This window comes from Luteibacter yeojuensis (assembly GCF_000964085.1).
GTDB classification, from domain to species: domain Bacteria; phylum Pseudomonadota; class Gammaproteobacteria; order Xanthomonadales; family Rhodanobacteraceae; genus Luteibacter; species Luteibacter yeojuensis_A.
The window spans coordinates 1-115343 of record NZ_JZRB01000001.1 but is presented as its reverse complement, the minus strand read 5'-3'; the positions used below and the strand labels follow the sequence as shown (position 1 = coordinate 115343).

The following is a 115343-nucleotide window of genomic DNA, read 5'->3' as shown; positions in this document are numbered from 1 at the left end:
GAGCAGGAGAAACAGCACTCCAATTCGGTCACCGATGTGACCACCTCGTACAACAACAAGTACGAGTACCACGACCCGAAGTGGTACGCGAAGGTCGACTGGAACATCAACGACAACAACATCCTCGAACTGACGGGCGCCGGCAGCAAGACCCAGTACAAGGGTAACTACTACGATTACGACTACGATACGGGCGAAACCGGCGCGCTGAACAGCCAGGATACCTCGACCAAGAACGACGCCCGCGTCTACATCGCCAAGTACACCAGTTACATCACCGACGACATCACGCTGACCGCCATGTACGGCAAGCAGAAGATGACGTATTACAGCGAGACGCCGGGGTACGACCCGTCGCTTACCTACATCCTGAACCCGGAAAACCAGAACCCGGCGATCACGGGTGGCAGCAGCATCAACAACGCGCAGTCGGCGCTGACCATCGCCAACCCCAACCACGAGGCCACCACGCGCAACCTGCGCATCGACCTGTCGTGGAAGCTTGGCGACCACACCATCACCGGCGGTATCGACAACCTCGATTCGCATGACGTGGACGATGGCGAGACCGCGACGGCGTGGCAGTACGGCTACGGGGATGCCGCCACGGCCATCAGCGATTTCCCCTTCGTGGCGGCGCCGAACACGGGCGCGGGCGGCGAGACGGGCTACTACGTCAACAAGTACCTCTACAGCACCTCGGCCTCGGTGCGCGTGAAGCAGCGTGCGCAGTACCTGGAAGACAGCTGGCAGGTCAGCGACCGCTGGCTGGTGAAGCTGGGTATCCGCAATGACCAGTTCACCAACTACAACCCCAGTGGCGATGCCTTCCTGCGCCTGACCAAGCCGCAGTGGGCACCGCGCCTGGGTGCCGCGTGGGATGTGAACGGTGATTCGTCGCTGAAGGTGTACGCCAACGCGGGCCGCTACTACCTCGCCATGCCGGCCTCGGTGGCGCTGCGCGCCGCCGCGGGCTCGCTGTACACGAACCAGTACTACACCTATACGGGCATCGATGCGAACGGCTACCCGACCGGCCTGACGGCACTGGCTTCGTCGACGGGCGGCGCGGTGTCGGCCAACAACGAATACGGTGTATCGCCGGACGCGAAGACGGTGGCGGCCAGCAACATCAAGTCGGAATACCAGGACGAGTACCAGCTCGGCTTCGACCACCAGGTGAACACCGATATCGTTTGGGGCATGAAGGCGCAGGTGCGCAAGCTGCGCAATATCCTGGACGATATCTGCGACACCGACACCATCGCCGCCAAGGCCGCGTCGCTCGGCTATGACGTGGATGCCACGAGCCTCAACGGTTGCTACCTGTCGAACCCCGGCCGTGCCAACACCTACCGCGTGGCGAACGGCGCCGGCGGCTACGACAGCGTGACCGTCACCGCCGCCGACTTCGGCATGCCGCATGCCAAGCGCAGCTACTACGCGCTGGAGAGCTACCTCGAGCACCCGTTCGACGGCACGTGGACCGGCAAGATCGATTACCTGTACTCGAAGAGCTACGGCAACACCGAGGGCCAGGTGCGTTCGGATATCGGCCAGACCGACGTCTCGGCCACCGTGGACTGGGATTTCGGCAAGCTCATGGAATATTCCAACGGCCTGCTCTCGAACGACCGCAAGCACCAGTTCAAGGCCTACGGATCGTGGCAGGTGGCGCCGGAGTGGATGCTCTCGGGCAACATCCTGGTGATGTCGGGCACGCCGAAGACCTGCCTGGGTTACTACGGCGCCGACCAGAGCAACCCGGTGGGTTACGGCAGCTACTACCACTACTGCGGTGGCCAGCCCTCGCCCCCGGGCTCCGCCGGCCGCCAGCCGTGGCAGCACATCGTGTCGCTGTCGGCGGAATACCGCCCGATGTGGGCCGGCCAGAAGCTCGCGTTCAACGTGATGGTCTACAACGTGCTGAACGAGTCGAAGGCCACGGCCAGCTACGTGCGTTATGGCACCACGGCGTCGCCGAACACGAACTACGGCCGCGTCACGTACTACAGCACGCCGCGTTACGCCCGCTTCGGCATCACGTACGACTTCTAAGCCGCACGCGCGGCACCGCATACCAACAATAAGGCGCCCGAGCCGTGAGGCTCATCTCCCTGGCGCCACCCTCCCCAGATCGGCCGCTGGCTCTTCCCGACCAGCGGCCTTTTTTTCGTTGTTCTGGTAGGAGCCAGCTTGCTGGCGATCGTAATGCGAGAAGAGCTTGTTTATCAGGGCGTGTTGTTCTTCTGCTTCAGCAGGTCGCGGATTTCCTGCAGCAGCACCACGTCGGCCGGCGTGGCGGCGGCCTTCTCTTCGTGGCGGGTGAGCTTGTTGATGGCCTTCACCACCAGGAAGATCGCGATGGCGACGATGATGAACTGGATCAGCACATTGATGAACACGCCGTACTGGATGGCCACTTCGGCCGTCTTGGTCGCCGCATCCGCGGGCTTCAATACCCACTTCCAGTCGGAAAAATCGATGCCGCCTATCAGCATGCCGATGGGCGGCATGATGATGTTGTCGACAAGCGACGTGACGATCTTGCCAAAAGCAGCGCCGATGACCACACCGACCGCGAGGTCGATCACGTTGCCGCGCAGGGCGAATTTCTTGAATTCTTCGATCATGCTCATCGAATGGACTCCTCGTTGCGTCGTGTCGAACGTACGAACCTAGCGACCCGTGTGTAAGGATTGCGCGAATTCACGCTATGCGCCCCTCGAACGCCGCGATGCCTTCCAGTGACGCACGGAACGCATCGCCCTTTTGCAAGGCGGATACACCCGCCGGCGTGCCCGTGAAGACGAGGTCGCCCGCCTTCAGCTCGAACAACGTGGATAGTGCCGCGAGGATCTCGCCCACGTCGAGCACCATCTCGCCCAGCGTGGCCTGCTGGCGCACCTGGCCGTTGACCTCGAGCGTGATGCGCGTGGCGGCCGTGGGCGTGGCCTGGGTGGCCGGCACCAGCGCCGAGACGGGGGCCGAGTGGTCGAAGGCCTTGGCCACGTCCCACGGCGCGCCCTTGGCCTTGGCCTGCGCCTGCAGGTCGCGGCGGGTGAGGTCCAGGCCCACGCCATAGCCCCAGACCAGCTCGCGCGCCGCGTCGGCCGTCAGGTCGCGGCCGCCCGCGCCCAGGGCCACCACCATCTCCACCTCGTGGTGCAGGTCGCTCGTGGCGGAGGGGTAGGGTACGTCGGCGCCGTCGGTCACGATCGCATCGGCCGGCTTGGTGAAGAACATCGGGTTCGACTTGTCCACGCTGGCGCCCATCTCCTTCGCATGGTCGGCGTAGTTGCGGCCGATGCAGAAGATGCGGCGGACGGGGAAGCGGCCGGCCTGGCCGGCGACGGGGATGCTCGGCGGGGCCGGCGCGGGGATTACGGTGGGGGTCTGGGTCGTCATGCCCGCAAGCCTATCAGGTGACACCTGTCACGGCAGATGACTGATGCCGCCGAATGGCGCACGGTCGCCGGGGTTCGCATGATCTTGCCTGTGCAACGCATCGGGGAACGCGAGGGGCCATGAATTCGAACGCCGAGCTGCTCCGGCAGCTGAAGATCGACAAACAGCACAAGGACGCCCCGGGCGGTGGCCCGCCTTGGGGGCGCATCGCCGCCATCGGTGGCGCCGTGGTGCTGGTGCTCGCCCTGGCCGGCGGGGCGTGGGTCGCCTTCGGCCACCGCCCCGTGGATGTCCAGACGGCTACCGCCGTCGCGCCCGCCTCGGCCAGCCAGGCGGGCGCCGTGCTGCAGGCCACCGGCTATGTCACGGCACGCCGCCAGGCCACGGTCTCGGCCCAGATCACCGGCACGCTCACCGAGGTGCTGATCGAGGAAGGCGACCGGGTGAAGAAAGGCCAGGTGCTGGCCCGGCTCGAGGACAACGCCCTGCGCGCCAGCCTGCAGTCCACCCAGGCCAACGCGGCCGCCGCGCACGCCAGCGTGGCGCAGGCGGAGGCACAGCTCGACCAGGCGCTGCGCGATGCCACGCGCCAGGAAGCGCTGGTGGGCCGCGGGCTGGTCTCGAAGCAACTGGCCGAGCAGGCCCGGACCCAGGCCAACACCTACCGCGCGCAGCTCAATACGGCCCGCCGCCAGGCGCAGGCGGCGGACTCGCAGGTGGGCGTTTCGCAGGTGAACCTCGACTACACCGTGGTGCGCGCGCCCTTCGATGGCGTGATCACCGACAAGGCCGCGCAGGTGGGCGAGATCGTGTCGCCGCTTTCCGCCGGTGGCGGCTTCACCCGCACCGGTGTCGGCACCATCGTCGACATGGATTCGCTCGAGATCGACGTGGACGTCAACGAGGCCTACATCGGCCGCGTGCAGCCCGCGATGGCGGCCGAGGCCGTGCTCGACGCCTACCCCGACTGGCGCATCCCCGCGCACGTCATCGCCATCGTGCCGGCCGCCGACCGCGGCAAGGCCACGGTGAAGGTACGCGTCGCGCTGGAGAGCAAGGACGCGCGTATCGTCCCCGACATGGGCGTGCGCGTGAGCTTCCTCGAGCGCCGCGAGGCCGCGGCCACCGCTGCGCCCAAGGGCGTGATGGTGCCCGCCAGCGCCATCGTGCCGCGCGATGGCAAGGAAGTGGCGTTCACCGTCGACGACGACAAGGCGCACCGCCACGAGGTCACCGCGGCGAAAGATGCCGTGAACGACCTGCGCCTGGTCACCGCGGGCCTAGCCGCCGGCGACACCGTCATCACCACGCCCCCCGACACCGTCACCGATGGCACCGCCGTCCACGTGACCCCGCCCACGCCCTGAGTTTTCCGGAGACACACGCATGGCCACCCTGATCGATATCCAGGATCTCTCGAAGGTTTACGAACGCGGCCGCCAGAAGGTCGAAGTGCTGCACGGCGTGGACCTGAAGATCGCCGAGGGCGACTTCCTCGCGCTGATGGGCCCCTCCGGCTCGGGCAAGACGACGCTGCTGAACCTCATCGGCGGCTTGGACACGCCGACCGGCGGCAGCCTCACGGTGGCAGGCGAGCGCATCGACCAGCTCGGCGCCGGCGCACTGGCCCGATGGCGCGCCGCGCACGTGGGCTTCGTGTTCCAGTTCTACAACCTCATGCCCATGCTGAGCGCGCAGCGCAACGTCGAGCTGCCCCTGCTGCTGACCAGGCTTTCGGCGAAGCAGCGCGCGCAGAACGCGGCCATCGCGCTCCAGCTCGTCGGCCTGGCTGACCGCGCGGCGCACAAGCCATCGGAGCTTTCCGGCGGCCAGCAGCAGCGCGTGGCGATCGCCCGCGCCATCGTCTCCGACCCCACGCTGCTGGTGTGCGACGAGCCCACCGGCGACCTCGACCGCCAATCGGCCGAGGACATCCTGGGCCTGCTGCGCGAGCTCAACCGCGAACATGGCAAGACCATCGTCATGGTCACGCATGACCCGAAGGCGGCGGAGTACGCCAACCACACGCTGCACCTCGACAAGGGCACCCTCGTCGAGCAGGCGTCGGCCTGACCGGGGGCACCGCCATGAAATACTTCCACCTCATCTGGGCCGCGCTGTTTCGGCGCAAGGCGCGCACGTTCTTCACGCTCATCTCCATCCTGGCCGCGTTCCTGTTGTTTGGCATGCTGGACGCCACGCGCTCCGCATTCGACTCGGGCAACAACGTCATCGGCGTGGACCGCCTCGTCACCACGTCGCGCTACTCCATCATCCAGTCGCTGCCCGCCAGCCTCACGCTGCAGATGAAAGCCATCCCGGGCGTGAAGGACGTGGGCTACTCGAACTGGTTTGGCGGCATCTACCAGGATCCGAAAAACTTCGTGCTGAGCTTCGCCGTCAGCGATAACTACTTCGATATCTTCCACGAGATACAGCTGGCCCCCGAACAGCGCAAGGCGTACGAGGCCACGCGCACGGGCGCCATTGTCGGCGCGGCGCTGGCGAAACGGTTTGGCTGGAAGGTGGGTGACAAGGTGCCGCTGCAGTCCACCATCTTCCCACAGCGCAACGGCGACAAGACGTGGCCCTTCGACATCGTCGGCATCTACACGGCCGCACCGGGCGCGGCCAATGGCACCGACCAGCAGTTCTTTTTCCACCACAAGTATTTCGAGGACGCCAACGCGTTCCAGAGCATCGGCACCACGGTGGGCTGGTACGTGCTGCGCCTTGCCTCGCCGCAGGATGCCGACCGCGTGGCGAAGGCCGTCGACGCGCTCTCGGCCAACTCCGACCACGAGACGAAGACGCAGACCGAGCAGGCCTTCAACGCGTCGTTCGCCAAACAGATCGGCGACATCGGCCTCATCGTCACCGCGATCATGGGCGCCGTGTTCTTCACGCTGATCCTGCTCACCGGCAACACCATGGCGCAGGCGGTGCGCGAGCGCACCAGCGAGCTGGCAGTGCTGAAGACCATCGGCTTCTCCAGCCACAGCGTGCTTTACATGGTGCTGGCGGAGAGCGTGCTGCTGCTGGTGCTCGGCGGCGTGCTGGGCCTGGGCCTCGCGGGCGTCATCGTGCCCATCGTGGCGAAGGGCAGCGGGGGCATGCTCAACCTGCCACCCGTGGGCACGCAGACCTGGGTGCTTGGTTTCGTGCTCATGCTGGTCATCGGCGCCGTCGTGGGCGCGTTGCCCGCCCTGCGCGCCATGCGCCTCAAAATCGTCGACGCGCTCGCCGGGCGCTGAGGAACCGCACATGAAAACTTTCAAGAAGTTCCTCTACGGCGTGATGATGCTCGCCATCATCGCGGTGTTCCTCACCCTGTGGACGATGCTGCCGTGGCAGGGCGTCGTGGCGCTCGCCGTGCTGGTCGCGCTGTGGATGGCGTTGACGCGGCGGGGCCGGCAGACGTGGCAGGTCACGCGCGTGGGGCTCTCTACCGTCACGCAGCGGCTGGGCTCGTCGTCGGTGGTCGTGGTCGGCATTGCCGGCGTCGTCGGCGTGCTGGTGGCGATGCTCGCCATGAGCGAAGGCTTCGCCGAAACCCTTCGCGCCTCAGGTAACGACCACACCGCCATCGTGCTGCGCGGTGGCTCGCAGGCCGAGCTCAATTCCATCCTGGACCGCGACAGCGCCAACGTGGTGATGCAGGCGCCGGGGGTGAAGAAGAACGCGCAGGGCCGGCCCATCGCCTCGGGCGAGCTCGTCGTGGTGGCCAACCTGCCGCGCAAGAGCGACCCCAACAGCGATTCGAACGTACCCATCCGCGGCGTGAGCAACGATGTATGGGCGCTGCGCGATAACGTGAAGATCATCGAGGGGCGCACTTTCAAGCCGGGCCTGCGCGAGCTCATCGTCGGCAAGGGTGCCAAGGGCCAGTTCGCGGGCCTGGACGTGGGCAAGGCCATCCGCCTCGCGGGCCAGACCTGGACGGTGGTGGGCACGTTCGCGTCGCACGATGCGCTGGAGTCCGAGCTGTGGGGCGATACACAGAGCGTCGCCTCGGCCTACCGGCGTGGCAGTAGCGTGCAGTCGGTGACGGTGCTGCTGGATTCACCCAAGGCGTTCGACGCGTTCAAGGCGAACCTGGCGGCCGACCCGCGCCTGAAGGTGGACGTGACCACGACGCAGGCCTATTTCAGCAAGCAATCCGAGGCGCTGACGAAGACGCTGCGCATCGTGGGCATCACCGTCGGCATCATCATGGCCATCGGCGCCGTGTTCGGCGCGCTGAACACCATGTTCGCCGCCATCCAGGCCCGTGCACGGGAGATCGCCACGCTGCGCGCCATCGGCTTCCGCGGCGTGCCCGTGGTGGTGTCGGTGATGCTCGAGACCATGCTCCTGGCCCTGCTCGGCGGCGTGATCGGCGCGGGCATCGTCTGGCTCATCTTCCACAACTACACCGCGTCGACGCTGGGCGCGAACTTCAGCCAGGTGGTATTCCAGTTCCAGGTCGGCCCCGGCCTGCTCTGGACGGGCCTGAAGTGGGCGCTGGCCATCGGCTTCATCGGCGGCCTGTTCCCGGCGCTGCGCGCGGCCCGCGTGCCGGTCACGACGGCCCTGCGCGAACTCTAGTTAGCGGGAAAAGGCTGGCAGGATGCCAGCGCGGCGATGCCGAGCCACAGCAGCATGGCCAGGCGCGCGCCGCAGTGACGGAGGCGGCGTATGCGAGCGAGGTGGGCGCCTTCCAAGGGGCTCTCCTGCGGGGACGGCAGGAGAGCCTAGGGGCGGCCCGTGGGCCTCGCACATTGGATAATTCTGAAAAAAGGTGAAGGCCGCGCAGAGTGCGACGGCCGTCACATCACCGGTCAGGCCACCTTGCGCTGGCGCATCATCGTGATAATGCCCACGCCCACGAGGATGATGGCCATGCCCGCCAGATCGAACGGGCCGACATGCTCGCCCGCCAGCGCCACGCCGAACAGCACGGCCACGGGTGGGTTCACGTAGGCGTAGCTGGTGGCCAGCGCGGGGCGCACCGTCTTCAGCACGTAGAGGTACGCGCTGAACGCGATGAGCGAGCCGAACACCACGAGGTAGAGCAGGGCCGCCGTGGCCGACGCCTGCGGGTGCGCGGGCAGCCGCTCACCGTGCAGCAGCGCCAGGATGCCGAGCGAGACACTGGCGCAGAGCATCTGCGCGGCGGTGTTCATCGGGCCCTTGGGCATGTCCTGGCGCTTCGACCACACCGAGCCAAACGCCCAGCACGAGGCCGCCACGATGAGTGCGATGGCGCCCAGCGGCGAGCCGGACAGGCCGGCGCCCAGGTTCAGCACGATCACCCCGACGAAGCCGAGCACCAGGCCCGCGGTTTCCGCGCGCGACGGCCACTCGCCATACATGCCGCCAAACACCGCGGCGAACAGCGGCATGCTGGCGACCGCCACGGCGGCGATGCCCGAGCTCACCGATTGCTCGGCGTAGCACACCAGCCCATTGCCGCCAGCGAGCAGCAAGGTGCCGACGATGGCCGCGTTGCGCCATTGCCGGGCGGTGGGCAGCGTGGCGCCGCGCACGCACAGCACGGCCATCAAGAGGATGCCCGCGATGGCGAAGCGCAGCGCGGCCAGCAGGAACGGCGGGTAGCTCACCAGCGCATAGCGGATGCCGAGGTAGGTGGAGCCCCAGATCACATACAGGGCGAACAGCGACAGCGGCACGAGCCAGCGCGACGCATCGGCGCCGGTGGACGTGGAAGGGGAGGGGCAGGCGGCGTCTGACATAGCTGGACCAGGGCAGTGAACCGTGAGGATATCGCCGCCGCGCGCAACGCAGCAGCGAAACCTTCGCGGGTCAGCCTTGAGCGGCGTTCATGGCACGCTCGGTGGCGAGCAGCTGCTGCTTGATCGCCATGCCCCAGCGCCAGCCGCCCAGGCTGCCGTCCTCGCGGATGATGCGGTGGCACGGCACCAGCAGCGCCAGCTTGTTGCTGCCGCAGGCGCGGCCGATGGCGCGGGCGGCCTTGGGCACGCCAAGCTTCGCGGCGAGTTCGCCGTAGCTGAGCGTCTCACCGCGCGGTATGCGGGTGAGGGCGTCCCACACCCGCCACTGGAACGCGGTGGCCGCGATGTCGAGCGGTGGCATGGCCGGCGCATCGCGGTCGCTCCAGCCGAGCTCGTGCGCCACGCGGGCGATCACGGCATCGAGCCATTCCTCACGGCCCGCGTCGACGCGCTCGCGCGCGGCCAGCGGGAATTCGTCCGCCAGCCGCGCTTCCAGTTCATCGTCGTCGCGGCCCAGGGTCACCGAGCAGATGCCGCGCGCCGTGGTGGCGACCAGCAACTGGCCCAGGGGCGTGTCGGTGGTGGTGTAGCGGATGGATGCGCCCGCGCCGCCCGCGCGGTAGCTGGCGGGCGTCATGCCCAGGCGGCGGTCGCTTTCCTCGTACACGCGGCTACCCGAACCGAAGCCGGCATCGTAAACGGCGTCGGTGACAGCCGAGCCGCTGCGCAGGGCCTGGCGCAGGTGGCCGAAGCGGCGTGCACGCGCGTACTCCGCGGGGCTGACGCCGTAGCGGCGGCGGAACACGCGTTGCAGGTGGGTGGGGCTGAGGCCCGCGATGGCGGCGAGGCTGGCCAGGTCGGCGGGCGTGTCGTCGCGCTCGAGCGCCAGGCGTACGCGTTCCAGGGCATCGTCGGTGGGGGTCGTCGGCATGGCGGGCGCGGGACGGTTCATGGTGGCCTCCTTCATGGGAGACCAGCGTAGGGCGGCCGCCGTGGCCGGGCTATCCGGGGCTTGCGCCGCTTAGTGGTGGTGGACCGGGCGGCCCTGCTGGATGACGACGAACTCGCCTTCGAGCACGTCCGGATCCTTCGGGCGGGCGGCCTGCGGCTGCGGGCCCACCGCACCGTTGGCCCGGGCGGCGGCGAGCTTCCACTGGCGCACGGCGAAGAACACCAGGCCACCGGCCACCAGCACGCCGAGCACGACCACGCCGAAAACGAGCAGCACGCCGAGCAGGGCCAGGCCAGCCACGAGGGACAGGGCGCGGACCAGCGGGTTACGCGAGCGGCGGACGGGCGGGAAGACGAAGCGCATTGGTTAAAAATCCGTATGGCACAATGACATGCGTTGGAGCCTCTTTACCTTGGGGCATCCCATCCTCATAGACAAGTGCCATGACGACTACCGCCGATACCCCCCCCCTGTGCCAGCTCAACGATATCCCCGATGGCAACGCCATCGAAGTGGAAGCCATGGTCGCGGGCGAACCCGAGTCGCTCCTCGTCTACCGCGCGGGTGAGATGGTCAGTGCCTTCTACAACGTCTGCCCCCATGCCGGCCGCCGGCTGGACTACGCCCCGGGCCGCTTCCTCGTCCGCAACGGGCTCATCATCTGCGCGGCCCACGGCGCCACCTTCACGGCGGCCGACGGCAACTGCCAGACCGGCCCCTGCCGCGGCGACCGCCTGCGCGGCGTGCCGGTGACGGTCGATGCCGGGTCGGTCTATCTGGCCTGAGAATTATCTTGGGGAGCCATGTGGGAGCGCGCTTGCGCGCGATGTACTCGTGGCAACCCCAAATCGCGCGCAAGCGCGCTCCCACAGGAGGAGCACAAGCGGGGGCTTAGCGGTACATCAGGTTGATGGTGACCAGCGTGATCGCCAGCACCACCACCGTGAGTGGCAGGCCCACCCGCAGGAAGTCCTTGCCCCGGTAGCCGCCGGGGCCGGCCACCATCATCAGGGCCGGGTGGCCCGAGGACAGCAGGAAGGTGTTCGACGACGACACGGCCACGATCAGCGCGTAGGCCGACGGGTTGCCGCCGGTGGTGACGGCCACGCTGATGGCGATGGGCACCATCATGACCGTGGCGCCCACGTTCGACATGACCTGCGAGAACAGCAGGGTGAGCACGGCGATGGACAACTGCAGCGCCCACTGCGGCGCATGGCCGAGTATGGCCAGCACCTCCTGCGCCAGCCAGCTGGCGGTGCCCGTGGAATCCATCGACCAGCCCAGGGGGATGAGGCAGGCGGTGACGAAAATGGTCTTCCAGTTGATGGCCTTGTAGGCCTCGTCCATGTTCAGCACGCCCGTGAGCAGCATGCCCACGGCGCCGGTCATCATGGCCACGGAAAGGTCGAGGTGGGTGAACAGGGCCAGGCACTTGGCCAGGACAAAGAAGCCCACGGCCTGCCAGATCTTGCCGGGGCGCTGTTCTTCCTTCGGGATATCGGTGACCACGACGATATCGCGGTCTTCCTCGGCCAGCATGAGGTCGCGCCACTTGCTGTGCAGCACGAGCGTATCGCCCGCGCGCAGGGCCACTGCGCGGACATCCTCGCGGAACACCTCGTCGCCGCGGTTCACCGCCAGCACCGAGATGCCGAACCGCTTGCGCAGGCGCAGCTCGCCCACGGTCTGCTTGATGAAGCGCGAGCTGGGCGGCACCACGGCTTCGGAAATACCGGCCCGGGTAGTGTTGAACTGCTCGCCCAGCTGGCGCATGCGCATGGAGACGCGGCATAGCTGGTTGTTGGCAAACGCGTTGATGGCGTCCTTGGGCGCCAGCACGCCCAGCACCGTGCCCACCCAGATCATCTGGTCGGAGGGCGGGGCCACGCGGCTTTCGTTGCCGTTCTTGATGGCGAGGATGAGCGGCGCGCCGTGCAGTTGCTCCACCTCGCCGATGCTCATGCCCACCAGGGGGCTCTCGGCGGTGACGGTGAGCTCGGCCGTCTCGCCGGCGATGCCGTACGTATCGGCGAAGTAGCTTTCCGTGCGGCCGGGGGTGACCTTCAGGCGCTCGTCCTCGCGCTCGGGCAGCAGTTTCTTCGAGAACAGCCAGAAGAACGCGATGCCGACAAGGGCGAGGACCAGGCCCACGGGCGTGACGCTGAAGAGGCCGAACTTGGGGATGGTGTGCGCGCCCGGCGGCAGGTTGCTGTTGGCGCTGGCGATGAGGTCGTTGAGGACGATCAGCGGCGAGTTGGCGATGAGCGTGGTGTTCGTGGCCGTGAGGATGCAGAACGCCATGGGCAGCAGCAGCCGCGACATGGGCACGCCCGTGCGCGCCGAGAGGCGCGAGGTGACCGGGATCATCAGGGCCGCCAGCGCCTGGCTGGGGATCACCGCGCTGAACAGGCTGGTGACGCTGTTCACCACCACGCCCAGGCGCGATTCCATGCCACGCGCCATGCGCATGACGAAGCTGGCGGTGAGGTTGAGCACGCCGGCGCGGTCGAGCCCCGCGCCCATGATCATGATGGCGATGATGGCGATGACGGCGTTGCCGGCGAAGCCGTTGAACACCTGCTCGCCCGGGATCAGCCCCGTGAGGCCGATGGTGACCACCACGAGCAGCGCCACCATGTCGGCGCGGATCCACTCCAGCACGAGCATGAGCATGGTGAAGCCCACCAGGCCCAGCACGAGGATCATTTCAGGCGTGAGTGTGAGTGCCACTAGCCGGCGATCCCGTTCCGGTCGATGGGGGCATGCGGTGGCATTGGCGCGCCAGGCTGCTGTCGATGGCGAACGAGTATACGCGCTGGGGGTGGCTCGCGGCTAAACAACACCTGTCATTGTGGGAGCGCGCTTGCGCGCGATCGCGCGCAAGCGCGCTCCCACATGATCCGTCCCCCACACGATCCCTTACCGGCTCAGGTTCGAAAGCGCCAGGTCCACGATCGAATCCCCCCGCCCGCTCATCACCGCCTTCAACGCATACAGGCTAAAGCCCTTCACCTGCTCGCCGCTGATCTTCGGCGGGATGGAGAGCTCAAGCCGGTTGCTGACCACGTCGAGCAGGGCCGGCCCCTCGTGCGAGAGCACCTCGGCGATGGCGGCCGGCAGGTCCGAGGCACGGGCCACCTGGCGGCCATGGATGCCCATGGCGTTGGCCATCGCGGCAAAGTCGGGGTTGCGCAGCTCCACGCCCGTCTCGATGAGCCCGGCGGCCTTCATCTCCAGCTCGACGAAGCCCAGCGTACCGTTGTTGAGGACGATGACCTTCACTGGCAAGCCCTCCTGGGCCAGGGTGATGAAATCGCCCATCAGCATGCTGAAGCCGCCATCGCCGGAAAGCGAGATGACCTGCCGGTGCGGGTAGGCCGCCTGCACGCCGATGGCCTGGGGCATGGCGTTGGCCATGGAACCATGGACGAACGAGCCCAGTAGCCGGCGCTTGCCATTCATCTGCAGGTACCGCGCCGCCCATATCGTGGGCGTGCCCACGTCACAGGTGAACACGGCGTCGTCCTCGGCCAGCTCGCTCACCAGCTTCGTCACCTGCTGCGGGTGGATCAGCTCATGGCCCGGGCGGATTTCCGCCAGCTCATCGAGCTCGGCGCGGGCGCGCTCGTAGTGCGTGAGGCAGCGATCGAGGTGCCCGCGCACGCGCTTGGGCTCGATGCGGGGCAGCAGGGCGCGCAGCGTCTCGCCCACGTCGCCCACCACGCCGAGGTCGACACGGCAGCGGCGGCCGATGTTCTCCGGGCGCAGGTCCACCTGGGCGATCTTCGCTTCCTCGGGGTAGAACTGCCGGTAGGGGAAGTCGGTGCCCAGCATGAGCAGCGTGTCGCAATCCTCCATCGCGTAGTAGCCCGAGCTGAAACCGATCAGGCCGGTCATGCCCACGTCGAAGGGGTTGTCGTACTCCACGAATTCCTTGCCGCCCAGGGCGTGGACGATGGGCGACTTCAACGCATCGGCTAGCGCGATGAGCTCGGCGTGCGCACCCGCGGTGCCGCGGCCGCAAAGCAGCGTGACCCGCTTGCCCGCGTTGAGCAACGCGGCCAGCGCATCCAGCTCGCGCTCGGCGGGCACCACCTTGGGTGTCGGCGGCAGCAGGCCCGCCGAGGGCGTCACCTGCTTCACCACGGCCTTGCGCATGGCCACGTCGCCCGGGATGACCACTACGGCCACGCCGCGCTGGCCCACCGCGGCACGGATGGCCGAGTCGAGCACATGGGGCATCTGTGCCGGGTCGGAGACCATCTCGCAATAGACGCTGCACTCGCGGAACAGCTCCACCGGGTGCGTTTCCTGGAAGTACCCGCTGCCGATCTCGGCGCTGGGGATGTGCGCGGCGATGGCCAGCACCGGTGCCCGCGTGCGGTGGCAGTCGAAGAGGCCATTGATGAGGTGGAGGTTGCCGGGGCCGCAGCTGCCCGCGCAGACCGCCAGCTCGCCCGTCACCTGGGCCTCGCCACCGGCCGCGAAGGCAGCGGCTTCCTCATGCCTGACATGCACCCAGTCGATGTGCTGGCGCTGGCGGAGCGATTCGGTGATGGCATTCAGGCTATCGCCGACCACGCCGTAGATGCGGCGGACGCCGGCCTGTTCCAGGGTTTCCGCGAACAGGTCGGCCAGGGTGGAAATGGGCATGCGCAGGCTCCGTGGGTGGGCACGAAGGCCCACTATGCCCAGCCCACGGTCTACGGCTTGTCTAACCGTGCCATTCGTAGAGGAAATCCCACACACCGTGGCCCAGGCGCATGCCGCGGCGCTCGAAGTGGGTCTCGATGCGCCACGCCGGCCGCTCGGCCACGGCACCCGGCCCCACGCGGTTGCGCCAGCCCGGGGCGGCTTCCATCACCTCGCGCATGTGCTCGGCGTAGGCCTCCCAGTCGGTGGCCAGGTGCAGCAGGCCGCCCGGCGCCATGCGCGAGGCCAGCAGGGCCACGAAGGCCGGCTGCACCAGGCGGCGCTTGTTGTGGCGCTTCTTGTGCCAGGGGTCCGGGAACCAGATGCGCACCTCATTGAGGCTACCCGGCGGGATCTCGTTTTCCAGCACCTCGACGGCATCGTGCTTGTAAAGGCGCACGTTGCTGGCATCGCGCGCGGCCAGCGCGTTCATGAGCCGGCCCACGCCGGGGCCGTGCACTTCCACGCCGATGTAGTCGCGCGCCAGGTCGTGCTCCGACGCCCAGGCCAGTGCCTCGCCGTTGCCGAAGCCGATCTCCAGCACCCGCGGCGCCTCGCGCCCGAAGGTGCCGGGCAGGTCGCGCGCGGCACCCGTGTAATCCAGGCCGAACCGTGCCCAGTGCTCGTCGAAGGCGCGCTGCTGCGCCGGGGTCATGCGGCCCTCGCGCAGCACGAAGCTGCGGATGCGGCGCTGGAACGGGGTGCCGCCCGGGGTCTCGTCGTCGTGTGCCATGTCAGCCCACCAGCCCGTCGACGGGGCTCGATGCGGAAGCGAAGCGCTTGCGCGGGATGCGGCCCGCGCGGAACGCGGCACGGCCCGCTTCCACCGCCAGCTTCATCGCGTGTGCCATCAGCACTGGATCCTTGGCGCCGGCGATGGCGGTGTTCATCAGCACGCCGTGGCAGCCCAGCTCCATGGCGATGGCGGCGTCGGAGGCCGTGCCCACGCCGGCATCGACGATGACCGGCACCTTGGCGTTCTCGACGATCTCGAGCAGGTTGTAGCGGTTCTGGATGCCCAGGCCCGAGCCGATCGGCGCGGCCAGCGGCATGATGGCGGCGCAGCCGATATCCTCGAGGCGGCGCGCCAGGATCGGGTCGTCGGAGGTATACACCATGACGTCGAAGCCCTCGGCCACGAGCATCTCCGCGGCGATGAGGGTCTGCACCACGTCGGGGTACAGCGTGCGCTCGTCGCCAAGCACCTCCAGCTTCACCAGGTTGTGGCCGTCGAGCAGCTCGCGCGCGAGGCGGCAGGTGCGTACGGCGTCGTCGGCCGTGTAGCAGCCGGCCGTGTTCGGCAGCAGCGTGTAGCGATCGGGCGGCAGTGCATCGAGCAGGTTGGGCTGGCTGGCATCCTGGCCGATGTTCACCCGGCGGATGGCCAGGGTGACGATCTGCGCGCCCGCGGCCTCGGTGGCGCGGCGCGTTTCGTCCAGGTCCTTGTACTTGCCGGTGCCCGTGAGCAGGCGCGACTGGAACGTGCGGCCAGCCACGACCAGGGCATCGTCACCAGCGGGGGAGAAATGAGTCATGCGGGGTCTTCCGTCGAGGGGCGCGGCTCAGCCGCCGCCGATGGCGTGGACGATCTCCACCGCGTCGCCCTCGGCGAGCAGGTGGGTGGCGTGCGCGCTGCGCGGCACGATCTCAAGGTTCACCTCCACCGCCACCCGCTTGCCCGCGTAGCCAGCCGCGTCGAGCAGGGACGACACCGAGGTGCCGGGCGCGCAGGGGCGCGCTTCGCCATTAAGAGTGATGTGCATCCGGCCATTGTAGCCGGAAGGCGGCTAGTAGCCGCGGCGCAGGGTGCTCTGGCCAGGGGCCACCGGCGGCGGCGCGCCCGTGCCCGGGGCCGTGCCGCGGCCCTGGCCGGTTACCGGGTTATAGGTGCGCGGCGGGGGCTCGTTGATGCTGGGGCGCGGGGCGCCCGGGTTGTTGAAACCATTGCCGTAGCCGTTTCCGTAGCCATTGCCATACCCGTTGCCGTAGCCGTTGTTGTTCCAGCCGCCGTGGTCGTGGTCGTGGCGGTCGCGGCCGTTGTTGTCGCGGGGCGGCGCCACGCCGAAGGCCGGCGACCCGTCCGGCTTGCCACCCTTGGTATAGCCGACGGTGTTGGTGGTGCCATCGCGGTTGTCACCCGGGCGGCCATGACCATGGTCGTGGTCGCCGCCGTACCCGCCGCCGGGGCGGTCGTGGCCGGGGTAGCCGTTGCCGGGGTATCCGTTGCCCGGGTACCCGCCGTAGTACCCGCCGCCACCGTAACCGTAGCCATCGCTCGCGTACCCGCCATCGGCGTAGCTGCCGCTGACATAACCACTCGTCGACTGCACCTGGCCGCCCACGATGAGCCGGGGCGGCACGGGCAGGGTGCCCGTGCTGACGGTCTCGCGCCGCTCGGGTGCGCTCGGCCCTGAGATGTAGCTCACCCCGGGCTTCGGCATGTTGGCAGTGGACACGGTGCGCGACTGCGCCAGCGCCGAACCGGCACCGAGCAGCGCGACGACAGCGATGGATACGGTGGCAAGGCGCATGGCGGCGGTCCTCGTAGGCATTCCCCGGCCCGATTATGCGCCGCCTTCCTGCGCCCCGCGTGAGGCCCGCTGGCACCGTTCAGGCGGCCGCCACCTTTCGCGACCCGCCGCAGTCGTATTACCATCGCCGCCTGATGCGGGTGTAGCTCAATGGTAGAGCTGTAGCTTCCCAAGCTACTGACGAGGGTTCGATTCCCTTCACCCGCTCCAGTTTGGACCACGTGCCACCCGGGTTTGTTCGCCTACGTAGGCTCACTCAGGGGGTAAATGCTAAAAAAAGCCCTTGCCTAATGGCGGGGCTTTTTTCGTTTCATACCGGGCGGACCATTTGGCTATCCCGTCACGCATTCCGCCACGCGCGTTGACCGTGACACCGCACAGGCCTTCGTTCAGTACTAGGATGCAGAGAGGACAACGGGTGGTGAGTAAGGACGTGACAAAGCGCACACCGATTCCGACCGCCCAGAAAGTCATGGCTGCGATTTTCGTTCTCGTCGGGCTCATCCGCGTAGCCACGGACCCCCGGCCCAGCACCTGGCTCTTCCTGTGTGGCGCGCTGCTGTGGGCGTGGTATGACCTGTCGTTCCGGCGGCCCTCGGTGCGCATGAGGCTCGGTGAGATCTACCAGGGTTATCGCGAAAACCGCTGGCCGGCTGACCGCGTTGGCCGGATGGTCAACGCCACGGCATTCGTGTGCCTCGTGGGCTCGTTCGTCCTCCAGTTCCAGGGGCGTTAGGCGAAGCGGTCGGGCTCCATGCGGCACCAAACAAAGAATGCGCCCCGGCTTGTCACGTACTAAGTAGGTTGAATCCGGCGAAAGCGAGGATGCCGCCAGTGAGAGATGCCCACCTGTCGCCGGACGAACGATACGCGGCGAAGCTCGTGTTTCAGATGAGGTTCGACGACGACGTAACCGGAGGGTTCCGGACGGTCGAGGAGCGCATCGTGCTCATCCATGCGCCGAGCGGGGAGGCGGCCTACCAGGCGGCACAGAAGCGCGGACGGCTGGGCAGGTCGACCTACCTCAATGATGCCGGTCATCGCGTCCATATCGAGTACGTTGGCGTTGTCGATCTCATGCACCTCGGTCCCGAAGTTGAAGATGATGAGGTGTGGTACGACATCCGGCGGATGAAGGATCCCATGGCCAGGAAAGCTGATTTGATACCAAGGAAAAGCGAACTCTCGGCGATAAGGCTTGAGCGGGAACGACGCATTCAAATCATCCACCCAAGGTAGCCAATGAGTAAATGGCTCATGATGTGCGGCCTGGCGGTGTGGGCCTTCGTGTCACCTGCGTTCGCCCGCGATCAACCGCGGACGTATGTCGCGGCGAGTGGGGTGACGACCGTGGAGGCCACCGTCGGCGGTGCACACGTTGTCGTCCGGATTACCGCCCATGCCCTGGATGGGCCAGGCGCGGCACGGCTGGCACAAATGCCCGCTCGCGCCTGCACGGGTAGCCGGGCGCCGTGCTCCCTCGTCGACGATATCGACATCCGCGTTCAAGGCGAGCGCATATGGGTTCCCAAAGGCGCCTATCTGGGCCTCGCCGACGTGACCAGCGCGACGGTGTCGGGGGCCGGCGCGACATCGTCGCTCACGCTTAACGGTGGTGATGCGTCAGAGGCCTATATCGCCACCCTGGACTTTGATCGGGCGCGGGTGACCGGGCGCTCGATCGCACCAGCGACGGAGCCTGGCAAGCCGCTTGAGAAGACGACATACCGTGTTGTCACGACGGGCGACTGAACGGGATTCTCCGCGCATATCGAACTATTCCAGAAAGGGCGGCAACGCAAATCGGCTAACGCGTTCGGGATCCAGGAAGCGCCCACTGTAATAAGCAATTTGCCTGATGATTTTTCGTGCCCAGAAGGATTTGAGGAGCAGAAATGAAGATCTTTGGTCTGGTTTTGGCCGTTATACTCGCGACGGAATCTCTTTCTGCTGGCGCAGCTTCCACAGTTTCTGGGGTATGGGCTCGCTATGCACTCCAGTTTCGTGAGGACAAGCGCGGGAATTATCCTGAAATCGTGTCACCCGATCGCGCTGCTTCACTGGCGTTTACAGGTGATGCGTACGTGTTCCGCGATGTGCGCGGAGTGCAGATAGGAAAGCTGCCTGACTACGTGAGCAGTCCTGATCTTGTGGAAATTTCTTGGTCCCCACAAGGCGATCGGGTATTTGTGAACATCAGTGACGGCGGTTCCAGTGGCACGTGGCACGCGCTCGTCTTTACAAGAACAGCGCGAGGTTTCGAGCAGCTGGATGTCGGCGACGTCATACGTCAGGTGAGCAAGCTCGGATCGGACTGTTCACCCGTTAACGTTGGAGCGGTGACTTGGCTGGAGGGCGGTACGCAAGTACTGGCTGTTGAGCAAGTCCCCGATGTGTCTCGTTGCGCTGACATGGGTGCAGCCTCGGGGTATGTTGTTGACATCCGGAAGCGGTCAGTGGCGCGTAGGTTAACGATTAGCGAAGTAAGGCAGCACTTTGGATCGTCAATGGGTACGCAGGCGCGCGCGGCGACGCGGTAAACCGTGTGGATTGCTTTCAGATGACAGCTTCAGATCCTTGAGTATTTGAAGCTAACTCTAGTTGTCTGGGTCGGTTACGATGGATGCCGCTAAGGGAGGCTATGCAATGACCGACCTCACCATTTGGACTCTGAATTGGGTCCCCGAAGGCCCCCGCGGATTCGTCCGCGACCTTCGCCTGCGCTGGGCGTGTGAAGAAGCAGGCTTGCCCTACACCGTGAAGACCGTCGCCTTCGACGACCGCCAGACCAATCACCTGGGCCGCCAGCCTTTCGGCCAGGTGCCCTTTCTCGACGACGGCGACGTACAGCTGTTCGAAAGCGGCGCCTGCCTTCTCCACCTCGCGCGCAAGAGCGAAGCCCTGATGCCCCGCGATGCGCGCGGCGAAGCCGAAACCATGCAATGGGCGCTGGCCGCATTGAACTCGATCGAGATGGTGAGCGTGCCCTGGTGGTTCTTCTCCCTCTCGGGTGAAGACAACGCTGCACTCACCGGCTGGTTCACGCAGCGCCTGGAGCACATGGAACGCGTGCTCAGCGAAAGGGAATGGCTGGCCGCAGGGCGCTTCACCGTCGCCGACTTGCTGATGGCCGATGTGCTTCGCATTCCCAAAGTGCGCGAATTCGGCGCGCGGCCCGCAAGCGAGGCCTATGTGGCACGAATCACCGCGCGGCCCGCGTTTCTCAAGGCGCAAGGCGACCAGATCGCCTTCTTCAATGCGGCAGATGCACAACGCAACGCGGCGTCCAAAGTGTGACCCCAATCGTTACTTGAGAAATTTCTCAGTGCTATTACACAAGTAAGGGAATCGAGGCTGGCCGCACTCAACCTTTCAGGAAGGGGAGTTGCATGGCTTCTACGAAGAAGTACTTGGTAACTACGGGCATCCTTGTAGCGTTGATGAGTGCTGGTTCGCTGACGATGGCGTCGGCGGCGGAGCAATCATTCGATATCGCCGCCGCGGCGCACGCGCAGGCGGTGTCGTCGTGGAACGACACGATCAAAGAGCAGGCACCGAACGTGGAGGGCTGTTTCCACGCCACGTTCCCGAGCAATGGCTGGCAGGCGGAACAGTGCCAGGCCCCGCCGGCGTTCGTCTCCGTGCCGCCGAACCCCAATGGCAACGGGCTGACCACCGCCGCGCGCAGCAATAGCGTTTTCACGGTGGGCAATGGTAGCGACTACGCCGCCCGCACCAGTGGCCTGACCAAGTCGGCCGTGGGCACGTTCCCGACCGTGACCGGCGTCACCACGGGCACGGCGGATTACTCGCTGCAGATCAACACCGACATCGGCAGCAACCCCACCACGTGCTCGCAGTTCGGCTATTCCTCTTGCCAGACGTGGGAGCAGTTCATCTACTCCACCGATAGCGATGGCGATGCGAGCAACGGTCGTACGCCCGTCGCGTTCATCCAGGACTGGTTCTTCGCCGGCAGCCAGTCACAGTACAACTCCGTGGGCTGCCCCTCGGGCTGGTATTCCTATCCCGATCAGCTGGCCTGCTACCGCAACAGCAACGCGGTGACCGTGCCGCTGGTGCAGGTGAAGAACATCGGCACCATCCGCCTCACGGGCTCGGCCACGTCGGGCGGCGTCGATGCGGTGACCTTCTCGGTCAATGGCTCGGCCAAGAGCGTGAGCCAGAGCGCCACCACGCTCAACATCAACCGCATCTGGCATCAGTCGGAGTTCAACATCTTCGGCAATGGCAGCGACAACCCGGTGGTGTCGTTCAACCGCGGTTCGAAGGTCACCGTGAACGTGGCCCCGAACTCCGGCAGCACCGCGGCACCGAGCTGCCTGGGCAACGCCGGTACCACGTACGAGCAGAACAACCTGACCCTGGGTACCTGCACGGCGACGGGCGGCAGCACGCCGCACATCAGCTTCGTCGAGAGCAACTAAGCCACGACGCATCGTGGAAACCCCGGGGCGCAACGCCCCGGGGTTTTTTTCACGGCACCGTGCGGGTCACCACGTGCCCGGGTCTTCCGTCCGCGACGTATCCGACGAGCCGTCGGGGTGCGTGAACCACAGCAGGCGGTTGCGGCCACCGGAGCAACCGGCGCCATCGGTCGCGGAGGTGAGCGTGCCAGTGGTGGTCACCACGTCGCGGCCGTAGCAGCTGCCCAGGTTGTCGCTGAAACGGAATTGCTGCGTGCTGGCCTGGTTCGAATGGCCCGTCACCGCGTTGTTGGTGAAAGCCAGCGTATCGCTGGTGCTGATGTGGTTGTCCACGTCACTGCGGTATAGCGTCAGCGCGCCAAGCTTCTTCGTGAAGTGCCGCGTGAAGCCCTGGGTGACCTGGCTCGGCGACGTGAGTATGTTGCCGTCGGTATCGAACGTGTACGCGAACTTCGCCGTCAGCGGGAAGTCGTAGGCCACCGTGTTGGTCGTACCGATGCCGAACGGTCCCTGCCGCGTCTTCGTCGTGCTATCCACCGTGGTGCGCTGGTCGATCGCCTGCACGTACTGCGTGGCGTCGATGGTGAAGTCCTGCGTGTTGGCGAAGGTCACCGTTTGCGATACGTCGGTGGTGATGCGGCCGTGCGAGGTATCGACATAGCCCGCGGTGCGGAACGTGCGCGAGGCCTTCGTCGTGACACCGCCGCCGACCACGCCATCCACGTCCGTCACCGTGCTGCCGATGGTGGCGTTGGGTGCCTGGCCCTGCAGCGTGTTCGTCGTCACCGCCCCGGTCAGCTTCTTCTTGCCGTGGTCCTGGTACACGAACAGGTTGCCGGTGACCGAGAAGTAGCCATTCGCCCCCGTGACGGTCACCGCCACGGTGTGCGGCGCGCCGTCGTTGAGCAGGGCGGCGAACGGCGTCAGGTCGACGCGGTAGGGCACGAAGTTGAGCGTTTGCACGCCCGGCGTGGGGCGCCACATGTAGGGGTCGATGCCGCCAGTGAAGATCCACGGGTACACGGGCGCCACGCCGGCCGCCTGCCCGTCGATCGATACCTGCGTCTCGCGGTACGAGCCGCCCCCGCAGCTCTGCAGTTCGCCAGCGAAGTCGTTCGGCACGCAGGAGTACCAGAATTCATCGCCGCCCTGGCCTTGCGCGAACACGTCGAGGTAGGCGCGCTCCACGTTCGTCGGCAGGGTGAACGTGCGCGAGAGCGTATCGGTGCCGGTATTCAGTGCCACCGGGCCGCCGGCCGTGCCGTCGGAGAGCGGGTAGACCGCATCGGGGGCATCTACCTTTGGCGCCAGCACGTTCGCGGGGTAGAAGACCAGGCGCGCCGAGCCGCTGATGACGCCGGTGTACGTGCCATCGACGATGTTGCCCAGGATCGCCTGGCCGGTTTGCGGGTTGGCCAGCAGGCTGGCGAAGTCGCTGACATCGCGCTCGACGTGCCAGCTGGGCGCCACCGTGGCCGAGGGTTCCTGCGTGGTGCCGAAGTAGATGTTGGCGCCGCCCAGCCAGAACGAGGCGGTGCGGTCGAACTGGCGGCCTGCCGTGACGTTGAAGTCGGCCTCCAGCACCACCTTCGACCATGCACGGCCGCAACCGGTGGGTGGGGCGTAGGTATAGGGGTGGTTCGAGAAATCGGTGAACTGGAACCCGTTGAACAGCGGCACCACGCACGCGCGGCCGGGCGGCCGGGGCACGACCGGGTCGGCTACGGCGACGTTGGGCGAGCCTGGCGTGAAACCGGGGGCCGTGGCCGCGGAGGCGGCCAGCGGGGCGATCGAAGGCAAAACGAGTGCAGCCATTACCCGCAATAAATTGCGGCCCAACCCAAGCGTGGCAGCCATTGGCCATCCCTCACGATGCGTGGTCCCCCTGCCCGGGGGAACGTACCACGGTTATGACCTCTGGCCCACGCATGGATGGGCGGCCAAACGGTAGCGTGGCTCCCATGGCGCGGGGATGCCGTGCGGGAAGGGGTTCACCATGAAGGAACGTGTACTCGTCGCGCTGCTGGCGCTGCTGCCGGCGCTGCCTGTGATGGCTAACGATGCGCTACTGGATGAGGCCTTGGCGCGGCCCGCGCAGCCGAAAGGGGCTGGCGGCTACATACTCTCCACAAACACGCTTTCGGGTGGCAAGGAGCCCGAGGTCGAGCACGAGCGCATCGACCTCACGGCGAAGCCGGACGAAGCCTTCGCCTCCTACGATGAACTGAAAGACGTGGTCGGCATGAAAGCCGAGCTGGTGTCGTCGGAAGGCGGCCGTTCGCGCTACCACTTCCGCACGCGGAAGGTGCCGCAGGGCACGAAGCAGCCGAAGGGCGTGAAGATCCAGGACGATGACGACGACATGGAGTTCGACGGCACGGCCGATGTGGTGCGTGATGGGCATGGCAAGCCCTATGTCAGCCACCTCCAGTTGCACATGCGCCACGCCACGGGGCCCATGGTGGGTCGCATCAAGGCCATGGACCTGGCGTACGGTTTCACGCCTTCCGCTGACGGCGCCACCATGGTGGCGACGGATGCCACGGCCAATGCGAACATCCGCGCACTGTTCTTCATCCACCGGCAGTTTTCGCTGGTATCCCAGTGGGTGCCGTCGGAAGGTGCGGTGGTGCGGGCGCCGCCGTCGGAATAATCGGGGGAATCAGGAATTCCGTAGCAGCTGCGCGACTTCAGCCTTTCGCTCGTTCGCCTCGGCGCGGCAGAAACGGAAACCACCAGGCAAGTGGGCGCCGACGGCTTCAATGCGTTGAAGGATGGCGGTACCGAGCTCGTCGTTCGCGTTCTCCGAAGGAGGGGATTCGCTTTCGTGCATCACGTCATTCGACCTTGCGTGGACTGATTCTTCGGAAGCGATCGTGGAACGTGAAGCCGCTTAGGTCAACGCAGACCTTTCTCACCTTTTGCACGAAAAAAGGGCAGGCGGTTCCCCGCCTGCCCTCGCCATGCCGTGCCGTTACATCTTCTGCCTGAACTGCTCGATCACATCCACGCTGGCGCCTTGCACGCCGGGTGCCTTGCGGATGTTGGCGAGCGCGGCCTGCGCCGCGTCCACCGAGGCGAAGCGGATGAGGCCGCTGCCGTCGGTGTCGGAGGCGTAGACGAGCGTGCCGCCAGCCTGCGTCGCCGCCGCGGCGATGTCGCTGGCCTTGGCGGCGTACACCTTCAGGCGTGGTGCCACCGCCACGGGCTGGCCGGAGCGCGTGTTCACGGCCACACCCAGTTCCTGTACTTCCACGTGGCCGGGATTGACCGATAGCGCGGCGGCCGAGGCTTTCGACACCTTGGCGGCCGCGGCCGCGCCCGCCGGCTTTGGCACGATCTGGTACGGGCCCACCGTGCCAAGCACATCCGACGACGTGCTGGCCGCCGCGCGGGCGGTGGCCTCGTTCTTCTTCAGCACCGGCGACTGTTCGCTCGCGGAAGGATTCTTCTGCAGGGCTACGCCCGGCACCATGCGAAAGGCCGTGCTGCCCACGTTGAACTGCGAACCGGTGGCGACGCTGAGCAGGCTGGTGTTGTCAGCCGCCTGGGCGAGCGGTGCGGCCAGCGCGGCCAGCAGGGTCATGGTCAGGATCTTCGTCTTCATGATTAGTGGCCCACCACGCGGAGGTTGAAGGTCTGCAGCTGCGCCGTGGCGGAGCTATCGGCCATGTCGAGCACCTGGAGGGTCCAGTTGCCCGCCGACTTCTCGTCGAGGAACGCGTTGCTCGAGGTCAGGTCGACCGCGAAGCCACCCGTCGTGTCGGTGAGGGTGGAGAAGGCCGGCATCACGTAGCTCTTGGTGCCGCTGGGCGAGGTAAGGATGACGCGTAGCTGGCGCGGGTGTTCATGCGTGGTGGTGAAGCCCAGCTGCACGCCTTCGACCTTGAGGTTATCGGCGACGTTCACGGTGAGCTTGCTGGCCTGCGAACCGACGCCTTCGATGGCGACGGCCTTGTCAGCGGAGGTGAGCCAGCCCGTATCGTGTTGCGCGGGCAGCGACTGGAAGTTGCTTGCCGCGCGGACGGCGGCCGTGGCGTCGACAAGGCCGAAACCGTACCAGTTGCTGTAATGCAGGCCCGCGGCATTGGTGATCCAGCCCGGGTCCTGGATAGCGCCCTTGTAGATGGCCTTCGGCTGCAGCGGATCCACCTGGCGAGCCGAATGCGCGAGGATGTGCTTCACGTCGCGCGCGCTGAGGTTCGGGTTCACGCCAAGCATCAGCGCGACAACACCAGCGACCGTTGGCGTGGCGGCGGAGGTGCCGTTCATGCCGCCCCAGTAATCGCAGCTCTTGTCGAGGGGCGATGCGCTGGTATCGAGCGCGTTCTCGATCGTGCCATCGTCGCGATCGGCGTTGGCGCCGGCGCCGCACCCGGTGAGGTCGGTGGTGACGATGGCCGGGTCATAGAACGTGGCCTTGGCCCAGTCCACGATGTTCGAGGTATCGGGGTAGTACTTCTTCTGGAAGCCGAACTCACCGCCCAGGCCGGAGATCCACACGGCCGAACCGGGGCTTGAGTACGAGGCGCGCTTGCCGCTCGCGTTCACCGATGCCACGACGATGGTGGTGAACAGGTTATTGAGCGAATCGGTGTTCGCGAGCGAGCAGCCGATGTTGAGGTCGCGCGTATCCTGTTCGCACAGTTCGAAGATGCCGAACAACGAAAGCGTCTTGAAGCTGTTGCCCGCGGCCTTGAGGTACACGCCACCCTTGCCGTTGCGCGTGGACGACATCAACTTTTCCCACGACGCCGTCTCGAGCGGATCGACGGCGGGGTAGTACCACGCGGCCGAACCCCAGCTGTTGTTGAACACCTCGGCATCTTTCGCTTCGCGGCCATTACCCCACGAGTAGCGGATATTCGTGTCCTGGTCGTTCTCCAGGCCATCCACGTCGGACGAGAGGAAGTTGAAGCCCTTGAGGCTCGCCTCGGGCGCCACGCCGCGGCCACCGATCCCATTCCAGCCGACGGCGCCGATGATGCCGGATACCGACGTACCGTGCTCATCGGACGTGTTGGCGGGCGTCGGGTCGTTCGAGCCGTCGACGAAATTCTTTGAGCCGCCGATGACCACATTCTTGAGGAGGTCGGCGTGGCGAATCTCCAGGCCATCGTCGACGACGGCCACCTTGACGCCCTTGCCGCGCACGTTCTGCGTATGCAGGCTGTCGATCTTGAGGTCGATGCCTGAGACAGGCCGCGTATCACCGATGGCCTTCTGGCCATAGTTCATCAGGTGCCACTGATAGGTGTAGAGCGGATCGGTCTTGACCGGCTGTGATGCGCTGGTGGCGCTGGCCGGTGCGATGTCGGTGGTTGCCGCCTGGGCGACCGGCACCGCGAGCGCGCTGGCCGCGAGGGCCAGGTATAACGACGTGCGTGCGAGCATCATGCTCCCCTCTTGCGTTATGGATTGATGGATGCGCATAGCGCGTCACATCGCGGCCCCCTGTCCACGCATTCTTGGGTGGCGTGGCACAACGCATGTGTGATGTCAGTCGCAAATACCTGCGTCAGGGAGATGACAGCGCGTGGAAGCCCACCCATTCACGTTTCTCGTTACGCATCTTCAGTAGTGGGGTATCAAGGCCCAACGTATTGGCTGTACCCGGTTTTTGAGCTATCGAAGCGCACGGTGCGACGGGTTTCCGCCTTGCTGCAACATGTTTCGCGTGTTAGACAGTGGGCCGGGTTGGAGGACCAGTGGCGTCTTGATGTCCAAACGTTTTGCTTATACGTGGCGAAGCATCTTCGCGTTCTACCTGGCGATGATCGCCATCGCGGACATTATTGCTTCGCCCACGCGCCCCCATTTGCTGATGATGTCGGGCGGCCTGCTGCTCGCCTGGCACATGGCGTTCGTGCCCGGCATGCCGCTGAGGGCGGCGGTAAGGGACATCCCCCAGCGCATGCTCGCCGGGCAATTCCGCACATCGGTGCTCGAGAGAGCCGTGGCTGCCGCGGGCCTCGTGCTGATCGCTGTAGGCGCGTGGCAGCAGTTCACATCGGTGGGCTGACGGGATCGTAACGAAGCAGCTCGGCGCCCACGAAGTAATTGCCGTAGTACTCCTGCTCGCGCGACCCCGGGTTCGCCTCGAAATCGATGTAGGGCGCATGGCAATGCGGGCACCTGAACGGGTTGAGGTACGCGAAGCGCGTGCCATCGGGCGCCGGGGGTAGCGATGCCTCCAGCGCGAGCAGGGCGGCCGGCTCGGGCGTCGAGAGCGGGGCGGGGCTGCCGGGCACCTGCGTGCCTACTGTCATCGTGAAGCGCCCCGACCCTGAGTAGAAATACCCCGCATGGCTGAAGCCCGCGTGGTACGACTGGATAAGGAACGCGCGATGGCACGCATCGCACTCGCACGAGAGCAGGATATTGCCGGGCGTGATGTTGCCGCTGAAATGCATGCCACGCTGGAACAGGCCTTTGCCCGCCATCGATGCGTTGTCCACCGGGCCGCCGGGGAGGAAAAACGGCTGGAAGCGAATACCGGTAGCCTTGCCCTGCATCACCGCGGCCGGGTCGAAGGTGGGCGAATCGCTGATGACGCAATCGGCCTGGCAGGCCTTGCTGGCATGCACGCGCACCGAAAAATGCGCCCAGCCCGCCTTGCCGGCCAGGCCGTGCGCGTGGGCCGTGCCGTCACTGGCGATGAACACCACCGTGGACCCCGCGCGGACCTTCGCCGAGGGGGTGAGCTCGATGGGTAGTTGCGCCTCGGTGATGGTGCAGATATCGCTATCGTCCACGCGCACGGTGAGCAGTGCAGGGGGCTTCTTCCTGAAAACATCGAACAGCGGCATCGCGGGCGCTCCTTAGGTTATTGGGCCACCATCTCGACGCGTCGGTTCTTCGCCTTGCCGGGTTCACTGGTATTGGCCGCGACGGGCGAATACGACGCCAGGCCCTTGGCGGCGAGGCGGTTGGCCGCGATGCCGTAAGTGGTGGTGAGCGCCTTCACCACGGCCGCCGCGCGGTCCTGCGAGAGCTTCTCGTTATGGGCCAGCGCGCCTGTGTTGTCAGTGTGGCCCACGATGTAGACCTTCAGCGCGGGCGCGGCCTTCAGCGCCTTGGCCATTTCATCCAGTGTCTGCTTCGAATCGGGCGTGAGCGTCGCGCTATCGGTGGCGAAATGCAGGCCATAGAGGGTGATCTTGCCTTCCGCTGCCAGGCCCTTCGCCATGGCCGCGGCGTCCACCGTGACCTGGCCCTGCGCCATGGGCGCGGCGTCGATCACCCGCAGTAGCACGCCCGTGGGGCGCTCATCGTCCTGCGACACCATCAAGGCGACCGTGGATGTCTGGCCGTTCTTTACCAGCGTGGCGATCAGGTAGCTCACATTGTTATTGGTGGCGTCCAGCAGCTTGATCATCTCGCTGCTGTCGCCCTTCAGCGTCGCGATCACCGGGTCGGCGAGATCACCTGCAAAGCGAAAGCCGCCGCAACCATCATCACGCGTACCCGGACCGCATTGCCAGGAAATCGCAAACCCCGCGCCAGCCAACGCCTGGCGGTAGTTCTCGAACACTTCCGCAGCGCGTTTGCCGGGCGGTGCGCGGTACACGATGTCCGTGAGGCGGCCAGCGGCATCGGTGTGCTTGCCATTCGCTCCGGACGGGAGCCGCGCATTCCCAAAGTCGGCCTGGCCGTAACCGACGGCGTCGGCCCCTCTGAAACGAGATACCAATGGGTGGTCTTTCGCGCCCGCGAGATCGGCAGAAAACGTGACCTGCGTCACACCCAGGCTGAGCATTGCGGCAACACAAACGAGCTTACGCATGTTTTAAGCGTCCGTTGGCGAGCGATTTGGTCGCAAAACCATGCCCGATGTGACCTGAATCGCAAATTTCTTTCCGACTGCTCGGAAGGGTTGACTTTTTCTACACGGACGAATCGGCGTTTTCTAAGTCACCAACCACAGTACAGAAATTATTTTGAGACAAATCTCACTGTTCAGCGAACTGCTCACGTAACTGAAGACATACTGAATATTTACCTATGTGTGTCACCTGTGATGACGAAAGTTCTCGTAGGGTCAGGGCCGTGGTTCCGGGGGCAGTAGGAGTTATTTCGGAACCCGTTGGGTGGCGTGGAGGGCTTAGTCCTACAGGGGGACGGTCACTCTGGAGATAGCGATATCAACACCAGAGCCCATAAGGGGTTCATCCAACGTAGGGAGCAAACGCAGCATGAAGAAGCAGATGGTTCGTCACGGGGTTCGTGTTCGCCAGCGCGGTCAGGGCATGACCGAATACATCATCATCACCGCCCTTATCGCCATCGCGGCCATCGCGGCCGTGACGTACTTTGGCGGCACCGTTCGCGCCCAGGTGGGCGGCATGGCCCAGGAACTCTCGGGCCACAAGGCGACGGCAAGCGAGGGTGATGCTGAGTCGTCGGCCGGCAAGGCCGCGTCCGAAGGCAAGGCCGGCAACCAGAAGGGCCTCGCCAACTACGACAACTCCACCGCGAAGTAAACGCCAAACGTGCATTTGGCACGCCCCCGGCGTGGTGCCTGCTAGCACCCGTCGGCGGGCCTTGGTGGGGGCCGGTGCGCTGCCGCGGGGGTAGCCCCGGTCCCGGTCGAAGTGCGAGGGACTTCCCATGCAGTCGAAGGATTCCACCCTGGCCGGGGCGACCGGCCCGGGAACGAGAAGTGCGCTCCGTCGTTGGCCCTGGCAGTCGAAGGGGCAAGCCCTGATCCTGGCGTGCCTGGCCATGCTGGTGTTCTGCGTGGGCGTGCTCGTGCTGTTCAACACCGGCCAGGTGGTGAACAAGAAGGTCCAGCTCAACAACACCGCTGACGCCGCGGCTTATAGCGCAGCCGTGCAGCAGGCGCGCGCCTACAACATGGTCGCGTACCTCAACCGCGCGCAGGTGGCCAACGAAGTGGCCATCGCGCAGATGGTGAGCCTGCATTCCTACATGAATTACGTGATCACTGGCGCCCGCAACTCCGCGGACACGATCCAGGTGATCGGCATCGTCGCGGACCTGACTATCGTGGGCGCAGAAGTCGGCGCAGCGTTGCAGGAGGCCGTCACGGCACTGAACGAAGTGAAGGATGTCCTCGAGGGCGTCCGCGATGCCATGCAAGGGGGATTTACTGGCCTGATCACGCTACTGAGCGGGGCCAACGTGGCTTACTCGGGCGCGAGTGAATTCCTGTTGCTCGAACAGAAGGCGGAAATCCCCATCGTCGTGAATTCCGTGATCAAGGCGAACACAAAGGGCACGGGGACCAGTAATGACAAGGAGGCGTCGCTCAGCGCAAAGTCGCTGGTGCTATTGGAATCCCAGATGCTTACCGCGCAGTCGTTCGTCAAGCGCTACCGCGTGCCCAACACCAGCAGCACGGGCGTTCGTACCACGGCGGATGCCGACCGATTCAAGAACGTGGTGATGGAGGCCCGCGACGGGTTCTCGAAGGATCGTAGCCACGATCTGTTCTTCCTGAAGCGCAAGGGCGGCACGGACATGGAGGGCTATAACCGCTGGGTGGGCGCCGATGTGCTGAGCCTCGATTTTTCGCTGGGGCTTCTCCCCGGTGTCCAGGCGCCGTTGGCGTGGGGTGGCGCGGCCGCGATCAAGAACGGGATGACCACCAGGTTCTCGTCGCTGGTGCAGCCCAAGCGGCCGTGGAAAGCCCCGTACCCCTCCGACCACGCGACGCACGCCGCTTACGGCGGCGCGATTGACGACTCGATCAGCGGATGGAAAGCGAAGGAGGAGCCCGCGACGCCGAACGCCAGCGCAGCGATACTGCGCGGCTACAACGGCCTGCAAAGCTACGACGACGTCAACAACGACAAGACGAAGCAGTACGCCTCGCGCACGTACGACAACGACAGCGTCGACCTGCACGTCGGCCCGTACTTCACGGTGCTCGTCGAGCAGAAGATGGCTGACGTGGACACCAGCGACCACACCCGCATGGGTGGCCCGCACGACGGTAGCTTCGTCGACATCAGCGCCCCGGACAAAGCGCAGAACGACAAGATGACGGCGCTCGCGTCGGCGCAGGTGTTCTTCAGCCGGCCGCGCGAACTGTTTCCCCGCACGAGCGACAACGACTACCGCGAACTGGGCAGCCTGTTCAGTCCCTACTGGCAGGCGCGCCTGGTCGATACCCCCGCCACCGCAAGGGCGGAAGTCTTTGGCGCCGACATGATCCCCTGAGAGAGGCTTCACTCCATGCAAAACCGCTTCGCCACGACTTTTGCCGCCATCCTCGCGGTCGCGCCCGCCGCCTGCTCGTCGTCTTCGGGCGGTGGTGGCGACACGGCGTCGTCGGGCGACATGCCATCGGTGCACCTCGAGCAGACCATCTACATGGAATCCAGCGGCAAGCCTCAGGAGGAGACCGCGTACCACAAGATGCTGGCGGACTGTGCCGCGGCAGGTACGCCGACCACGCCGGTGGCGGCGGGTGATGTCCAGCGCATCGGCCGCAAGAAGCTGACCGAAACCATCGAGGCCAACCGCTCGAGCCGCCGCGTGGATGCATGGAAGCTCGAGGCCGCGGCGCCGTGCCAGTTCAAGCTTGTGCACGAGGGGTCGCAGGATATCCAGACCGCCGATGGCAAGGCTTACCACGTTGACCTCGCCACAAACGAAGGCGATGTGCAGGCATCGGGCCAGCCCGCGCCGCGCGAAGCGGTGGACGATGGCGATCTCGACGCCCAGGCAAAGGCCGCGAAGTGGACCCGGGGCGGCAAGGGCAACGTGCAGGGCGCTGCCTGCGAAACCTGGGTGGCTCCTACGGGCGATCAGTACTGTGTCTGGACCGGCGGCACGAAGTGGGGCTTCTCGCAGGCCGGCATCAATGCGCTCGATGGGGACGGCCTCACCTCCGATAGCGCGATCGTGCTGCAGGCCACACCGCCTGCGGCCGGCTTCGGCTGGAACGTCAAGACCGATCAATTCACCGTGGGCAAGGCGGCGGACGCTTCGACGTTCGCGGTGCCGCCCAATGCGCGCATAGCATCGAACTGAGGAGCCATCGGCATGATCCGGACATCGCGGCATCAACAGCGTGGCCAGAGCCTCACCGAGATGGCGATCGCATGCATCGTCGTCGTGCCCATGTTCCTGATGATCAGCCTGCTCGGAAAGTACATGCACGTACGCCACGAGGCACAGGTATCGGCACGTTCGGCCGCTTGGGATGCCGCTGTGAGCCCGAAGCTCGTGCAATCCGAGGGTGGCCTGCCGTCGCGCAACGTCGAAGAGGCGAGGATGCGGCTGCATGCCTACGGCGACGGCAGCGAAAACCTGCGTACCAGCGAGTCGTCGCCGTCGAAGCTCAGCGACCCCATGTTGCGCACGTTCGCAGGCCGAGAGCTCGTGCTGGCCTCCAACGTGAAGCTCACCGCCTACCGAAACGACGAATCGCCCGCGCCCGCGACCAAACTGCTCGACAAGCTGGGCGGGCTGGGCGATGCGATCGGCCTGGACGGCATCCCGCCTGACAAGCGTGGCTACATCACCGCCGAAGTAAACACGCGATCCGAGCGCATCCGCAGCAAGGAGGGACAGGCGCTCGACTTCCTAGATCCGCTCGACCGCATAGACCTCGATTTCCATGGGAAGACGGTACTTCTGGCCGATACGTGGGATGCGAAGGGCTCCGGCGAAAATGCGGACGGCGAAGGCGAGAGGGATGTACCGCGCACCGTACGCCACACGATCAAGCCGCTATCGCCCAGTGCGGCGTTGCCCGATGGTCTGCTCGATGGCATCCACGACGCCACGAACATCATCGACAAGATCCCACTGATCGGTACCGTCTTTGGCATCAACGACTGGGTGCCAGGCAAGACCGCGCCTGACATCGTGCCCGCCGACCGACTGGTGAAAGATGCGCGGCGTTGAGCGAATCGCCGCGGCCGCTGTGCTCGCCGTGATGGCGGGTGGCGTGCGGGCGTCCGGGTGGCCTGACGTGGCCATGCCGGCGGGTGCGCAGCTGGCCGAGACGGCGCCGCGGATGGTCTTCAACGGTACCGAGATGCATACCGAAGTCTTTCGCACCGATATGAAGCCGGATGCGCTCACGGCTTGGCTGAAGCAGTCGTGGCATGACGACTGGGTGCGTGACAAGGTGAACGGTTGGGACGTGCTGGGTCACAAGGACGGCGACTATTACATCACCGTGCAAGTGCGGCCCGAAGGCGACGGCAGCCGCGGCGACGTGGGCATCACCCGCATCCCACCCAAAGGCACGCGCCCCGCGCCCATCGGCGTGGGCTTCGCGCGCCCGGCGGAAACCACGGTCATTAACGACATCAGCTACCCGGACGATCCGCACAACGTCCGTACGCTGGCCTTGGCCAACAAACTGACAGTGAACCAGAACAGCTCGTGGTACCGCGATCACATGGCCGCCGAAGGCTGGCGGCCTGCGGAAGCCAATACGTGCCAGGAAGGTGCGAGAGGTTGCGTGCTGGCCTACGAGAAGGCGGGGAGGGCGATGATGATCGCCATTACCGCGGGGCCTGCAGGCACCAATATCGTCGCCAACATCGCGGAGGACAAATGATCACATCCCCCCGCAAACAGCGCGGCAGCGCCATGGTCGAGTACGCCATCGTCGGCATGCTCATCGTGCTGGTGCTCGTCGCCGACCCCAATGTCATCAAGCAGCTGGCTGACGCACTCCGGGACGCGTACGCCAGCTTCGTCTACACGCTCTCCGTGTCCTGGTTCTAGAGGAAAGAGGATGGTACGCGTCAACAGGAACCTCATTTTTGTCGCCATCGCCCTCGTGCTTGGCGTGCTGGCGAGCATGCTTGCCGTGAAGTACGTGGATAGCCAGGTGGCGGCACGCACCCCCGCCGGCGCCAAGACACGTCCGGTCGTCGTGCCCGTCCGCGACATCGAGAAGGGCCAGGTTGTCGGGGAGGATGACCTCTCCGTGCGCAACGTGCCGGTAGACCTCGTACCCGCCGATGCCGTGAGCCCGGAGTCGTACACTCAATACATCGGGCAGCAGCTACGGGCGCCCGTGGCCAAGGGCGTGCCGCTGACGGTCTCGTCGCTCGATCTCGTTGCCGACCACTTCTCCAACATCATCAACCCGGGCGACGTCGCGACCACCATTTCAGTCGACGACAACAACTCGGTGTCGGGCCTCATCGTGCCGGGTGACCACGTCGACATCCTGATGATGGTCACCAACGATGACCAGAACCAACGGATCATGCCACTGCTCGGTAATGTGCTGGTGCTGGCCACCGGCCACCACGCCAAGGGCGTGCAGCAGGAAGAAGGCAAGGGAGCCAACTTCTCGAACCTGACCCTCGAGCTGCCTCCGAACGATGCGCAGCGCCTGGCCATGGCGAACAAGGCCGGCGAACTGAGGGTGATCCTGCGCCAGGCCGACAGCAAGGAACCCTTCAACCTTTCGTCGCTCAGCAAGGCCGACCTGCTCCGCATCTCGCGGCCGGCACGCAAGTCTTCGGGCATCGAGTACATCATCGGGGGTAAGAGCTAAACCATGGAAGCCTTGTTACGTTTCTCAGGTGTCGCCGCGCGGAAGGCGCGTGCCACCCTCGTCGCCGCCATGGGACTGGCCGCGGGCATGGCGCTCGCAGCCGATGCACCCCCCATGCCCGAATCGCTGAACCTGTATGCAGGCCAAGCGGTGGTGCATAGCGTGGCCGGATCCATCAAACGTGTCGCCGTGGGCAGCGGTGGCCTGCTCAACGTGAAGGTGCTCGGCACCCGTGAAGTGGTGATGATCGCCAATGCGGCCGGCGATACCTCGGTACAGCTCTGGATGGCCGACGGTGCCCAGAAGACCGTGCCCGTGCACATCGTCCAGGGCAATACCAACCAGGTAGCCGATGCCGTCCGCGCCATCCTTGGCGATATCCCGTCGCTGGGCGTGAACGAGGTCGGCGGTAACGTCGTGGTCACCGGCCACGATTTCTCCAGCGGCGACATGGACAAGCTCGCCCAGTTGAAAAAGGTGTATCCGCAGATACTGATCTTTGCGTCCCAGAACTCCGTTGAGATGCGCCCCACCGTGATGATGGAGACGCGCATCATGGAGTTCGACAAGAAGTCGATGGACGAGATCGGCATCCAGTGGGATACACAGATCAACGGCCCCAGTGGCGGGCTCATCCGCGACTGGAAGACCAACCCGTATTTCGCCATCCGCCAGGATCCATTCACGGAGATCGGGGGCCTGAAGGGAACGCAGAGCTACTTCGGCATCGCGACGGCCATCACGTCGCGCATCAACCTGGCCATGCAGACCGGCAATGCCTGGGAGCTGGCGACGCCGCAATTGAGCGCGCGCAGCGGCGGCTCCGCCGACTTCCTGGTGGGCGGCGAAATCCCCGTCGCCACGACCTCTGGCTTCGGCAATGTCGATGTCGAGTACAAGCCGTACGGCATCAAGATGCACATCGAGCCCGTGGTCAACGCCAACGGCGACATTTCCACGAAGATCGAAACCGAACTCAGCAAGATCGACCCGACCATCACCGTCCTGGGCAACCCCGCGTTCCTCACTCGTCGCACCAACACGGAGATGAACGTGCACGACGGCCAGACCATCGTCCTGTCGGGACTGGTCGATGCCAACGCAACCAAGCAGTTCGACAAGGTGCCCGGCCTTGGCCAGATCCCGATCCTTGGTGCCTTGTTCCGCTCGCGTAACTTCCAGGCGAATCGCACCGAGCTTGTCATCTTCCTTACCCCGCACGTGATCGACCCCGACTCCGAGCGCAACAAGGCCATGATCCAGCGAAGCGAGCAGATGAAGAGCGACCTCCGCGACACGGCTGGCAGCGAGATCGTCGACTAAAGGTAGGCAGCCATGTTTGAAGTACTGATCGAGACATCGAACCGCGATACGCGCCACGTCCGTTGCCTCAACGATAACTGCGGCATCGGCAAGAGCGAGGGCAACCTTGTCATGCTGCAAGGCTGGAACATCGCGGCCGAGCACGCTGCGTTTCGTGTTCGCAACGGGGCGGTATTCATCGAGGTGGTGGGCAGCCGTGCCACCGTCATCGTGAATGGGGAGAAGGTCCGCGAAAGCCACGGCCCTCTGCACCGCGAGGACATTGTCACGATCGGGGCATATCGGCTGCGCGTGTTGGTGGACGAGGCCATTGCCGCGTCGCCGCCGCCCGGGGCAAGCAAGGTGGCGGGCAATGACTCGCCCGCGGTGGCTCCTCCGGCGGGCAGCAGCGAAAGCACCGAAGTCATGGCGGTGGAGCCACGCTCGCCCGATATGATGGAGTACCGCCTGCAGGTCCACGCGTCGCTTGTTCGCCAGATGGACCTGCGCCGTGTCGATGTGCACGGCATGAGCGACGACGACCTCCGTGCGAAAACATCCGAGCTCATCGATGAAATCATCGAGCGTGAGTTCGCCGACCTGCCCATGACGGTGAACCGCCGCCGGCTCGCCAAAGAAGTGCTTGACGAGGCGATCGGCCTTGGCCCGCTGGAAGACTTGCTCGACGACGATTCGGTAACGGAAATCATGGTCAACCGCTCGGACCAGATCTTCATCGAGCGATCCGGCCGCGTGCAGGAATCGCCCGTCGTGTTTACCTCGGACAAGGCAGTGCTTGCCGCCATCGAGCGCATTGTCGCCCCGCTGGGCCGGCGCATCGACGAAAGCTCGCCCATGGTCGATGCCCGCCTGAAGGACGGCTCCCGCGTCAACGCCGTGATCTCGCCGGTCGCCTTGCGCGGGCCGAGCATCTCCATTCGTAAGTTCGCCAAGCGCAAGCTGGTGGGCCAGGACCTGATGAACTTCGGCTCGTTGGACGAGCGTATGCTGGAGTTCCTGCAGGTGGCCGTGCGCGAGCGCCGCAACCTGGTTGTCACGGGCGGCACGGGCTCGGGCAAGACGACGCTGCTGAACGTGCTGTCGAACTTCATCCCCGACCGCGAGCGCATCGTCACGATCGAGGATGCCGCCGAGCTGAAACTCAACCAGCCCAACCTGGTCGGCATGGAAGCACGCCCCGCCAACCTCGAGGGCAAGGGCCTCATCACCATCCGCGACCTGGTGCGCAACGCCCTGCGTATGCGCCCCGACCGCATCATCGTGGGTGAGTGCCGTGGCGGCGAGGCGCTGGACATGCTCCAGGCCATGAATACGGGCCACGAAGGCTCGATGACCACGGCGCACGCCAATTCCCCGCGTGACGCGCTTTCGCGCCTCGAAGTGATGGTGCTCATGTCGAGCATGGACCTGCCGATGACCGTGGTTCGCGAGCAGATATCGTCGGCCATCGACCTCATCGTCCACCAGCGGCGCTTCCCGTGCGGTTCGCGCAAGATCACGCACATCAGCGAGATCACGGGCATCGAGTCGGGAACGATCCAGACGCAAGACATCTTCACCTTCCGCGCGCGTGACCAGGGTGGGCCCGAAGGCAAGGTGCGAGGCACCTTTTCGCCCACGGGTGCGGTTCCTGAATTCTACGAAGAGCTGGCGGAGCGCGGCGTGCCCGTGGACCTGTCGATCTTCCGCGGCACCGGGGAGGAGCCGTGAGCGGAGGCCTGCTGCCTGTCATCCTGATGGTGTTCGTCGGCGTAGCGTGCCTCGGCTTTGTCGTGGCGCGCGTCTCCGTCGTGTTCTGGGGCCATTACCGCGAAACCTTTACCGAGCAGGCGCGGTTCAACCTGGCTGACATGTTCATGTTCATGGACACGCAGAAGCTCTTCTACGCGAACGCGGCGGCGCTGTTCATCCTGCCGGCCGTGGTGTGGCTTGCCACCGACAACCTGCTGCTCGCGGTCATCACGGTCGGGCTGCTTATCTTCCTGCCCCGCAAGCTTTACACGCTGATGCGCCAGCGCCGCATCGACCAGATCCAGCAGCAGCTGCCCGATGGCCTGATGATGGTCGCCAGCAGCATGCGTGCCGGCCTGGGCTTCGCGCCCTCGCTGGAAGGCCTGGCGCGCGATATCGACCCGCCGTTGGCCCAGGAGTTCGCGCTTATCCTCCGCGAACAACGCATGGGTGTGAAGCCCGACGAGGCGATGGAGAACTTCAACAAGCGCGTGCCTATCCAGGACGTGACCTTGTTTGTCTCCGCCGTGGGCATTTCACGCGAAGTGGGTGGCAACCTCGCCGAGAGCATGGCTTCGCTGTCGGATACGTTGCGCCGCCGCCTCATCATGGAAGGCAAGGTGAAGGCGCTGACCGCACAGGGCCGCCTGCAGGGCATCGTCATGGCGATGCTGCCCGTAGGCCTCATCGCGTTCCTCAGCTTTGCCTACCCGGAGACGATGCACGACCTGTACCACTCGTACATGGGGTGGGCCGTCATGGCCGTGGCGGCGGTGATGGAGTACCTCGGCTACCGCATGTGCCGCAAGATCATGAGCATCGACATATGAGCGTCCTCCTCGTCGTCCTCATCATCTGCGTGGGCGGTGCCGCGGGCCTGGCGTTCTGGGGCATCAACGGTTTCATGCGCGAGGTGCCGCAGCAGGATCGCCACTACCAGGATCCGCTGCCTTCTGGCCTGCGCCTTATCTGGCCGCTGGTGAACCTCGCCACGAACCTCATTGGCCCCCACCTTACGCCGACGCAGCTGGAGCCAGCGCACAAGAAGCTGCAGGCCTCAGGACAGGATTTCGTGCTGACGCCCGAGCAGCTCTACGGCCTGCGCGTGGCCGCGGTGTTCATCGTGGCCGCGGCGGGGCTGCTGGTGATGTTCATGCTCGACAAACTGGCGCTCATGCCGATCCTGCTGCTCCTCGTCGTCGCGTTCTCCATCGGCTGGTACTACCCCGACCTGTGGTTGTCCGAACGCCGCAAGAAGCGCCAGCGCATGGTCATCCGCGACCTGCCCACCTTCCTCGACTTCATCATCATGTCGGTGGAAGCAGGCCTCAACATCACCGGTGGCATTGAGCAGGCCACGCTGAAAGGGCCGCAGGGCCCGCTGAACCAGGAATTCAACCGCTTGCTGCGCGACCTGCGCTCGGGCTTGCCGCGTGCCGAGGCCTTGCGCCGCATGAGCGACCGCATGGACATGAGCCAGATGTCGAGCTTCACCGGCACGCTGATCCAGGCCGACCGCGTGGGTGCGAGCCTGGGCGTGGCCTTGCGTGCCCAGGCCACGCAGCGGCGCGAAGAGCGATTCCTGCGTGCTGAGAAGCTCGCGCTCGAAGCGCCGGTGAAGATGATGCTGCCGCTGGTGATGTTCTTCTTCCCGCTTATCTTCCTTTTCCTCGGCTACTTCATCTTCCTGCGCATGAAGCAGGAGGGCATCCTGTGAGGGTCGGCGGCATCTACCGCGATGACCAGTGCGTGGTGCCATGCGTGTGGCGCGCCGCGAGCTGGTGGGAGCGTGCACGTGGGCTGCTTGGCCGCCCCGCGCTGCGTCAGGGCGAAGGCCTGCTTATCGAGCCGTGCGCCAGCGTGCATACCTTCTGGATGGGTTACCCGATCGACCTTGCCTTCCTCGATGCGGACGATCGCGTGGTGCGTACCTGCACGGGCGTGCTCCCGTGGCGGGCGCGCGCGTCGCGCGGCGCCTGCAAGACCCTCGAACTTCCCGTCGGCGCCCTGGAGGCGCTGTCACTTGCCCCCGGAGACCAGTGCACATGGCAAGCCTCCTGACCCGACTCCCCCTGGCGTTGCCGCTGGCGTGCCTGTTGGCCCTCGCGGGTTGCGCGGCCAACAACGGCGGCACGCATGCGCGACAGAAGATGACCACGGTGCTGGCCAGCGCGGATGATGCGGCCAAGGCGTACGACAGTGGCGACATGGCGCGAGCTGCCTCCCTGTACGACCAGGTGCTGAAGGCCATGCCCGACGATGCCGAATCGTGGTTCCGCCTGGGCAACGCGCGCTATCGCCTGCAGCAGCCTGACGATGCCGTGGCCGCCTACGAGCATGCCTTGCAGTTGAACCCGACGCATGCCCGTGCATGGCACAACCTGGGCGTCATCCGTTTGAAGCAGGCGCAGGCGGCGATGACCGCGAGCTCGCAGGCCGCGCCGGATAACGATCCGCTCCGCGCGTCGAGCGCCGCGACCGCCGAGCGCATAGCGGGTATCGACCGCGCCGACAAGCCGTCGCCGCCGGCCGTCACCGCGCCGGCCGTCACCGCGCCGGCCGCCACGGCCGCGCCCACCGCTTCCGTACGCGCACCCGCACGCGCTTCTGCACCTGCACCTGCACCCGCGTCCGCACCCGCAGGCAGCGTGACCATGCCGGCTGACACCAGCGCGGATGCGTCGACGCATCGTTCGGCGACCGTCACGGTGATTCCGCTTGGGAGCAAGAGCCCATGAACCGCCGGCGCGAGCGCGGCCAATCCATCACTGAATTCCTGGTGACGATGCTGGGCTTCGGTTTGCTGCTGCTTGGTTTGTTCCAGGCGTTGCTGTTCTACCGCGCCAAGTCGGCCGTCGATTACGCGGCGATGGAGGCAGCGCGTGCCGGTGCCGTGCACGGCGCCAGCAAATCGAGCATGCAGGATGGCCTTGCCCGTGGCCTCGCGCCGCTATACGCCACCGCGGCCGCGAACCCGGGCAAGGCGGGCGCGGCGCTGGCGTTCGTCGACGCAAAGAAGGATGTGTTGCTCGGCATGGCGAAGATCGAGGTGCTTGCGCCCACGCGCGCCGCGTGGAATGGCTTGCGCAAGAAGCAGTACGACAACAAGGATGCGTTGCCCAACGATAGCCTGTACTTCCGGGACGCATCCTCCGCTGGCGTCTCGGTGCAGGATGCCAACGTGCTCAAGATCCGCGTCACCTACGATTACCCGCTCATCGTGCCGGTCATCGACCGCATGCTGGCGGCGTTCCAGACGTTCGGCGGCCCGGCTAAGCGCGACCTCATCCGCTCGGCCACCAGTGGGCGCACCGTTTACAGCTTGCCCATCCAGTCGACCGCCATGGTCCGCCTGCAATCACCGGTCACCGATTCGAACAACCTGGCGTCGGGCCCGTGATGCGTGTGATGTGCATTGCGCTGGCCAGTGTCCTGGCCACGTCGGCGGCGGTCGCGGCCGATGAGCCCAAGGAAAAATCGTATACGGTGTCCGCGATCGGCATGGGCGATGGGTACCGTTATGCGAGCAAAGAAGAAGGCAAGGACGGCACGGCGTTCACGGTGCGCCAGAAGGGCGATCGTTTACGCATGGATATCACGGCGGGCAGCCACCATGGCACCGCGTGGCGCGACGAGAAGGGCAGCTGGATGGTGGCCAACGACCAGCCCGTGGCGTTGCCGCTGAGTGGCAAGGCCATGCCCAAGCCGATCGTTTACGACGTGGACGCGCCGTGCCGTGCCATGTCGGCCACGTGTAGCCGCACCGAGCCGCGGTTGCTACTGGGCCACCGCGCCGTGGGTTGGGAGTTCCGCCACGCGGGTGGCCGTGGGCCCGATGGCACCGACAACGGCACGATATGGATCGACGAGGACACGGGCGTACTCCTCGAGATGCGCGGCGATGACGTGGGCAACCGGCACTACGAATGGCATGCCCTGCGCGTATCGTACGAGGCCATACCCGATGGCCTGTTCGACCTGCCCAGTGACGTCGCCAAGGTGGGCACCATGAAGCCGGGCACCAAGGTGAAGTGACAGGCTAGGCGCAGGGCCTGAGCCGCTTCAACGCGCCGGCGACGATATCCGGAAATACCCGCGGCTCGCCGAAGGCGCGCGCCGCCAGCATGGCGCCGTACACCGTGGCCATGAACGCCTCGGCCTCCTGGCGCGCCGAACCCTGCAAGGCGAACGCCCCGGTCTGCGCGCCGCGGGTCAACACCAGCTCCAGCCAGTTCGACAGGTCGCGGAAGTGCGCCCGCACGCTATCGGCAAGCTCATCGGGCAGGGTGGGTAGCTCGCTCGCCAGCATGCCGGCGACGCAGAACGGCGCGGAGTTGTCGGCGATGCACTTCTCCCAGTAGCCCGTGTACATGTGCAACTGGCCCTCGGGGTCGAAGGCTGTGCCAGCCAACGTGCGGGCCTGCTCGACAAAAAAGGCGCGTGACTCCTCGACCACCGCCCGGGCCAGGTCGGCCTTGGCGGGGAAGTGGTGGTGGATGCTCGCCTTGCGCACCTGCACCTGCTCCGCCACATCGGCATAGCTGAAGCCGTTGTAGCCCCGCGTCTGGATCAGGCGGCGGGCGGAGTCGATCAGTTTCTGCTGGGTGCTCATCGTTGGCATCCTACCACTTGGTAGGCTAGACCACAGCTGAACGCATGTGTGCATGGCACATTGTGCCCATGCCTACCAACTAGTAGGTTTGCATCTCCTCCACGCACAGTTCCCGCGCCTATGAATACCCTCCGCAATTTCTACGCCCTCCGGGCCGTCGTCGCCTTCGCCTGGGTCGGCCTCGCCATCGCTTCCCGCGGGCACCCGGCCCTCGTGGTCGGCACGTTGCTCGTGCTTTACCCGTTGTGGGACGCCGTGGCGAACGTCGTCGACGCCCGGCGTAACGGCGGGCTCGCCGCCAATCCGGGCCAGCGCTTCAACGCCGTCACCAGCGTGTTGGCCGCGCTGGGCATGGGCGTGGCCTTCGCGACGCACGGGAACGCCGGCGGGGTGTTCTTCTTTGGCCTGTGGGCCCTTCTCGCGGGCGTATTCCAGCTGGCCGTGGGCATTCGCCGACGCAAGCTCGGGGGCCAGGCCTTCATGATGATCAGCGGTGCGCAATCGGGCCTCGCCGGCATCGCGTTCGTGGTGCGTTCGATGGGCACGGCACCCGAGGTTTCGCAGCTGGCACCGTACGCCGCGTTCGGCGGCCTGTACTTCGCGCTGTCCGCCGTATGGCTCACGTTTCGCCGCCCGCCGGCCGCGCCTGTAACCCGCTGACGCAAGTGAAAACGTTATCCCTGAACGCAAAGCGTTAGCGTGCCGAATTCGCTCATGGGGTGTGGCCCCGATTGAGCACTTTTTGACCAGTTCGAGGGCTAGGCTGGGGTCTCCAACCACCACTGCGGAGATCCACCATGCGTACCCTCGTCCGTTCGGCCGCCGCTGTTGTCGCATTCGCCCTGTCGTTCGCTTCCGTGTCGGCCATGGCCGTCACCGCGCCTACCGCGAATGTGCCGGTGAATTGTAAGAACCCGCTCGAGTGCAGCGTGAAGATCGCCGCCGCCCCGGTGGAATGCAAGAACCCGCTGGAATGCAGCGTTAAATAAGGTACGCCTGGCGTGTCACCGGCCCGCGCGAGCGGCCGGTGACACCACGGCCTTGCGCCGTGGCAACCATGCGCTGATCACCAGCGTGCCCGAGATACCCAGCGCCAACACCGCCTGGCAGCGGATCATGGCCGGGTCGAGCAGGGCCGTGATGGTCGTGGCCAGCGCGGCACTGGCGATGAAGCCGCCGATGGCCGTGCCATGCCACCCATGGCGGAGCGCCAGGGCGAACACCGGCAGCAGCAGGGCCATGCGGGCCATCTGGCGCAGCAGATCCTGGTCGGCGGCGGTAGCCACCCACGCCAGGCCGATGCACAGCGGCAACGCCCAGCCCACCACATCGCGGCCCAGGCGGCTGTGCCACGCCGCCGCCCAGGTAAGGCGGGCCGGTTGCGTCGCCCGCTCGTGCAGCGCAAGGAGCGCCGGGGTCAGCGTGAGCGCACCCAGGTACCCGCCAAGCAGGTAAGCCCAGAAGCCGGTGAAGGCGGAGAGCTCCGGCCACTTGTCGGGGTACGTGAGCAGGGCGGATTCCAGTTCCAGCGCCGTGGCAAGGGCGCCCACGGCGGCCGTGCCCAGCGTGGCGATGAGCAGCGTACTGGTCTGCAGCGCCCCCTGGCCGGTATGCAAGGGCCACCGCCGGCGCAGGGGCGCCACGATGGGAATCCACAGCAAGACCATGGGCACGGCGGCGGAAAGGGCCCACCACGGGCCGAAATCAGCCTCGTGAAGCAGGGCGTTTTCCAGCGAGGGCAGGAACTCCCCCAGCACCAGCGCCGGCCAGAACCGGGCCGGCATGAGCAACAGGCAGGCCAGCCGAAGGCCGCCCGTCAGGATCCAATGGGAGAAGGAGAAATAGCGGGCAACCTCATAGCAGGCCGCATAGGCGGCCGCGACAGCCAGTTGCTGCCCCAGAGATACCTTGTAAGCGTCGCGTCCGTTCACGCCTACTCCCCATCAGAGTGTCGTTGGGGCGAAGCGTGACACGTTCTCTCGGGAAAATCCTGCGAACAAACCGCCACGGACCGGGCCCTCACGAAGCTTTGCCGTTTATGCACTATGGATGGGGGCGGACGTGCAAGGTCCTCGGGTGCGGTGCGCCTCCCGGCCGTCCCTTCTCTTGGGCCTCCATGCCGCCGCCACCGCATCCGTCAACTCCGTCGCCGCGCCTGTCGAGACGGTCAACGGCGGCATCGGCGAGGTTGGGGGGGGGGCCAAGTGAAGTGTCAGATCAGACCTACTCGACGGCGCGTCTCGCGCCGACGCTTCCTGTCGGCCTCCACCGCCTAACAGCGCGATCGAAGAAAACTGACCATTTCCTTGCCGCGATCCAGCGGCTAAGGAGAAAGACATGCTCGAAAAAACTGCATGCCGTCGTGGCCTGGTTCGCGTGACGGTGTTCGCGGGCCTGCTCGCGGCCTATTCGTCGTCGTTTGCGTCGCACGGCGCCCCCAAGATGATCAGCGACATGTCGGCCGAGGAGCGGACGTCTCTCTTGCACGATATCGAAACGTCCGTCGCTACGGCTCTCGGCGGTCGGTCGTTCTCGGAGGACGATGCCCTTCCGGTTACGGCCAGAATTCGCCTCGATAGCGACACCAACCTCGTGGTCGTCGATCTCGACGAACGTCTCGGTCCCAAGGCACTCAGTGACGACATGCAAGATCTGGCCGAGCTGGTCCGCTATCACGTCATCATCCATCTGGATCGAATCGACGGTATTACTGGGATCCACTACACCTACGGGGGTTTTGACCGGGAGCACTGGCCCGAGAACCAAAAAGGCGATCAGTCGCCGCGGTCGTCGTTGCGTAAGAGGCGCGAAGCGACGCAGCCTGTCGCCGTGGTGTCCCCGGGGCACGGCATCTATTTCCATTCGACGTACAAAGACTGGAGGGCTCAGCGCGAGACGGTCAACGGCATTCTTGAAGACGAGCTCACTCCCGTCCTCGCCGCACATCTGACGTCGGATTTGGAGCGTGATCGTGTGAGCGTCCACAACCTGCGTGAGACCTCCCAGGTCTTTATGCACCAGCCGAGTAGCAACCCGTGGTGGAAAATGGGTGCTCGTTACCTTCTCGAAGCCAAGATGCCTGACAAGCCCGAGATCTGGAACTCGAGGCCGGACGACAGGCGTCGCGACAGGGAACGGCGGGAGGACCTTCGAAGCAGGCCGCTTTATGCCAATTACGTCAACGCGGATGCGCTCCTGCAGGTCCACACCAATGCGGAAGCCACCGGCAAGGCCTCGGGTCTTCGCGTGATCGTCCACCCGCGAGCCGCGGATAAGCGGCTCGCCGGCACGGTGCTCTGCAGTGCGCGCGAGCTCATTCATACGAAGCAGGAGTTTGCGGCTTACGGTGTTCAGCGTGCGCCCGAGGTGGCGTCGGATAACATCGAGAACGGCCTGGCCGATATGCCATCCGTGATCGTCGAGGTCGGGTTCCACACCAATCCGTCGGATGCAGAGCACCTCAAGAACCACGACTTCCAGCAACTCGCCATGCGAGGCGTCGCCAAGGGCTATCGCCTCTTCCGTGAAAACAAACCTTGCGAGGATTTCGCCGTCGAGGCGCAACCCGATGTCGTCGGCAACCCCGGCATCGACGTGAAGTTCCCGGTGACGATCCGAGGTAACCCGCTCTTCCCCGTCGGCATCTGGACGAAGGAATCGAACTGCACGCGCGAGAAGGGGTGCGAGTCGTTCCAGAAGAGCGTCTACAACCTCGACGGTCTCGCCAAGTACAAGGTTGGCTACCTGTGCAAGCGCGAGGATCTGGACAAGCCGCCTGTCGAAATCACGGTCAGGATGAAGGATTTCGACGGCGTGGTTTCCAAACCTGCGGTTTACAGGGTCCAATGCGCACGGCGCACCGCTGCGCGTAGATAGAGAAGGGCCACCCGCCTCGCAGCGGGTGGCCTCTTCCATCAACAACGCCAGGCGTTACTTCTTCAGGTCATACCGGTCCAGGTCCATCACCTTGGCCCATGCGGCGACGAAGTCGCCGACGAACTTCTTCTCGGCGTCGTCCTGCGCGTAGACCTCGGCGAGGGCGCGGAGGATCGAGTTGGAGCCGAACACCAGGTCGACGCGGCTGGCCGTCCAGTTCGACTTGCCACCGCCGCGCTCGCTGGCGGTGAACTCGTGGCGGGCCGGGGAGGTCGGTTTCCATTCGTAGCGCATGTCGAGCAGGTTGCGGAAGAAGTCGTTGGTGAGCTTGCCTGGGCGGTCGGTGAGTACACCAAGCTGGCTCCCGTCGAAGTTCGCGCCCAGCACGCGCATGCCGCCGACCAGGGCCGTCATCTCCGGGGCCGTCAGCGTGAGCCGCTGGGCCTTGTCGATGAGCAGGTGTTCCGCCGGCACGCTGTAGCGGCCCTTTACGAAGTTGCGGAAGCCATCGGCGATGGGCTCCATGGCTTCGAACGATTCCACGTCGGTCTGTTCCTGCGTGGCGTCGGTGCGGCCGGGCGAGAACGGCACGGTGACGTCATGGCCCGCGTCCTTCGCCGCCTTTTCGATCGCGGCGCCACCGGCGAGCACGATCAGGTCGGCCAGCGAGACCTGCTTGCCGCCGTTGTTGAACTCACCGCGGATGCCTTCGAGCTTCTCGAGCACCTTCTGTAGCTGACCCGGATTGTTGACGCGCCACTCCTTCTGCGGGGCGAGGCGGATGCGGGCACCGTTGGCCCCGCCGCGCTTGTCGCCACCGCGGAAGGTGGACGCTGAGCCCCACGCCGCGCCGACCAGGTCGGCGACGGAAAGGCCGGAGGCCAGCACCTTGTCCTTCAGCGCCTTGATGTCGGCATCGCCGATGGGCGTGCCCGCCGGCGCCGGGATCGGGTCCTGCCAGATCAGTTCTTCCGCCGGCACTTCGGGGCCGAGGTAGCGCGCACGCGGGCCCATGTCGCGGTGCGTGAGCTTGAACCAGGCCCGCGCGAACGCATCGGCGAACTGGTCGGGATTCTCGAGGAAGCGGCGCGAGATCTTCTCGTACGCCGGGTCCATGCGCAGCGACAGGTCGGTCGTGAGCATGGTGGGGCGCTGCTTCTTGTCCTTGTCGAAGGCGTGCGGCACCGACAACTCGGCATCCTTCGCCACCCACTGGTTGGCGCCGGCCGGGCTCTTGGTCAGCTCCCACTCGAAGCCGAACAGGTTCTCGAAGAACAGGTTGCTCCACTTCGTCGGCGTCTGGGTCCAGGTGACTTCAAGACCACTGGTGATGGCATCGGCGCCCACGCCGCTGCGCAGTTCGTTATGCCAGCCGAAGCCCTGTTGCTCCAGGTAACCGGCTTCCGGCTCGGCCTGCACGTTCTTCGCATCGCCTGCGCCGTGGGTCTTGCCGAACGTGTGGCCACCGGCGATGAGCGCCACCGTCTCCTCGTCGTTCATGGCCATGCGGGCGAAGGTTTCGCGGATGTCGTGCGCGGCGGCCACCGGGTCGGGGTTGCCCTCCGGCCCTTCCGGGTTCACGTAGATGAGGCCCATCTGCACCGCGGCCAGCGGATTCTCGAGGTGGCGGCCGCCTTCGGTGCGATCCTCTTCCTTGCCGTGCAGGTGCGGGTCGGCGACAAGTACGCCGTCATCCTTCGGGGTGACCTTGCCGTAGCGGTTATCACCGCCCAGCCACTCGGTCTCGGTGCCCCAGTACACGTCGTTGTCGGGTTCCCACGTATCCTCGCGGCCGCCGGCGAAGCCGAACGTCTTGAAGCCCATGCTCTCGAGCGCGACGTTGCCGGTGAGGATAAGCAGGTCGGCCCAGGAGATCTTGTTGCCGTACTTCTGCTTGATGGGCCACAGCAGGCGGCGCGCTTTGTCGAGGCTGACATTATCGGGCCAGCTGTTGAGCGGGGCGAAACGCTGCTGGCCACGGCCGCCGCCGCCACGGCCATCGCCGATGCGGTAGGTGCCGGCGCTGTGCCAGGCCATGCGGATGAACAGGCCGCCGTAATGGCCGAAGTCGGCCGGCCACCAGGGCTGCGAGTCGGTCATGAGGTGCTCAAGGTCTTTCTTCAGCGCGTTGTAGTCGAGCGACTGGAAGGCCTTGGCGTAATCGAAGTTCTCGTCGAGCGGGTTGGAGCGCGAGGAGTGCTGGGTGAGGAGATCAACCCGGAGCCGATCGGGCCACCAATCCTTGTTGGTCTGGCCGCCGCCCGCGGCATGGTTGAAGGGGCATTTCGACTCGTTCGACATCGCGTTTCTCCTCTGGGGTTGGCTTCAGAGGCGGGGACAGGGCCGCGCCTCGTGACTAACGCAATAGACGGATCATAGGCGTCGCCTCATCATCACAGAAATTGATTGATCTAATGATGACGAGAGGCTTTGCCTATCAGCAAGGCGCTTCGGCCCGAGGGCAGGCGGGCATCTATCGCACATCTTCATGAAGCTTTCTTGGGCGCAAGCCGCATTCCTCCGTGCGAAAAAAATGCTTGACACCCGTGGTAACCTTGAGGTTACATGTAACCCGTAGGTTACTTAACCCACCAGGGAGCCGCGCATGATCAAGCAAGCCCGTTCCATCCATGAAACCGCTGAAATCCTCGGGCGGCGTCGGATCCGCTTCTTCACCGCGCAGGCGGTCCTCTTCTGCCTGTGGCAGGCCACGTGGGTCACTACCCATTTCGACGGCCCGGTGCTGCGCACCGTCGACCGCGTCGGCGGCATCAGCTGGCTGGCGTGGGCCGCCATCCTGCTGGCCATGGTCATGAGCGGTGGGTTCCTTGCCACGCCGCGGGCGGTGCGTGAGGCGATGAACGACGAGCTGAGCCGCGCCCATCGCGGGGAGGCCCTGGGCTGGGGGTTCGGTGGCGCCATGGCCATGGCCATCGTTTACTACGCCGTTGCGCTGTTCGACGTGGTGCCGGTGTTCCTCGCCCTGCATTCCGTCGTGTCGGTCGGCATCGGGCTCGCCCTGGGCCGTTTCGCCTACCTCGAGCGCAAGGCGTCCCGTGACCAGTAGCCTCCGCCTCGAAAGCCGCCTGAAGGAACGCCGCACGGATGCGGGCCTCACCCAGGCCGAACTGGCCGAGCGGGCAGGGGTGTCGCGCAAGACCATCAACACCGTGGAGAACGGGGTGTTCGTGCCCTCGACCCTGCTGGCGCTGGTGCTGGCGCGCGAGCTGGGCTGCACGGTGGAGGATCTGTTCAGCGCGGTGACGGACGGCTAGACGGCTTTTGCCCTACGATCCGCGCATGACGACACCAGACAGCCAGGCCGCCGCGCGCGGCAGCATCGCGGTGGTGGGCATGGGCATGACGCTTGGCTCCCACCTCACCCCCATCTCGCGTAGCGCCATCGAGCAGGCCGACGTGGTGTTCGCGGGCCTCTCAGACCACCTGGTGGAGGAGTGGCTGAAGCGCATGAACTCCGATGTACGCAGCCTCCAGGGCTATTACGCCGAAGGCAAGTCGCGCATGACCACCTACCGCGAATGGGTGGAGGTGATGATGGCCGAGGTGCGCGCGGGCAAGCGCGTATGCGCCGTGTTCTATGGGCACCCCGGCGTCTTCGCCTGGTCGCCGCACAAGGTGGTGGAGGTCGCCCGGGCCGAGGGCTACGACGCCTACATGGAGCCGGGGGTGTCGGCCGAAGACTGCCTCTACGCCGACCTGGGCATCGACCCCGGCCGTGTCGGGTGCCAGCACTTCGAAGCCAGCCAGCTGATGCTTTACCGGCGCCAGCTCGATACGGTGGGATACGTGGTGTTATGGCAGGTGGGCCTGGTCGGCGACACCACCCTGGCACGGTTCTCCACCGGCCCTGCCTACCGGCAAGTGCTCGTCGACCGGCTGGCCCGGGACTACCCGCTTGACCACGAGATCATCATCTACCGCTGCGCGACGCTTCCCATCCAGCAGCCCCAGGTATCGCGGGTGCGGTTGCGTGACCTGCCGCATGCCGCGTTGACGATGACGGAGACCGTGATCCTCCCGCCGGCGACGCCGATGGAACCCGATACCGAGGCGTGGGAGCGGGTAAGGGCGCTCGACGCGGCAGCCGCCAATGCCTGAGCGCAACCGTATCGTGACCGTGACATAATCCCCGCCGCTGCCACCGGGCCGGATGCCCGCCCGGGGCCCAGGGGGAAAAACTCAGATGTCTGATTCGATCGACCTGCTCGAAGCCGTCGGCCGCGATGCGTCGCTTCGGCGCTTGCCACCCGACCTCATGGCCAGTGCATTGCGCGAGGCCGGTGCCACCGATGCCCTGGCCGAGGCCGCCACGACGGGCGATCCGCGAGCACTCGCCGGGGAGTTCGGTGCCCGCTCGATGATGGCCGCCCAGACCTACCAGACGCCCTACCGCGATATCCAGGCGCCATTCCGCGAGGACGAAGAAGGCGAAGGAGAGCGCGAGGGCGAAGATCAGCCGGTGCCGCGCGACCCCGAGGCGGATTGAGGCCGCGACGTCATGCGCGCCCTGCATCGGTGGAAGGCCCGGGGGCTGCTGTCGGCCCTGCTGGCTCTCGCCGGTGCGCCGGGGATGGCTGCCGTGGCAGCCATCCCCAATGCCTCGGCCTACATCGAGCAAGCCGACCAATTGCGTACGACGGATCACGCACGCTTTGCCGCGATGCTTGCGCACCTCCACGAGGTGCAGCCGGCCATCGCGCCTGTTGACCAGTGGCGGGTGCGTTACATGGACGCGTGGGAGGCCCAGTTCACGGGCCACTACCCGGAAGCCGAGCGTGGGTATGACGACATCATCCATCGCTCGGGGCACCCTGGCCTCGCGGCCTATGCGACGGCACAACTGCTCTCCCTTTACAGCCTGACCCGTCGCTATGAAGAGGCCTTCGCGCTGGCGGAGCGTGGCGTCGCCATGCTGCCGTCCGTCAAGGATCCGCACGCGCGTTACAGCCTGCTAAGAAACCTTTCGCAAGCGCTTTATCTTGCTGACCAGACCGATGTCGCCATTCGCTACGCGCGCATGATGGCCGACGACCTGCCGCCGGGCGAGACGCTGTGCGGGCCGCTGTTCCTCGAGATGGCGGCGCTGGACCAGGCGAAAACGTTGCGGTCGGATGACGCCGGGCTGGCGCGCGCCATCGAGGTGTGCGTGGCCAGTGGCAAGCCGGCGCCCGCCAACGCGGCGTGGCTGATGAAAGCCGAGGTGCTGGTCTATGAGCAGGCCCCACAGCAGGCCCTGGCGATCCTCGACCGCATCGACGCATCCATCGCGCATGAGCGCTATTTCCAGGCGCAGGCCCAATCCCTGCGGCTGCGTGCCATGGCGAACGACCAGCTTGGCCGCGATGCCGAGGCGAGCCGGGACGCCCTGGCGGCCATCGCGCTGTTCCAGTCTGGCGATATCGATGAAGCCCTTCGCGACGTCTACCATGTGCTCTACAACGTGGAGAAGCGGGCAGGCCATGCCGAAGCCGCGCTCTCGTATTTCCAGCAGTACGCCACGCAAGATCGCGCGTATCTCAACGATGCGAGTGCGCGTACCAGGGCCTTGGAGACCGTGCGGCAGCGCGCCCTTGTCGAGGCGCTCGAAGCCGACAAGCTTACGAAGCAGAATGGCATGCTCAAGTTGCAACAGGCGCTGAGCCTCAAGGCGGTGGAGGCCAGCAGGCTCTCGATTGCCTTGTTGCTCGCCGTCCTGGCCGCGGTCGTCCTCTGGCTTGTGCGCACGAAGCGGTCGCAGCTTCGGTTCCGGCAGATGTCCCGCCATGATGGCCTGACGGGCATCCTCAACCACCAGCATTTCATGGCCGAGCTGGAGCATCAGCTGCATGAACTGGCATCACGCAACGCCCCCGCCTGCCTCGTGTTGTTGGACCTCGACCACTTCAAAGCCGTCAACGACACCTACGGCCACATCGTGGGCGACGTTGTGCTCCAGCGCGCGGTGGCCACGTGCAAGCAACAGATCCGCCCCGTCGATATCTTCGGCCGGCTGGGCGGCGAGGAATTCGGCATCCTTCTCCCCGAGTGTTATCCCGAGCAAGCCATCGTCATCGCCAACTGCATCCGTGCGGCCATCGAGGCCACCCCCGTGGACGTAGACGGCCATAGCGTCGCCTACTCCACCAGCGTAGGCGTGGCCTCCACGATGTTCTCCGGCTACGGTGTGCAGGGGTTGCGGCGCGAAGCCGATGCCGCGCTGTACCGAGCCAAGCGTGCCGGCCGCAACCGAGTCATGACCGACCTGCAGGGTGACGGGCTCGTCGGCGTGTAATGGCCGTTCAGTGCGCCGCCACGCCCGCCGCCTCGCCGGGCCGCAGGAAAGTAAGCAAGCGATCGAAATCCATGGGCCGCGCCAGCTGGTAACCCTGCACGAAGTCGCATCCCGTCGCCGCCAGCCAGTCGAGCTGCGCGGCGTTTTCCACGCCCTCGGCCACCACGGCCATGCCCAGCGTATGCGCCAGCGTGATGATGGCGCGGCAGATGGAGGCGGAGCGTTCGTTGGCGTACACATCGCTGACGAACACGCGGTCGATCTTCAGCGCGTCGATGGGCAGGTCGCGCAGGTAGGCCATGCTCGAGAAGCCCGTGCCGAAATCGTCGAGTGACACGTGCGTGCCCTGGGCGCTGAGCCTGCGCATGGCGGCCGTGGCCGATCGGCGGTTGGCCATGAGGCTGCTCTCGGTCAGCTCGATGGCGAGCGCGCCGGGGCGCAGTTCGAAGCGTTCGATGGCGTCGCCGACGACAGCGGCGACATCGGTGCGCTGGAACTGCACGGCGGAGACGTTCACCGCGATGGAAAGATCGCCGTGGCCGGCACGCGTCAGCGCCACGTGCGTGCGCGCCGCCTCCTCGAACACCCAGCGGCCGATATCGATGATGAGGCCGGTTTCCTCGCTGAGCGGGATGAAATCTTCCGGCGAGATGCACGTGCCGTCCGACGAGGGCCAGCGCAGCAGGGCCTCGAGCTTCTCGACCCGGCCCGTCGCGGTTTCCACCACGGGCTGGAAGTGCAGCATGAACTCGTTCTGCTCGATGGCCTGGCGGATGCGCGATGCCATGCGCAGGCGTTCGATGGAGCGTTCGGCCATGGAGGCGTCGAAGGGGCGCAGCAGGCCCGGTGCCTCGCCGTGGAAGTGCGCGGCCATGGCGGCGGCCGCGATGATCTGCTCGGCGTTGGCGCCATCGGCGGGGTGGGTGGCGACGCCGATTTCGGGGTCCAGCGCGTGCCACGTGCCATCGAGCAGCACCGGCTCGCTGACAGCCGCGGTAAGGGCTTCCACCGCGCGGTCGCGCTTTTCCGGGTGCATCACGGCCAGCAGGAAGCGCTCGCTCGGGCGGTGCGCGGCCATGCCGAAATCGGTGCCCAGCGTGGCGAAGCGGCGGCCCACCTGTTGCAGCACGGTGCGGCCGGCCTCCAGGCCGTAGGTATCGGAGATGAGGTCGAGCCCGCGCAGGTGCACGTAGATGACCTCGTACCAGCGCCGCGTGCCGAAACGGCGGTCGAGGAAATCGGTGAGCGCCTCGACGTTGGCGAGGCCGGTGAGCAGGTCGTGCGTGGCGCGCCATGCAAGGTCGCGTTCCGCCCGGGTGCGCTCGGTGACGTCCTCGGCTAGTACCAGGCGCGCGTGGTGGCCCATGAATTCCAGTGGCGTGGTGTGGATGCGCACGTCGAGCAGGCTGCCGTCCTTGCGCCGGTGGATCCAGGTGCGGCCCATCATCGTGGCCGTATCCTGCGTGGCCAGCGCGTGCTGCAGGGGCGCCACCTCGGATTCCGGGCGGATGTCGATCACCGCCATGCGCAGGAATTCCTTGTGCGAGTAGCCGTAGTTGCGCACGGCCGCCGCATTCACTTCGAGGAACTCCAGGCTCTCGATGTCGAAGACCCAGGAGGGCAGGGGCGTGCGTTCGAACATGAGGCGGAAGCGTTGCTCGGCCTCTGCGAGGCGGCGCTGCGTTTCGATGCGGTCGGTGGCATCCACGACGGTGCCCGTCATGGCCTTGTCGCCGTCCGCCGCGGTGATGGCGCCGGTGCCGGATATCCAGCGTTGCTTGCCGTCGGGGCGCGTCCAGCGGAAGTCGAGGTTCAGCGTCTCGCCGCTTTTCCACGCGTGGACGAACGCGGCGCGGGCGCGCTCCACGTCCTCGGGGTGGATATGGCTGTAGAAGGTGGCGTCGTCGACGCCCTCGCCACGCGCGGGGATGCCGAGCATCGCCTCCACCTGGCTATCCCACACCAGCCGGTTGCGCCGCGCATCCGCGCGCCACGTGCCGGTGTGGCCCAGCTTCTGCGCCTGGCGCCAGCGCTCGGTGGCGTCGGTGAGCTCGACCACGTGGCGGCGCTGCGCGGCGGCCGCGTCGGTGACGCGCCGGTGCAAAAACGCGAAGCCCAGCCAGTAGAGCAGCCACACGGCGATGCTGACGCCGAGGAAGTTGTACCAGGGGCCCATGTAGTCGCGGACGGCGATGCCCACGCCCACGCCAATGGGGTAGCGGTCCCATGCCGCCGATGCCACCAGGCGCTGGGTATCGTCGAGGCGGCTGGTGCCGATATCGGAGCCGCCTTCGCCTGGGTCGAACAGTATCTGCAGCGGTTGGTCGACCACGTCGGGCGCGGCGGGCGAGCGGGCCACGATGCGGCCGAAGCGGTTGGTGATGGCCGTGGCGCCGTGCCGGCCGGCGTCGACGAAATCGACCACCTCCTGGAACTGGGCCTGGCGCAGGCGGGCGTACACCCAGCCGCCGCCCGGGATTGGCACGGCGATAGGCATCGACCAGCTGCCGTCGCCTTCCTGCACGAGCGGCCCCATGGCGAGGGAATCGGTATCGGTGGCCTTCGTCGTGGCCCAGTCTTTCATGCGGGGATCGGGGCTGCCGGCCGTCAGGCCCTTGCCATCGGCGCCGACCAGCATGAGGTCGATGAGCTCGGCCTTGCGCGCGCCTACGCCGGCGATGTTCTTGGCGATGAGTTCGTCGGCCTGGCCCGGGGCGGTACGGTCGATGTCGCTGGCATCGCGGGCGATGCCCAGCATGGCCAGCTGCAGGCCGTGCAGCTGGGTCATCAGCAGGCGTTGCGCGCCCTTGGCCAGCGCATGCCCCTGGCTGCGCGCCGCGGCCGTGCGCCGGGTGTGGTCGTGGATGAGCACGGTGGCCAGCACCACGCCCAGCGCGACGCCCACGACGACGCCCGCCATGCGGATCAGGCGTACGGATTGGCGCGAAGCGACATCAGGCATGCGACCCCTGCTCGGTCCCGAACCCACCGGGAAGGCAGGCGATTCGGCGGAAACCCCCTCGGTCCCGCGTGCCACACGTTTACCACACAAACGAGTTTTGCGTGTGCAAGGCGCTATGCTTGCAGGCCAAGGCCCCCACCCCTGGAGTTACCGTGGTCGATCGTAACGACATCGCATGCTGGCTCACCGACATGGACGGCGTGCTGGTCCATGAAAACAAGGCCTTGCCGGGCGCCCCCGAGCTTATCCGCCAGTGGCGCGACCAGGCCCGGCCGTTCCTCGTGCTTACCAATAATTCCATCTTCACCCCGCGCGACCTGAGCGCCCGCCTGCGCCGCTCGGGCCTGGACGTACCCGAGGAGCAGCTGTGGACCTCCGCGCTGGCCACGGCCGCGTTCCTGAAGGACCAGTCGCCGGGCGGCTCGGCCTTCGTCATGGGCGAGGCGGGCCTCACCACGGCCATGCACGAAGCCGGTTTCATCATGACGGACACGGCGCCCGACTACGTGGTGCTGGGCGAAACGCGCACGTATTCGTTCGCGGCCATCACCAAGGCCATCCGCCTCATCGGCAACGGCGCCCGGTTCATCTGCACCAACCCCGACGCGACCAGCCCCAGCGCGGAAGGCCCGCTGCCCGCCACCGGCGCGGTGGCGGCGCTCATCAGCAAGTGCACGGGCCGCGAGCCCTACGTGGTGGGCAAGCCGAACCCCATGATGTTCCGCTCGGCCATGAACAAGCTGGGCGCCCACTCGCACAACACGGCCATGATCGGCGACCGCATGGATACCGACGTGGTGGCCGGCATCGAGGCCGGCCTGCACACCGTGCTGGTGCTGAGCGGCATCGCCACGCGCGAAGAGGTGGAACGCTACCCGTTCCGCCCGGCCGAGATCCTCAACTCGGTGGCCGACCTGCTCGAGGGCTGAGGCTAGAAATTCGCCCCGAACGAAAGCGTGGCGAAATCATGGTCAGCCAACGTGTCGTAGGTCTGGTGGCCGAGATAATTGGTATAGGTAAGGTTCGCGAACCAGGTCTTGTCGAGCGTGGCGCTGAAGCCCGCGCTCACCTGCTTGCGGCCGCCCACCAGCTGGCTGTCCACCGAATAGCCGTGCACGTCCTGGCCCAGGCCCAGCGACGGGCTCAGCAGCCAGCGGCCCACGGTGTAATTCAGCGTGCCCTTGGCGCGCCAGCCCCATGCATCGCGCGTGTAGTAACCGCCGTTGCGGCAACCGGCCGGGTTCTGGATGGCCGGGCAGCCGCCGCCGTTGAGCTCGGTGGAGAAACCCCAGTGGAAGCCGCGGCCATAGCGCACGTCGGCGAGGCTGGGCAGGTCGGTGTGGCTGTACACCGCCTCGGCGGCAAAGGTGGCGGTCTGCGCGCCCAGCACGTCCTTGAACGCGTGCGTGGTGTTCAGCAGCAGCTGCGTGCGGTCGTAGCGGTCGAAGCCATAGAGCACGCCGCCGGGCGCCGTGGTCGTGTTGCGGGCGCCGATGGGGCCGCCGCTGCGGGTCAGCGCGGCGAACATGTCGGCGGTGTTGATCTGTACCGGCAGGTCCTTCGTGTAGCTGAGCTCGCCACCCAGCTTCCAGCCGCCCAGCATGGTGCTGCCGGAGAGGCCGAAGAGGCGGATGTCGTTCGGGTATTCCCACAGCACGTGGATCGACGACAGGCGCGCCGAGAGCTGCGCGTCGCTGAGCGGGGCGCCCGCGGCTAACAGCTTGGGCACGAGGCTGTTGTCCTGGATGCTCGGGTCGATGGTGGTGGCGTCGAGGATCGGATTACGCGAGTTGTAGCGCAGGTAATACGCCGCCAGGTAGGTGGCCGGGCGGTCGAACGCGTAGCGTAGGGTGGCGCCGTACTGGCCGCTGTTCTTGCCATCGATGTTGGCGTATCGGGGTAGCACGCCGCCCACCGAGTACTGGTAGCCATCGCTCAGCCACTGGCCCGCGCCGGGGCTGTAGGCGTTGATGGGGTAGTAGGCATTGCTCTCGATGCCGCCGCAGCCCGGGTCGATGCCCAGGTCGGTGCCCGCGAAGAACGTGCCGCAGGGGTCGAGCTCGGAGGGGCGCCACTTCCACTGCCAGAACGCCTCGGCGCTCCAGTGGTCATCGATGGTGACCTTGCCCCACAGCATCTCGACGGGTAGCTGGGCCTCGGTGACAGGGTCGGTGCCGGGGCGGTGCAGCGTGGTGTAGTCGGTGGGGTTCACCTGGTTGATGCCCTGCAGGAACAGGCCCTCGCCCCATTTCACCGTCTGCTTGCCCACGCGCACGTCCAGCGCGCTTTCATCACCCATGGCGAAATGGCCATAGGCATACGCGTTGAGCCACATGAAGCCGGAGAAGTGGTTCGCCTTCGACAGGCCGTGGTCGTCGAGCGGGCGGTTGGCGGCGAACGCGCTTGCGCCGCTGCCCTGGGGCACGTCCTTTTTTTCCAGCGTGTTGTCGTACCACGCGCGGGCGCTGGCGGCGATGCCGACGTTCTTGTATTGCAGGTCGAGCGAGCTCACCACCTTGAACAGGCTGGAGTACACATCGCCCTTGCCGTAGTTGAGGTTGCCGTCGTCGGCGGTATCGGCGCCATCGCCGCCCTTGGGCTTGCCATCGGAGCGGAAACCCTTGCCCACCAGGTGTTTCGACGGATCGTTGAGGCGCACGCCGGCACCGGCCACCACGCGGGTTTTCAGGGTTCCTTTCACCTCGCCGTCGGCAAGCGTAAAGTCCGTGGCGTGCAGGGCGGTGGACGACAGCGCCGCGAACGACACGAGGGCAAGCAGGCGACAACGTGATGGCATCAGGCTTTCCAGCGTTAACTTGACCTTAATCTAGCCATGACAGCTATATTGCATGCAAGGCCGTCTGGACGTCCGAACCTTCTACTTTGGTCGATGCTGATCCCACATCCATGAGCGCAACCCTCGAATCCACCCCCGTCGACAACCGCCCGCTGGGCCGTTCCGACGCCAAGACCCTCGTGCTCGCGGCCCTCGGCGGCGCGCTTGAGTTCTACGATTTCGTGATCTTCGTCTACTTCGCGAAGACCATCGGCCATCTGTTTTTCCCTGCCGGCACCTCCGATTTCGTGGCGCAGCTACAGGGTTTCGGCCTGTTCGCGGTGGCATACCTCGCGCGCCCGCTGGGTGGCATCGTCATGGCGCACTTCGGTGACCGCGTGGGTCGCAAGAAAATGTTCACCCTCAGCGTGTTCATGATGGCGGTGCCCACGCTGCTCATCGGCCTGCTGCCCACGTATGCCAGCATCGGCATCCTCGCGCCGGTGTTGCTCACGTTGTTCCGCATCGTGCAGGGCCTGGCCATTGGCGGCGAAATCCCCGGTGCATGGGTGTTCGTCGCGGAGCACGTGCCGCCCAATCGCGTGGGGCTGGCCTGCGCCAGCCTCACGTCGGGCCTCACGGCGGGCATCCTCATTGGCTCGCTCGTGGCCGCGGGCCTCAGCGCGCGCCTGGCGCCCGACGACATGCTCGCGTACGGCTGGCGCATCGCATTCGTGCTCGGTGGCGTGTTTGGCTTCTTCGCGGTGTATGTGCGCCGCTGGCTGAGCGAGACGCCGGTGTTCGCGCGCATGCGCGAGCGCAAGGAACTCAGCGCCGAGCTGCCCGCGTGGGTGGTGCTGCGCGACCACAAGGCAGCCACCATCCTTTCGATGCTGGTGACCTGGGTGCTCACCGCCGCCATCGTGGTGGATATCCTCATGACGCCCACGCTGATGCAGACGGCGTTCAAGGTGGAGCAGGCGCGCGCATTCAGCTGTGGCAGCCTGGCGGCGCTGGCGCTGTGCTTCGGTTGCTTCTTCGGCGGCCTGCTGGTCGATCGCGTGGGGCGTGGCGTGGCCATGCTCATCGGCTCGGCCGGCCTCGCGGTGTCCACCTATTTGCTGTACTACGACCTGCATGCCGGTGCGGCAAACATGATGCTGCTGTACCCGCTGGCGGGCCTGTTCGCCGGCGTGGCGGGCGTCATCCCGGCCATCCTGGTGGCGGCGTTCCCGCCGGCCATCCGGTTCTCCGGCATCTCGCTGTCGTACAACATCGCCTACGCCATCTGCGGCGCGGCCACGCCGCTGCTGGTGGGCTTCCTCGCGAAGTCGGCGGGTGGCATCGGGCCGGCCCATTACGTGGGCGCCGTGGCGCTGGTGGGCGTCGGTTGCGCGGTGTACCTGCTGGTGACGCGCCGCCGCTTCTACGTGGGCTGAACCGCACCCCGCTTCACGGCGGCTTCATCGGCGTGAGGGCCGCCGGGGGCAGGGCGACACCGCGGCAGTTGCAAATCGCCGCGGGCGTTCGGCATGCTTTGCATGTCCCCAACCCCCACCCACACGCACCAGACCCATGACTGACGTCATCACCCTCGGCTGGCGCGAACGGCTCGCTATTCCGTCGCTCGGGGTTCCCGTCCTCAAAGCCAAACTCGACACGGGCGCACGCACGTCGTCGCTGCACGTCGAGTGGCTGGAAGTCGACACGCGCGACGACGGCACGTGGCTGCGCTTCCAGGTGCGTACCACCCGCAAGGGTGGGGTGTCGGCGCCGTGCGAGGCCAAGGCCCTGGGCCGCCGCTCGGTCACCGACTCGGGCGGGCACACCACCGAGCGCTGGTTCATCCACGCCGATATCGAGCTGGCCGGCCAGCGGTTCACCGCCGAGGTGAACCTCACCGACCGCCGCCACATGCTCTTCCCCCTTTTGCTCGGCCGCACGGCGCTCCTTGGGCGCTTCAGCGTCGACCCCGCGCTTTCCTACTCGCAGACGCCGCGCCGCGCCGTCCGGGAACCCACATGAAGATCGCCATCCTGTCGCGCAACGCGCGGCTGTATTCCACGCAGCGCCTCGTCGAGGCGGCGCGCAAGCGCAAGCACACCGTGAAGGTGCTCGACCCGCTGCGCTGCTACATGAGCATTGCCCCCCAGTCGTTCGCCATCCACTTCAAGGGCAAGCCGCTCGGGCCCATCGACTGCGTCATCCCGCGCATTGGTGCCTCGAGCACGTTCTACGGCACGGCGGTGCTGCGCCAGCTCGAGCTGATGGGCGTGCTGACCCCCAACCCCTCCGATGCCGTGCTGCGTGCCCGCGACAAGCTGCGCTGCCTGCAGATCCTGGCCACCCGGGGCATCGACATGCCGGTGACGGCCTTCGGCGACAACCCCGACGACACCAGCGATCTCCTGGCCATGCTGGGCGACCCACCGCACATCATCAAGCTGAACGAAGGTACCCAGGGTGCCGGCGTGGTGCTGGCCGAGAAACGCTCGGCCTCGCAGAGCGTCATCGAGGCCTTCCGTGGCCTCTACGCCAACTTCCTGGTCCAGGAATTCATCCGCGAGGCCAACGGCAGCGACCTGCGCTGCTTCGTGGTCGGCAACGAGGTGGTGGCCTCCATGGAGCGCTCGTCGGCGCCGGGCGAGTTCCGGGCCAACCTGCACCGGGGTGGCTCGGCCGCCGCCGTGGAGCTTTCGGACGAGGAGCGCCGGGTGGCCATCGAGGCCGCCTCGGCCCTGGGGCTGGAGGTGGCCGGCGTCGACCTGCTGCGCTCGTCCCGCGGCCCGCTGCTGCTGGAGGTGAACGCGTCCCCGGGCCTGGAGGGCATCGAGGCCAGCACCGGGGTGGACGTGGCCGGGGCCATCATCGCCCACTGCGAGGCCCGCCACGCCGCCCGCCCGGCCCCGCCCAAGCCGCGCCGGGGCAAGGCCGCCAAGGGGTTAACAGCGATTTAAACGGTCGCCCCTTATAAAGAACCCACTGTGATTCCGCGACGCGGAGTAACGGTATCGGGGCAGTAGTTCTTTCGGCCCGGGCGGTTTTCCGCCCGGGCCTCTCTTTTGCTGCTGTCCGGTTCACGGTTTCCCCGTTAAGCTTGCCGTCGCAGTTCCCATGCGACAGCACACGGAGCACCAGATGCGCGTCCTCGTCATCGAAGACAACACCGACATTGCCACCAACATCGGGGATTACCTTGAAGACCGGGGCCATGTCGTCGATTTCGCCGGCGATGGCGTCACCGGCCTCCACCTGGCGGTGGTTCACGATTTCGACGTCATCGTGCTCGACCTGACCCTGCCGGGCATGGATGGGCTCGATGTCGCCAAGAAGCTGCGCCACGAGGCGCACAAGCAGACCCCGGTGCTCATGCTCACCGCCCGCGATTCCCTCGAGCACAAGCTCACGGGCTTCGAATCCGGCGCGGACGATTACATGACCAAGCCGTTCGCCCTGCAGGAACTGGCCGCACGCCTCGAGGTGCTGGCGCGCCGTGGCAAGGGCCCGCAGAGCCGGGTGCTGAAGGTGGGTGGGCTTACCTACAACCTCGACACCCTCACGGTCACGCGCGAAGGCAAATCCATCCAGCTGAATCCCATCGGCCTCAAGCTGCTGCAGGCGCTCATGGAGGCCAGCCCGTCCGTCGTGACGCGCCAGGACCTCGAACAGCGCGTGTGGGGCGAGGAGCTGCCCGATTCCGATTCGCTGCGCGTGCATATCCATGGCCTGCGCGCCGCCATCGACAAGCCGTTCGACAAGCCGCTGATCCACACCCGCCACGGCATCGGGTACCGCATGGTCGACCCGGATGCGGTCCCGACGTAAGCTCCGCTTCCGCCTCATCGTCACGTTCACGCTGTTCGGGTTCGGCCTGAGTGCGCTGTTCGCGTTCGCCGCGCTGAACATCCGCACGCGGGTCGAGGAGCAGCTGATCAACGCGGCGCTGCAGGACGAGGTCGATTCGCTCAACCAGAAGGTGCGCGAGAACCCGAACGAGCCGCCGGCGATTGAAATCGTCAAGGGCAGGACCTTCAGCGACCGCACCATCTACAAGGCGCCGCTGGCCTGGCAGAACCTCGACACCGGCGTCCACGATATCTTCGAGGACGACAAGGACGGCAAGCGCCACCATTACAAGGTGGCGGTGCGTCGCGATGGCGGCATCATCAACTTCATCCAGTTCGATGTCTCCCGCGATGAACTGGGCAAGCGGCAGCTGCTGACCAGCGTCATCGCCGCGGTGTTCCTGTTCGGCCTGCTTTCGCTCGTGCTCGGCGTGTGGCTCTCGTCGCGCGTGCTGCGGCCGGTGACCGACCTGGCGCGCCGCCTGCGCGATTTCCGCCGCGTGGGCAAGGCCGAGATGCTCGCCCCGCATTTCGCGGACGACGAGGTGGGCGAACTGGCCGTGGCACTCGACGAATACGCCACGCGCCTCACGGCGGTGGTGGAGCGCGATCGTGAATTCAACTCCGATGTAAGCCACGAGCTGCGCACGCCGCTCGCCGTCATCGCGAGCACCACCGAGCTGCTGCAGGGCTCGCCCGACCTGACCGACAAGCTGCGCGAGCGCCTCAAGCGCATCGAGCGCGCTTCGCGCCAGGCCACCGAGCTCATCGAAGCCCTGTTGCTGCTCTCGCGTGCCGAGCGCCGTGGGCCCACGCGCGGCGAGGTCACCGACGTGGCCAAGGTGGCCAGCGACGTCATCGAGAGCCAGCGCCCGCAGATGGGCGGCAAGCCGATTGAGATAGATCTCATATCCGACGGCTCGGTCACGGTGAACGCGCCGGCCTCGGTGCTTTCCGTCGCGCTGACCAACCTCATCGGCAATGCCATCAAGTACACGATGGAAGGCCAGGTCACGGTGCGCGTGCTCGATGGCCGCATCGAGGTGATCGACACGGGCCCGGGCATCAAGCCCGAGGACGCGGAAAAGCTGTTCCAGCGTGGCATCCGCGGCGAGAGCGCCACGGGCGGCGGCGCGGGGCTTGGCCTGGCGATCGTGCGGCGGCTCTGCGAGCTGTACGGGTGGGATGTCTCGCTGCGGCCGCGGCCCGAGATGGCGGGTGCCATCTCCACCATCGACTTCCGCTGACGGGTTATCGCGCGCGAGCGCGCTCCCACACGTGATCTTCGACACACCATGACTGATGTGGGAGCGCGCTTGCGCGCGATACCCCACGTTGTCATGAGACTTTCATTTAGCCATCCGAAACTCACGGGCTTCCACGGCGCGTGATGGGTTGCCTCAAGGGAGGATGGCCGCGACGCGCCTGCAATGAAAGGATGCAGGGCCTTGTTCAAGCACACTGTCCTGGCCATGGCGCTCGCCCTGGCCCTCTCTTCCGTCGCGCATGCCGCGGACACCACCGCCACCGACAGCACGGAAACCACGCCGGACGGCAAGCGCGGCAAGGTGCAGGATCTCGATGCGGTCTCTGTCATCGGCACGGGTGAATCGCGCCAGGTGCAGCGTTTGCGCCCGCAGGACCAGAAGGCGCTGCCGCCCGGTACCAGCTTGCAGAAAGTGCTGAACACGCTCCCGGGCGTCAACGCACAGTCGGTGGATGCGCTGGGGTCGAACGAGCAATCGATGACGCTGAGCCTGCGCGGCTTCAGTGGCACGCGCCTTGGCTACACGCTCGACGGCATGCCGCTTGGCGATAGCGCCTATAACAACTACAACGGCCTTTCGATCAACCGCGCGCTCATCTCCGAGAACTTCGCCGGCGCCGAGCTCTCCGAGGGTATCGGCAACCTCGGCACGCCCAGCACCAGCAACCTGGGCGGCACGATCGCCTACACCTCGAACGATCCGTTGAAAACGATGGGCGGCCGCGTCGTGCAGAGTTTCGGCAGCGACCAGAACCGCCGTACGTTCGCGCGCTTTGATACGGGCGAATACCACGGCTTCTCGATGTACCTCTCGGGCGCCCGCACCGAATCCGATCTGTGGAACAACCAAAGCGCCTATAACAAGTCCACGACCAAGCAGTTCAACGGCAAGGCGGTGTGGGACTTCCACTGGGCCCGTATCACGGGCTTTGCCGATACCTCGCGCACCAGCCAGGCCGATTACTTCTATCTCTCGAAGAGCGAGATGGCCCGTGGGCTCGGCTGGGACTGGGGTGGCTACGCGCCGGACTGGAACCGTGCCATCGGCAAGGCCTATTGCAACTCGGGTACCTTCGTGGCCGCGCGCTGCGACCGCACGGGCGTGGATACCGACGCCGACGGCGCGTTCACCGCGGGGCAGATCCTGCGCAACGACGATCTTTACTACCTTGCTGGCGACTTCTTCCCCAGCGACACGGTGACCCTCCACGCGATGGCCTACCACCACGAGGACGCGGGCGAGGGCCATAACTGGAACAGCGGTACGTACTCGTACCCGGGCACGGCGCAGCAGCTGCCGATCATCTTCCGCAACACCCTTTACACCATCAACCGCAGTGGTGCGCTGCTCTCGGCGGGCTGGGATATCGCCAACCACCACATCGAGGGTGGCGTGTGGTACGAGCACAACATCTCGTCGGCCTCGCGCTACAGCAGCTACGTCACGGGCCCGCGCGACCTCAGCGCGCCCATCGACACGCAGCCGGACCTTGGCGTGTTCGACCAGCGCACCGTATGGAACACACGCCAGGCGTTCCTGCAGGACACCATGCACTTCATGGATGAGCGCCTCACGCTGGATGTGGGCGTGAAGAGCCCGCACGTGACCTCCGACGCCACCGCGCTGCCGGGCGACGCGAAGAAGCCGATCGCGCCGACCTCGAACAACCAGTTCGCCACCGGCAAGCTGAGCGCGAGCAAGGCGTTGCTGCCGCAGGCGGGCGTGCGGTTCAGGATCGACGACGCGCAGGAAGTGTTCGCCAGTTTCGCCAAGAACATCGCCATGTTCCAGGGCGGCTTCAAGCTCGGCCCCCAGGCCGTCAGCCAGGCGACGTGGGATTCGCAGGGCGCGCTGAAGCCCGAGAAATCGCGCAGCCTGGAAGCCGGCTACCGCATCGAAGCCGGCAGCATCGCCGCCTCGGCCGCGGCGTATACCGTGCGGTTCGACAACCGCCTGCTGCAGTACAACCCCTGCGACTCGCGCAGCCCGGTGGGCCCGGCCTGCGGCAACCGCTTCTACAACGTCGGCGGCGTGGATAGCCACGGCGTGGAGCTGACGCTGGTGTGGTCGCCGATCGACAGCCTGCGCTGGTTCAACTCGGCGTCATACAACCGCAGCACCTACGCCAGCGACTACACGCAGGCCGGCGTGGTGCAGCATACAAAGGGCAAGATCCAGACCGATACGCCGGGCAAGATGTTCTCCACGCAGCTGGACTGGAACCAGGGCCCCTGGTTCGCCTCGCTGCGCGGCAAGTACACGGGCAAGCGTTATTACACCTATACGAATGACCGCGGCTTCGGCGGCTTCACCGTGTGGGACCTCACCGGCGGCTACGACTTCGGCCCGGCGTGGTTCGCCAAGGACATCCGCCTCTCGGTAAACGTCACCAACCTCGGCGATAAGCGCTACGCCAGCAACTTCGATTCCAGCGTCTTCGCGCCGAGCGACCCGAGCGGCACGATCTACGTGTTCCATGCCTCGGCGCCGCGCCAGTATTTCGCCAACCTCGATATCCGGTTCTGAGCATGCGCAGCCACCTCACGGCGCTTCTCGCCACGTGCCTTGCCGGGGGCGCCGCGGCGCAGGCCCTCGAGGTGCGCCAGCCGGATACCACCACCACGCCGCTGCCACGCAGCGTCGTGGTGGGCGGCGACACCTTCACCGACCAGGGCCTGGTCGCCACCGGCGTGCTGCCGGCGGGCACCATCGACTTCCTCGGCGATACGCTCGGTTCGTTCTCGTCGCTGGCGATCGAGCCCGGTACCTGGAAACGCGAAGGGGATACTTACACCGGCGTGCTGTGGACGCTGCCCGACCGCGGCCGCAATGAACCCGAGCACAACCTGTTCTTCGACTACGCAGGCCGCGTGAACCGTTTCCGGTTCACGATGAAGGTGCGCTCTTCCGTGGGAGCCGATGCATCGGCGATACCCGGCGCGATCACGCTGATCCCCGACGGTGGCCTCGAGCTACGCGACTTCAGGGGCCGGCCTTTCACCGGCGCTGAACCCGGCACGGGCACGACGAAACAACACGGCATCCTCCTCCCTTCCCCCAGGGAGGGCACCGGCGCCGGCAAGATCTCCCTCGACGCCGAATCGCTGCAATTCATACCCGGCGGCGGCTTCTACATCGGTGACGAATACGCCGCCCACGTGTATCGCTTCGACGCCAGGGGCCGGCTCACGGGCGTGCTGGTGCCGCCCAGGGCCGTGCGCCCTGCCGACAAGGATGGCAAGCCGTACTTCACCTCGCTGGAGCCACCCGCCACGGGCCGGCGCAACAACCAGGGCGTGGAAGGCATGGCGCTGTCGCCCGATGGCACGCGGCTGTTCGTGATGCTGCAGAGTGCGCTGTTGCAGGATTCGGCGGGCAAGGGTGGAGAGGGCCGCCGCTTTACGCGCGTGCTGGTGTACGACACCGCGCACGGCAAGGTGCCACACAGGCCCGTCGGCCACTACGTGGTGCAGCTGCCCGTCTACGACGACCGCGGCGCGGGCGATGCGCCCAACCGCACGGCGGCGCAGAGCGAAATCCGCGTCCTCGACAACCACCGTTTCCTCATGCTGGCCCGCGACGGCAGTGGCTGGGGTGCGGAGGGCGGCAAGCCCATCGTGTTCAAGAGCATCGTGGTGGTGGATATCGACGGTGCCACGAACCTCGCGGGCACGGATTACGAGAAGGGCACGAAAAGCGTGCTGGCCGAAGGCGGCGACACGTTACGCCACGGGATCCAGGTAGCGGCCTGGAAGCCCTTGGTGAACCTGCTCGATCCGAAGGACCTGGCACGCATGGGCCTGGCGCTGGACGCGAACCACCCGGGCCTTGCGCAGCTATCGGAGAAATGGGAGGCGATGGACCTGCTGCCCGCGCATGACCCGGCGCATCCCGATGACGCGTTCCTCATCGTGGGGAACGACAACGACTTCATCGCGAAGCACTGCGTGATGGAAGGCCAGGCCTGCGATTCCCCGATCGACAACGACAACCGGCTCCTCGTGTATCGGCTGACTTTACCCCACCACTGAAAGGGTTCTGCGCATGATGAAACGTAAGCTGCCAACGCTCCTCGCCACCGCCTTGCTGTTGGGCGGCACCACCGTGCATGCCAATTCACCGGCGTACGTGGACAGCAAGGAATACAAAGCCCTTGTCGATCCGTCGCGCTTCGCGTCGAACCCCGCCAGCGCGGCCGCCACGCTGCTCGGCAACCTGGCCACGCGGTTGCAGGCGCTGGGCTTCGACAAGACGATCACGGGCAACTTCAGCGCGGGCGACCGCGATACGCTGGTCTACCTCGATACGCCGCATACCTGCGAGCTGATGAACCGCGGTTACTCGGTGCGCACGCGCGCGGGTGACCACAACGACATCCAGTTCAAGTTCCGCCACCCCGATGAAGAGCTGTCGTACTGGACCGATGTCTCGGGGGCCGGCAAGAACAAAAGCACCAAGCTCGAGACCGACGTGACGCCGGGCAACCTCGTGCTGGCGCACTCGACGAAGCAGGATGCGACGACCACGCCGGCCACGGTAGGCGACCTGGCCAAGCAGTTCCCCGGCGCCTCGGTGCTGTCGTCGCTCTCGGGCAGCGCGCTGTCGAAGGTGGCGGGCGTGAGCGTCACGCAGCAGGAATACGATGGCCCCACGTCCGACCTGGGCCAGTCGGAAGCGGAGTTCTCGCTCACGCTGTGGTACATCGACGGCGCCGCGACGCCGGCGCTTGCCGAGCTGTCGTTCCGCGTCGAAGCGGATGCCGACAAGTACTTCACCACGCCGGTGCTGCAGCGGTCGCAGGTGCTGAACCAGGCCATCGGCTCGATCGGCAATGGCTGGAACATCGGCAACGATGGCGGGAAGACGAGCTGGCTTTATGCCTATAAGTCGTCGAGTTACCCGGGTGGCTTTTGTCAGTAAGTAAGGAGCATCGCGCGCAAGCGCGCTCCCACATGAGCTGTGAGGGCCGCGGGGCCCTGCCGTGGGAGCGCGCTTGCGCGCGATGGCATCAGCCCTGCGGCGGCGCCTCGTTGCACGTGCTGCCGTGGCAGGCGATCTCGATGGGCGTCGACGAACCGGGGCAGGCGCTGAAGAAATGCGCATCGTCACCATCGACGCTGCGCACGCGCAGCAGGCGCTCGCACTGGTGCTTCGAGGCGATATCCTGCGCCGCCACGAACATCGGCTTCGACACGCGATCGTCGAGGGCGGCAATGCCGCCCGGGGCAGCCTGGGCCGGTGCGGGCGCAACCGCGGCCGGGGTGGCGTCGTCGTCGCCTGCCGCGGCCGGTGCCGCTGCCACGGGCGCGCCGGTGGCGGCCGGTGCGGTGGGTGCCGTCGTTGCGATGGTGCGCATGCCCGGGGCGAACGGCTGCAGCAGTTCGCACTTGCGCACGCCCGCCTGGCCCTCGCCGGCCGGCATGGTGTGCAGCAGGCTGCGCGCCGCCCACATGCCCATCTTCACTTCCTGCCACACGTAGTACGACTGGCCCGCCTGGGCGTCGATGGTGACAGCGGGGTTGGTCTCGGTGTGCGAGACGATGGTGTGGCGGCCCGGGGCCACCGTGAGCTGCAGGAACGATTTGGGGCCGGTTTCGCCCACGATCACGCCATCGACCGAGACCGGCATCTTGATCGCCGAGCCAAAGCTTTCATCGCGGTAGACATAGAGCACGGCCTTGTCGCCCACGGGGGCGAAGGCCTTGGCCTGGTCGCTGTCGGCCTTGCTGGCCTTCTGGACGTTGGCGCAGCCGCTCACGAGAAGCGCCACCGCGAGGGCCGCGGCGGCGAAGAACGTACGTTTCATGGTGGTTTCCCCTGTTAGCCAGTCCGGTTGGCTTCATACCCCGGCGCGCGCATCGTAGCGCGTCGCCGGGGGAGGGGCACAAGGGGTCAGACCGGTTCGAGCCAGCCCCAGCGGTCGGCCGTCTTGCCGGTGAACAGCCCGAAGTAGAGTTCCTGCAGGCGGCGCGTGATGGGGCCGGCCTTGCCGCTGCCCACCTGTTTCGCATCGACCGAGCGGATGGGGGTGACCTCGGCGGCCGTGCCGCACATGAGGATCTCGTCGGCCAGGTAGAGGTATTCACGCGGCAGGTCGCGCTCGACCACCTCGATGCCTTCCTCGCGCGCCAGGGTGATCAGCGTGTGCCGGGTGATGCCGGTGAGGATGGAGGCGCTGGCCGGCGTGGTGTGCAGGGCGCCATCGAAAACGAGGAAAAGGTTCTCGCCCGCGCCCTCGCTCAGCAGGCCGGTGGAGGCCAGGGCGATGCCCTCGCCAAAGCCGAGGCGGCGCGCTTCGCGCGCGATCAGCTGGCCGGAAAGGTAGTTGCCGCCGGCCTTGGCGCCCGCCGGGATGGTGTTGGGGGCGAAGCGCTGCCAGCTCGAGACGCAGGCGTCGATGCCGTTCTCGAGCGCCTCGGGGCCGAGGTAGGGCCCCATGGGCCAGGTGGCCACGGCGACGTCGATGGGCGTCTCGGCCGAGAGGCCGAAGCCACCCAGGCCGCGGTAGGCCACCGGGCGGAGGTAGGACGCGCGCTGGTCGTTCTTCTTGATGACGGCGCGGCAGGCCTCGGCCAGCTCCTCCACGGTGTAGGGCAGCTCCATGTCGTAGATCTTGGCCGACAGGAACAGGCGCTTCAGGTGGTCGGTGAGGCGGAAAATGGCCGCGCCGTCGGGCGTCTCATAGCTGCGGATGCCTTCGAACACCGACGAGCCGTAGTGGAGGGCATGGGACATGACATGCGCGGTGGCATCGCGCCAGGGCTTGATCTGCCCGTTCTGCCAGATCCATTCGGGGTAGTTCTGCGACATGGGGGCGCTCCGTGGGGGACCGCCCATGATAACGGGTACCCCGGCGGTTCACATGGCGCGGCGCGCCATCCCGCTTACATGGTGGGCGGGCGTAGCCAAAGGCAACCGGAATCCTTCACCACGGGGAAATGCACGTGGTGGGTGGCGTCGTCGCCGCCGCCGGCCCGCGTGACGGCGTCGATGCCGGTCTCATCGCCCTCCAGCGAGAGCAGGGTTTGCCGCACCACGGCCTGCAGGCTGCGGATGTTCTCCACGGCGCCGCCACTGCCGTAGCCCGTCCACAAGGTGAGCCCGCCGATCTTGTTGGCGTCCCGGGTGGTGAAGGCGTTGGCCACGGCCACGCGCAGGGTAGCCATGTCCTGGGCGCAGAGCAGCCCGGTGGAGGGCGCCAGCCCGGCGGGCGTGGCGGCCGACGAGGTGGCCGCTGGCGGCTCGACCGAGCGGGCACCCAGCGTTTCACAGGGCTGGTCGGTATAGACCCTGGTGCCGTCCTTGCCCACGCAGCGATGCACCGCGCTTTGCGCGGCGGCGGGGAGGGCGGCGATGAGGAGGATGATCAGGAGGGCGGCGCGGATCACGGGTGGCGGCTTTGGCGGTACGAGGCGCCATGATCGGCGAGGAGGGTGGGGCGCGCGGTGACGGCGCGCACGTTTGGCTTATGCGAGCCGTTCCAGCACGGCCGTGGTGGCCCGCGCGCGGTTGATTGTATAGAAGTGCAGGCCCGGCGCGCCGGCGTCGAGCAGGCGGCGGCAAAGTTCGGCCACCACATCGGCTCCGAGTTCGCGCACGGCGGCCGCGTCATCGCCGTGGGCCTGCATGCGCTTCACGATCCAGCGCGGGATCTCGGCGCCGCATTGCTCGGAGAAGCGCCGCAGCTGGCTGAAATTCGCGATCGGCATGATGCCGGGCACGATGGGCACCGTGACGCCCAGGCGGCCCACGTCGTCCACGAAGCGGAAGTAGGCATCGGGGTTGAAGAAATACTGGGTGATGGCGCCGTTGGCACCGGCGTCGCACTTCGCCTTGAAGTGGCGCAGGTCGGCCAGCGCGTTTTCGGCCTGCGGGTGTGTCTCCGGGTACGCCGCCACTTCGATGTGGAAGTGGTCGCCGCTGTGCTCGCGGATGAAGGCCACCAGCTCGGCGGCAAAGCGGAAATCGCCCGGCGTGGCCATGCCCGAGGGCAGGTCGCCGCGCAGCGCCACGATGCGGCGGCAACCGCGTTCCTTGTACTCGTCGAGCAGGGCGCGGATCTCGGCCTTCGAGCCGCCCATGCAGGATAGGTGGGGCGCCACGGAGAGGCCGTGCTCGCTGCGCAGGTGCTTCACCGTCTCGCCCGTGTAGCTGAGCGTGGAGCCACCGGCGCCGAAGGTGACCGATACGTAGTCGGGCGCATGGCCCTTCAGGCGCTCGACGGCCTTGTCGAGCTGGTCGCGCTGTTCATCGGTCTTGGGCGGGAAGAACTCGAAGCTGATGGCTGGCATGGCAGGGCACCTTGGAGCGATGCGCCCGAGTATATATCTTTACATCCAGATGGAAAGATGGCTAATCGGCCATTCACGCGGATGGCGGAAGATGACGGCACCCACCCACGTCCCACCGGGAGCCCCGATGCCTGCCTTCACCCCCAACATCCCGCCCTGCACGGCCGCCACGCTCACACTCACCGCCGATGGCGGCCAGGGCGACTTCAGCGGCATGTCGCACGATGGCACCTACCTCGTGCTCACCAACAAGGGTGGCCAGGCCTGCACCGTTCCCGGCTTGCCCACGCTCGTGATGAAGGATGCGAAGGGCGCCGCGCTGCCCGCGGCGCGCAAGGGCCCGGTGGGCATGCACCCGGGCCCGGCGGTGGTCCCGGTGCGGATCGAGCCGGGTGCGAGCGTGCGCACGGGCGTACGCTGGGTCTCGGGCGAGGTGTATGACAACAGCCGCTGCGTTGATCCGGCGCAGGTGGAGCTGAGTTTTGGCGAGCAGGTGGTGAAGGGGGCGATGGCAGGGCATATGTGCGGGGAGGCGGGGAAGCCTGTCGCGTTTGAGCAGTCGCCGTTGCAGAAGGCGCCCTAGAGCATCGCGCGCAAGCGCGCTCCCACAAACGGGCGGAGACGCCCACCCCCGCTATGTGGGAGCGCGCTTGCGCGCGATATGCCTCCCACAAAAAAAGGGCGCCCGAAGGCGCCCTCTGTTCATCGAACCGCCGTAGATCAGTAGCGGTAATGATCCGGCTTGTACGGGCCTTCGACCGGCACGCCGATGTAATCGGCCTGGTCCTTCGTGAGGACGGTGAGCTTCACGCCGATCTGCTCGAGGTGCAGGCGGGCCACTTCCTCGTCCAGCTTCTTCGGCAGGCGGTACACGGTGTTCTCGTACTTGTCCTTGTTCGCCCACAGGTCGAGCTGGGCGAGGGTCTGGTTCGAGAAGCTGTTCGACATGACGAAGCTCGGGTGGCCATGGGCGCAACCGAGGTTCACCAGGCGGCCCTCGGCCAGCATGTAGATGCTGTTGCCGGTGGACGCGAAGGTGTAGCGATCAACCTGCGGCTTGATGGTCTCGCGCGTGGCGTCCTTCGAGCCGTTGAGGCGATCCATCTGGATCTCGTTGTCGAAGTGGCCGATGTTGCAGACGAGGGCGTTGTTCTTCATCGCCGCCATGTGCTCGAGCGTGATGATGTCCTTGTTGCCCGTGGTGGTCACGTAGATATCGCCGACGCCCAGGGTGTCTTCGATGGTGGTGACCTGGAAGCCTTCCATCGCGGCCTGCAGTGCATTGATCGGGTCGATCTCGGTGACGATGACGCGTGCGCCGAAGCCCTTCAGCGAGTGGGCGCAACCCTTGCCCACGTCACCGTAGCCGCACACGACGGCGACCTTGCCCGCGACCATGAGGTCGGTGGCGCGCTTGATGCCGTCGGCGAGCGACTCGCGGCAGCCGTAGAGGTTATCGAACTTCGACTTGGTGACCGAGTCGTTGACGTTGATGGCCGGCACCAGCAGCTTGCCGGCCTCGGCCAGCTGGTAGAGGCGGTGCACGCCGGTGGTGGTCTCTTCCGAGACGCCCTTCCACTCGGCGGCGATCTTCTTGAACCAGCCCGGGCGGGCGGCGGCGGTCTTCTTGACCAGGTTCTTGATGACCTGCTCCTCGTGGTTGCCGCTGGGGGTGTTCACCCAGTCGCTGCCGTCTTCGAGCTCGACGCCCTTGTGGATGAACAGGGTGGCGTCGCCACCGTCGTCCACGATGAGCTGCGGGCCGAGTTCACCTGGGTGGGTGAGCATGTCGAGGGTGCAGTCCCAGTATTCCTCCAGCGTTTCGCCCTTCCAGGCGAACACCGGCAGGCCGCCGGCGGCCAGGGCGGCGGCGACGTCGTCCTGGGTGGAGAAGATGTTGCAAGAGGCCCAGCGGACCGAGGCGCCCAGCTCGCGCAGGGTCTCCGCCAGCACGGCGGTTTCCTTGGTGACGTGCAGCGAGCCCGAGAGGCGCACGCCCTTCAGCGGCTTCTCGTTGGCGTAGCGCGCGCGGATCTGCATCAGGCCCGGCATTTCCTCTTCGGCCATGCGGATGCGGCGGCGGCCGAGGTCGGCGAGGGAATAGTCGCGGACCTTGAAGTCCTGCGAGGCGGTGTCTTTGGTGACGGCGTTCATGGTGGCGTAGCTCCGGATGGTTACGGGGGCGCCGTTGTACGGGAAACCGCGCCGAGCCTGGCCATCGGGGAACCCCTCCGGTCGCAGCGCCCCTCGGCGGGGGAGAACGATCACGGATTATATCTCGGAATGCGGATGATCAGATGACTACACGTTTTTCGGTACTCTCGGGGTTTCTCCCCTGGTAGAGAGACTGATGGAAGCCACACGCGACCCGGAATTCCTCCCGCACGACGGGCCCTTGCGCGAAGATGTGCGCCGGCTGGGCGCCCTGGTGGGCCAGATGCTGGCTGAACAGGGCGGGCAGGCCTTCTTCGAGCGGGTCGAGGCCGTACGCACCACGGCCATCCACCGCCGCCGCACGGGCGATGACGCGGGCGCCCTGGCCGAGAGCCTGACCGGCCTGGAGGCCAGGGATGCCGAATCGCTGGCCCGTGCCTTCGCCACCTATTTCCAGGCCGTGAACACCGCCGAGCGGGTGCACCGCATCCGCCGCCGCCGCGATTACCAGCGCGAGGGCGGCTCGCCGCAGCCCGAATCGCTGGCCGCCGTGGTCGGCCAGCTGAAGGCCGAGGGCGTCACCGCCGAGGAACTGGCCACCCTGCTGGGCAAGCTCGATGTCGAGCCCGTGTTCACGGCCCACCCGACCGAGGCCGTGCGCCGCTCGTTGCTGGAGAAGGAGCAGGAGATCGTCCGCGCGCTGGTCGACGAGTTCGACCCCACCCGCACGCCGCAGGAGCTACGCGACGACGACGCCCGCATACTCATGGCGCTGTCGGCGGGCTGGCAGACGGCCGAGGCCTCGCCGGTGCGGCCCAGCGTCTCCGACGAGTTCGACCACGTCGGGTTCTACATTTCGCGGCCGATCTACCGCGTGCTGCCGGCCTTGTATGAATCGCTGGAACAGGCGATTGCCGAGCACTACGGCGATGGCGTGAAGGTGCCCCGCGTGCTGCGCTTCGCTACCTGGGTGGGTGGCGACATGGACGGCAACCCCAACGTCAATGCCGACACCATCGCAGCCACGCTGTCCGCGCAGCGCGCGCTGGTGCTGGAGCGCTACGTGGAAGGCGTGAATGAGCTCGGCCGCCTGCTCAGCCAGACGAGCGACCGTGTCACGCTCGACGACAAGCTGTCGCGCCGCCTCGACGATTACCGCGAGCAACTGCCCGATGCCGCCGCGCGCATCCGCCCGCGCCACGCCGACATGCCGTATCGCGCGTTCCTCACCTTCGTCGCCGCGCGGCTGGATGCCACGCAACATGAAGGCGAGGCGGCGTACGCCTCGGCCAACGACTTCATCGACGACATCGCGCTGGTGGAAAAAAGCCTGCTGAACCACAGCGGCCGCCATGCCGGGGCCTACGCCGTGGGCCGGCTGCTGTGGCGTGCGCGTACGTTCGGCTTTCACCTCGCCCGCCTCGACGTGCGCCAGGATGCGCGCGTGCACGACGAGGCCCTGGGTGCGCTGCTCGACGACAGCGGCTGGGCCGATCGCGATGCCGAGTCGCGCGTGAAGGCCCTGCGCCCGTATGCGGCCGGCGAACGCAGCTTCGTCGCCGGCGAGGGCAACGATGCCGCGGGCATGCTGCGCGATGTGTTCGCGACGCTGGCCGATTCACGCAAGCGCTACGGCACCGAAGCCACGGGCCTCTACATCATCAGCATGGCCGAGACCGCGGCCGACGTACTCGCCGTGCTGGCCCTGGCGCGTCGCGGCGGCCTGCTGGAAGACGGCCGCGTGCCGCTCGACGTGGCGCCGCTGTTCGAGACCATCGACGACCTGAAGGGCGGGCCGGCCACACTGCAGGCGCTGCTTGACGACCCGGTGTACCGCGCGCACCTGAAAGCGCGCGGCGACCGCCAGTGGGTGATGCTGGGCTACTCCGACAGCGGCAAGGATGGCGGCACCGTCGCCTCGAAGTGGAGCCTGCAGCGTGCGCAGGTCGAGTTGCTGGAGGTGGCGCAGAAGGCGGGCATCCGCGTCGCGTTCTTCCACGGCCGCGGCGGCTCGGCCAGCCGCGGCGGTTCGCGCATCACGCCCGCGCTCATGGCTTCGCCGCGTGGTTCCGTCGGCGGCGTGCTGCGCGTGACGGAACAGGGTGAAGTCATCCACCGCAAGTACGGCATCCGCGCGCTGGCCGTGCGCAACATGGAACAGACGCTCGGCGCCGTCATGCGCGCATCGCTGCGCCCACGGGTGGCCGAGGTGCGCGAGGCGGGCTGGAAGGACGTGATGGTGCGGCTCTCCGACGAAAGCCGGAAGGCCTACCGCGCGTTCGTTGACATGGATGGGTTCGTCGAGTATTTCCGTGGCGCCACGCCCATCGACGTGATCGAACGCATGACCCTCGGATCGCGCCCGGCGCGACGCCGCAGCATGAAGGGCGTGGAGGACCTGCGCGCCATCCCGTGGGTGTTCTCGTGGACGCAATGCCGCGCGGTGCTCACCGGCTGGTATGGCCTGGGCGGCGCGCTCGAGGCGGTGGCCAGGGAATGCGGCGAGGAAACCCTGTCGCGCATGGCGCATGAGTGGCCGTTCTTCGCCACCATGCTCGACGACGTGGAGATGGTGCTGGCGAAGGCCGATATCGGCATCGCCGAGGCCTTCTCCGAGCTGGCAGGGCCGCTGCACGAACGGTTCTTCCCGAAGGTACGCGAGGAGTTCGAGCGCACGGTGCACTGGGTGCTGAAGCTGAAGGGTGCCACCGAGCTGCTCCAGCGCGAGCCGCGCCTGGCCACTTCGATCCGCCTGCGCAACCCGTACGTGGACCCGATGAGCCTGCTCCAGGTCGACCTGCTGAAGCGCTGGCGCGCCACCGGCGGCAAGGACGATGCCCTGCTGAACGCCCTGGTCGCTTGCGTCAACGGCGTCTCACAGGGGCTTCAGAATACGGGCTAGCCCTAAAGCTGGCTCGAAGCCTGCCGAATTAGGGCGGTGCAAGGCCCGCGTGCCGCGCGGGCCTGTCCCCCCATTGCAGGTTACCCATCATGAAGAACACCCTCGGTCGCGCCCGTTGGCGCGGCCTCAGCGTGGGCGCGCGCCTCACGTTGCTCGTCGTCGCCATCGTCTCGCTGGGCATCGCCGCCCTCACCGTGCTGGTCACCACGCTCGTCTCACGCGAGCTGGAGACCCGGGCGCGCGACGACCTGGCCCGGGGCAACCACGCCATCATCGCCATGGTGAACACGTTCAGCGGTGCGCTGCTGGCCGAATCCGACCGCTTCCTTGCCGTCTTCGAGACCTACTTCCCGGCCGACAGGCTGGCCACCGACGAGAAGCACCGCGTGACCATGGGGGATCGCACGGTGCCGACGATGTCGCTAGCGGGCAAGGCGATCAATAACGACTTCGCGCTCGTGGATGAGTTCTCCGACCGCGCGCACGTCGTGGCCACGCTGTTCGTGCGCGATGGCCAGGATTTCATCCGCGTCACCACCTCGCTGAAGAAGCAGGATGGTTCCCGTGCCGTGGGCACGTCGATCGACCATGCCCACCCGGCGTTCCCGCTGCTGCTGGCCGGCAAGGGCTACGGTGGCCCGGCCGTGTTGTTCGGCAAGCCGTACATCACGCGCTACGAGCCCGTGCGTGACGCCGGTGGCCAGGTCATCGGCGCGTGGTTCGTCGGCGTCGAGATCACCCAGGAGATGGCGGCGCTGCAGGCGCAGATCTCGTCCATCCGCATCGGTGAGACCGGGCATTACTCGGTGATCGACGCGGCGGCGGGCAAGCGTTACGGCTCGTACATCGTCGACCCCGCGCTGGCCGATGACGCGGCGAAAGCCGACGGCGCGGCGCTGAAGGCGCTCGGCACCGATGGCAAGCCGGTGTTCGGCCCCATGCTGCAAGCGGGGAAAGGCGAGGCGCGTTACCGCGTGGCGGTGGGGGACCGCGACGTGGAGCGCCTGGCCGTGTTCGACACCGACCCGTCGTGGCACTGGATGGTGGCAGGCACCGTCGACACGGCAGAGCTTTACGCCCCCGTGCGCCACCTGCGCAACGTGGCCATCGGCAGCAGCCTCGTGATCGTGGGCGTATTGTGCGTGTTGCTGTTCATCGCCATCCGGGTGCGCATCACGCGGCCGCTGTCGTCCGCCGTGCAGGCAGCCAGCCGCATGGCCGCCGGCGACCTTACCGCGCGGCTGGCTTCCACCCGCGGCGACGAGATCGGCCAGCTCATGAACGCGATCGACGGCATCGGCGATGGCGTGGGTAGCATCGCCGAATCGGTGCGCCGTGCCACGGCGAGCATGACGGGCAGCACATCGGAGATCGCGGCCGGCAATACCGACTTGTCGATGCGCACCGAGCGCCAGGCGGCGGAACTGCAGATGACCGCCGCCAGCCTCGACCTGCTCACCCGCACCGTGCGCGATAACGCAGGCCACGCGGCACGCGCGAGCGCGCTGGCCGAAGGGGCCAGCGTGGCCGTGCAGCAGGAGGCCAGCGCGATGGCCGACGCCGTGGCATCGATGAACGGCATCCAGGCCTCGGCACAGCGCATCGTCGATGTCGTTGGCATCATCAATGGCATCGCGTTCCAGACCAATATCCTGGCGCTGAACGCGGCCGTGGAAGCGGCACGCGCGGGCGAGCAGGGCAAGGGCTTCGCGGTGGTGGCGGAAGAAGTGCGCAACCTCGCGCAGCGCAGCGCCAAGGCGTCGAAGGAAATCGAACAGCTCATCACCGCATCGGTGGAGCAGGTGGATGTCGGCCACGGCCTTGTCACGGACGCGGGGCGGAACATGCACGCCGTCATCGGCCGCATCCGCGACGTGGCGGGCCTGATGGGCGAGATCAGCCGCGCCTCCTCGGAGCAGAGCGAGCAGATCGGCCGCATCAACCACGCCGTGGCCCGGATGGACGACTCCACGCAGCAGAATTCGGCGCTGGTGGAAGAAGCCGCCGCGGCGGCGAAGAGCCTGGAAGGGCAGGCGGCGGCGCTGGCGCGCGTGGTTGAAGCGTTCCGCCTGTAACGCCGGCGCGCTTCACTGTAGGAGCCCACGCGTGGGCGACATCTTTTCGCGAAACGGCCACAGGCCCTGTTCCGCCATCGCGAAAGCTGTCGCCCGCAAGCGGGCTCCTACAGGGGACGAGGCTCTTTACTTCAACCTTCGAGTTCTTCCCACCGCGCGAACGCGGCGTCGAGTTCGGCCTGCAGTTTCGCCAGCTCGTCGTTGCCGCGGGTGATGGCGGCGGCATCCTGCTGGTAGTACTTCGGGTCGTTCATGGCCTCGGTGCGCTTCGCGATCTCGGTCTCGAGCTGCTCGAGCTTCGCCGGCAGCAGTTCGAGTTCGCGCTGGTCCTTGAACGAGAGCTTCTTCCTGGCCGGCGCGGCGGTTGGTGCCACCGCGGGCGTGGGTGCGGGCGCGGGTGCCGCGCTGGCCTTCGCCGCCGCCTTGGCCGCGGCGACGATCGGCTTCTGGCGCAGCCAGTCGCTGTAGCCGCCGATGTATTCGCCGATCTCGCCGCCGCCTTCGAGCACCAGCGTGCTGGTGACCACGTTGTCGATGAAGTCGCGGTCGTGCGACACGAGCAGCAGCGTGCCGGTGTATTCGCCCAGCAGTTCTTCGAGCAGCTCGAGTGTTTCCACGTCGAGGTCGTTGGTGGGTTCGTCCATCACCAGCAGGTTCGACGGCTGCGCGAACAGCTTGGCCAGCAGCAGGCGGTTGCGCTCGCCGCCGGAGAGGCGGGTGATGGGCGCGCGGGCGCGCTCGGGCGAGAACAGGAAATCCTGCAGGTAGCCGATGATGTGCTTGCGCTGGCCGTTGAGCTCGATGTATTCGCGGCCCTCGGCCACGTTGTCGAGCGCGTTCATCCGGTCGTCCAGCGCGATGCGGTGCTGGTCGAAGTAAGCGGTTTCCAGCCCCGTGCCGAGCACCACGGTGCCCTGCTGCGGGGCAAGCTGGCCCAGCATGATCTTCAGCAGCGTGGACTTGCCCGCGCCATTGGGGCCCATGATGCCCACGCGATCGCCGCGCATGATGGTGGTCGAGAAATCGTGGATGAGCGTGCGGCCGTCGTAGGCCTGGGTCACGCCCTTCACGTCGACCACCTTGCGGCCGGACGCCTGCGCGTTGGCCATGGTCATCTTCGCGTTGCCCTGGCCCTCGCGGCGCTGCGAGCGCTCGTTGCGCATGGCCTTGAGCGCGCGCACGCGGCCTTCGTTGCGCGTGCGGCGGGCCTTGATGCCCTGGCGGATCCACACTTCTTCCTGCGCCAGCTTGCGGTCGAAATGCGCGTTGGCCTGGGCCTCGGCGTGCAGGCGCTCCTCGCGCCGGCGCAGGTAGTTGTCGTAATCGCCGGGCCAGCTGGTGACCTGGCCGCGATCGATCTCGACGATGCGCGTGGCCAGCGAGCGCAGGAAGCTGCGGTCGTGGGTGATGAACACGATGGCGCCGGCGAAGCTCTTGAGGAAGCCCTCGAGCCACGCGATGGCCTCGATATCGAGGTGGTTGGTGGGCTCGTCGAGCAGCAGCAGGTTGGGGTCGCGCACCAGCGCCTGGCCCAGCAGCACGCGGCGCTTCATGCCGCCGGAGAGGTCGGCGAAATCGGTATGGCCGGGCAGTTCCAGCCGTTCGATGACGTTCTCGACGCGCGCATCGAGATCCCACGCGTTGTGCGCTTCGATCTGCGCCTGGACATCGCCCAGGGCATCCATGTCGCCCTCGTCGAGCAGGTGGTGGTAGCGGGCCAGCAGGTGGCCCAGCTCGCCCAGGCCCTCGGCCACGACATCGAACACGGTGCCGGCGGTGTCCTGCGGCACCTCCTGGGTGAGCCGCGCCACGCGCGTGCCGCCCTGCAGCCGGATTTCGCCATCGTCGCCCTTCAGTTCGCCCGCGATGAGCTTCATCAGCGTGGACTTGCCAGCGCCGTTGCGGCCGACGATGCAGACGCGCTCGCCCAGGTCGAGCGAAAGATCGACCTGTTCAAGCAAGAGGGGCCCGCCGACGCTGTAGTCGAGGCCAAGGATCTGGATAAGGGACATCCGGGCATTTTACCCGGGTTTGGCCGTTCCGGCGCCCTTTATGTTGTGTGGGAGCATGTTGTGTGGGAGCGCGCTTGCGCGCGATCGCGCGCAAGCGCGCTCCCACAAGGGGCAGGGGTGCTAGAGCGTGTCGAGGCGGTATCGGGTCAGCTGGCGGTACACCTCGCCTGGCCGCAGGATGCCCAGTTCGGCGTCATCGGTGTTCACCACGTCCGGGAACGCCTGCGCCTCGAGCGCGAACCCCGCGAAGGCGCCATAGGGGTGCCCCTGGCGATCGAGCTGCCCGGCCAGCTTCTGGCCGCTGTAGAACTGCAGGCCGGGCCGGTCGGTTTCCACGGTGAGCCGCCGGCCGCTCGAGGGCTCGGCCACGACGGCGACGACGCGTGGCGCCGCGCCGACCGCCCCGCGCGGCACGTAGCAGTGGTCGAAGCCACCGGCCACGCGCAGTTGTGGATCGGGCCAGTACAGCCGCGAGCCGATGGGCGCGGGCTCGCGGAAATCGAAGGCGGTGCCGGAGACATGCTGGCGGCCCGTTGGGATGGCCGTGGCATCGGTGGCAAGGAATTCGTCGGCGTCGATGCGGATGACGTGGTCGCGGATATCGTCGCGGCGGTCGTTGAGGTTGAAGTACGGGTGCGCGGTGAGGTTCAGTGGCGTGGGCGCATCCGCGGTGGCCTCATAGGCAAGCGCCAGGGTGCCGTCGTCTCCCAGGGCCACGCGCAGCTGCACGCGCACGTCGCCAGGGAAACCGCCGTCGCCCTCCGGTGAGGCCAGGCGAAGCAGCAGCGCCTCGCCGTCGCGCTCCACGTCCCACCGGCGGTGGTGGAAACCCTCGTGGCCGCCATGCAGGTGGTTGTCGCCGTCGTTGCGGTCCACTTTGTGCCCGATGCCGTCGAGCTGGAAGCGCCCCCCGCGGATGCGGTTGGCCCAGCGCCCGACGATGCCGCCCATGTACGCGGTGGCGGCGAGGTACGCCGCGGCATCGGCGTGGCCCAGCAGCACGTCGCCCACGCTCCCCTGGCGGTCGGGCGCCTGCCACGAGAGCAGGGTGCCCCCCAGGTCGGTGATGTCGACGCGGGCACCGGCGGCGTTGCGCAGGGTCCAGCGGTGGAGGGGGCGGCCGTCGGGCAGCTGGCCCCAGGCGGTGGGTTCGGAGATGGGCATCAGGAAGCCGTGGTGGCGCGGTGGCGTTCGAGGTATTGGCGCGGCGTGCAGTCGTACTCGCGGCGGAACACCGCGTAGAGGTAAGGCAGCGACGTGAAGCCGCAGCGCACGGCGATATCCGCCAGCGTGGCTTCGCCGCCGAGGATGAGTTCGCAGGCCGTGTCGAGCTTGTGCTTCAGGATGGCCTGGTGCACGGTCTGCTTCAGTTCGCGCTTGAAGTGTTCCTCGAGCACGGTGCGCGAGACGCCGACGTAATCGGCCACCTGCTCGGTCTTGATCCCCAGGCAGCCGTACTGGCGGATGTAATGGCTGGCGCGCATCACGTGCGGGCTGCGCAGCGGCTGGAACTTGCTCGACACCTGCACGTTGATGCCCACGGGCGGCACGACGATGCGCGTGCTGGCGCAATCCATGCCGCGCAGCATCTGGTGGAGCACGTGCGCGGCCGTGCGGCCCATTTCCTCCGCCCCCTGGATCACCGAGGTGAGCGGGATGCGGTTCAGCAACTGCGCCATGGGGTCGTTGTCGATGCCGACGATGGCCACCTGTTCCGGCACGGCGATGCCACCGATGACGCAGGCCTGCAGCAACTGGCGTGCGCGGGCATCGGTGACCGCGATGAGGCCGATGGGCTTGGGCAGGCCGGCCAGCCAGGCGACGAGGTGCTCCACCGCCTCGCCCCAGCCGCCGGCGGTGGTGGGCGAACCCTGGTAGACCAGGCCTTCGACCTTCTCCGCCGCCACGATGCCGCGGAACGCGTGCTCGCGCTCCTGCGCCCAGCGGCTGCCCGGCAGCTCGGGGATGCTGTACAGCGCGAAGCGCGCCAGGCCCTGCTCGATCAGGTGGTCGTAGGCAAGCCGCACCAGCTTCGCGTTATCGGTGGCGATGTAGGGCACGGCGGCCGGGTAGCGCGTGGCATCGTGGTACGAGCCACCAACCGCCACGACCGGGATGCTTAGCTCGCGCAGCGCCGCCTCGGTTTCGGGGTCGTCGAAGTCGGCGATGACGCCGTCGCCCCGGAAAAGGTGGATGTCACGCATGCGGCTGCGGAAATCCTCCTCGAGGAAGAGATCCCATTCCACGCGGGTACTGTTGAGGTATTGCCCAATGCCCGCGATGACCTGGCGGTCATAGACCTTGTTGGCATTGAACAGCAGTGCGATGCGATGCGGTGCCATGGACCAGGGAAACTAGCAGGGAACGGCGGTTTAGGCCATGACGCGTCGCGGCAGGAAAAAGGGCAGGAGGGGCGCCTGAAATCGCAATTGCACCGCGTGCCCCCGCTGGTGAGCATCGTTGGGATTCGTCCCCACGTTCGTCAAGGAATCGTTATGTCGTATTTCTCGAGCATCCCGAAGATCGCCTACGAAGGCCCGGGATCCGACAACCCGCTGGCATTCCACCATTACGACGCCAGCCGCACGCTGCTGGGCAAGACCATGGCCGAGCACCTTCGCCTGGCGGTGTGTTACTGGCACACGTTCGTCTGGCCGGGTTCGGATGTGTTCGGCGCGGGCACGTTCGAGCGGCCGTGGCAGCAGGCGGGGGAGCCGATGGCGAAGGCCCGCGAGAAAGCCGATGCGGCATTCGATTTCTTCACCCGCCTGGGCGTGCCGTTCTACACCTTCCACGACACCGACGTGGCCCCCGAGGGCAACAGCCTCGCCGACTATCGCACCAATTTCGGCGCCATGGTCGATGTGCTCGAACGCAAGCAGGCCGAGACCGGCATGAAGCTGCTCTGGGGCACCGCCAACGTGTTCAGCCACCCGCGCTACGCGGCAGGCGCCGCGACCAACCCGCAGCCCGAGGTGTTCGCGTACGCGGCCACGCAGGTGCGGCACGCCATGGAGGCCACGCACCGCCTGGGCGGTGCCAACTACGTGCTGTGGGGCGGCCGCGAAGGCTACGACACGCTGCTCAACACCGACCTGAAGCGCGAGCGCCGGCAGTTGGGCCGCTTCTTCCAGATGGTGGTGGAACACAAGCACAAGCTCGGCTTCAAGGGCACCATCCTCATCGAGCCCAAGCCGCAAGAGCCCACCAAGCACCAGTATGATTACGACACCGCCACGGTGTATGGCTTCCTCAAGGATTTCGGGCTGGAGAACGAGGTAAAGACCAACCTCGAGGCCAACCACGCCACGCTGGCCGGCCATTCGTTCCAGCACGAGGTCGCCACGTCCATCGCACTGGGCCTTTTCGGCTCCATCGATGCCAACCGCGGCGATCCGCAGAATGGCTGGGATACCGACCAGTTCCCCAACAGCGTCGAGGAAATGACCCTGGTCACTTACGAGATCCTCAAGGCTGGCGGTTTCACCACGGGTGGGTTCAACTTCGACACCAAGGTGCGCCGGCAGAGCCACGACGCGGCCGATCTGTTCCACGGCCACATCGGCGCCATCGATACGCTGGCACTGGGCCTCGAGCGCGCGGTGAAGATGCTGGAGAACGATACGCTGGCCGAGATGAAGGCGCGGCGCTACGCGGGCTGGGATGCCGAGTTTGGTGCGAAGGTCATGGACGGTGGCTTCACGCTGGCTTCGCTATCCGACGAGGCTATCGCGCGTGGCCTGCAGCCGCGGCACGCCTCGGGCCAGCAGGAGTTGCTCGAAAACATCGTCAACCGCTATATCTATGGGTGATATGGAACCTGACATGGACGCTTCGGCACGTTTGTACCTCGGCATCGACCTGGGCACGTCCTCGGTCAAGGCCGTGCTTATCGACGCACGGGGCGAGGTGCGTGCCAGCGCGTCGAGCCCGCTCACCGTGCAGCACCCACGGCCGCGCTGGTCGGAGCAGGATCCCGCGGCGTGGTGGGCCGCGACCGAAGCCGCGGTGGCGCAGGTGCTGCAGGGGCAGGAGGCACGCCGCGTCGCCGCCATCGGCCTTTCGGGGCAGATGCATGGCGCCACGCTGCTCGATGACGCCGACCAGGTTTTGCGCCCGGCCATCCTGTGGAACGACGGCCGCTCCGACGTGGAATGCGCCGAGCTGGAAAAGGTGCCCGGCTTCCGCGAGGTCACGGGCAACCTGGCCATGCCGGGCTTCACGGCGCCGAAGCTCGCCTGGGTGCGCCGGCACGAGCCCGACGTGTTCGCCCGCATCGCGAAAGTGCTGCTGCCGAAGGATTACCTCCGCTTCCGCCTCACCGGCGCATTCATGACCGACGCCTCCGACGCGGCCGGCACGCTGTGGCTCGATGTCCGCAAGCGTGCGTGGAGCGACGCCATGCTGGCGGCCACCGGCCTCACGCGCGCGCACATGCCCGAGGTATTCGAGGGCAGCCAGCCGGCGGGCCGGTTGAGTGGCGAACTGGCGCGGCGTTGGGGCATGGATACCGTGCCCGTCGCCGCGGGCGGGGGCGACAATGCCGCAGGTGCCGTGGGCGTGGGCATCGTGCGCGCGGGCCACGCCATGCTGTCGCTGGGCACGTCGGGCGTGTACTTCGCCGTCTCCGATGGTTTCAAAGCCAGCCCCGAGACGGCCGTGCACAGTTTCTGCCATGCCTTGCCGGGCACCTGGCACCTCATGTCGGTGATGTTGAACGCCGCCAGCTGCCTGGATTTCACGGCACGCCTTACCGGCTACGATGATGTCGCCACGCTGCTGGCCGATGCCGAAGAGGCCGGGCTGCGCGAGGGTGGTCCCTTGTTCCTTCCCTACCTCACCGGTGAGCGCACGCCGCACAACGATCCGCATGCCCGCGGCTCGTTCACCCACCTGGGCCCCGACACCACGCGCGCCGACCTGGCCAACGCCACGCTCGAGGGCGTGGGCCTTGGCCTGCTCGATGGCCTGCTCGCGGTCGAGGGCACGGGCGTGGTCGCCGACGAGATCACCGTGATCGGCGGTGGCTCGCGCAGCGCGTACTGGACACAGATGCTTGCCGACATCCTCGGCAAGCGGCTTGTGCTGCGCGCCGGCGGCGAGGTGGGGCCCGCCCTGGGCGCCGCGCGCCTGGCCCGCCTGGCGGTGGAACCCACGGCTTCGCTCGACGAGGTGTGCCCCATGCCCGCCGTCACTGCCGTACGTGAGCCCGATGCAGCGCGTCATGCTTATTTCCTGCAAACGCGCCACCCTTTGTTCCGCCGTGCTTACGAACAGCTCAAGCCACTGTATACCGACGCCGCCCGAGGCGACGCTTTCCGCCCGTCCTGAGGGCGATTCCATACGATGGAGAACAGCATGAAGCAGAAGGCCCTACACACGTTGTTGGCCATGTCCATGGTCGCCGCCGGCGTCTTCGCGCCGCAGGCGCACGCGAGCAAGGAAAAGCCCGTCATCGGCTTCTCCATCGACGACCTCCGCGTCGAGCGCTGGACGCGCGACCGCGATTACTTCAAGGCCGCGGCCGAGGCCAAGGGCGCGACGGTGTCGGTGCAGTCCGCCGACGCCAACGAGCAGAAGCAAATCCAGCAGATCGAAAACCTCATCTCGCGCAAGGTCGATGTCATCGTCATCGTGCCGTTCAACGCGAAGACGCTTACCACCGTGGTGGCGGAGGCGAAGAAAGCCGGCATCAGGGTCATCTCGTACGATCGCCTCATCCTCAACGCCGATGTCGACGCCTATATCTCGTTCGATAACGAGAAGGTGGGCGAGATGCAGGCCAAGGGCGTGGTCGACGCCACCGGCGGCAAGGGCAATTACTTTCTGCTCGGCGGCGCGCCTACCGACAACAACGCCAAGATCCTGCGCCAGGGCCAGATGAAGATCCTCGACCCGCTGGTGAAGAGCGGCGCGGTCAAGATCGTCGGCCAGCAGTGGACCGACGAGTGGCTGGCCTCGAAGGCGCAGTCGATCATCGAGAACGCGCTCACCGCCAACAAGAACAACATCCAGGGCATCGTGGCATCCAACGATGGCACGGCCGGTGGCGCCGTCGCCGCCCTCAACGGCCAGAAGCTGGCCGGCAAGGTGGCGGTCTCGGGCCAGGATGCCGACCTGGCGGGCGTGAAGCGCATCAAGGCCGGCACGCAGACCATGACGGTGTACAAGCCGATCAAGACCATCGCCACCGACGCCGCGGAGCTCGCCGTGCAGTTCGCCAAGGGCGAGACGCCGAAGTTCACTTCGAAGATGAACAATGGCACCAAGGATGTCGACACCATCCTCCTCACGCCCACCCTGCTCACCAAGCAGAACGTCGACCTGGTGGTGAAGGATGGCTTCTACACCCAGGCGCAGGTGGGCAACTGACGCGGTGCGCTTAAGGTGGGAGCGCGCTTGCGCGCGATCGCGCGCAAGCGCGCTCCCACATGGCCACAGTCTCAACAGTCCGATGAAAGGTCCACGCGGTGAGCGAATACCTGTTCGAGATGCGCGATATCGTCAAGGAATTTTCCGGCGTGCGCGCGCTCAATGGCATCAACCTGGCCGTGCGGCCGGGTGAATGCGTGGGCCTGTGCGGCGAGAACGGCGCCGGCAAGTCCACGCTCATGAAGGTGCTTTCCGGCGTGTACCCCTACGGTACGTGGCAAGGCGAGATCACCTTCGACGGCAAGCCGCTGAAGGCGCATTCGGTACGCGACAGCGAAGACGCCGGCATCGTCATCATCCACCAGGAACTGATGCTGGTGCCGCAGCTTTCCGTGGCCGAGAACATCTTCCTCGGCAACGAGATCACGAAATTCGGCGGCGTCATGGATTACGACGCCATGTATGCGAAGGCGGAAGCCCTGCTGGCCCGCCTGCACCTCAAGGACGTGAACGTGGCCGCGCCGGTCATGAACTACGGTGGCGGCTACCAGCAGCTGTTCGAGATCGCCAAGGCGCTCGTCAAGAACGCCCGCCTGCTCATCCTCGACGAGCCCTCGTCGTCGCTGACCTCCGCGGAAACCGACACGCTGCTCTCCATCATCGAGGAGCTCAAGCGCGACGGCGTGGCGTGCGTGTACATCTCGCACAAGCTCGATGAAGTGGCCCGTGTCTGCGATACGGTCACGGTCATCCGCGACGGCAAGCACATCGTCACCAGGCCGATGGGCGAGATGACCACGCACACCATCATCACCGCCATGGTGGGGCGCGATATCGAAAACCAGTTCCCCAAGGTGGAGCACGAGATCGGCGAGGTCATCTTCGAGGCGAAGCACGTCACCTGCTGGGATGTCGCCAACCCCAACCGCAAGCGCGTGGACGACATCTCGTTCCAGGTGCGCCGCGGCGAGATCCTCGGCATCGCCGGGCTCGTGGGCGCCGGCCGCACCGAGCTGGTGTCGGCCATCTTCGGTGCCTACCCGGGGCGCAGCGAGGCGCAGCTTTTCCTCGAAGGCAGGCCCATCAGGGTGAAGAACCCCGAGCAGGCGATCAAGGCGGGGCTTTCGCTGGTGCCGGAGGACCGCAAGCGCCAGGGCATCGTGCCGTTGCTGGGCGTGGGCGACAACATCACCCTGGCCACGCTCTCGCACTACGCGCACGCGGGCCAGATCGATCGCCAGGCCGAGATGCAGGTGGTGGATGCCGAGATCAAACGGCTGCGCGTGAAGACGGCCAGCCCCGAACTCGCCATCCAGGGGCTCTCGGGCGGCAACCAGCAGAAGGCCGTGCTGACCAAGATGCTGCTGCCGCAGCCGAAGGTGCTGATCCTCGACGAGCCCACCCGCGGCGTCGATGTTGGCTCCAAGTACGACATCTACAAGCTGATGTTCGACCTGGCCGCCAAGGGCGTGGCCATCATCATGGTCTCGTCCGAGATGCCCGAGGTGCTGGGCGTCAGCGACCGCGTCCTCGTCGTGGGCGAGGGCAGGCTGCGCGGCGATTTCAAGAACGCCGGCCTCACCCAGGAGCAGGTGCTCGCGGCGGCCATCTCGCACGCCGCCGAGGGCCCCGCGCACGCGGCCTGACCCCCTTACCGCTTTTCCACGCGCCACCACGGAAACCCGTCGATGCAAGGCCAGAAAATCCAGCAACTCTTCGTCCGCTACAAGATCCTGGCGCTGCTTATCGCGGTCGCCCTCATCTGGGTCTTCTTCCACGTGAAGACCGACCAGGCCTTCATCACGCCGAACAACCTTTCCAACCTGTTCCGCCAGATGGCCATCACCGGCATGCTCGCGTGCGGCATGGTGTTCATCATCATCGCGGGCGAGATCGACCTGTCGATCGGCTCGCAGCTCGGGTTGCTGGGCGGCGTCGCCGCCATCCTCACGGTGAACCTGGGCTGGGGCACGTGGCCGTCCATCGGCGCCGTGCTGCTGCTTGGCCTGCTGATCGGTGCGTTCAACGGCTTCGTCGTCACGAAGATGCGCGTGCCTTCGTTCATCGTGGGCCTGGGCGGCATGCTCGCGTTCCGTGGCATCGTGCTCTACATCACCGGCAGCGCCACCATCGCGCCGGCGCCCGACGACCTTGTCCAGCTCGGCCAGGGCTTCGTTCCCGTGGCGCTATCGCGCTGGATCGGCGGCATCATCTTCCTGGTCATGGTCGGCCTCACCGCCCGCCGCCGCATGCGCCGCGCCAGGCTGGGGCTGCAGCAGGTGGCTCTGTGGATGGACGTGGCCCGCCTCGTCATCATCGGCGCGGTGATCTTCGGCTTCATCCGCATGCTCAATGACGCCAACGGCATCCCCATCCCGGTGATGATCCTGCTGGCGCTGCTGGCCGTGTTCACCTATGTCTCGACGCAGACCGTCTTCGGCCGGCACATCTACGCGGTAGGCGGCAACATGGAGGCGACGCGCCTCTCCGGCGTGAACGTGGGCCGCGTGAAGCTGGTGGTGTTCGCGCTCATGGGCCTCATGTGCGCCTTCGCCGGCATCATCACGGTGGCCCGCACGGGCTCCGGTTCCCCCTCGGCCGGTACCGGCGGCGAGCTCGATGCCATCTCGGCCTGCTTCATCGGCGGCACCTCGATGCGTGGCGGCTCGGGCACGGTCTACGGCGCGCTCATCGGTGCGCTGGTCATGGCCAGCCTCGACAGCGGCATGCAGCTCATGGACGTCGACAACTCGTGGCAGATGATCATCAAGGGCGTGATCCTCGTGCTGGCCGTGTGGGTCGACGTGCTCTCGGGCTCAAACCGCAACGCATGATCAAAATTGTGGGAGCGCGCTTGCGCGCGATGGGCCTTACGGCAACCCCCATCGCGCGCAAGCGCGCTCCCACAGTTCTTTAAGTTGCCATGGTTTCTTTATTTGGTCGGCAGCGCCTTGGCCATTTTCAGATGCTGCCTGATTGTCGGCAGCGTCTTGTTAGCGAAATCCTTCATCGCCGGGTTCGAGCCTTTCTCGGCTTCGACCTCGAACATGGCCACGGCCTTCTCATGGCCAGCCACCATCGTCTTGGCGTACTGGCGATCGAACTCCTTCCCGTTGAGCAGCTTCAGGGCGTCCATGTCCTTGCTGGCATCCGGCGTCGGCTCGGTGGCGGTGGAATACCCCTTGTCGCCGTTACGCAGGCCCTCCAGCGTTTCGTTGGCCTTGGTGTGGTCGTCCACCATCTTTTGCGCGAACTGCTTCACCTTGGCGGACGAGGCCTGCTTCAGCGCGAGCTGGCTGAGCTGCACCTCGCTGATGTTGGCGGCGGTGGCGTTCTGGTAGAACGCGGCATCGGTAGGCGTGCCGCCCTGGCTGTCTTTCTCCTGCGCCTGGGCGAACGCGGTGAGGGGCAGGGTAGCGGCGAGGCTGGCTGCGAGCAGAAGGCGGGGGAGGCGGAATGCCATGGCGTTGTCTCCGTATGGGGCGGCCTCTGGTGTCGCATCCCGTCGATGAAACCGCCGTGACCCTGGCGGGTAGGCAAACAAAACGGGCGCCCCAAAGGGCGCCCGTTTTTTTGCCTGCCTGTGGGAGCGCGCTTGCGCGCGATGCGGTCTGCGGCGACCCCCCATCGCGCGCAAGCGCGCTCCTACATGGCTTATTTGCGGGGCTTGCCGCCCAGGCCGGCGGCGTCGCGGAGCAGCTCGGCGCGGTCGGTCTTTTCCCACGAGAACGCGGTGTAGGTGCTGCCATCGGCGCCCTTCACTTCGTACGGCTTGCGGCCGAAGTGGCCGTACGAGGCCGTCGGCTGGTAGATCGGGTGCACCAGGTCGAGCATCTGCAGGATGCCGTACGGGCGCAGGTCGAAGTGCTTACGGACCAGCTTCTCGATCTTGTCGTCCGGGATCTTGCCGGTGCCGAACGTGGTGACCGAGATGGAGGTGGGCTCGGCCACGCCGATGGCGTAGCTGACCTGGATCTCGCAGCGGTCGGCCAGGCCGGCGGCGACGATGTTCTTGGCCACGTAGCGCGCGGCGTAGGCGGCCGAGCGGTCGACCTTCGACGGATCCTTGCCCGAGAACGCGCCACCACCGTGGCGGGCCCAGCCGCCGTAGGTGTCGACGATGATCTTGCGGCCGGTGAGGCCGCAATCGCCCACCGGGCCACCGATGACGAACTTGCCCGTCGGGTTGATGTGGAACTTGGTGTCCTTGTGCAGGAGCTTGGTCGGCAGCACCGGCTTGAGGATGTGCTCACGCACGGCTTCGACCAGGTCCTTCTGCTTCACGCCCGGGTCGTGCTGGGTGGAGAGCACGACGGCGTCGATGGCGACGGCTTCGCCGGCCTCGTTGTAGCGCAGCGTGACCTGGCTCTTCGCATCCGGGCGCAGCCACGGCAGCGGCGAGTTCTTCTTCTTGCGGACCTTGGCCTGCTGTTCCACCAGACGGTGGCTCAGGTGGATGGCGGCCGGCATGAACTCGGCGGTCTCGTTGGTGGCGTAGCCGAACATCAGGCCCTGGTCGCCCGCGCCCTGTTCTTCCGGCTTCTTGCGGTCGACGCCCTGGTTGATGTCGGGCGACTGCTTGCCGATAAGGTTCAGCACGCCGCAGGTGGCGCCGTCGAAGCCGACATCGGACGAGTTGTAGCCGATATCGAGGATCACCTTGCGGGTGAGGGCCTCGAGGTCGATCCACGCGCTGGTGGTGATCTCGCCCGCGACGATGGCCACGCCGGTCTTCACCAGCGTTTCGCAGGCCACGCGAGCGCGGGGATCCTGCGCCAGGATGGCGTCGAGGACGGCGTCGGAGATCTGGTCGGCGATTTTGTCCGGATGGCCTTCGGAGACCGACTCGGAGGTGAAGAGATAGCTGCTCATCGCGGGTATATATCCTTCTTTACGGATAAAGAGATAAAAGGGCGCGCCATGATACACGCACCGACGACCGATTGCAGCGGCAAGGGTACCCCCGGGAGGTGACGATTGCATGGTGGTTCAGCTGTTAAGTCGCCTCGGCGAGCCGGGCGCGAGCCGCCCGGGCCACCGCCACCATGCCTCTCAGCGCCTCACCCACCTCCTTCCACCCCCGGGTCTTCAGCCCGCAATCCGGGTTGATCCACAGCTGCCCCGGCGCCAGCACCTGGAGCGCGCGGGCGACCAGCTCGGCCATTTCCGCCTCGGCGGGTACCCGTGGTGAGTGGATGTCGTACACCCCGGGGCCGATGCCGTTGTGGTACTGGAACCGGGTGAAGGCGTCCAGCAGCTCCATCCGCGAGCGGCTGGTCTCGATTGAAATGACATCCGCGTCCATGGCGGCCACGGCCTCGATGATGTCGTTGAACTCCGAGTAGCACATGTGGGTGTGCACCTGCGTGGCGTCGCTGGTGCCGCCCGCGGTGATGCGGAAGGCGTCCACGGCCCAGTCGAGGTAGGCCTGCCAGTCGGCGCGGCGCAGCGGCAGGCCTTCGCGAAGGGCCGGCTCGTCCACCTGCACGATGCCGATGCCGGCGCGCTCCAGGTCGTGCACCTCGTCGCGCAGGGCCAGGGCGATCTGCCGGCACACCTCGGCACGCGGCAGGTCGTCGCGCACGAACGACCACTGCAGCATCGTCACCGGCCCGGTGAGCATGCCCTTCATGGGCCGCTGCGTGAGCGACTGGGCGTAGCGGGTCCATGCCACGGTCATGGCGGCCGGGCGCGCCACGTCGCCATAGATGATCGGCGGCTTGACGCAGCGCGAGCCGTAGCTTTGCACCCAGCCGTTCTTCGTGAACGCGTAACCATCGAGCTGCTCGCCGAAGTACTCGACCATGTCGTTGCGTTCGGGCTCGCCGTGCACGAGCACGTCGAGGCCGGCCTCTTCCTGGAAGCGCACGGCCCGGCGCACCTCTTCGCGCAACAGCGCGTCGTACTCGGCATCGCCGAGCTTGCCGGCGCGGTGCGCGGCACGGGCGCTGCGCAGTTCGTGGGTCTGCGGGAACGAACCGATCGTGGTGGTCGGTAGCGGAGGCAAGCCGAAGCGTTCGCGCTGCACGGCCGCGCGGTGGGCATAGCCCGAGCGGCGCTGGCTGGATTGCGGCGTGAGGCCGCGGACGCGGGCGCGCACGTCGGGCCGCACCACGTCCGCCGAGGCAAGGCGCGCCGCGACGACCTCGTGCTGGCGGGTGAGCGCGGCGGTGGCATCCCGCGCGCCGCGCGTGGCATCCGCGTAAAGGCGCAGCTCGCCGATCTTCTGCCGCGCGAACGAGAGCCAATGGGCGATGTCGCCCGGCAGTTGCTTCTCTTCCGCGGCATCGACGGGCACGTGCAGCAGCGAGCACGAGGGCGCCAGCCATAGCCGCTCGTCGGCCACGCGTGCGCGCAGGGTCTCCAGGCGCGGCAGGAGGGTGGCCGGGTCGCTCAGCCACACGTTGCGGCCGTCGACGAGCCCCGCCGACAGCACGCGGCCCGAGGGCAAGGCATCGAGCACCGCGTCGAGCTGCCCTGGCGCGCGCGCCAGGTCCACGTGCAGGCCCGCCACGGGAAGCGACACGGCAAGCCCGAGGTTGCCCTCGAGGCCGCCGAAATACGTGGCCAGCAGCACCTTCGCGGGGGAATGCGCGGCGAGCGTGTCGTACGTGCGGCGGAACGCGTCGCGGGTGCCTGCGTCGAGGTCCAGCACCAGCGCGGGCTCGTCCACCTGGATCCAGTCGGCCCCTGCGGCGACGAGCGCATCGACGAGGCCCAGCCATGCAGGCAGCAGCGCGTCGAGCAGGCCCAGCGCATGGCTACCGTCCACCGTTTTCGACAGTAGCAGGAAGGTGACCGGCCCCAGCAGCACGGGGCGGGCGCGATGGCCCGCCGCCACCGCCTCGCGGTATTCGGCGACCACCTTGGCTGGGTTCGCGCGGAAGACCTGGCCCGCATGCAGCTCCGGGACGATGTAGTGGTAGTTCGTGTCGAACCACTTGGTCATTTCGAGGGCGTGCAGGTCGTGGCGAGCGTCCTGGTGGCCACGCGCCATGGCGAAGTACCCGGCAAGCGGGTCGCTATCGTGCAGGGCGCGGTAGCGGGCGGGGATGGCATCCACCGCCACGGCCGCGTCGAGCACATGGTCGTAGAGGGCGAAGTCGTTCACCGGCACGCTGTCGGCACCCGCGTCGCGGGTGAGCTGCCAGTGGCGCTGGCGCAGCGTGGCGGCCGTGGCCAGCAGGTCGGCGGACGAGGCATCGCCCTTCCAGTAGGCCTCGAGGGCGCGCTTCAGTTCACGGCGCCGGCCGATGCGGGGAAAACCCAGGTAAGTCACATGTGGCATGGAAACGATCCTCTTTGGATGAAAGAGGAGGGAAGGGCGGGGCCCACCAACGGCCGCACCCGCCGTGGCGAGCACGGCAAGCGGCAGGCGTCATGCGGGCTGGCCGTCGACCTTCGCCCCCGCGGGCGAACCGATGGGCCGCCTCGCGGCCGCCCATCAGGTCGGTCGGCGCCCGCGCATCCATGACGATGCGCGGGCGCCGGCCGGCGGCAGGTCTTCGGGCTCGTGGATGTGGCACGCAAAACGTGCCGCCTTTGCCTGTCGCTTCCCGGGCTTGGCCCAGTGCGTGTGACAGGCGTCGTCTCCACATACCGCGGCGGGGCAGCGCCGGATTCGAACCGGCTTCCCTCTTAGCTTTATCTCTTTATTCGGATAAAGAGATAAAGACCGCTGGCGGCCGTGAAATTAGCCTCACGGCCCCGCGAAGTCAAATGCGCGAGGATGCAGCCATGGCGCATATCGTGTTCGCGACAGTGGGGTCGCAGGGCGACCTGTTCCCGCTCCTGGCGGTAGGACGCGAGCTCGCTGCTCGCGGTCATCGCGTTACCGTGGGCGCCCACGCGATCCACCGCGACGCCGTGCGCGACGCGGGCCTGGCGTTCGTCATGGCCAGTGGCATCGCCGAGCCAGACGACAAGGCCGCGTTCGCCGCGAAAGCCTTCCACCCGTGGAAGGGGCCGCGCTTTGTCGTGCGCGACCTCGCGGCGGCGGACGTCGCGGCGAGCTACCACGCGCTGAAGACCTTCTGCGGCGAAGCCGACGTGGTGGTGACGACCACGCTGGCCTTCGCAGGGCAGATCCTGGGTGAGACGCTGCCGGTGAAGTGGTTCTCGGCCGTGTTGTCGCCGTCGGTGTTCCTTTCGCCGTTTGATCCGCCTGCGACGGGCGTGGCGTGGCTTGACCGCTGGCTCCGCGGCTCGCCCGTGCGTGCGGGCTGGCTCGTGCGCTTCGTGGAGGCGGTGACGCACCCGTGGACGGCGGCCGTCCGCGATTTCCGGCGCACGCTTGGGCTCCCTCCGGTGGGGCCGGCGGGCGACCCGTTCCACCGTGGCCAGCACGGCCGCGACGGCGTGCTGGCGATGTACTCGCCGCATCTTGGCGCGTTGCCCGTGGATGCACCTGCCCACGCGGTGCTGGTGGGGCCGTGCCGTTACCTGCCATCGGCCGACGCGTTGCCACCGGGTGTGTCGCGGTGGCTGGATGCCGGCACGCCGCCGATCGTCTTCACCCTTGGCTCGGCCGCGGTGCACGCGGGCGAGCGCTTCCTGCGTGAAAGCGTGGCCGCTGCCGCGGCGCTGGGCCGGCGTGCCATCCTGCTGACGGGCTCACCCGCGTTGCGCGAGCGCCTCGGCGTGCTGGGCGACGACGTGCTCGCCATCGATTACGCACCGCACGGCGCGCTGTTCGCCCGCGCCTGTGCCGTGGTCCACCACGGTGGCATCGGCACGACGCACGAAGCCCTGCGTGCCGGCAAGCCATCGCTGGTGGTGCCCCATGGCTTCGACCAGCCCGATAACGCGGCGCGCGTGGCGCGGCTCGGCGTGGGCGCCGTGCTGCCGGCACGACGCTACCGCGCAGCTGGCGCCGCGGCAAAGCTGACCGCGATGCTTGGCGATGCCTCGTTGCTTGCCCGTGCCGAAGCGCTGGGCGAAGCCGTTCGCAGGGAACATGGTGCGAAGACCGCTGCCGATATCATCGAGGCGTCGCTTTGACGACCGCCTTTTTCTGTGGGAGCCAGCTTGCTGGCGATATGCCTGCACAAGCCCCCATCGCCAGCAAGCTGGCTCCCACAACAGGCGTGATTGGCCGTCAGAAGCCTGCGATGGGGTGCGGTACGTAGGCTTCTTCCAACGCCTTCATCTCGTCATCGGTAAGCCCAAGCTCCAGCGCTGCCACGGCATCATCGAGGTGGTGCGGCTTCGACGCGCCAACGATCGGCGCGGTGATGCCCGGCCGCTGCGCCACCCATGCCAGCGCCACCTGCGCACGCGGCACGCCGCGTGCCTCGGCGACCTTCTTCACCGCCGCGACCACCGCGCGGTCGGCGTCCTCGGTCGCGTTGTAAAGCGTGCCGCCGAACACATCCTTGTCCTGGCGCTCGCTGGTCTCATCCCAATCGCGCGTGAGGCGGCCGCGGGCCAGCGGGCTCCAGGGAATTACCGCGATGCCCTGGTCCTGGCAGAACGGGATCATCTCGCGTTCTTCCTCGCGCTGGATCAGGTTGTGGTGGTCCTGCATGCTGGTGAATTCCGTCCAGCCATGCAGCCGCGAGGTGTACACCATCTTCGCGAACTGCCACGCATGCATCGACGACGCACCGATGTAGCGCGCCTTGCCCGCTTTTACCACGTCGTGCAACGCTTCGAGCGTTTCCTCGATGGGCGTCTCCGCGTCGAACCGGTGGATCTGTAGCAGGTCGATGTAGTCGGTGCCGAGGCGCGCGAGCGAATCATCCACGGAATGGAAGATGGCCTTGCGCGACAGGCCCCCCATGTTCGGTCCTTTCTGCCAGCGGAAGAACGTCTTGGTCGCGATGACCACCTCGTCGCGGCGCGCGAAATCCTTCAATGCGCGCCCGACGATCTCTTCGGACGTGCCGTCGGAATACGCGTTGGCGGTGTCGAACGTGTTGATGCCGAGGTCGAGCGCCTTGCGCAGGAACGGGCGACTCAGCTCTTCGTCAAGCGTCCAGGCATGGTTGCCGCGCTCAGGCACCCCGTAGGTCATGCAGCCCAGGATCACGGGTGAGATCTCGAGACCGGTCCTGCCCAGTTTCACGTATCGCATGCGGGGAACTCCGTGGGGACGATCCGCGAAGCTTACGATAATTCGTGGTTCGATCCGCCTGTATGGAATTCAGGAAGTTCCTACGCAACGTGTCATCAATCGCCTACAGCGACGCCGGCCCTCCGCGCGTACGGTGGAGCTTACAATCGGCGCACGAAAGAGGAGGTTCCATGAGCTACAGATCGTTCAGGGCTGCGTATTCCGAGGAGGAGGCCAGGCACTTCGCTAGCGGGCCGGATGGCCCTCATGGCGGAATTCGTGCCATGCATAGGGCCATCAAGGAAGGCAGGGATTCTTTTACCCATAACGGAAGAACCTATGTGCTCGGGCGTCCGCCCGAGCACGGCACGGCTTTCACGCACTACATCAGGAAGATCCTGGGTGGGTCTTAGTCTTGCCGTGCTTGTCGCGCTTGTGTTCATGCTCCCTGGCGCGGCATTCGTGTTCACGCATCAGCGCGATGTGATCCACGCGCGGCAATCCGGTTTGGATAGCCATGTGTCCATCACCCTGGCCATGGCTATCACGGTTGCCTTGTTGGCCAATGCGTGTTGGTACGGGTTGTGGTCGCTTCTATGCGACCGCTTTGGGGCGCCGCGTCCCAATGCGGAAGCATTCCTGTCCCTCGTTGGCGGCGGCAGTGCGGCCGCCTCCATGGAGGCCATCCGTAGTGTCGCGGAACATCCGGTACGCATTGCGGCCTACTTCTGCTCCCTCACTGCCGTAGGGGCGGCTTTCGGCTCCTTTTTTCGTTCCATTGCAGCCTTGCTGCGCGGTGGGCGCGACAACGCCCTGTGGGGCAAGCTGCTTTCGCCCTCGGGTGTGTCGCTGGTCGGGCTCACTCTGGACGTCGAGCTGGATGGAGCATCCGTTCTGTTCACTGGGATGCTTCGCGACTACGCCGTGGACCGTGCCGGCGAGCTCGAGCGCGTTGTCCTTGAGAATGCCATGCGGAAGCCACTCCGAACGGCGGCCGGCTCGGGCGATGCAGCCTGGCGCGCCATACCCGGTGAGTTCGTCGTCATCAGGATGCTTTCGACCAGGACGATCCGGGTCGACTATCCCCTCCCGCGCCCGTGAGCACTTGAAGGCCGGGAATCAGCCCCTACTTAAGGCAGGCACTTGCCGTCCCCGAGGCGCAAGCGTACGATCCGCCCCCAATCCAACGAGCCGCCCGCCATGTTTGCCTGCAAGCACGCATTGATCCACCTGCCAACGATCGCCCCATGGGCGCGTCGCGGGTGCGCGCGCGCCGTGGCAGGCCATACGCCGTAACGGCGCGGGCCTCGAACGCATACCAAAAGCACCCGCAAGGGTGCTTTTTTTTGTCCGTGATTTTACCGATCCGCTACCGGAGCACCGTGCCATGAAGACCCGCCGCGATCCCCGATCCTGACCCGTCCCACCCACGCCAGGGGCGACGGGAAAGCCTCGGGGAATGCCTCGCTCGAATACGCACGAGCCCCTGGCGCCCCTGATTGGAACCGTTCAGCCATGAGTACCCGCGATACCACCATCCCCGTCGGCCGTTGGCGCAACCTCGGCATCATCGCCCACGTCGACGCCGGCAAGACCACGCTCACCGAGCGCCTGCTTTACAAGACCGGCACGATCCATCGCACCGGCGAGGTGCACGATGGCGCGACCACCACCGACCACATGGAACTCGAGCGCGAGCGTGGCATCACGATCGGCGCCGCCGCCGTGCGCGCGAACTGGACGCCGCAGGGCGGCCAGCCGCACCGCCTCACGCTCATCGACACGCCCGGGCACATCGACTTCGCCATCGAGGTGGAGCGTTCGCTGCGCGTGCTCGACGGGGCCGTCGTGGTGTTCTCCGGCGTGGCCGGCGTGCAGCCGCAATCCGAGACCGTGTGGCACCAGGCGCGCCGCCACGGCGTGCCGCTGATGGCGTTCGTCAACAAGATGGACCGCCCCGGCGCGGACTTCGACGCCACGCTTGCGCAGATGCGCGAGAAGCTGGGTGCGAACCCGTGGGTGGTCGCGCGCCCGGTCATCGACGGCGAGCACATCGTGGGCCTGGTCGACCTGGTAAGCGAGCGCACCTGGCTGTTCGACGAGAAGGGCACGCCTGCGATCACGCCGTGGGGCGAGGCCGAGCGCGCCACCCACGCGGCGGCGCGCGCCGAACTCGTGGCCGCGGTGGCGGAATACGACGATGCGCTGGCCGAGCGTTGGCTGGCGGACCAGCCCGTGGATGCCGACGCCCTCGCGGCGGCCCTGCGCCGCGGCACGCTGGCGGGCCTTGGCCAGCCGGTGCTGCCGGGCTCGGCGTTCCGCAACGTGGGCATCGAGCCGCTGCTCGACGCGTTCGTCGCCTATCTGCCTTCGCCCATCGACCGGCCTTCCGTCGTCGCGCACACCGACAACGGCGACGTGCAGGTGGCGCCGGACGCAGGCGCGCCGCTCGCCGCGCTGGTCTTCAAAGTGGTGAACCAGTCGCACGGCCCGCTGGCGTTCGTTCGCGTCTACGCGGGCCGCCTGCACGTGGGCGATGCCGTGTGGCGCAGCGGCAGCGACCGCACGCAGCGCGTGGGCCGCCTGGCCGTGGTTCGCGCGGAAGACACCGAGGCCGTGGAAGCGGCCGAGGCCGGCGACATCGTGGCCATCGCGGGCTGGAAGGACGTGGCCACCGGCGAGACGCTGGCCGACGTGCACCACCCGGTGCGGCTGGAAACCATCCAGGCGCAGCCGGCCGTGCTGTCGTGGCGGCTCTCGCCCGAGCGTTCGGCCGACCTGCTCAAGCTCGGCAACGGGCTGGCGCGCCTGGCGCAGGAGGACCCGTCGTTCCGCGTCGGCACCGACCCGGACACCGGCGAGACCCTCGTCTGGGGCATGGGCGAACTCCACCTCGACGTGATGGTGGAACGCCTGCGCCGCGAATGGGGCGTGCAGGTGCGCACGGGCTCGCCGCGTGTGGCCTACCAGGAAACCCCGGCGAAGGCGTCGGGCCCCGTGGAAGGCAAGCTCGCCAAGCAGACCGGTGGCAGCGGCCAGTACGCGCGCGTGGTGCTGTCGGTGTCGCCGGTGGAAGGCGACGCGAACCGCTACGAGGATCGCACCACGGGCGGCGTCATCCCGAAGCCGTTCCAGGCGGCGGTGCAGAAGGGTGCCGAGCAGGCCTTGCTGGAGGGCCCGCGCGGGTTCCCGGTGGTGGGCACGGAAGTGGTGGTGCTCGATGGCCAGGCCCATGCCGTGGACTCGAACGAAGCCGCGTTCCACCGTGCCGCGCAGATGGCGGTGAAGGCAGCCCTGGAGGCCACCGGCACCGTGCTGCTCGAGCCGGTGATGCGTGTCTCGGTCACCGTGCCGGGTTCGGCGGTCGGCGATGTGCTGGGCGATTTGCAGCGCCGCGGCGGCCAGATCGTGAACCTCACCGATGCGCAGGAGCGCACGGTGATCGAAGCCGACGTGCCGCTGGCCCAGCTCGACGGGTACAGCACCGCGCTGCGCAGCCTGAGCCAGGGCCGCGCCGCCGCCACGGTGGCGTTCCACGCCTACCGCCCGGCAAGCGTGCAGGAGGTTGCCCGCAAGTCGGCGTGAGGTGTGGGAGCGCGCTCCCACAGGGGTAGGGTAGGCTTGCGGCCATGCTTACCTATGCCGAAGCCCTGGCCACGCTGTTAAAGGAAGCCCACCCGCTCGAAACCGAGCGGGTGGGCCTTTCTTCGTCCCTGGGCCGCATCCTCGCGGCCTATGTCAGTAGCCCGCTTTCCCTACCCTCGTTCGATAACGCGGCGATGGATGGTTTTGCGATCCGCGCAGGCGCTGGTGACATCCCCTCAGGCACCGCCTTCACCATCGCCGGCATGCAGGCCGCCGGTGACGGCACCACCGCGTACCCCGGTGCCGACGCGTGCGAAATCGCGACGGGTGCGCGCGTACCCGATGGTTTCGACACCGTGGTACCCGTCGAACGCTGCGAGCGCATGGGCGATATCGTCCGCCTTACGCAGGCTGAGCCACGCGGTCAGAACATCCGCCGCGCCGGCGGCGATATCGCGACAGGTGCACCTGCGCTCACGGCCGGCCGGCGCATCGATGCCGCGGCCATCATGTTGCTCGCGGCGCTAGGCATCGGCGACGTCCCGGTTGCCCGCCGCCCGCGTGTCGTCATCATCAATACCGGTAGTGAACTCCATGACAGCGGGCCGCTCCCCGAAGGCGGCATCCACGATTCGAACGGGCCGTTCCTCGAAGCCATGCTGGCGTCGTGGGGCGTCGACTTGCTGGCGCGCCACCGGGTGCCAGACACGGGTGATGCCTTCGCGCACGCCGTGCGTGAAGCGATGCACGCAGGCGTCGACCTGATCATCACCACGGGCGCCGTCTCGGCCGGGCGCTTCGACTTCGTGCCATCGGCCCTCGCGGCGTTGGGTGCGCGCGAGTGTTTCCATAAAGTCGCCATCCGCCCCGGCAAACCGATCCTTGCCGCGCGTTTCGACGGGGGCCCGCTCGTACTGGGCCTGCCGGGCAATCCCATTGCCGTCGCCGTCGGCCACCGGTTCTTCCTCACACCCGTGTTGCGTGCCATGGCCGGGTTGGCGCCAGAAAAGCCCTTGCGCGTACGCCTGGCCGAAGGCCACGATGTCCGCCCCGGCCTGCAGCACTTCGCCCTTGGCCGCGTCGAGGCAGACGCGGAGGGCCGCCAGGTCGCGCGCGTGCAGCGCAACCAGGCGGCGTACCGCATCGTGCCGTTCACGCAGGCAAACACCTGGCTTACCGCCGACGGCAGCTTCGGCGAGGTGGTCGACGCGTGGCCGCTCGACCCTGCGGCGGCAACATGATCGGGGTCATCCTCGCGGGCGGCCTTTCGTCACGCATGGGCGAGGACAAGGCCCTGCTTGAGATCGGTGGCATTACTTTGCTTGAGCGCACGCGGCAGGTGTTGCTCGAAGCCGGCGCGGAGCGTGTCGTCGTCAGTGGCGCGCGCCACGGCGGCATCGCCGACCGCTGGACGGCGAAGGGGCCCGTCGGCGGCATCGCGAGCGTGGCGGGCGAGCTCGACGACAGTGAACTGCTCGTCGTTCCCGTCGACATGCCCCGCCTCAGCGTCGCGCTGCTCGCGCCGCTATGCGACGAACGCCGCATGCACGCGACCCGCTGGGCCGGGCACCCGTTGCCCATGCGTCTCACGCTCGACGCAGCCACCCGTGCCGTGCTCGCCGACATGGTGGAGCTGGAAGGCAAGGCCTGCTCGGTATCCGCCTTGCAGGGCCGCGTCGGCGTGGCGACACTCTCGCTCGACGGCGCCGACACGCGCGCGCTGGTGAACTGCAACACCCCCGATGACTGGCACGAGGCGAACGCATGAGGGTGCAACTGGAAAACGACACGATCCGCGTCCGCATCGACGAGGATGAGCTCGGGGAACTGCTCGACGACGTCGCGCTGCTGGGATCCACGGCCTTCGGCCGCGCCTTCACCATGCGCTATGCGATCGATGCCACGGGTTCCGGCCTCTGCACGCTCGATGGGGATGCCCATGAGTGGCGGCTCGAGGTGCCGCGCGCGCGGCTGCTGGAACTGAAAGCGCGCCTGCCAAGCAAGGACGGCCTGCTGTTCGATATCCCCGGCCTCGACACCGTGGCCACCACCGTGCTGCTCGACGTGGATGTGAAAGACAGCCTGAAACGCCGCCGCTAAGCCCCTGGTCTTGTGGGAGCCAGCTTGCTGGCGATGTGCTTGCGGCAAGACCCATCGCCAGCAAGCTGGCTCCCACACATGGCCAGCAAGCTGGCTCCTACACATGGCCAGCAAGCTGGCTCCCATAAGACGGGGTTAGACGTCTATGGCCTTGATGCGCTCGGGGCGGCTGTAGACGTTGAAACGCGACGTGCGCGCGAAGCCCACGAGCGTGAGGCCGCAGTCGGCCGCAAGCGACACGGCCAGCGCCGTGGGCGCGGAGATGGCCACCAGCACCGTGATGCCCGCGACGGCCGCCTTCGTCACCATCTCGTAGCTGGCGCGGCTAGTGATGACGGCGAACCCTTCGCGCGGGTCGAGGCCACGCCGTGTCATCGCACCCACCAGCTTGTCGAGGGCGTTGTGGCGGCCGACGTCCTCGCGCACCACGACGAGGGAACCATCGGCGCGCGCCCATGCCGCGGCGTGCACCGAGCCGGTGTACGCGTTGATGGGCTGCTCGGCGCGCAGCGCCTCGAGCGCGCGTTCGATGGCGTCGGGGCTGACATTGGTGCCTGCCGCGACGGGGCGGGGGCGGCGGATCACGTCTTCGAGCTCGCGCGTGCCGCAGATGCCACAGCCGCTGCGGCCGGGGATGTTTCGCTCTTTGTGGGAGGGCGGGTCACCGTCCATCGCCGGCAAGCCGGCTCCCATCGTCCTGACGTCGATCGTGATGCCTTCGAGCACTTCGTGGATCTCGATGCTGTCGATCTCGCGCACGTCGCCCACGCGGTTTTCGGTGAGCGCGAAGCCGCGGGCGAAGTCTTCAAGATCCACCGGCGAGGCCATCATGACGGCGAAGGGTGCGCCGTTGACGTGGATGGCCACGGGGATCTCCTCGGCGAGCCGGTCCTTGTCCTCCACGGCGCGGCCGCGCTCGTAGCGCGTGACGGTGCGGCTGGCACTGCCCGCCGGCGGGATGTGTTCATGCCGCATGGGCGGCCTTCCTGCGCGTCGGCGCGGTGGGCTCCGTGGCGGCGACGATGCGCACCGGCACGGATTTGTACGTGGGCGTGCCCGAGTGGCTGTCGTGGTTCTCGAGCGAGATAAGCGCGTTGCCTTCGGGGTAATACATGGCCACGGAGCCTTCGGCGATATCGTAGGCCACGGCGGTGAAGCCACGCACGGCGCGCTGCCTGCCATCGGCGATGTTGCGGCCCGTGGCCAGGATGTCGATGCGGTCGCCGTGCGCGAGGCCGCGCGCGGCGAGGTCGCGCGCGTGCATGAACACCACGTCGCGCCGGCCGGTGACGCCGCGGTAGCGGTCGTTGAGGCCGTAGATGGTGGTGTTGTACTGGTCGTGCGAGCGGATGGTGGTAAGCATCAGGCCGCCTTCTTCCACCCGGTCGTCCTCGTCGAGGCCGCGGGCAAGCAGGAAGTGGGCGCGTTTCTCGGGCGTGGCCCAGTCGCGCTCGCTGGCGGCGACGCGCAGGCGGAACCCGCCGGGCACGTTCAGGCGTGCGTTGAAGTCGAAGAAGATGGGGAAGACCTTCTCGATGTCGTCGCGGATGAGGTTGTAATCGCCCACGAGCCGATCCCAGTCCACGCGTGTACCGGGCAGCGTGGCTTTCGCGATGCCCGCCACGATCCACGGTTCCGAACGCAGGTGCTCCGAGGCCGGCTTCAGCGTGCCCGCCGAGGCGTGCACCATCGACATCGAATCCTCCACCGTCACGGCCTGCGGCCCGGTGGCTTGCTCGTCGAGTTCGGTGCGGCCAAGGCAGGGCAGGATCAGCGTCTCCTTCGCCAGCAGCAGGTGCGAGCGGTTGAGCTTGGTCGCGACATGCACGGCCAGGTCGAGCTTGCGCATGGCGCGGAAGGTTTCTTCCGTATCGGGCATGGCCACCGCCAGGTTGCCGCCCAGCGCGATCATGGCCTTCGAGCGGCCTTCGCGGATGGCGATGATCGAGGCCACGGCATCATGGCCATGCTCCGCCGGCGGCTCGAACCCGTACGTGCGGCGGATGCCTTCGTTGAGCTCGGCGTTGGGTTTCTCGGTGATGCCGACGGTGCGGTCGCCCTGCACGTTGCTGTGGCCGCGCAACGGGCAGATGCCGGCACCCTGGCGGCCGATGTTGCCGCGCATGAGCAGCAGGTTGGCGATCTGCTGCACGTTCTCCGTGCCGTGCTGGTGCTGGGTGATGCCCATGCCATAGCAGATGATCGTGGCCTTCGCGTTCGCGTAGATGGCCGCGGCGTGCTCCACCTCGGTGCGCGTGAGGCCGCTGACGCGCTCGATGTCGGCCCACCCGGTGGCACGCACGTCGGCGACCAGCGCCTCGAAACCCAGCGTGTTCTCCGCGATGAAGGCATGGTCGATCGCGTCATGCTCGACGAGGTACTTCATCATGCCCTTCAGCACCGCGACATCGCCGCCGATCTTCACTTTGTAATAGGTGGAGGCGATGCGCACCGACTTGCCGGTGAGCATCTCGGAGGGGTGCTGCGGCGAAGTGAAGCGTTCCAGGCCGCGCTCGGGCATCGGGTTCATCACCACGATGGGCACGCCCCGTAGCGAGGCCTCGCGTAGCGTGGAGAGCATGCGCGGGTGGTTCGTGCCCGGGTTGTGGCCGATGCAGAAGATGGCATCGCAGTGGTCGAAATCGTCGAGCGTCACGGTGCCCTTGCCCGAGCCCACCGACCTGGGCAGGCCCACGCTGGTGGCCTCGTGGCACATGTTGGAGCAGTCGGGGAAGTTGTTGGTGCCGTACTCGCGGACGAACAGCTGGTAGAGGAACGCCGCTTCGTTCGATGCGCGGCCCGAGGTATAGAACTCGGCCATGTTCGGGTCGGGCAGGGCGCGTAGCGCGGCCCCGATGCGGCGGAAGGCTTCATCCCATGCCACCGGCTGGAAGGTATCGGTGGCCGCGTCATACGCCATGGGGTGGGTAAGCCGGCCGAGGCCCTCGAGCGTGTAATCGCTCAGCTTCCACAGCTCGGCCACCGGGTTCTTCGCAAAGAACGCCGGCCGCACGCGCTTGGCCGTGGCCTCCCACGAGACGGCCTTGGCGCCGTTCTCGCAGAACTCGAACGAGGAGGTTTCCTTCGGGTCGGGCCACGCGCAGCCGGGGCAGTCGAAGCCCTTGGGCTGGTTCACCTTGTGCAGGGCGATGGACTCGCGCGCCAGCGCCATCTGGCCGCTCAGCGCACGGGCCACGGCGCCAAGGGCACCCCAGCCACCGGCCGGGCTGTCGTACTCATCGATGCCAGGAACCCGCTTGTCACTCATACGCCCAAACCCATGTGTGCCCAAACCCATGCGTACCCAAACCCATGTGTACCCAAACCCATGTGGGAGCGCGCTTGCGCGCGAAACGCCAACAACGCGACGAAGCGGCAACACCCCCACCCGGCCACACCAAACACCATTCTACGACGCCCCCCTTTCAACCAAGTAAACGGCCCCATTTCCACCGAACAAAAGCTTCACGCCGCTTTTGCGCCCCACCCCCCAACCTCCGCGCCGCTCGGCGTCCCTCCCCAGGCGCCAGGAACGATGTTTATGACCGTATTCCAGCCCCGGCTCGCGGCCCTTCCCGCGGAGGCCCCGGCCCCGCGCGGCCTGCCCATCGGCGACATGCGCGGCCATGGCCTCGTCACCGCTGACGCGGCGCTTGCGGCGCTCGCCCTCGACCGGGCGGGCGGCCTGCTGCGTGCCTCGCACCCGGAGCGGGCCCTGCTTAGCCTGCAGATGGACGGTGACGTGCAGTGGGTATCGGCCTACGTGCCGGGTACCAACGTGCTGGAGACGGTGGGCCATGCCGACGGCGCCGAACTGCGCGTGGCGGATTTCATGGCCGTGGCCGAAGGCCGCCCGGGCCAGGCCGAGGCGCTGGCGGCCGGCCGCTTCGTGCGCATCGTGACGTGCACCGAGGGCGAGGCCTCGTTCCGGCTGGTCTGCGCCGCGCGCCTTGCCGACGCCGGCAAGTGCGACGCCCGCACCGACGATGGCTGGTACCTCGCCTGCTCGCGCCCGCTGGGCACGGGGGCCGATGTGGTCGCGACCCACGTGCGCCTCGCCGCGGGCGAGAGCGTCGCGTTCGTCATGGCCGACGAGCCGGTGCAGGGCGGCCCGGGGTTGTCCGCCGAAGCGCTGCACGCGCTGGGCGACACGATCCATTACTGGACCTGGTGGAGCGATCGCTGCCGCTACAAGGGCGAGGATTTCGATGCCCGCCTGCGCGAGGCACTGACCCTGAAGCTCACGCTGGGGCCAGATGGCCTCGTGATCGACGAGCCTGGCGCCGCGGGTTTCGTGCCCGCCCCGCTGGGCGACGCCACCCGCGCGGCGGCCACCTTCCTGGCCCTGGGCTACCGCCACGAGTGCGCCACGCTGCTCGGCCAGGTGTACGAGAACGGCCTGGACGTGCGCGACCACGACCGCTGGTCGTTCGACGAGCAGTTCGTGCAGACCCTCGATGCCTATGTGCTGCGCTACGGCACCACGGCGCTGCCCGGCGAGCTCCGCCGGGCCGCCGAGCGCGACCCCGTCGCATTGTGCAATGCACAAAAAGCATGACGTAAGCAGAGACATGCAAGCTCTGCATACCTGATACATCGCGCATCGCGTTGTTCCCGGGTGCCCGCTGACGCGAGGATCAGCCCCGTTTTCGCCGCATGGCCGGCACCGGGGACCGATCCAATGACGCAACGCCGCTACACCTTCGCCTTCCTTGCCGCGATGGCCGCCACCACGGCCGTCGCGCAGACGACGCCCGATGCCCAGCAACCGCGGCAGACGACGCCGGACAAGCCGAAGGACAAGGGCGGCCCCGTGGACAAACTGCGCGACGAGGGCATCTCGCTGCGCTTCGTGTGGGCGAACGACTGGGCGGCCAGCGTGCGTGGCGGCGAGCGCCTGGGCGCGACCAATGGCGGTGGCGCCGTGGGTGGCGCGGACCTCGACATGGGCAAGCTCGCCGGCATCGAAGGCGGCAAGATCCACATCACCTTCTCGCGCTACTACGGCCACAGCGTGGCGGCCGACGATATCGGCGTGCTGCAGAAGATCCAGGGCTACTGGTACCCGAAGCGGCAGTGGGAACTGGCCCAGCTGACGTGGGAGCAGCAGTTCAAGGAAAGCCACATCAACGTGCTGGCCGGGCGCATCAACGCGACGTGGCAGTTCGGGCGCTCGACCTATGGCTGTCGCTTCGTCAGCGCGCCGGATTGCCCCTACCAGCTCACCAACACCTCGGGCGGCTTCACCGGGTTCCCCTACGTGAACTGGGGCGCGCGCGTGAAGTACCAGCCCGATGCCCGCTATGTTTCCATCGGCGCGTTCGAGATCAACCCGGAGCGCCGCAACAACAATGGTCTCAACTGGGGCCTGAATGATTCCACGGGCGTGCTGGTGCCGGTGGAAGTGGGCTACGAAACGAGCTTCGCCACCGACCCCTACCCGAAGCACCTGAAGATCGGCGGCTGGTACAACTCCGCGCCGTTCACCGACCCGGAGCTCAACACGAAAGGCCTGCACCGCGGCCTCGCCGGCGGCACGCCGCGCAACTACGACGGTGGCCGCTACGGCCTCTACGTGCTCGCCGACAAGGTGGTGTACAAGCCCGACCCGAACAGCGACACACGCAACCTCGCGGTGTTCGCGTCGGCCACGGGGCCCCTGGATAACGCGGAGAACTACACGCTGCAGTCCACGGCGGGCCTACTGTGGACCGGCCTGTCGCGGGCGCGGCCGAACGATTCGCTCGGGTTCCAGGCCACGTGGTTCCGCTTCAGCCGCAAGGCCGTGGGCTACGAGGACGACCTCATCACCAAGAACCATGGCGATGGCCACTTCAAGCGCGATGAGCTGATGACCGAACTCAACTACAGCTACAAGCTGTTCCCCGTCGTGAGCCTGGTGCCGAACCTGCAGTACATCGTGCACCCCGACGTGCTGGGCAACACGGTGGGCGTGCACCGCGTGCCCGCCAACGCCATCGTCGTGGGGCTGCGCGTGATGGTGAACATGGGCGGCCCCGGCAGCCAGTAAGCGGCATAATGGCCCCCAGGTGGACTATCGCGCGCCGTGACCTTGGACCTGAAACACCTGCAGAGCTTCATCCGCATCGTCGAGTTCGGCAGCCTCACGCGGGCCGCCGCCACGCTCGATGTGTCGCAATCGCTGCTCAGCCGCCAGGTGCGCCAGCTGGAGATCGAGCTGGGCACCCACCTGCTCGAGCGCAATGGCCGCGGCGTGGTGCCCACCGAGGCTGGCCGCGAGCTCGTCGAACACGGCCGCGGCATCCTGCGCCAGGTGGAAGTGGCGCGGCTGTCGCTGGGCCAGAGCCGCGGCGTCTACGCCGGCAAGCTGGCCATCGGCCTGCCGCCCAGCGTGGGTTCCACGCTCACGGTGGAACTGGTGATGCGCTTCCGCGAGCGTTACCCGCAAGCGCAGATCAGCGTCGTGGAGGCGTTGAGCGCGAGCCTGCTGGAATGGCTGCAGCTGGGCCGCCTCGATTGCGCGCTGCTGTACAACCCCGCGGTGAACGCGAACATGCGTTTCCGCCACGTGCACTCCGAGGAACTCAACCTCATCGGCACCACGCGCGACGGCCGTACGTTGCCCGAATCCGTGCCGCTGGCGACGCTAGGGCAGTACCCGCTCATCATTCCTTCGCCACTGCACTCCGTGCGCCAGCTGATCGAGACTGACGCCGCGCGCTATGGGGTGGGGCTCGATATCCGCCTCGAAATCGATTCGGTGCGCTCGCTGCTCGATCTTGTCGAGCGTGGCGTCGGCTACGGCGTGCTCTCGCGCAACGCGCTGCTCACCCGCCGTGGCGAGCACGATTTGCGTGGCGTGCCCATCGTGATGCCACAGATCACGACGCGCCTGGTGGTGGCCACCCCGACGCAGCGGCCCACCAGCCCGATCACCGAGAAGGCGCTCGAGATCGTCGACGAACTCATCGCCGAGGGGCGGCTCAACGCCGACCGATGAGTGGTGCAATGCAACAATTGCATGCCGTGAGCAAAGACATGCAATTCGTGCATAACAGAAAGGCGGCATATCGCGTTGTTCGGGTGCGTCGGGGTCGGGACCATCGTCCCCATCCCCGGCTCAGCGTGATCCGAACCCGATGTCGTACGAAATCCCCTGCTGGTACATGCGCGGTGGCACCTCCAAGGGGCCGTTCTTCCGCGCCGCCGACCTCCCCGAAGACACGGCCACCCGTGATGCGGTGATCCTCGCCGCGATGGGCTCGCCCGACGAGCGTCAGATCGACGGCCTCGGCGGCGCGAAGCCGCTGACCAGCAAGGCCGGCATCCTTTCGATCCCCACCGATGGCGCCGCCGACCTCGATTTCCTGTTCGGCCAGGTGGGTATCGCCGAGGGCAAGGTCGACACCACGCCCAACTGCGGCAACATGCTGGCTGCCGCGCTGCCAGCCGCCATCGAGGCCGGCCTGCTCAGCGCCGATGAGGGCACCACCACGCGCCGCGTCCGCACGGTGAATACGGGCGTCATCGCCGAGATCACCCTGCAGACGCCCGGCGGCCGGCCCCTCTACGACGGCGATGCCCACATCGACGGCGTGCCGCGCCCCGCGGCGCCCGTCACCTGCGGCTTCCTCGATACAGAAGGTTCGCTCTCCGGCGCGTTGCTGCCCACGGGCAACCTGCGCGACACGATCGATGGCGTGGAAGTGACGCTCATCGACAACGGCATGCCGGTGATGCTGGTGAACGCGGCCGACCTTGGCGTGCAGGGCGACGAACGCCCCGAGGCACTCGATGCGGACACCGCGCTGAAGGCACGCATCGAAGCGCTGCGCCTGAAGGCCGGCCCGTTGATGAACCTCGGCGATGTGTCGGGCAAGCCGGTGCCGAAGATCACGCTGGTGTCGCTGCCGCGCCATGGCGGCGCGCTCGGTACGCGCACCTTCATCCCGCACGACTGCCACACGTCGATCGGCGTGCTCGGCGCGGTCACCGTGGCCACCGCAGCCGTCATGCCCGGCACCGTGGCCGCCGATGTCGCGAATGCGGGGCAGGGCGATGCGCGCACGCTCTCCATCGAGCACCCGACGGGCGAATTCAGCGTGGAGCTCGGGCTGGCGCAGGGCCGTGTCGTCCGCGCCGCCTTGCTGCGTACCGCGCGCCTGCTGATGCGCGGCACGGTACCTGTTTCCCCTTCGACCTGGGCCGGCCCCGGCGCCGCCTGACCCCCTACCCACGGAGACCCCAACCATGTCCGACACCAAGACCGCGCTGGTCGTCAGCGCCCATTCCGCCGACTTCGTGTGGCGCGCCGGCGGCGCCATCGCCCTCCATGCCGCGCAGGGCTGGAAGGTGCATATCGTGTGCCTCTCGTTCGGCGAGCGCGGCGAATCCGCGAAGCTGTGGCGGCAGAGCGGCATGACGATGGACAAGGTGAAGACCGATCGCCGCCGCGAAGCCGAGGAGGCCGCGGGCATCCTCGGCGCCAGTGTCGAGTTCCTCGACATCGGCGACTACCCGATGCGCGCCGACCTCGATGTCGTGTTCCACCTGGCCAAGGTGTACCGCGAGCTGCGCCCGTCGTTCGTCCTCAGCCATTCGCTGAAGGATCCCTACAACTTCGACCACCCGCTGGCCACGCACGTGGCGCAGGAAGCCCGTGTCGTCGCCCAGGCGCACGGCCACGACCCCGAGGTGCCGGTGATCGGCGCGCCGCCGGTGTTCCTGTTCGAGCCGCACCAGCCGGAACAGTGCGAGTGGAAGCCGGAGCTCTTCCTCGACATCTCGTCGGTGTGGGAGAAAAAGCAGGCCGCGTTCGAGACCATGCGCGCGCAGGAGCACCTTTGGGAGTACTACACCCGGGTGGGCCTGCAGCGCGGTGCCCAGGCCACGCGCAACTCCGATTTCAAGATCAAGTACGCCGAGGCCTACCAGCGCGTCTTCCCGCACGTGACCCAGGGGACGCTGGCATGATGGGCGTCGTGGTCCGCAATCGCCCTTCCATCTCGCCCGAACAGGCCCAGTCGCTGGCCTCGATGGGCGTGGCGACGGTGCACGAGGCGCAGGGCCGCATCGGCCTGTTCCTGCCACCGATCAAGCCGATCCAGCAGGATCGCGCCATCGCCGGTTCGGCTGTCACCGTGCTCGCGCAGCCCGGCGATAACTGGATGTTGCACGTGGCGGTGGAGCAGTGCCGCGCCGGCGACATCCTCGTGGTGGCCTGCACCACCGAGAATTCCGACGGCATGTTCGGCGACTTGCTCGCCACGTCGTTGATGGCGCGCGGCGTGGCGGGGCTCGTCATCGATGCCGGTGTGCGCGATACCGCCGACCTGCGCCGCATGGGGTTCCCCGTGTGGGCGCGGGATGTGCACGCGCGCGGGACGGTCAAGGCCACGCTGGGCTCGGTGAACATCCCCGTCGTGATCGGCGGGCAGTGGGTGAAGCCGGGCGACGCCATCGTGGCCGATGACGACGGCGTGGTGGTGGTGGCGCATGCCACCGTGGATGCCGCCATCGCCGCATCACGCAAGCGCGTGCTGAACGAAGAAGCCAAGCGCGCCCGCCTCGCGGCGGGCGAACTGGGCCTGGATATTTACGATATGCGCCCGCGCCTGGCGGAAGCCGGCCTGCGCTATGTGGACGACCTGCCGAATGACTGATCCGCTCAAGGGCTGCCTGCCCCCCGACCCGAACCCCACCAATCCGCTGCAGGCCATGCCGCCGCTTTCCTGCGACGCGCACTGCCACGTGTTCGGCCCCGCCAGCCGCTTCCCGTACGCGCCCGACCGTAGCTACACGCCACCCGACGCGCCGTACGAGCACCTGGAGGCGCTGCACGATTTCCTCGGCTTCGACCGCGGCGTGATCGTGCAGGCCAGCTGCCATGGCACCGACAACACCGCCATGCTCGATGCCATCGCGCGCAGCAACGGCCGTTACAAAGGCGTCGCCATCGTCGACGACGGCATCGATGAAGCCGGCCTCTCGACGCTCGACGCCGGTGGCGTGCGTGCCGTGCGCTTCAACTTCGTGCAGCACCTCGGCGGCCGCCCGGATATGAAGGTGTTCTGGCGCGTGCTCGATCGCGTCGCCGAGATGGGCTGGCACGTGGTGCTGCACCTCGATGCGCAGGACATCGTCGAACTGCAGGACGTGCTCGCGAAGATCCGCGTGCCCTTCGTCATCGACCACATGGGCCGCGTCCAGGCCGCCAAGGGCGTGGACCAGGAGCCGTTCCGCCTGCTGCTGGCGCTGATGCGCGATAATCCGCTGGCCTGGGTGAAGGTGTGCGGCGCCGAGCGTGTCTCGGTGGGCAAGAAGCCCTTCGACGATGCCATCCCGTTCGCGCAGGCGCTGATCGAGGCCGCGCCCGAGCGCGTGCTGTGGGGTACCGATTTCCCGCACCCCAACATCTCCAAGGACATGCCCAACGACGGCGGCCTGGTGGACCTCATGTTCCGCTTCTGCCCCGACGAGGCCCTGCGCCATCGCCTGCTGGTCGCCAACCCCGCCCGCCTGTACGACTTCACCTGAGCCCGCCATGCCCGAGACCACCGCTAACTCCCTGCCGGCGCCGCCGCGCAAGCCCTTCTACCGGCAGCTGTATATCCAGGTGCTGGTGGCGGTGGTCATCGGCGTCATCCTCGGGTACCTGTCGCCGAAGTACGCCGTGGCCATGAAGCCGCTGGGCGATGCCTTCATCGCGCTCATCCGCATGGTCATCGGGCCGATCATCTTCTGCACGGTGGTCACGGGCATCGCCGGCATGCGCGACATGCGCAAGGTGGGCCGCGTGGGTGGCAAGGCGCTGCTGTATTTCGAGCTTATCTCCACCATCGCGCTGTTCTTCGGCCTGGTGGCGGGCCACGTGTTCCACCCGGGCTCCGGTTTCAACGTCGACCCCACCACGCTGAAATCGGGCGAGATCGGCAACCTCGTGGCGCAGGGCCACAACATCGAGTCCATCGAGTTCGTGCTGGGGATCATCCCCACCACCTTCGTCAACGCGTTCGCGAAGGGCGACGTGTTGTCGATCCTGCTGGTGTCGGTGTTGTTCGGCTGTGCGCTGGCGGCCATCGGCGAGCGCGGCAAGCCCGTGTACGACGTGATCGAGGCGGGCGCGCAGGTGTTCTTCAAGATCGTGCACTACATCACCGCGGTATCGTCCATCGGCGCGTTCGGCGCCATGGCTTTCACCATCGGCAAATACGGCGTGGTGTCGCTGGTGCCGCTGATGGAGCTCATCGGCAGCTTCTACCTCGTGTGCGTCATCTTCGTGGTGCTCATCCTCGGCATCGTCGCGCGCATCGCCGGGTTCAGCATCCTGCGCTTCTGCGCCTACATCCGCGACGAGCTGCTCATCGTGCTGGGCACCTCCTCGTCCGAGGTGGTGCTTGCGCCGCTGATGCGCAAGATGCAGGAGCTGGGCTGCCCGAAGGAAACCGTGGGCCTGGTGGTGCCCACCGGCTATTCGTTCAACCTCGACGGCACCAACATCTACCTCACCATGGCCATCCTGTTCATCGCGCAGGCACTGAACATCGACCTCACGATCCAGCAGCAGGTCACCGTGGCCATCGTGGGCATGCTCACCTCGAAGGGCGCCTCCGGCGTCGCGGGCGCCGCCCTGGTGATGCTGGCCTCCACGCTCAGCGTGGTGCCCGTGGTGCCCGTCGCCGGCATGGTGCTCATCCTCGGCATCCACCGCTTCCTCGGCACCGGCCTGGCCATGACCAACCTCGTCGGCAACGGCGTGGCCGCCATCGTGGTGTGCGCGTGGGAAAAGGAACTCGACCGCGACAAGCTCGCGGCAACCCTGAAAAAAGCCTGACAAGCTCCTGTAGGAGCGCACTTGTGCGCGA

General features: G+C 66.8%; 103 protein-coding genes, 1 tRNA gene and 2 riboswitches (1 of these 106 running past the window's edge). Of the genes, 69 read left to right on the top strand and 35 right to left on the bottom strand.

Features of this window, described 5'->3' with window-relative positions; genetic code table 11:
* Positions 1-2058, top strand: the 3' portion of a protein-coding gene (locus VI08_RS00510) for a TonB-dependent receptor (protein ID WP_232309393.1). It extends 951 nt beyond the left edge of the window; the window shows 2058 of its 3009 coding nt (coding positions 952-3009); its start codon lies beyond the left edge, outside the window; its stop codon occupies positions 2056-2058.
* Positions 2059-2231: 173 nt separating this feature from the next.
* Here the strand turns inward: VI08_RS00510 and mscL are convergent, their stop codons facing one another.
* Together mscL and VI08_RS00500 are read right to left on the bottom strand one after the other, a co-directional pair.
* Positions 2232-2639, bottom strand: coding sequence for a large-conductance mechanosensitive channel protein MscL (gene mscL, locus VI08_RS00505; RefSeq protein ID WP_045827567.1), 408 nt, complete (start codon positions 2637-2639; stop codon positions 2232-2234).
* 70 nt (positions 2640-2709) lie between these two features.
* Positions 2710-3408 (bottom strand): fumarylacetoacetate hydrolase family protein, encoded by a 699-nt coding sequence (locus VI08_RS00500; protein ID WP_045827566.1) that lies wholly within the window; start codon positions 3406-3408, stop codon positions 2710-2712.
* A 119-nt stretch (positions 3409-3527) separates the two neighbouring features.
* Here VI08_RS00500 and VI08_RS00495 point away from each other — a divergent pair, with 119 nt between their 5' ends.
* The 4 genes from VI08_RS00495 to VI08_RS00480 are packed head-to-tail and all read left to right on the top strand — an operon-like array spanning position 3528 to position 7995.
* Complete coding sequence (locus VI08_RS00495; RefSeq protein WP_045827565.1) at positions 3528-4775, top strand: efflux RND transporter periplasmic adaptor subunit; 1248 nt, start codon at positions 3528-3530, stop codon at positions 4773-4775.
* Between the two features lie 19 nt (positions 4776-4794).
* Complete coding sequence (locus tag VI08_RS00490) at positions 4795-5481, top strand: ABC transporter ATP-binding protein (RefSeq protein ID WP_045827564.1); 687 nt, start codon at positions 4795-4797, stop codon at positions 5479-5481.
* A gap of 14 nt (positions 5482-5495) precedes the next feature.
* Positions 5496-6662, top strand: coding sequence for an ABC transporter permease (locus tag VI08_RS00485; protein ID WP_045827563.1), 1167 nt, complete (start codon positions 5496-5498; stop codon positions 6660-6662).
* A gap of 10 nt (positions 6663-6672) precedes the next feature.
* A complete protein-coding gene (locus tag VI08_RS00480) occupies positions 6673-7995 on the top strand; it encodes an ABC transporter permease (protein ID WP_045827562.1) in 1323 nt (440 codons plus the stop codon).
* 233 nt (positions 7996-8228) lie between these two features.
* Here the strand turns inward: VI08_RS00480 and yedA are convergent, their stop codons facing one another.
* From yedA to VI08_RS00465, 3 genes are all read right to left on the bottom strand, one after another.
* Entirely contained in the window at positions 8229-9143 is a 915-nt protein-coding gene (yedA, locus tag VI08_RS00475) for a drug/metabolite exporter YedA (RefSeq protein WP_045827561.1), read from the bottom strand.
* Positions 9144-9213: 70 nt separating this feature from the next.
* Positions 9214-10095, bottom strand: a complete 882-nt coding sequence (locus VI08_RS00470; protein ID WP_232309392.1) for a methylated-DNA--[protein]-cysteine S-methyltransferase — start codon at positions 10093-10095, stop codon at positions 9214-9216.
* 69 nt (positions 10096-10164) lie between these two features.
* Positions 10165-10458, bottom strand: a complete 294-nt coding sequence (locus VI08_RS00465) for a hypothetical protein (protein WP_045827560.1) — start codon at positions 10456-10458, stop codon at positions 10165-10167.
* Positions 10459-10538: 80 nt separating this feature from the next.
* Here VI08_RS00465 and VI08_RS00460 point away from each other — a divergent pair, with 80 nt between their 5' ends.
* Positions 10539-10880: a Rieske (2Fe-2S) protein gene (locus VI08_RS00460; protein WP_045827559.1), complete on the top strand. Its 342-nt coding sequence runs from the start codon at positions 10539-10541 to the stop codon at positions 10878-10880.
* 106 nt (positions 10881-10986) lie between these two features.
* Here the strand turns inward: VI08_RS00460 and VI08_RS00455 are convergent, their stop codons facing one another.
* From VI08_RS00455 to VI08_RS20645, 6 genes are all read right to left on the bottom strand, one after another.
* Complete coding sequence (locus VI08_RS00455; protein ID WP_045827558.1) at positions 10987-12804, bottom strand: SLC13 family permease; 1818 nt, start codon at positions 12802-12804, stop codon at positions 10987-10989.
* Positions 12805-13017: 213 nt separating this feature from the next.
* Positions 13018-14736 carry a ubiquinone-dependent pyruvate dehydrogenase gene (gene poxB / locus VI08_RS00450; protein ID WP_198148805.1) on the bottom strand — a complete coding sequence of 573 codons (1719 nt, stop codon included), beginning with the start codon at positions 14734-14736 and terminating at the stop codon, positions 13018-13020.
* Positions 14737-14812: 76 nt separating this feature from the next.
* A complete protein-coding gene (gene trmB, locus VI08_RS00445) occupies positions 14813-15523 on the bottom strand; it encodes a tRNA (guanosine(46)-N7)-methyltransferase TrmB (RefSeq protein WP_045827557.1) in 711 nt (236 codons plus the stop codon).
* A 1-nt stretch (position 15524) separates the two neighbouring features.
* Positions 15525-16325 carry a thiazole synthase gene (locus VI08_RS00440; protein ID WP_045827556.1) on the bottom strand — a complete coding sequence of 267 codons (801 nt, stop codon included), beginning with the start codon at positions 16323-16325 and terminating at the stop codon, positions 15525-15527.
* A 27-nt stretch (positions 16326-16352) separates the two neighbouring features.
* On the bottom strand, positions 16353-16553 hold the full coding sequence (gene thiS / locus VI08_RS00435) for a sulfur carrier protein ThiS (protein WP_045827555.1): 201 nt from the start codon (positions 16551-16553) through the stop codon (positions 16353-16355).
* Between the two features lie 24 nt (positions 16554-16577).
* Positions 16578-17321: a hypothetical protein gene (locus VI08_RS20645; protein ID WP_052697595.1), complete on the bottom strand. Its 744-nt coding sequence runs from the start codon at positions 17319-17321 to the stop codon at positions 16578-16580.
* 136 nt (positions 17322-17457) lie between these two features.
* Between VI08_RS20645 and VI08_RS00425 the strand changes: the two genes are divergently transcribed.
* The 7 genes from VI08_RS00425 to VI08_RS00400 all read left to right on the top strand — a co-directional run bounded on the left by VI08_RS00425 (position 17458) and on the right by VI08_RS00400 (position 21769).
* A tRNA-Gly gene (locus VI08_RS00425) sits at positions 17458-17531 on the top strand.
* 211 nt (positions 17532-17742) lie between these two features.
* Complete coding sequence (locus tag VI08_RS00420; protein WP_157006168.1) at positions 17743-18057, top strand: hypothetical protein; 315 nt, start codon at positions 17743-17745, stop codon at positions 18055-18057.
* 98 nt (positions 18058-18155) lie between these two features.
* A complete protein-coding gene (locus tag VI08_RS00415) occupies positions 18156-18560 on the top strand; it encodes a DUF4288 domain-containing protein (protein ID WP_045827553.1) in 405 nt (134 codons plus the stop codon).
* Between the two features lie 3 nt (positions 18561-18563).
* Positions 18564-19073 carry a hypothetical protein gene (locus tag VI08_RS00410; protein ID WP_157006165.1) on the top strand — a complete coding sequence of 170 codons (510 nt, stop codon included), beginning with the start codon at positions 18564-18566 and terminating at the stop codon, positions 19071-19073.
* A 143-nt stretch (positions 19074-19216) separates the two neighbouring features.
* Positions 19217-19861 carry a hypothetical protein gene (locus VI08_RS21575; protein WP_157006162.1) on the top strand — a complete coding sequence of 215 codons (645 nt, stop codon included), beginning with the start codon at positions 19217-19219 and terminating at the stop codon, positions 19859-19861.
* Between the two features lie 106 nt (positions 19862-19967).
* On the top strand, positions 19968-20618 hold the full coding sequence (locus VI08_RS00405; RefSeq protein ID WP_045827551.1) for a glutathione S-transferase family protein: 651 nt from the start codon (positions 19968-19970) through the stop codon (positions 20616-20618).
* Positions 20619-20761: 143 nt separating this feature from the next.
* Positions 20762-21769 (top strand): hypothetical protein, encoded by a 1008-nt coding sequence (locus VI08_RS00400; RefSeq protein WP_045827550.1) that lies wholly within the window; start codon positions 20762-20764, stop codon positions 21767-21769.
* A 66-nt stretch (positions 21770-21835) separates the two neighbouring features.
* Here the strand turns inward: VI08_RS00400 and VI08_RS00395 are convergent, their stop codons facing one another.
* Positions 21836-23584 carry a peptide-N4-asparagine amidase gene (locus VI08_RS00395; RefSeq protein ID WP_052697594.1) on the bottom strand — a complete coding sequence of 583 codons (1749 nt, stop codon included), beginning with the start codon at positions 23582-23584 and terminating at the stop codon, positions 21836-21838.
* 181 nt (positions 23585-23765) lie between these two features.
* On the opposite strand from VI08_RS00395, the gene VI08_RS00390 reads away from it, so the two are divergent.
* Positions 23766-24422 carry a hypothetical protein gene (locus VI08_RS00390; RefSeq protein WP_045827549.1) on the top strand — a complete coding sequence of 219 codons (657 nt, stop codon included), beginning with the start codon at positions 23766-23768 and terminating at the stop codon, positions 24420-24422.
* 321 nt (positions 24423-24743) lie between these two features.
* On the opposite strand, the gene VI08_RS20640 is transcribed toward VI08_RS00390, so the two are convergent.
* Together VI08_RS20640 and VI08_RS00380 are read right to left on the bottom strand one after the other, a co-directional pair.
* Complete coding sequence (locus tag VI08_RS20640; RefSeq protein WP_052697593.1) at positions 24744-25376, bottom strand: hypothetical protein; 633 nt, start codon at positions 25374-25376, stop codon at positions 24744-24746.
* A 2-nt stretch (positions 25377-25378) separates the two neighbouring features.
* Complete coding sequence (locus VI08_RS00380) at positions 25379-27166, bottom strand: S8 family serine peptidase (protein WP_157006159.1); 1788 nt, start codon at positions 27164-27166, stop codon at positions 25379-25381.
* Between the two features lie 322 nt (positions 27167-27488).
* Here VI08_RS00380 and VI08_RS00375 point away from each other — a divergent pair, with 322 nt between their 5' ends.
* On the top strand, positions 27489-27791 hold the full coding sequence (locus VI08_RS00375; RefSeq protein WP_157006156.1) for a hypothetical protein: 303 nt from the start codon (positions 27489-27491) through the stop codon (positions 27789-27791).
* On the opposite strand, the gene VI08_RS00370 is transcribed toward VI08_RS00375, so the two are convergent.
* Both VI08_RS00370 and VI08_RS00365 read right to left on the bottom strand, forming a co-directional pair.
* Positions 27775-28578, bottom strand: coding sequence for a hypothetical protein (locus VI08_RS00370; RefSeq protein ID WP_232309391.1), 804 nt, complete (start codon positions 28576-28578; stop codon positions 27775-27777). The two genes, VI08_RS00375 and VI08_RS00370, sit on opposite strands and share 17 nt — an antisense overlap.
* Before the next feature lie 17 nt (positions 28579-28595).
* Positions 28596-29555 carry an OmpA family protein gene (locus VI08_RS00365; RefSeq protein WP_045827547.1) on the bottom strand — a complete coding sequence of 320 codons (960 nt, stop codon included), beginning with the start codon at positions 29553-29555 and terminating at the stop codon, positions 28596-28598.
* Between the two features lie 409 nt (positions 29556-29964).
* Here VI08_RS00365 and VI08_RS00360 point away from each other — a divergent pair, with 409 nt between their 5' ends.
* The 15 genes from VI08_RS00360 (at position 29965) to VI08_RS20630 (ending at position 42356) form a co-directional block, all read left to right on the top strand.
* Positions 29965-30252, top strand: a complete 288-nt coding sequence (locus VI08_RS00360; RefSeq protein WP_045827546.1) for a hypothetical protein — start codon at positions 29965-29967, stop codon at positions 30250-30252.
* A gap of 127 nt (positions 30253-30379) precedes the next feature.
* Entirely contained in the window at positions 30380-31954 is a 1575-nt protein-coding gene (locus tag VI08_RS00355) for a pilus assembly protein TadG-related protein (protein WP_084621125.1), read from the top strand.
* 15 nt (positions 31955-31969) lie between these two features.
* On the top strand, positions 31970-32770 hold the full coding sequence (locus VI08_RS00350; RefSeq protein WP_045827544.1) for a hypothetical protein: 801 nt from the start codon (positions 31970-31972) through the stop codon (positions 32768-32770).
* 12 nt (positions 32771-32782) lie between these two features.
* The gene (locus VI08_RS00345; RefSeq protein WP_045827543.1) at positions 32783-33649 is read left to right on the top strand and encodes a TadE/TadG family type IV pilus assembly protein; all 867 of its coding nucleotides are present in this window, start codon (positions 32783-32785) and stop codon (positions 33647-33649) included.
* Entirely contained in the window at positions 33636-34313 is a 678-nt protein-coding gene (locus VI08_RS00340) for a hypothetical protein (protein WP_045827542.1), read from the top strand. The genes VI08_RS00345 and VI08_RS00340 overlap by 14 nt, the downstream gene beginning before the upstream one ends.
* Positions 34310-34483, top strand: a complete 174-nt coding sequence (locus VI08_RS21930; protein WP_198148800.1) for a hypothetical protein — start codon at positions 34310-34312, stop codon at positions 34481-34483. Before VI08_RS00340 ends, VI08_RS21930 begins: the two co-directional genes overlap by 4 nt.
* Before the next feature lie 10 nt (positions 34484-34493).
* Positions 34494-35267: a Flp pilus assembly protein CpaB gene (gene cpaB, locus VI08_RS00335; protein WP_045827541.1), complete on the top strand. Its 774-nt coding sequence runs from the start codon at positions 34494-34496 to the stop codon at positions 35265-35267.
* 3 nt (positions 35268-35270) lie between these two features.
* Positions 35271-36590: a type II and III secretion system protein family protein gene (locus VI08_RS00330; RefSeq protein WP_045827540.1), complete on the top strand. Its 1320-nt coding sequence runs from the start codon at positions 35271-35273 to the stop codon at positions 36588-36590.
* A 12-nt stretch (positions 36591-36602) separates the two neighbouring features.
* A complete protein-coding gene (locus tag VI08_RS00325; RefSeq protein WP_045827539.1) occupies positions 36603-38300 on the top strand; it encodes an ATPase, T2SS/T4P/T4SS family in 1698 nt (565 codons plus the stop codon).
* Positions 38297-39151 (top strand): type II secretion system F family protein, encoded by an 855-nt coding sequence (locus tag VI08_RS00320; protein WP_045827538.1) that lies wholly within the window; start codon positions 38297-38299, stop codon positions 39149-39151. The genes VI08_RS00325 and VI08_RS00320 overlap by 4 nt, the downstream gene beginning before the upstream one ends.
* Positions 39148-40038 carry a type II secretion system F family protein gene (locus tag VI08_RS00315; protein WP_045827537.1) on the top strand — a complete coding sequence of 297 codons (891 nt, stop codon included), beginning with the start codon at positions 39148-39150 and terminating at the stop codon, positions 40036-40038. The genes VI08_RS00320 and VI08_RS00315 overlap by 4 nt, the downstream gene beginning before the upstream one ends.
* A complete protein-coding gene (locus tag VI08_RS00310) occupies positions 40035-40382 on the top strand; it encodes a DUF192 domain-containing protein (protein ID WP_045827536.1) in 348 nt (115 codons plus the stop codon). The genes VI08_RS00315 and VI08_RS00310 overlap by 4 nt, the downstream gene beginning before the upstream one ends.
* On the top strand, positions 40367-41059 hold the full coding sequence (locus tag VI08_RS20635; RefSeq protein ID WP_084621123.1) for a tetratricopeptide repeat protein: 693 nt from the start codon (positions 40367-40369) through the stop codon (positions 41057-41059). Before VI08_RS00310 ends, VI08_RS20635 begins: the two co-directional genes overlap by 16 nt.
* The gene (locus VI08_RS00300; RefSeq protein WP_045827535.1) at positions 41056-41721 is read left to right on the top strand and encodes a TadE/TadG family type IV pilus assembly protein; all 666 of its coding nucleotides are present in this window, start codon (positions 41056-41058) and stop codon (positions 41719-41721) included. The genes VI08_RS20635 and VI08_RS00300 overlap by 4 nt, the downstream gene beginning before the upstream one ends.
* A gap of 8 nt (positions 41722-41729) precedes the next feature.
* Positions 41730-42356: a hypothetical protein gene (locus VI08_RS20630; protein ID WP_157006153.1), complete on the top strand. Its 627-nt coding sequence runs from the start codon at positions 41730-41732 to the stop codon at positions 42354-42356.
* A 4-nt stretch (positions 42357-42360) separates the two neighbouring features.
* Here the strand turns inward: VI08_RS20630 and VI08_RS00290 are convergent, their stop codons facing one another.
* The gene (locus VI08_RS00290) at positions 42361-42933 is read right to left on the bottom strand and encodes a TetR/AcrR family transcriptional regulator (protein WP_232309390.1); all 573 of its coding nucleotides are present in this window, start codon (positions 42931-42933) and stop codon (positions 42361-42363) included.
* A gap of 120 nt (positions 42934-43053) precedes the next feature.
* Here VI08_RS00290 and VI08_RS00285 point away from each other — a divergent pair, with 120 nt between their 5' ends.
* Together VI08_RS00285 and VI08_RS00280 are read left to right on the top strand one after the other, a co-directional pair.
* Positions 43054-43593 carry a hypothetical protein gene (locus VI08_RS00285; protein ID WP_045827533.1) on the top strand — a complete coding sequence of 180 codons (540 nt, stop codon included), beginning with the start codon at positions 43054-43056 and terminating at the stop codon, positions 43591-43593.
* Between the two features lie 137 nt (positions 43594-43730).
* Positions 43731-43922, top strand: a complete 192-nt coding sequence (locus VI08_RS00280; RefSeq protein WP_045827532.1) for a hypothetical protein — start codon at positions 43731-43733, stop codon at positions 43920-43922.
* 15 nt (positions 43923-43937) lie between these two features.
* Here the strand turns inward: VI08_RS00280 and VI08_RS00275 are convergent, their stop codons facing one another.
* Positions 43938-44864, bottom strand: coding sequence for an MASE1 domain-containing protein (locus VI08_RS00275; RefSeq protein WP_045827531.1), 927 nt, complete (start codon positions 44862-44864; stop codon positions 43938-43940).
* Positions 44865-45270: 406 nt separating this feature from the next.
* On the opposite strand from VI08_RS00275, the gene VI08_RS00270 reads away from it, so the two are divergent.
* Positions 45271-46809, top strand: a complete 1539-nt coding sequence (locus VI08_RS00270; RefSeq protein ID WP_045827530.1) for an N-acetylmuramoyl-L-alanine amidase family protein — start codon at positions 45271-45273, stop codon at positions 46807-46809.
* A 54-nt stretch (positions 46810-46863) separates the two neighbouring features.
* Here the strand turns inward: VI08_RS00270 and katG are convergent, their stop codons facing one another.
* Positions 46864-49110: a catalase/peroxidase HPI gene (katG, locus tag VI08_RS00265; protein ID WP_045827529.1), complete on the bottom strand. Its 2247-nt coding sequence runs from the start codon at positions 49108-49110 to the stop codon at positions 46864-46866.
* Between the two features lie 304 nt (positions 49111-49414).
* Here katG and VI08_RS00260 point away from each other — a divergent pair, with 304 nt between their 5' ends.
* The 5 genes from VI08_RS00260 (at position 49415) to VI08_RS00240 (ending at position 53101) form a co-directional block, all read left to right on the top strand.
* Positions 49415-49876, top strand: coding sequence for a hypothetical protein (locus VI08_RS00260; protein WP_045827528.1), 462 nt, complete (start codon positions 49415-49417; stop codon positions 49874-49876).
* Complete coding sequence (locus VI08_RS00255) at positions 49866-50084, top strand: helix-turn-helix transcriptional regulator (protein ID WP_045827527.1); 219 nt, start codon at positions 49866-49868, stop codon at positions 50082-50084. The genes VI08_RS00260 and VI08_RS00255 overlap by 11 nt, the downstream gene beginning before the upstream one ends.
* Positions 50085-50109: 25 nt before the next feature.
* The gene (locus VI08_RS00250; RefSeq protein ID WP_198148798.1) at positions 50110-50928 is read left to right on the top strand and encodes an SAM-dependent methyltransferase; all 819 of its coding nucleotides are present in this window, start codon (positions 50110-50112) and stop codon (positions 50926-50928) included.
* Between the two features lie 85 nt (positions 50929-51013).
* Complete coding sequence (locus VI08_RS00245; RefSeq protein ID WP_045827526.1) at positions 51014-51316, top strand: hypothetical protein; 303 nt, start codon at positions 51014-51016, stop codon at positions 51314-51316.
* A 12-nt stretch (positions 51317-51328) separates the two neighbouring features.
* A complete protein-coding gene (locus VI08_RS00240; protein ID WP_045827525.1) occupies positions 51329-53101 on the top strand; it encodes a tetratricopeptide repeat-containing diguanylate cyclase in 1773 nt (590 codons plus the stop codon).
* A 7-nt stretch (positions 53102-53108) separates the two neighbouring features.
* On the opposite strand, the gene VI08_RS00235 is transcribed toward VI08_RS00240, so the two are convergent.
* Positions 53109-56063, bottom strand: coding sequence for a bifunctional diguanylate cyclase/phosphodiesterase (locus VI08_RS00235; protein WP_045827524.1), 2955 nt, complete (start codon positions 56061-56063; stop codon positions 53109-53111).
* A gap of 152 nt (positions 56064-56215) precedes the next feature.
* Between VI08_RS00235 and VI08_RS00230 the strand changes: the two genes are divergently transcribed.
* Positions 56216-56992, top strand: a complete 777-nt coding sequence (locus VI08_RS00230; protein ID WP_045827523.1) for an HAD-IIA family hydrolase — start codon at positions 56216-56218, stop codon at positions 56990-56992.
* A 2-nt stretch (positions 56993-56994) separates the two neighbouring features.
* On the opposite strand, the gene VI08_RS00225 is transcribed toward VI08_RS00230, so the two are convergent.
* Entirely contained in the window at positions 56995-58860 is a 1866-nt protein-coding gene (locus VI08_RS00225) for a DUF1302 domain-containing protein (RefSeq protein ID WP_045827522.1), read from the bottom strand.
* Between the two features lie 110 nt (positions 58861-58970).
* Between VI08_RS00225 and VI08_RS00220 the strand changes: the two genes are divergently transcribed.
* The 8 genes from VI08_RS00220 (at position 58971) to VI08_RS00185 (ending at position 68872) form a co-directional block, all read left to right on the top strand.
* Entirely contained in the window at positions 58971-60278 is a 1308-nt protein-coding gene (locus VI08_RS00220; protein WP_045827521.1) for an MFS transporter, read from the top strand.
* Between the two features lie 136 nt (positions 60279-60414).
* Entirely contained in the window at positions 60415-60864 is a 450-nt protein-coding gene (locus tag VI08_RS00215; protein ID WP_045827520.1) for an ATP-dependent zinc protease family protein, read from the top strand.
* A complete protein-coding gene (gene rimK, locus VI08_RS00210) occupies positions 60861-61796 on the top strand; it encodes a 30S ribosomal protein S6--L-glutamate ligase (protein WP_045827519.1) in 936 nt (311 codons plus the stop codon). Before VI08_RS00215 ends, rimK begins: the two co-directional genes overlap by 4 nt.
* Before the next feature lie 181 nt (positions 61797-61977).
* Entirely contained in the window at positions 61978-62664 is a 687-nt protein-coding gene (locus tag VI08_RS00205; RefSeq protein WP_045827518.1) for a response regulator transcription factor, read from the top strand.
* Positions 62648-63931, top strand: a complete 1284-nt coding sequence (locus VI08_RS00200) for a sensor histidine kinase (RefSeq protein ID WP_045827517.1) — start codon at positions 62648-62650, stop codon at positions 63929-63931. The genes VI08_RS00205 and VI08_RS00200 overlap by 17 nt, the downstream gene beginning before the upstream one ends.
* A gap of 225 nt (positions 63932-64156) precedes the next feature.
* Positions 64157-66478, top strand: coding sequence for a TonB-dependent receptor (locus tag VI08_RS00195; protein WP_157006184.1), 2322 nt, complete (start codon positions 64157-64159; stop codon positions 66476-66478).
* A gap of 2 nt (positions 66479-66480) precedes the next feature.
* Positions 66481-67983 (top strand): esterase-like activity of phytase family protein, encoded by a 1503-nt coding sequence (locus VI08_RS00190; protein ID WP_084621120.1) that lies wholly within the window; start codon positions 66481-66483, stop codon positions 67981-67983.
* A gap of 13 nt (positions 67984-67996) precedes the next feature.
* Complete coding sequence (locus tag VI08_RS00185; protein WP_045827515.1) at positions 67997-68872, top strand: hypothetical protein; 876 nt, start codon at positions 67997-67999, stop codon at positions 68870-68872.
* Positions 68873-68960: 88 nt separating this feature from the next.
* Here VI08_RS00185 and VI08_RS21925 read toward each other — a convergent pair whose 3' ends face one another.
* The 4 genes from VI08_RS21925 to metF form a co-directional block, all read right to left on the bottom strand.
* The gene (locus VI08_RS21925) at positions 68961-69758 is read right to left on the bottom strand and encodes a DUF2846 domain-containing protein (protein ID WP_052697588.1); all 798 of its coding nucleotides are present in this window, start codon (positions 69756-69758) and stop codon (positions 68961-68963) included.
* A gap of 86 nt (positions 69759-69844) precedes the next feature.
* A complete protein-coding gene (locus VI08_RS00175) occupies positions 69845-70762 on the bottom strand; it encodes a branched-chain amino acid transaminase (RefSeq protein WP_045827514.1) in 918 nt (305 codons plus the stop codon).
* Positions 70763-70836: 74 nt separating this feature from the next.
* Complete coding sequence (locus VI08_RS00170; RefSeq protein ID WP_052697587.1) at positions 70837-71340, bottom strand: DUF4124 domain-containing protein; 504 nt, start codon at positions 71338-71340, stop codon at positions 70837-70839.
* A gap of 78 nt (positions 71341-71418) precedes the next feature.
* Positions 71419-72243 carry a methylenetetrahydrofolate reductase [NAD(P)H] gene (gene metF / locus VI08_RS00165; protein WP_045827513.1) on the bottom strand — a complete coding sequence of 275 codons (825 nt, stop codon included), beginning with the start codon at positions 72241-72243 and terminating at the stop codon, positions 71419-71421.
* Positions 72244-72370: 127 nt separating this feature from the next.
* Between metF and VI08_RS00160 the strand changes: the two genes are divergently transcribed.
* Entirely contained in the window at positions 72371-72826 is a 456-nt protein-coding gene (locus VI08_RS00160) for a DUF4232 domain-containing protein (protein WP_052697586.1), read from the top strand.
* Positions 72827-72963: 137 nt separating this feature from the next.
* On the opposite strand, the gene ahcY is transcribed toward VI08_RS00160, so the two are convergent.
* Positions 72964-74397, bottom strand: a complete 1434-nt coding sequence (gene ahcY, locus VI08_RS00155; RefSeq protein WP_045827512.1) for an adenosylhomocysteinase — start codon at positions 74395-74397, stop codon at positions 72964-72966.
* 19 nt (positions 74398-74416) lie between these two features.
* Positions 74417-74498: riboswitch (S-adenosyl-L-homocysteine riboswitch) on the bottom strand.
* 95 nt (positions 74499-74593) lie between these two features.
* On the opposite strand from ahcY, the gene ppc reads away from it, so the two are divergent.
* Positions 74594-77299 carry a phosphoenolpyruvate carboxylase gene (ppc, locus tag VI08_RS00150; RefSeq protein WP_045827511.1) on the top strand — a complete coding sequence of 902 codons (2706 nt, stop codon included), beginning with the start codon at positions 74594-74596 and terminating at the stop codon, positions 77297-77299.
* Between the two features lie 89 nt (positions 77300-77388).
* On the top strand, positions 77389-79374 hold the full coding sequence (locus VI08_RS00145; RefSeq protein WP_045827510.1) for a methyl-accepting chemotaxis protein: 1986 nt from the start codon (positions 77389-77391) through the stop codon (positions 79372-79374).
* Between the two features lie 131 nt (positions 79375-79505).
* Here the strand turns inward: VI08_RS00145 and VI08_RS00140 are convergent, their stop codons facing one another.
* The 3 genes from VI08_RS00140 to VI08_RS00130 all read right to left on the bottom strand — a co-directional run bounded on the left by VI08_RS00140 (position 79506) and on the right by VI08_RS00130 (position 83728).
* On the bottom strand, positions 79506-81386 hold the full coding sequence (locus VI08_RS00140; RefSeq protein WP_045827509.1) for an ATP-binding cassette domain-containing protein: 1881 nt from the start codon (positions 81384-81386) through the stop codon (positions 79506-79508).
* A gap of 120 nt (positions 81387-81506) precedes the next feature.
* On the bottom strand, positions 81507-82550 hold the full coding sequence (locus tag VI08_RS00135; protein ID WP_045827508.1) for an aldose epimerase family protein: 1044 nt from the start codon (positions 82548-82550) through the stop codon (positions 81507-81509).
* Positions 82550-83728 (bottom strand): XylR family transcriptional regulator, encoded by a 1179-nt coding sequence (locus tag VI08_RS00130; protein WP_045827507.1) that lies wholly within the window; start codon positions 83726-83728, stop codon positions 82550-82552. Before VI08_RS00130 ends, VI08_RS00135 begins: the two co-directional genes overlap by 1 nt.
* A gap of 153 nt (positions 83729-83881) precedes the next feature.
* Here VI08_RS00130 and xylA point away from each other — a divergent pair, with 153 nt between their 5' ends.
* The 5 genes from xylA (at position 83882) to VI08_RS00105 (ending at position 90592) form a co-directional block, all read left to right on the top strand.
* Positions 83882-85198, top strand: a complete 1317-nt coding sequence (gene xylA, locus VI08_RS00125; protein WP_045827506.1) for a xylose isomerase — start codon at positions 83882-83884, stop codon at positions 85196-85198.
* A 13-nt stretch (positions 85199-85211) separates the two neighbouring features.
* Positions 85212-86717, top strand: a complete 1506-nt coding sequence (gene xylB, locus VI08_RS00120) for a xylulokinase (protein WP_343123123.1) — start codon at positions 85212-85214, stop codon at positions 86715-86717.
* A gap of 27 nt (positions 86718-86744) precedes the next feature.
* On the top strand, positions 86745-87758 hold the full coding sequence (gene xylF / locus VI08_RS00115; RefSeq protein WP_232309387.1) for a D-xylose ABC transporter substrate-binding protein: 1014 nt from the start codon (positions 86745-86747) through the stop codon (positions 87756-87758).
* A 98-nt stretch (positions 87759-87856) separates the two neighbouring features.
* Entirely contained in the window at positions 87857-89404 is a 1548-nt protein-coding gene (locus VI08_RS00110; RefSeq protein WP_045827504.1) for a xylose ABC transporter ATP-binding protein, read from the top strand.
* A gap of 42 nt (positions 89405-89446) precedes the next feature.
* Positions 89447-90592 carry a sugar ABC transporter permease gene (locus VI08_RS00105; RefSeq protein WP_045827503.1) on the top strand — a complete coding sequence of 382 codons (1146 nt, stop codon included), beginning with the start codon at positions 89447-89449 and terminating at the stop codon, positions 90590-90592.
* A 98-nt stretch (positions 90593-90690) separates the two neighbouring features.
* Here VI08_RS00105 and VI08_RS00100 read toward each other — a convergent pair whose 3' ends face one another.
* From VI08_RS00100 to metE, 3 genes are all read right to left on the bottom strand, one after another.
* A complete protein-coding gene (locus VI08_RS00100) occupies positions 90691-91221 on the bottom strand; it encodes a DUF4142 domain-containing protein (RefSeq protein ID WP_045827502.1) in 531 nt (176 codons plus the stop codon).
* 191 nt (positions 91222-91412) lie between these two features.
* Complete coding sequence (metK, locus tag VI08_RS00095) at positions 91413-92630, bottom strand: methionine adenosyltransferase (protein ID WP_045827501.1); 1218 nt, start codon at positions 92628-92630, stop codon at positions 91413-91415.
* A 124-nt stretch (positions 92631-92754) separates the two neighbouring features.
* Entirely contained in the window at positions 92755-95046 is a 2292-nt protein-coding gene (metE, locus tag VI08_RS00090) for a 5-methyltetrahydropteroyltriglutamate--homocysteine S-methyltransferase (protein ID WP_045827500.1), read from the bottom strand.
* Between the two features lie 191 nt (positions 95047-95237).
* A riboswitch (cobalamin riboswitch) is annotated at positions 95238-95453 on the bottom strand.
* A gap of 42 nt (positions 95454-95495) precedes the next feature.
* Here metE and VI08_RS00085 point away from each other — a divergent pair.
* A complete protein-coding gene (locus VI08_RS00085) occupies positions 95496-96758 on the top strand; it encodes a glycosyltransferase (RefSeq protein ID WP_198148797.1) in 1263 nt (420 codons plus the stop codon).
* Positions 96759-96855: 97 nt separating this feature from the next.
* Here VI08_RS00085 and VI08_RS00080 read toward each other — a convergent pair whose 3' ends face one another.
* A complete protein-coding gene (locus VI08_RS00080) occupies positions 96856-97833 on the bottom strand; it encodes an aldo/keto reductase (RefSeq protein WP_045827498.1) in 978 nt (325 codons plus the stop codon).
* 381 nt (positions 97834-98214) lie between these two features.
* Between VI08_RS00080 and VI08_RS00075 the strand changes: the two genes are divergently transcribed.
* The 5 genes from VI08_RS00075 (at position 98215) to VI08_RS00055 (ending at position 103497) form a co-directional block, all read left to right on the top strand.
* Complete coding sequence (locus tag VI08_RS00075) at positions 98215-98913, top strand: hypothetical protein (protein WP_045827497.1); 699 nt, start codon at positions 98215-98217, stop codon at positions 98911-98913.
* Positions 98914-99327: 414 nt separating this feature from the next.
* Positions 99328-101397 carry an elongation factor G gene (gene fusA, locus VI08_RS00070; RefSeq protein WP_045827496.1) on the top strand — a complete coding sequence of 690 codons (2070 nt, stop codon included), beginning with the start codon at positions 99328-99330 and terminating at the stop codon, positions 101395-101397.
* Positions 101398-101441: 44 nt separating this feature from the next.
* Complete coding sequence (locus VI08_RS00065) at positions 101442-102638, top strand: molybdopterin molybdotransferase MoeA (protein WP_045827495.1); 1197 nt, start codon at positions 101442-101444, stop codon at positions 102636-102638.
* Positions 102608-103165, top strand: coding sequence for a molybdenum cofactor guanylyltransferase (mobA, locus tag VI08_RS00060; RefSeq protein ID WP_157006148.1), 558 nt, complete (start codon positions 102608-102610; stop codon positions 103163-103165). The genes VI08_RS00065 and mobA overlap by 31 nt, the downstream gene beginning before the upstream one ends.
* Positions 103162-103497: a hypothetical protein gene (locus tag VI08_RS00055; RefSeq protein WP_045827493.1), complete on the top strand. Its 336-nt coding sequence runs from the start codon at positions 103162-103164 to the stop codon at positions 103495-103497. Before mobA ends, VI08_RS00055 begins: the two co-directional genes overlap by 4 nt.
* Positions 103498-103632: 135 nt before the next feature.
* On the opposite strand, the gene fdhD is transcribed toward VI08_RS00055, so the two are convergent.
* Positions 103633-104472 (bottom strand): formate dehydrogenase accessory sulfurtransferase FdhD, encoded by an 840-nt coding sequence (fdhD, locus tag VI08_RS00050; RefSeq protein ID WP_045827492.1) that lies wholly within the window; start codon positions 104470-104472, stop codon positions 103633-103635.
* A complete protein-coding gene (locus VI08_RS00045; RefSeq protein ID WP_045827491.1) occupies positions 104462-106765 on the bottom strand; it encodes an FdhF/YdeP family oxidoreductase in 2304 nt (767 codons plus the stop codon). Before VI08_RS00045 ends, fdhD begins: the two co-directional genes overlap by 11 nt.
* Positions 106766-107038: 273 nt before the next feature.
* Between VI08_RS00045 and VI08_RS00040 the strand changes: the two genes are divergently transcribed.
* From VI08_RS00040 to VI08_RS00005, 8 genes are all read left to right on the top strand, one after another.
* Positions 107039-108055, top strand: coding sequence for a hypothetical protein (locus tag VI08_RS00040; protein ID WP_045827490.1), 1017 nt, complete (start codon positions 107039-107041; stop codon positions 108053-108055).
* Positions 108056-108178: 123 nt separating this feature from the next.
* Positions 108179-109528, top strand: a complete 1350-nt coding sequence (locus tag VI08_RS00035) for a carbohydrate porin (RefSeq protein WP_045827489.1) — start codon at positions 108179-108181, stop codon at positions 109526-109528.
* Positions 109529-109564: 36 nt separating this feature from the next.
* Complete coding sequence (locus VI08_RS00030) at positions 109565-110479, top strand: LysR substrate-binding domain-containing protein (protein WP_198148796.1); 915 nt, start codon at positions 109565-109567, stop codon at positions 110477-110479.
* Positions 110480-110618: 139 nt separating this feature from the next.
* Positions 110619-111704, top strand: a complete 1086-nt coding sequence (locus VI08_RS00025) for a 4-oxalomesaconate tautomerase (RefSeq protein WP_045827487.1) — start codon at positions 110619-110621, stop codon at positions 111702-111704.
* 25 nt (positions 111705-111729) lie between these two features.
* The gene (locus VI08_RS00020; RefSeq protein ID WP_045827486.1) at positions 111730-112452 is read left to right on the top strand and encodes a PIG-L deacetylase family protein; all 723 of its coding nucleotides are present in this window, start codon (positions 111730-111732) and stop codon (positions 112450-112452) included.
* The gene (locus VI08_RS00015) at positions 112452-113141 is read left to right on the top strand and encodes a 4-carboxy-4-hydroxy-2-oxoadipate aldolase/oxaloacetate decarboxylase (RefSeq protein WP_198148802.1); all 690 of its coding nucleotides are present in this window, start codon (positions 112452-112454) and stop codon (positions 113139-113141) included. The genes VI08_RS00020 and VI08_RS00015 overlap by 1 nt, the downstream gene beginning before the upstream one ends.
* Positions 113134-114015, top strand: coding sequence for an amidohydrolase family protein (locus tag VI08_RS00010; protein ID WP_045827484.1), 882 nt, complete (start codon positions 113134-113136; stop codon positions 114013-114015). Before VI08_RS00015 ends, VI08_RS00010 begins: the two co-directional genes overlap by 8 nt.
* Before the next feature lie 7 nt (positions 114016-114022).
* Entirely contained in the window at positions 114023-115312 is a 1290-nt protein-coding gene (locus VI08_RS00005; protein ID WP_045827483.1) for a dicarboxylate/amino acid:cation symporter, read from the top strand.
* Positions 115313-115343 lie beyond the last annotated feature (31 nt).

Coding starts and splice junctions, on each gene's coding strand:
- VI08_RS00460 (WP_045827559.1), top strand. CDS start 10,539: ATGACGACTACCGCCGATACCCCCCCCCTGTGCCAGCTCAACGATATC.
- VI08_RS00025 (WP_045827487.1), top strand. CDS start 110,619: ATGTCGTACGAAATCCCCTGCTGGTACATGCGCGGTGGCACCTCCAAG.
- VI08_RS00160 (WP_052697586.1), top strand. CDS start 72,371: ATGCCTGCCTTCACCCCCAACATCCCGCCCTGCACGGCCGCCACGCTC.
- VI08_RS21925 (WP_052697588.1), bottom strand. CDS start 69,758: ATGAAACGTACGTTCTTCGCCGCCGCGGCCCTCGCGGTGGCGCTTCTC.
- VI08_RS00300 (WP_045827535.1), top strand. CDS start 41,056: ATGAACCGCCGGCGCGAGCGCGGCCAATCCATCACTGAATTCCTGGTG.
- VI08_RS00035 (WP_045827489.1), top strand. CDS start 108,179: ATGACGCAACGCCGCTACACCTTCGCCTTCCTTGCCGCGATGGCCGCC.
- metK (WP_045827501.1), bottom strand. CDS start 92,630: ATGAGCAGCTATCTCTTCACCTCCGAGTCGGTCTCCGAAGGCCATCCG.
- VI08_RS00250 (WP_198148798.1), top strand. CDS start 50,110: ATGACGACACCAGACAGCCAGGCCGCCGCGCGCGGCAGCATCGCGGTG.
- VI08_RS00480 (WP_045827562.1), top strand. CDS start 6,673: ATGAAAACTTTCAAGAAGTTCCTCTACGGCGTGATGATGCTCGCCATC.
- VI08_RS00410 (WP_157006165.1), top strand. CDS start 18,564: ATGAGTAAATGGCTCATGATGTGCGGCCTGGCGGTGTGGGCCTTCGTG.
- katG (WP_045827529.1), bottom strand. CDS start 49,110: ATGTCGAACGAGTCGAAATGCCCCTTCAACCATGCCGCGGGCGGCGGC.
- VI08_RS21930 (WP_198148800.1), top strand. CDS start 34,310: ATGATCACATCCCCCCGCAAACAGCGCGGCAGCGCCATGGTCGAGTAC.
- xylB (WP_343123123.1), top strand. CDS start 85,212: ATGGACGCTTCGGCACGTTTGTACCTCGGCATCGACCTGGGCACGTCC.
- VI08_RS21575 (WP_157006162.1), top strand. CDS start 19,217: ATGAAGATCTTTGGTCTGGTTTTGGCCGTTATACTCGCGACGGAATCT.
- VI08_RS00245 (WP_045827526.1), top strand. CDS start 51,014: ATGTCTGATTCGATCGACCTGCTCGAAGCCGTCGGCCGCGATGCGTCG.
- VI08_RS00365 (WP_045827547.1), bottom strand. CDS start 29,555: ATGCGTAAGCTCGTTTGTGTTGCCGCAATGCTCAGCCTGGGTGTGACG.
- VI08_RS00400 (WP_045827550.1), top strand. CDS start 20,762: ATGAGTGCTGGTTCGCTGACGATGGCGTCGGCGGCGGAGCAATCATTC.
- VI08_RS00325 (WP_045827539.1), top strand. CDS start 36,603: ATGTTTGAAGTACTGATCGAGACATCGAACCGCGATACGCGCCACGTC.
- VI08_RS00285 (WP_045827533.1), top strand. CDS start 43,054: ATGAATACCCTCCGCAATTTCTACGCCCTCCGGGCCGTCGTCGCCTTC.
- VI08_RS00215 (WP_045827520.1), top strand. CDS start 60,415: ATGACTGACGTCATCACCCTCGGCTGGCGCGAACGGCTCGCTATTCCG.
- VI08_RS00135 (WP_045827508.1), bottom strand. CDS start 82,550: ATGCCCATCTCCGAACCCACCGCCTGGGGCCAGCTGCCCGACGGCCGC.
- metF (WP_045827513.1), bottom strand. CDS start 72,243: ATGCCAGCCATCAGCTTCGAGTTCTTCCCGCCCAAGACCGATGAACAG.
- VI08_RS00390 (WP_045827549.1), top strand. CDS start 23,766: ATGAAGGAACGTGTACTCGTCGCGCTGCTGGCGCTGCTGCCGGCGCTG.
- VI08_RS20635 (WP_084621123.1), top strand. CDS start 40,367: ATGGCAAGCCTCCTGACCCGACTCCCCCTGGCGTTGCCGCTGGCGTGC.
- rimK (WP_045827519.1), top strand. CDS start 60,861: ATGAAGATCGCCATCCTGTCGCGCAACGCGCGGCTGTATTCCACGCAG.
- VI08_RS00370 (WP_232309391.1), bottom strand. CDS start 28,578: ATGCCGCTGTTCGATGTTTTCAGGAAGAAGCCCCCTGCACTGCTCACC.
- VI08_RS00175 (WP_045827514.1), bottom strand. CDS start 70,762: ATGTCGCAGAACTACCCCGAATGGATCTGGCAGAACGGGCAGATCAAG.
- VI08_RS00085 (WP_198148797.1), top strand. CDS start 95,496: ATGGCGCATATCGTGTTCGCGACAGTGGGGTCGCAGGGCGACCTGTTC.
- VI08_RS00290 (WP_232309390.1), bottom strand. CDS start 42,933: ATGAGCACCCAGCAGAAACTGATCGACTCCGCCCGCCGCCTGATCCAG.
- VI08_RS00100 (WP_045827502.1), bottom strand. CDS start 91,221: ATGGCATTCCGCCTCCCCCGCCTTCTGCTCGCAGCCAGCCTCGCCGCT.
- VI08_RS00195 (WP_157006184.1), top strand. CDS start 64,157: ATGGCGCTCGCCCTGGCCCTCTCTTCCGTCGCGCATGCCGCGGACACC.
- VI08_RS00220 (WP_045827521.1), top strand. CDS start 58,971: ATGAGCGCAACCCTCGAATCCACCCCCGTCGACAACCGCCCGCTGGGC.
- VI08_RS00130 (WP_045827507.1), bottom strand. CDS start 83,728: ATGGCACCGCATCGCATCGCACTGCTGTTCAATGCCAACAAGGTCTAT.
- VI08_RS00340 (WP_045827542.1), top strand. CDS start 33,636: ATGCGCGGCGTTGAGCGAATCGCCGCGGCCGCTGTGCTCGCCGTGATG.
- VI08_RS00015 (WP_198148802.1), top strand. CDS start 112,452: ATGGGCGTCGTGGTCCGCAATCGCCCTTCCATCTCGCCCGAACAGGCC.
- VI08_RS00395 (WP_052697594.1), bottom strand. CDS start 23,584: ATGGCTGCACTCGTTTTGCCTTCGATCGCCCCGCTGGCCGCCTCCGCG.
- VI08_RS00360 (WP_045827546.1), top strand. CDS start 29,965: ATGAAGAAGCAGATGGTTCGTCACGGGGTTCGTGTTCGCCAGCGCGGT.
- VI08_RS00405 (WP_045827551.1), top strand. CDS start 19,968: ATGACCGACCTCACCATTTGGACTCTGAATTGGGTCCCCGAAGGCCCC.
- VI08_RS00490 (WP_045827564.1), top strand. CDS start 4,795: ATGGCCACCCTGATCGATATCCAGGATCTCTCGAAGGTTTACGAACGC.
- VI08_RS00145 (WP_045827510.1), top strand. CDS start 77,389: ATGAAGAACACCCTCGGTCGCGCCCGTTGGCGCGGCCTCAGCGTGGGC.
- VI08_RS00345 (WP_045827543.1), top strand. CDS start 32,783: ATGATCCGGACATCGCGGCATCAACAGCGTGGCCAGAGCCTCACCGAG.
- xylF (WP_232309387.1), top strand. CDS start 86,745: ATGAAGCAGAAGGCCCTACACACGTTGTTGGCCATGTCCATGGTCGCC.
- metE (WP_045827500.1), bottom strand. CDS start 95,046: ATGCCACATGTGACTTACCTGGGTTTTCCCCGCATCGGCCGGCGCCGT.
- VI08_RS00140 (WP_045827509.1), bottom strand. CDS start 81,386: ATGTCCCTTATCCAGATCCTTGGCCTCGACTACAGCGTCGGCGGGCCC.
- ahcY (WP_045827512.1), bottom strand. CDS start 74,397: ATGAACGCCGTCACCAAAGACACCGCCTCGCAGGACTTCAAGGTCCGC.
- VI08_RS00005 (WP_045827483.1), top strand. CDS start 114,023: ATGCCCGAGACCACCGCTAACTCCCTGCCGGCGCCGCCGCGCAAGCCC.
- VI08_RS00080 (WP_045827498.1), bottom strand. CDS start 97,833: ATGCGATACGTGAAACTGGGCAGGACCGGTCTCGAGATCTCACCCGTG.
- VI08_RS00375 (WP_157006156.1), top strand. CDS start 27,489: ATGTCCAAACGTTTTGCTTATACGTGGCGAAGCATCTTCGCGTTCTAC.
- VI08_RS00330 (WP_045827540.1), top strand. CDS start 35,271: ATGGAAGCCTTGTTACGTTTCTCAGGTGTCGCCGCGCGGAAGGCGCGT.
- VI08_RS00270 (WP_045827530.1), top strand. CDS start 45,271: ATGCTCGAAAAAACTGCATGCCGTCGTGGCCTGGTTCGCGTGACGGTG.
- VI08_RS00280 (WP_045827532.1), top strand. CDS start 43,731: ATGCGTACCCTCGTCCGTTCGGCCGCCGCTGTTGTCGCATTCGCCCTG.
- VI08_RS20640 (WP_052697593.1), bottom strand. CDS start 25,376: ATGAAGACGAAGATCCTGACCATGACCCTGCTGGCCGCGCTGGCCGCA.
- VI08_RS00055 (WP_045827493.1), top strand. CDS start 103,162: ATGAGGGTGCAACTGGAAAACGACACGATCCGCGTCCGCATCGACGAG.
- VI08_RS00020 (WP_045827486.1), top strand. CDS start 111,730: ATGTCCGACACCAAGACCGCGCTGGTCGTCAGCGCCCATTCCGCCGAC.
- VI08_RS00355 (WP_084621125.1), top strand. CDS start 30,380: ATGCAGTCGAAGGATTCCACCCTGGCCGGGGCGACCGGCCCGGGAACG.
- VI08_RS00470 (WP_232309392.1), bottom strand. CDS start 10,095: ATGAACCGTCCCGCGCCCGCCATGCCGACGACCCCCACCGACGATGCC.
- VI08_RS00105 (WP_045827503.1), top strand. CDS start 89,447: ATGCAAGGCCAGAAAATCCAGCAACTCTTCGTCCGCTACAAGATCCTG.
- cpaB (WP_045827541.1), top strand. CDS start 34,494: ATGGTACGCGTCAACAGGAACCTCATTTTTGTCGCCATCGCCCTCGTG.
- mscL (WP_045827567.1), bottom strand. CDS start 2,639: ATGAGCATGATCGAAGAATTCAAGAAATTCGCCCTGCGCGGCAACGTG.
- VI08_RS00240 (WP_045827525.1), top strand. CDS start 51,329: ATGCGCGCCCTGCATCGGTGGAAGGCCCGGGGGCTGCTGTCGGCCCTG.
- yedA (WP_045827561.1), bottom strand. CDS start 9,143: ATGTCAGACGCCGCCTGCCCCTCCCCTTCCACGTCCACCGGCGCCGAT.
- fdhD (WP_045827492.1), bottom strand. CDS start 104,472: ATGCGGCATGAACACATCCCGCCGGCGGGCAGTGCCAGCCGCACCGTC.
- thiS (WP_045827555.1), bottom strand. CDS start 16,553: ATGCACATCACTCTTAATGGCGAAGCGCGCCCCTGCGCGCCCGGCACC.
- VI08_RS00010 (WP_045827484.1), top strand. CDS start 113,134: ATGACTGATCCGCTCAAGGGCTGCCTGCCCCCCGACCCGAACCCCACC.
- VI08_RS00495 (WP_045827565.1), top strand. CDS start 3,528: ATGAATTCGAACGCCGAGCTGCTCCGGCAGCTGAAGATCGACAAACAG.
- VI08_RS00190 (WP_084621120.1), top strand. CDS start 66,481: ATGCGCAGCCACCTCACGGCGCTTCTCGCCACGTGCCTTGCCGGGGGC.
- xylA (WP_045827506.1), top strand. CDS start 83,882: ATGTCGTATTTCTCGAGCATCCCGAAGATCGCCTACGAAGGCCCGGGA.
- VI08_RS00465 (WP_045827560.1), bottom strand. CDS start 10,458: ATGCGCTTCGTCTTCCCGCCCGTCCGCCGCTCGCGTAACCCGCTGGTC.
- VI08_RS00440 (WP_045827556.1), bottom strand. CDS start 16,325: ATGACTCATTTCTCCCCCGCTGGTGACGATGCCCTGGTCGTGGCTGGC.
- fusA (WP_045827496.1), top strand. CDS start 99,328: ATGAGTACCCGCGATACCACCATCCCCGTCGGCCGTTGGCGCAACCTC.
- VI08_RS00235 (WP_045827524.1), bottom strand. CDS start 56,063: ATGCCTGATGTCGCTTCGCGCCAATCCGTACGCCTGATCCGCATGGCG.
- trmB (WP_045827557.1), bottom strand. CDS start 15,523: ATGGCACACGACGACGAGACCCCGGGCGGCACCCCGTTCCAGCGCCGC.
- ppc (WP_045827511.1), top strand. CDS start 74,594: ATGGAAGCCACACGCGACCCGGAATTCCTCCCGCACGACGGGCCCTTG.
- VI08_RS00455 (WP_045827558.1), bottom strand. CDS start 12,804: ATGATCCTCGTGCTGGGCCTGGTGGGCTTCACCATGCTCATGCTCGTG.
- VI08_RS00225 (WP_045827522.1), bottom strand. CDS start 58,860: ATGCCATCACGTTGTCGCCTGCTTGCCCTCGTGTCGTTCGCGGCGCTG.
- VI08_RS00205 (WP_045827518.1), top strand. CDS start 61,978: ATGCGCGTCCTCGTCATCGAAGACAACACCGACATTGCCACCAACATC.
- VI08_RS00485 (WP_045827563.1), top strand. CDS start 5,496: ATGAAATACTTCCACCTCATCTGGGCCGCGCTGTTTCGGCGCAAGGCG.
- VI08_RS00065 (WP_045827495.1), top strand. CDS start 101,442: ATGCTTACCTATGCCGAAGCCCTGGCCACGCTGTTAAAGGAAGCCCAC.
- VI08_RS00260 (WP_045827528.1), top strand. CDS start 49,415: ATGATCAAGCAAGCCCGTTCCATCCATGAAACCGCTGAAATCCTCGGG.
- VI08_RS20630 (WP_157006153.1), top strand. CDS start 41,730: ATGTGCATTGCGCTGGCCAGTGTCCTGGCCACGTCGGCGGCGGTCGCG.
- VI08_RS00200 (WP_045827517.1), top strand. CDS start 62,648: ATGCGGTCCCGACGTAAGCTCCGCTTCCGCCTCATCGTCACGTTCACG.
- VI08_RS20645 (WP_052697595.1), bottom strand. CDS start 17,321: ATGCGCCTTGCCACCGTATCCATCGCTGTCGTCGCGCTGCTCGGTGCC.
- VI08_RS00350 (WP_045827544.1), top strand. CDS start 31,970: ATGCAAAACCGCTTCGCCACGACTTTTGCCGCCATCCTCGCGGTCGCG.
- VI08_RS00500 (WP_045827566.1), bottom strand. CDS start 3,408: ATGACGACCCAGACCCCCACCGTAATCCCCGCGCCGGCCCCGCCGAGC.
- VI08_RS00380 (WP_157006159.1), bottom strand. CDS start 27,166: ATGATGCTCGCACGCACGTCGTTATACCTGGCCCTCGCGGCCAGCGCG.
- VI08_RS00040 (WP_045827490.1), top strand. CDS start 107,039: ATGACCGTATTCCAGCCCCGGCTCGCGGCCCTTCCCGCGGAGGCCCCG.
- VI08_RS00045 (WP_045827491.1), bottom strand. CDS start 106,765: ATGAGTGACAAGCGGGTTCCTGGCATCGATGAGTACGACAGCCCGGCC.
- VI08_RS00185 (WP_045827515.1), top strand. CDS start 67,997: ATGATGAAACGTAAGCTGCCAACGCTCCTCGCCACCGCCTTGCTGTTG.
- VI08_RS00315 (WP_045827537.1), top strand. CDS start 39,148: ATGAGCGTCCTCCTCGTCGTCCTCATCATCTGCGTGGGCGGTGCCGCG.